The sequence below is a fragment of the Lysobacter fragariae genome, assembly GCF_054779775.1.
Map to the genome: position 1 here is coordinate 284366 of NZ_BAAGXP010000001.1, position 114462 is coordinate 398827.

A 114462-nucleotide genomic window follows, 5' to 3' on the forward strand; every position below is an offset into this window, starting at 1 on the left:
GCGATTCCATTGCATCGGCGGTGACGCCCCGACGGAAGTCACCGCGCTGGGTTCGCGCCCGGGTGTCGTGGTGCACGGCCACATCAAGGACATCCAGCCGCACATGGACGGCGCCCGCATCGCGTTGGCGCCGCTGCGCTACGGTGCCGGCGTCAAGGGCAAGGTCAACCTGAGCATGGCGCACGGCCAACCGGTGGTGGCGACCTCCTGCGCGGTGGAAGGCATGCACCTGCACGCTGGCGAGGATGTGCTCGTCGCCGACGATGCCGATGGCTTTGCCGAAGCGGTGTTGCGCCTGTATGGCGACGAGGCGTTGTGGCTGAAACTTGCAGCCAACGGCTTGCGCAACGTCGAACGGCATTTCTCGCTGGACGCAGGACGGGACGTAGTGCGACGGGTGTTGCTGGGTTCGTCAGCGACCTGAACTCGCACCGTCGGCAGGCCCTGCGTCTAGGTGACCGCGCGTCGCGATCCGTGACTTGGCATCGCGATCGTTAGCTACCGCGACGCCTATTGCTTCTGCTGTTCACCCACGCCGACATGCGCGACGCGCAGGCGCTCCGCGAATGCGGCCAGACCCTCCGCATTGGGATCCAGCGCACGCGCGGCGTTCAACGCGACCTGCGCCCCTTGCAATTCGCCGGCGCCCAAGCGCTCGTCGCCATTGGCGATCCAGCGTTGGGCGAGTTCCCGTTGTGCCTGCCGCACACCTGGCGTCGTACCTTCCAGCGCCCGGCGCGCATCCAGGCATGCGCCGGCGCGCACCAGCCGATTGCCGCGCAGCGCCTGCGTGAAGCATTGCGTCGCCGCGGGTGCCAGCTTCGCGGCGGCTGCCTTGACGCGGGCATCCTGCGGCGCGACTGCGCGTGCTGCGCTGATGTGGTCGAAGGCGCTGTCGCCCGGCGGCGTCAGCAAGTCGCCGCGTGCCTGCGCGGAGGCCGCTTCGGCCAGCAGTTGCACGACCTGCTGTTCACGTTGCGCGGCTGGCAACCGCGGGCCCACCTGCCGTTGCGCCTGGCGTGCGCGTACCAGGTGCTGGCGCGCTTCGGCAATCGCGGGAACATCGACGGCGGCGCCCGACGCGACTTGCTGCGCTTGCGCCAGCGCCCGGACCGCGTCGTCGAAACGGTAGTCCGCCGCCAGTCGTTCGCTGCGCCGCGCCTGCGCGGTGGCGATGGCGACCACGCCACGGCGTGCGGCCATATCCTGCGGATTCACCAGCAATGCGTCGTGGTATCCCTGCAGTGCGGATGCGACATCGCCCTGCCGAACATAGTGATCGGCCTGCTCACGTTTGCGATCGCCTGCTCGGGCCAGCTCCGCCAGGACGTCCGGCAGATCGGCGTGATCCGGATGCGCCTGCTGGGCGCGACGGACCAGCTCCACGGCCTTATCGATGTCACCATCCGCCAGATGCTGGCGCGCCTGCTGCAGCAGGTCGGCGACAACGTCCTCCCGGCCTTCCAGCGCTGCCGTCAGGTTCGGCTGCAGGTCGAGCACGTGCAGATACAACGGCAATGCAGCGCGCACGTCGCCATCGAGGCGACCCTCCGCACGTGCGGCCGCTGCCTGCTTCAGCAGGCCGTCGATATCCGCATCCGCGATCTCGAACTGGCGCAGCTGCTGTTCCAGCGCATCGATCTGCGCGCGCGGCATCGACAGGTCGGCGGCCAGCTTCAACGCCGCGTGCGCCTGTGGATAGCGATGCCGCAGCATCGCCGTGTGCGCCTGTGATAGTGCGGCCTTGCCGACGCGATCGAGCCCTTCACGCGCTTCGCGGCGGTCGGGGTCGAGCGCGAGCGCGGCTTCATACAACTCGCGCGCGCCGCTGCCGTCGGCGGCGGTGAGCCGGCCCTGCGCCATCGCTGCTACTGCCTGGTCGTGGAGGCGCTGGGCGGCGGTCTCCGGCCACAACCAGTCGGATACGGGGCGACGCAGCAGCACCAGCGCCAGTACGACCGCAACGACCAGGGCGAGCCAACGCCAGCGATGCACACGCGTGCCGTGGGATGGCGGACCGCCACGCCGGAACGTCACGTCATCGAAGCGTCCGAGCGAGGGCTCCTGTCGAGACGGCTCCTGTCGCAACTGCTCGCGCCGCGACGGATCGCGTCGCGAAACGAATTCGCGCGTGGCATCGGGACGGGGGTTCGCGGGATCCATCCAGCCGAGGATACCGCCACGCACATTCACACGGAGTCGCGGGGCTCACGGGAGACCAACGCATCATTCAGCCGCGATGCGCCTGCTCCACCCCGGGCAGCGCCGACAGTTTGCCCAGCAGCGCCGACAGCTGGCCGTAGTCACTCACCCGCAACCGCGCACGCAGGCGCACGCGCGCGCCGTTGCGCTCCAATTGGCTGCTGATGCTGGAAACGTGTGCATTGGCTTGGGCAATGGCGTTGCTGACTTCCTTCAGCAGCCATTTGCGGTCCAGCGCCAACACTTCGATGTCAACTTCGTAGCCGGCGCCGCGCGTGCCCCACTCCACCGGCAGCACGCGCTGCGGCTGCGCCGAGGACAGGCGCTGGAACGACGCGCAATCGGGCCGGTGCACGCTGACACCGCGCCCCTGGGTGAGGTAACCGACGATGGGTTCGCCGGCGACCGGTTGGCAGCAGCGCGACAGCTGCACCAGCAGGTTGCCCACGCCTTCCACGGTGAAATCAGTGGCACGGCGCGGGACGCGGCGCGGCGCACGCGACACCGCGATCGTGGCGGCGTCTTCGGCCGGCGCGTTGGCGGCGCGTTCTGCTTCCAACAGCACGCGTCCGACCTGGTGCGGCCCCAGGTCGCCCAGCGCGACCTGCACGTACAGGTCGCCATCGTCCTCCGCGCGGAAACGCTCGCGGGCCGGCGCCAGATCCGCACCCAGCAATCCGAGCCGGCGCAGTTCCTTGTCCAGCATGTCCTTGCCTTCGGACTCGTTGCGCGCACGGTCGAGCTTGTGGAACCACGCGCGGACCTTGTCGCGCGAACGTCCACTGGCGAGGAATCCATTCGACGCCACCAGCCAGTCGCGTCGCGGTTCGCCGGTCTTGGCGGTCATGATCTCCACGCGGTCGCCGCTGCGCAGCTTGTGGTCCAGCGGCACGATGCGACCATCGACCTTGGCGCCACGGCAGCGATGCCCGACTTCGGTGTGCACGTGGTACGCGAAATCCAGCGGCGTCGCGCCGCTGGGCAGGTCGATCACCTCGCCCTTGGGCGTGAGCACGTAGATGCGGTCTTCGACCAGTTCGGTGTCCAGCTCGCCACGCAACGCGCCTTCGCCCTCGCCGTGCGACTCCAGCAGGCGCCGCATCCACGCGATCTTGCGATCGAAGGCGGCGTCCGCGCTGTGGCTGCCGACTTCCTTGTATTTCCAGTGCGCGGCCACGCCCAGCTCGGCCTGGCGGTGCATGTCGAAGGTGCGGATCTGCACTTCCAGCGTCTTGCCTTCCGGCCCGACCACCGCGGTGTGCAGCGAACGGTAATCGTTGCGCTTGGGTCGGGCGATGTAGTCGTCGAACTCACTCGGTATCGGCGCCCACGTCGCATGCACGATGCCCAGCGCGGCGTAGCACGCGGCGACATCGTCCACCAGCACGCGCACGGCGCGCAGGTCGTAGAGTTCGCCGATCGGTACGTCCTTGCGCCGCATCTTCTTCCAGATGCTGTAGATGTGCTTGGGCCGTCCGGCGATGTCGGCGTTGACGCCCTGCGCGGCCATCGCGTCGCGCAGCGTGCGCTTGACCTGCTCGATGTAGCGTTCGCGGTCGCCGCGCTTCTCGTCCAGCAGTCGCGCGATCTGCTTGTAAGTGTCCGGTTCCAGGTAGCGGAAGGCGAGGTCTTCCAGCTCCCACTTCAGTTGCCAGATGCCCAGGCGGTTCGCGAGGGGCGCGTGGATGTCGCGCGTCAGTTCCGCCAGCGCCCGGCGCTCGCCTTCGGGCAGGGTGGCCGCCTGGCGCATGCGTGCCAGCTGGCGCGCGAGCAGGATCGGGACCACGCGCAGGTCGCGCACGATCGCGAGCAGCAGGCGACGCAGGCCCTCGTTGCTGGCGTGCGCACCGTGCTGCGCATGCAACGACCACACCTGCGACGCAGCCCGCTGGCCTTCCAGCAACGCCGCGACGGCGGGGAACTTCTTTTCCAGCGCGGCCTGCGGCCCTGCCTTGAGCGGGCACACGTCGAGGATGGCTGCTGCGACGGTCTCGCCATCCGCACCCAGCAGGGCCAGCGCGTCCAGCGTGCCTTCGATGATCGCCGACGGGTCGCGCACGGGTTCGCAGGCCGCGGGGTCCGCGTAGGAATCGGCGAGCGCACCGCGCAGCGGCGACGCGATAACCTGCGCCGCGGGCTGCGCCAGCAGGGTGGCGGGGACGACGTTGGCGGCAGGTTTCGTCACGTTCGCGGGGGATAGGGGAAACAACGGCGTGCGGACTACACTAGCCCGCAACTGCCTAGAGGAACAGACATGCTTTCCATCCGCCTACGTCCGCTCCACGTGTTCGCCATGGCCGCGCTGCTCGCGCTGTCGCCCACCGCGTTCGCCGACAAGCCGATCGAGCAGCAGATGAGGCCCGAGCAGTTCAAGGCCGCTGGCCTGGACAAGCTGTCGCCGCAGGAGCTCGCCAACCTCAACGCGTGGCTCAAGGGGACGCTGGAAGTGGAAACCACCAAGGCCGCCGAACTGGCCAAGGACAAGATCGTGCAGGAGCATCGCGGCTTTGCCACGTTTGGCCGCAACGATCCGATCGTGGCGACGTTGGTCGGCGAGTTCAGTGGCTTCGGCAAGGGCCATGTCTACAAGCTGGACAACGGCCAGGAGTGGATGCAGACCGACGATGCCAAAGTGCACGGTGTACGCAAGACCAACCCGCCGGTGCGGATCGCGCCCAGCCTGATCGGCAACGCCTGGTACATGAAGGTCGAAGGCAGCAACACGATGGCGACGGTCCGCCGGACCAAGTGATTTTCTGACGCCGGGCTCTCTCCCGGCGACGACGGGGCCGGCGGTTCCCGCCGGCTGCGAGCCGGAGCACGGGTGGGATTGCCCCCCGGGCCAGGTAAGAACGCTGGCCAGTTCGACTTACCCTCGGCCTGCGCGCTGTCGCAGGACTGACACAAACCGTTCATACAGTGATCGCTTCGCTGAAATCCGGGCGCCCCGCCCGGTCCGGGAAGAGGAACGGCATTCATGCGCCACTGGATCATCCTGCTGCTGATGCTGGCCGGCGCCGCAGCCGCGTCGCCTCCGCAGGCGGCCTACGTCAACGTCGAGCAACGCCTGAGCACGCAGCAGCTGCACGACACCGGCCTGGACACGCTGTCGCCGGCGCAACTGGCGCTGCTCAACCAGTTGCTGCGTGAGGAAGCCACGCAGGCTGCAGCGACCGTCGAACGCGCCACGCTGGAACGCAGCCAGGACGCCTTCGCCGGCGCGATGGAAGGTCCGGTCGAGAGCCGCCTGGTGGGTGAATTGAGCGGCTGGGCCCCGGGCACTGTATTCGAACTGGAAAACGGCCAGCAGTGGCGCGTGCTGAAGGGCGAGATCCGCCTGCCGCGTACGCTCCAGTCGCCCGACATTGTGGTCGTGCCGGGCGTGATGGGGCGTTGGTTCTTCCAGGTGGACGAAGACACGCAGAAGGCGCGCGTCCAGCGCATCCGCTAGGAGTCCCCTGCGTCAACTGCGCAGGTGCGCCAGCCGCGTCGCCAGTTTCTTCGGCGAGACGCCGCCGCGCGCGCCGAGTTCCTGCGCGAACAACGACACCCTCAATTCTTCCAGCTCCCAGCGCAGCGCCTGCCAGTCCGACGAGCCCGCCTCGCCCTGGATCACCGCGGCCGCGAGCGCATCGACAAACGGCTTGAGCTCCAGCATCCGCGCCTGGTCGCGAGTGGGATCGCGCAACGCCCGCTCACCACGCAGTGAGAGCGCCTTGAGGTAACGCGGATACTCGCGCAGCGCCTGTGCCGGAACATCACGCAGGAAGCCAGGCGGGGTCAGCGCTGCAAGATGCGCGCGCATGTCGTCCAGGTTGCCGCTGGCCCAGCCCATCAGCGGCGACTCGAGCTTCGCGCGCACTTCGGCAACGGCCGCGAGGATCGTTTCGGCCTGGCGCAGGCGCTCGACGGCCTCGGGGAACAATCGCTTCGCGACGCCTTCGAGCAGTGCCGCGAAGGCCGTGGCATCTCGGATGTCATCCAGTCCTTCGTGCGTCAGGGCATCGAAGGCGCCGTCCATCAGGTCCGCGCGCAGGTGATCGCCTTCCTTCAGCGCCATGCCTTTGCTCGCGTGGCCCTGACCGGCCTGCCCCAAGCTGGCGCCCTGCGTCGCGGCATGACCGGCCAATGGTCTTGGCGATGCGGACTCGATCGCGGCATACAGCAAGCCGATCTTCGGCGACACCGGCAACTGCTTGCGCGCCTGCTTGAGTTTGTCCGCCAGCGCCAGCGCGATCAGGCGGCGTACGCCCTGCGGGTGCTCGCGTCGCGCCACTTCGCGTTGCGCGTGCACACGCAACGACACGCTGTCGATGTCGTCGTGCAGCGCCGGATACGCGGGCACGCCGCCCGCGCCGGGCACCGAGGCCGGGATCGGTGTTGCGGGGAATTGCACCAGCCCCCGCTGCGCCAGACCATCGGCGGCCTTGGCGGCAAATGCGGCGGCAGCTCTCGCGCCGAAGCGCAGACGCAGGTCGTCCAGGTCGCGCGATTCGGCGAGCACGGCCTTCCCGCCGCCACCCGTTGCCGGTGCTTCGACCAGGCGCAGGTTCATGCGCATGTGCGGTTCCAGCGCGTCCTCGTCGAAGTCGGTCGTTGCCACGGCGACGCCGGAGAGTTTCTGCAGGAAGCGTGCGAGTGCGCCGGCGATGGAATCCGACCTGCCATCGAGTCCGGAGGCGAACGCCTCGTGGAACGCGCGGGCGAAGTCCGGCGCGGGAACGAAGTTGCGCCGCAGTATCTTGGGCAGGGAGCGGATCAGCGCCGCTGCCTTGTCGGCGACAAAGCCCGGCGCCAGCCACGACAGTCGCGATGGGTCCAACGCATTGAGCAGGTGGAGCGGCACCGAGAGTGTCATGCCGTCGTCGGAGGAACCCGGTTCGAAGCGGTACGTCACGGCGAGGCGCACGTCGCCAAGCGCGAGGTACGGCGGGAAGCGCGCGGCTTCGGTCTCGCCGCCGATCATCAGGTCGGACAGCGACCATTCCAGCTTCGCTCTGTCCGCCGGCGGCAACTTGTTGAACCAGGCATCCAGCGCCTGCGCGTTGTGGACATGCGGCGGCAGCCGGTCCAGGTACCACTGCGCCATCCATTCCTCGTCGACGACGAGCCCCGCGCGACGCTGCTTGGCTTCTTCTTCGCGCGCCTTGGCGAGGGTGGCGAGGTTGCGCGGCAGGAACGCGCAGCGCGTGTTGATCTCGCCGGTGACCAGCGCGTCGCGGGCGAAGATGGCGCGACTTTCCTCGGGAAACAGCGCGCCGTAGTGCACCGGACGCTTCGGTGCGAGCACCAGCCCGAACAGGCTGATCTGTTCGCTGCCAACCACGCGTCCCTGCGAGCGCGCCCAGTGCGGATCGTGGTGGCGACGCGACAGCAGATGCGGCAACTCGCTGATCGCCCAATCGGGCTCGATGGCGGCGTTCGTCATCGACCACACGCGCTCGGTGTCCAGCAAGGTCGCGGACAGCACCCACGGCGGCGGTTTTTTCGCCAGCGGCGAGCCGGGGAACAACTGGAACTTGCGCCCGCGCGGGCCGTCGTAGAAGCCCTTGTCGCCGCGCAGGCCAAGCTGCGTGGGCAGGCCGGTGAGGAGGGCGCGATGCAAGGTGGCGTAGTGGTGGGAATCGTGCTTTTCGGACCCGTAGGGCGGAATCGCCGCAGGCGCTTCCGCCGTCGACGCCCCGGATGCCTTGGATGCCGCGGACGCAGAGTGGCGGACTCCGCCTTTGGCGGGTTCCACCCCACGCTGCGTCCACCCCAGCTCATCGCACAGCAGCTTCAATTGCCGATGCAGCTCGCGCCATTCGCGCATGCGCAGGAAGCCCAGGAAGTGCTTCTCGCACCACGCACGCAGCTTCGATTGCGTGAGCTCCTCGGACTGCGCCTGGTAGGCATCCCACAAGCGCAGGATACCCACGAATTCCGACTTCGCATCGGCAAACAACGCATGCGCGTTGTCCGCGGCGGCGCGCTGGTCGGCGGGCCGTTCGCGCGGATCCTGGATGCCCAGGAACGCTGCAATCGCCACCATCTCGCGCAGGCAGCCGTGTGCGTTCGCGGCCACCAGCATGCGCGCCAGCTTCACGTCCACCGGCAGTCGCGCCATCAGTTTGCCGATGGCGGTCATGCGGCGCTGCTCGTCGATCGCGCCCAATTCGGAGAGCTGCTGCCAGCCATCGGCGACGGCTCGTGGGTCCGGCGGCTCCAGGAACGGGAAATTCTCGATGATCCGGGCATCCCCATCCTGGGGCTGCCCGGACGCACGGCCCTCGATCCGGCCCAGGCCCAGCGACAGCATCCGCAGGATCACGCCCGCCAGCGCGGCGCGGCGGATTTCCGGATCGGTGTAGCGCGGACGCGATTCGAAATCAGCTTCGGAATACAGGCGATAGCAGGTGCCTTCGGAAATGCGCCCGCAGCGGCCCTTGCGCTGGTCGGCGCTGGCCTGCGAGATGTCTTCGATGTGCAGGCGATCCAGCTTGCCGCGCGGGCTGTAGCGCTTCACCCGCGCCAGGCCTGGATCGACGACGTAGCGGATGCGCGGCACCGTCAGCGAGGTTTCCGCGACATTCGTTGCCAGCACGATGCGGCGCTTGGTGCCCGGATTGAACACGCGGTCCTGGTCGCGCACGGACAGGCGTGCGTACAGCGGGATGACTTCGGTCTCGCGGTACTTGCGTTGCTCCAGCACGTGGTGGGCGTCGCGGATCTCGCGCTCGCCGGACAGGAAGATCAGCACGTCGCCGCGCGGGTCTTCGCGGGTGATTTCGTCGCAGGCGGCGGCGATGCCGTCGTTGATCGTGCGCTCGCCTCGGCGCTCGCCGCCGGAAGCGCGTCCATCGGGCTGCGTGTCGCCTTCGCCTTCCAGCGGACGGTAACGCACGTTCACCGGATAGCTGCGGCCTTCGACATCCACCACGGGTGCGTTGTCGAAGTGCTCGGCGAAGCGCGCCGTGTCGATCGTCGCCGAGGTCACGATCACCTTCAGGTCGCGACGCTTCTGCAACAGTTGTTTCAGGTAACCGAGCAGGAAATCGATGTTGAGGCTGCGCTCGTGCGCCTCGTCGATCAGGATCGTGTCGTACTGCGAGAGCCAGCGATCTGACTGGATTTCCGCCAGCAGGATGCCGTCGGTCATGAACTTCACCGCGGTCTGTTCGCCGACGTTCTCGGTGAAGCGAACCTGGTAGCCGACCGCGCCACCCAGCGTGGTACCGAGTTCCTCCGCAACGCGGCGCGCCACCGCACGGGCGGCGATGCGGCGCGGCTGCGTACAGCCGATCATCCCCGCCGCGCCCCGGCCGGCCGCCAGACACAGCTTGGGCAGCTGCGTGGTCTTGCCGGAACCGGTTTCGCCAGCGATCACCACCACCTGGTGCTTGCGGATGAGCTCGACGATGCGCTCGGCTTCTCCGGCAATCGGCAGCGAGGGATCCACCGGCGCCTTGGGCAGATTGGCGATCCGTGCTTCGCGATGCACTACCGACGCCTGCAGCGCCTGCGCGAAGGCCGTCTTCGCCGCTGCGTCGTCCGGCTTGCCGCTCCAGCGCGACCACAGCCCATGCAGGCGGCCCCGATCGCGACTGAGCGCGCCATCGATCGCACGGCGCGCCTGCTGCAGCTCCGGGTTGCCCTGCCCATCCGCGCGCGCTTTCGCCGGGGGCTTGCCGCCCTCCTGTGACGCGGATTTAGCAGTGGTGTCGATAGGGTTCATCGATAAGGCCGAAAGGAACAATTGATTTCACTGGCGCCGTGCGCCCGCCTATTGTCACCGCAGCACCCACGAAGGGAGAAACGGAATGGCCAAGAGCAGCAAGGTTTCGTCCACGAAGTCCGCCGGCACTGCTGCGATCGGCGCACCCGCCATCGACATCGGGATTTCCGGGGGTGACCGCAAGAAGATCGCCGAGGGCCTGTCGCGCTTCCTGGCGGACAGCTTCACCCTGTACCTGAAGACCCACAACTTCCACTGGAACGTCACCGGGCCGATGTTCAACACGCTGCACGTGATGTTCGAGGCCCAGTACAACGAGCAGTGGACGGCACTGGACGAAACCGCCGAGCGCATCCGCGCGCTGGGCTTCAATGCGCCGGGCTCGTATGGCGAATTCATCCGCCTGAGTTCGATCCCGGAGGAACCTGGCCTGGGCGACACCGCGGACTGGCGCGAGATGGTACGCCAGCTGGTGGTCGGCAACGAGGCCGTCGCCCGCTCCGCGCGCAAGGTGCTCAAGACCGCGGACGCGGGCGGCGACGACCCGTCCGTGGACCTGATGACCCAACGCCTGCAGGTGCACGAGAAGAATGCGTGGATGTTGCGGTCGTTGCTGCAATAACCCGCGTCGCGGAGGGCGGGCTGCCCTCGACTCAGTCCGACCATCGGAATGGGTGATGCCGCGCCGGCGGCCAGCCATGGAAACCTGAGCGATTGGTCGCGAACAGAACGGCGGGTCAAGACCCGCCCTACGCGGCTTCCGGCACATCGGACGGCGCCTTGCGGCCCAATCCGCAGGCCGATGGGGAACTTTCCTACGCGATTACGCGGTATTGGCCGCCGGCCCGGAGGTGCGGGACCGGTAAAATAGCGCATGCCCGATACCGCCCTCGACCTCCTGACCCGCATTTTCGGGCATCGCCAATTCCGGGGGGAGCAGCGGCAGATCGTCGAACATGTCGCCGGTGGTGGCGACGCACTCGTCCTGATGCCCACCGGCGGCGGCAAATCGCTGTGCTACCAGTTGCCGGCGCTACTGCGCGAGGGCTGCGGCATCGTGGTCTCGCCGCTGATCGCGCTGATGCAGGACCAGGTCGAAGCGCTGCGCCAGGTCGGCGTGCGCGCGGCCTTCCTCAATTCCACGCTGGATGCGGCCGGTGCCGCTCAGGTCGAACGCGACCTGTTGGCCGGTGAGCTGGACCTGCTGTACGTCGCGCCCGAGCGCCTGCTGACGCCGCGCTTCATGTCGCTGCTCGACCGCGCGACGATCGCGCTGTTCGCCATCGACGAGGCGCATTGCGTCTCGCAGTGGGGTCACGACTTCCGTCGCGAATACCGCGAACTCACTGTCCTGCACGAGCGCTGGCCGCAGGTACCACGCATCGCGCTCACGGCCACGGCAGACGAACCAACGCGTCACGAAATCGCCGAGCGGCTGGCGCTGGATGACGCGCGTCGCTTCGTCAGCTCCTTCGACCGACCCAACATCCGCTACCGCGTCGTGCAGAAGGACAACGCGCTGCGGCAGCTGCTGGACTTCCTGGGTGATCACCAGGGCGAGAGCGGCATCGTGTATGCCTTCTCGCGCAAGCGGGTGGAGAAGGTCGCCGAGCAGCTCTGCGCGGAAGGCATCAACGCCCTTGCCTACCACGCCGGCATGAGCACCGACGCGCGCGCCGCCAACCAGCGCCGCTTCCTGCAGGAGGACGGCGTGGTGATGGTGGCGACGATCGCCTTCGGCATGGGCATCGACAAGCCGGACGTGCGCTTCGTCGCGCATGTGGACCTGCCCAAGTCGGTCGAAGGCTACTACCAGGAGACCGGACGCGCGGGCCGCGATGGCGATGCGGCGCAAGCGTGGCTCTGCTACGGCCTGGGCGACACGGTCAACCTGCGCCAGCTCATCCTGCAATCCGAGGCAGGCGAGGAACGCAAGCGACTGGAACTGCGCAAGCTCGATGCGCTATTGGGATACTGCGAATCCACCACGTGCCGGCGCCAGTCGCTGCTGGGCTGGTTCGGTGAGACGCATGGCGGCAACTGCGGCAACTGCGACAACTGCCTGGAACCGCCGCAGTGCTGGGATGGCACCCAGGCGGCGCGCAAGGCGTTGTCGTGCGTGTATCGCAGCGGGCAGCGTTTCGGCGCGGCGCACGTGATCGATGTCCTGCGCGGCACCGTGACCGAGCGCGTTCAGCAGTTTGGTCACGAGCAACTCAGCACCTGGGGCATCGGCGCGGACCTGGATGCGCGGCAATGGCGTGGCGTGTTCCGCCAGCTGGTGGCAACGGGGCTGCTCGAGGCGGACATGCACGGTTCGCTGCGCCTCACGGCGACCGCCGCACCGGTGCTGCGAGGCGAACAGACGCTGCTGCTTCGCACCGAACAGGCGAAACCAGCGCGAAGTAAACGCGGTGGCACCCGCGCCGGATCGGCCGCCGAGCGTGAGCTGGACCTCCCGCCCGACGCATTGATCCGCTTCAACGCCCTGCGCAGCTGGCGCGCCACCGCCGCCCGCGTGCAGAACGTGCCGGCGTACGTGATCTTCCATGACAGCACGCTGCGTGCGATCGCGACCCATGCGCCGGAAGACCTGAACGAACTGGCGCGCATTCCTGGCATCGGCGCGAGCAAGCTCGACCGCTATGGCGATGACGTATTGCAACAGTTGTTCGACGCCGCCTAGGGGCAGCACCTGCAGCACTTGTCCGTCCGCGCCTCCTGCAAGGGTTGCGCGGACGAAGCGTCGTGATCAGCCGCTCGCACCAAGTACTTGAGCGGATCGCGTTCCGGTTGGCGAGCGCAGGGCTTTCTCCAGCATCGGGCTGATGGCGATACCCGGGTTGAGTCGACGCGCCGCTTCGAGATTGGCCTCGGCTTCGACCTTCCGCCCGAGCACCATGTTGGCCCGTGCCATTGCCAACAGGTCCGTGGCGCGTAGCTGGGCCGCTTCCACTTTGGTGGCCAGCTGATCGATGACGGTGGACAGCTGCTGCTTCTGCACGTTGCTCGAAGGCGTGGCCTGCGAATCGCGCGGCGTGACGTTTTCCAGCTGCGCGGTGAGTACCGGCACCAGCATGGCCTGCACTTCACGTGACGGCCTTTCCCTGAGCACGGACTGCGCGATCACGTAGCCCTTCTCGACGCTTCCCACCAGGCGGTAGCCGTCGGCCACCTGGGCACGCAGGCGCAGGTTGTTACCGGACCGCTTTTCCACTGCGGCGATTGCGGCCGTGAACTGCTGCTTCTGCATTGCGTCCAGCGCCACGAACGGCTGCGATCGCAACGCGTCAAGGATCGAAAGCTCGTGCCCGAACCGCAGCGCGTTGATGCCCGGAATCAGCATCAGCGAGACCGCTATCGCCATCAGTGCGGTGGCGGGGAGACAGCTGCGCTTCTGCAGGACCATCGCAGAGATCAGGATCGTGGCGAACCCAAGCAACACCGCGCCGCAGATCAACATCATCAGTTCGTAGGCGAACAGGCCGTCAAACATCGCGTTGAGCATTTCCATGGCAATCCCCTGGTTGTCCACTCCACAGTTGGCCGGCCGCGGCGACCACCGCCGCCGGCATGTCTTCGTGCCTTCCCAAATAGACCCCGGTTCAAGCAATACCGATCAAGTCGATCTGCGGCTAGGGGCTGCGCGCCCTCCCGCCTGGCAAGTCGTGCTTACCTCACCTCTGCGCGTGGGCGACACTCCGCATCTCGACGCTTCGGGCAAGCGCTGCCGTACAACTTGAGGGCAGAGTTACTATCTGGTAAGTAGCGCGGTATGGAAGTCGCGTCAGTCCCACTGGACAAGGAGTAGTCGATGAGCGCGCTGTCCCTACGGATCCGCAAGGCACGGACGCAGGCTTCGGTATCCCAGGGCGAACTGGCCCGGCGCGTCGGCGTGAAGCGAAGCGCGGTCACGCAGTGGGAAAGCCCGTCGGGTACCACTCCCAGCGTCGAACACCTGATCCACGTCGCCATGCAGACTGGGGTGAACTTCGAGTGGCTGGCCACCGGGCGCGGAGCGAACCGCAGCGAGGCAACGCAGGAAGCGGCCGTCATGGTCGACGACTACGCCATGGATGCGCACGAAAGCAAGGCGCTCGCGTTCCTGCGCAACCTGCCTGAGGGCAGGAAGCGGATCGCGTTGCAGATACTCGAAGTGCTCTCGCGCTGAGCCAACGACGTGCTGGCGCTGGCCTGCCTGCGAAGGCTGGGAACAGCATCCTCGTTCCCCGCTCGACATCAGGACATGGCCCACAGCCGGGCACCCAGAGCAAGGCACCCGCCAGATGCTGCACTGGCGCTGGATGATCAATGGATGGTGGGTCGTGACGGATTCGAACCGTCGACCAGCGGATTAAAAGTCCGATGCTCTACCGACTGAGCTAACGACCCAGGATGTTGCAGCTGACACGGGCGATACGGTGGGACCCGCCGGCCCGGTATTGCGCCGGGGCGCGCATTCTAGCGCAGCGGGGCCACGCCTGCAGGTCGGATCGCCCACGCATCTCAGAAGTAGCGGGTGGGATCGGCAACACCGGCCACGGCGAAGCCCTCCGCGCGCAAGCGGCAGGCATCGCAGTGACCACAGGCGCGACCGTGTTCGTCGGCCTGGTAGCACGACACGGTGTCGGCGAAATCCACGCCCAGCCGCAGCCCTTCGCGCACGATGTCGGCCTTGCTCAGGAACTGCAGCGGCGCGTGCACGCGGAGCCCGGCACCTTCGACGCCGGCCTTGGTGGCCAGGTTGGCCAGGTCCTGGAACGCGGCGATGAATTCCGGCCGACAGTCCGGATAACCGGAATAGTCCACTGCGTTGACACCGCAAAAGATGTCCGCCGCGCCGAGGACTTCCGCCCAACCCAGCGCCACCGACAGCATGATCGTGTTGCGTGCCGGCACGTAGGTGACGGGAATCGCACTGCCTGCCTGGCCGATGGCGTGGCCGTCGGCATCGGTAGGCACGGCGATGTCGTCGGTCAATGCCGAGCCACCGATGCTGCGCAGGTCGACATTGACGGTCTTGTGCGCCACCGCCCCCAGCGTCCGCGACACGCGACTGGCTGCGTCCAGCTCCGAGGTGTGGCGCTGGCCGTAGCGCACGCTCAGCGCATGCACGGCGAAGCCCTGCTCGCGTGCCAGGGCGATGACGACGGCGGAATCCATGCCACCAGAAACCAGGACGACGGCGTTTTTCATGTGCGGTGGAAGGCTGTAGCGGAGATTGGAGAAGGATTGTCCGACGAGCCTGGCAGCGTGAAGCGGCGGCCTGCTATCGAATTTCGAGTCAAAAACAGGCCTTTCGCTACGCCTGAAATGACATCGCCACTTGCTGGAGACCGGGCCCGGCGCGCTTACCGCCCGCGTTCGTCATTCCACAGGAGTTTGTGCAACTGCATCTGGAAGCGCACCGGCAGGCGATCCGCGACGATCCAGTCGGCCAGCTCGCGCGGCGACACGTCGGTGTAGCTTGGGGAGAACAGCACTTCGCAGGTGTCCGTCAGTGCGTGTTCGGCAACGATCCCCTTGGCCCAGTCGTAATCGTCGCGCGAGCAGATCACGAACTTCACCTGGTCGTGCGCCGTCAGCAGCGGCAGGTTCGACCACAGGTTGCGATGCACCTCCATCGAACCGGGCGTCTTGATGTCCAGCACGCGGGATACGCGCGGATCGACGTCGGCGATGTCGATCGCCCCCGACGTCTCCAGGGACACTTCGAAGCCGGCTTCGCACAGTCGCTGCAGCAGCGCGATGCAACGCTTCTGCGAAAGCGGTTCGCCGCCGGTGACGCAGACATGGCGCACGCCCTGCTTCGCCACTTCGGCGAGGATGTCGTCGAGCGTCCACCACTCCCCGCCGTGGAATGCGTAGGCGGTGTCGCAGTACTGGCAGCGCAACGGGCAGCCGGTCAGGCGGACGAAGACGGTGGGCCAGCCGGCCTGACGGGCCTCGCCCTGCAGCGACAGGAAGATCTCGGTGATCTTGAGGCGATCGGCCGACGGGGCCGCCTCGGTGGAAACGGCGTTCATGGCGCAATTTTAGCCGAACGCCCATGGCTGGGGCCGAAACTGCATCGAACGGCGTGCAATCAGGCTTCCATCACCCGAACAGGGTCCGTGCCCTGCCCCGCAAATCGCCGGCCATCGGGGCGGCCGGAGTGCCGGCTCAACGCTGGTTGAGGTGACCCAACTGGATCGCGCTGAGCCGGTCGGCTGCGGTCCTCGCGGCATCGGTGCCGGGATAGCGGTTCACCACTTCCGACAGGGTCCGTTCCGCACCGTCGTACTGGCGCGCGCCGTACTGGGACAGGCCCACCTTGAGCAATGCGCCCGGCGCCTTGTCGTGGGTGGGATAACGGTCCAGCAGGGACTGGAACTGGGTCTGCGCCAGCGCGTAGTTCTGGGTGACGTAGAAGCTTTCGCCCAGCCAATACAGCGCGTTGGGGGCGTAACTGCCGTTCGGGTAGTCCTGCAGGAAGCTCTGGAACAGCTCGGCGGACTGGGCGTATTGGCCCGCCTTCAATGCGTTGAACGCGGCATCGTAGGCGCTGCGCTCCCCCGCCCCCTGGGCCACGGCACCGGGGTCGCCGTAGACAGCGGGGGGCTGTTCAACCGGCCCAGCCGGAGTCGAGGTGCTCGCGGGCGGGGTTACCGGCGGCGCCGAGCGCGCCACGCCACCGCCTTCGAGCCGGGTGAGGCGTCCGTCCAGATCCAGGTACTGCGCCTTCGAGGTCGATTGCAGCTGCTTGTTTTCCTGCTGCAGCTCCTCGACCTGGGCGCGCAGGGCCTGGACCTCGCTGCGCAGTTGGGTCAGCTGGTTGAGCAGGTCGACGTTGGCCTGGTTGTTGGCCGCGCGGGCCTCGAGCGTCGCAACCCGATCCGCCAGGCTGGCGCGCTGGGCGAACGCCGGCGTGGCTGCGAGGCCAAGGACGGCACCGATCGACAGGGAAAGCAGGAGTTTCTGGCGCATGCCGCTCATCGTTCAATCGGGGAATGGGGCGACTTCAGCAACGTCGCACTGAACCGGCTTGCAACACCTCCCCCGCGCGGTCCGAGCCGCGCGAGGGAGGCTGATGCGATCACTTCGATGCGATCACTTCGCGGTGTAGACGATCTCGACGCGACGGTTCTTGGCCCAGCAGTCTTCCGTCGAATCGGTGCAGGTCGGGCGTTCCTCGCCGTAGCTGACGACGGTGATCTGGCTGCCGGAACCGCCATTCGCCTGTACCGCCGAGGACACGGCATTGCCGCGGCGCTCGCCCAGGCCCTGGTTGTATTCGCGCGAACCGCGTTCGTCGGCGTTGCCTTCCAGGTTCATGCGCGAGGACGGACGGTCACGCAGGTACTTCGCATGGCAGGCAACGATGGCCTGGAACTCCGGACGCAGCGCGTCCTGGTCGAAATCGAAATACACCACGCGCTGGCGCAGGCAGGCGTCGGTATCCAGGTCTTCCGGGCCATAGGCGCCCGGGCGCGTCGTGCCGTTGTCGCCAGCGGGCGTCGTGGTGCCGGTGCCGGTGTCGCCCGGCGGGACTTCCTTCACCTTCTTCGAACAGGCGGCGGCCGTGACGCACAGCAGTGCGGCGACAAGAATGCGGGTGGTGTTGTTCATGGTCTTCCTCGTCTGTGGGCGTGGAACAGGGTGTCCGTGTCGTCGTGGAAACCCGGGGGGACTTCGGACAAAACGTCGGACGGGAACTGCTGGATGGAATCGTCGGATGAAAATCGTTGGATAAACTTCGGACGAAAGTGTCTGGCAAAACGTGGCTAGCGTGCCGCACTACTGTTGACCGGGTGTGACGCGACTGGAGCTGTACCGCGGTTGGAAGACGGTGGCCATCTTCCAGCCAGATGCGTTACCTGGGAGTGCGGAACGGACCCCAGGCCGGTTCGCGGACGTCGCCGTCGGCGAGCACCAGGCGCTGGCGCACGCGGGCGTCGGAGGACACGGCGTAGAGCACGTCGCGACGGCCTTCGCGGGCAGCATAAAGGATCATCATCCCGTTGGGCGCGAAGCTCGGCGACTCGTCCAGCGCGCCCGGCGAGAGGTTCGTCCAGCCGCCACCGACGCCGCGATCCATCATCGCGATGCGGTAGCTGCCGCCCCCTTGGGTCACGGCGATCTTCTTGCCGTCAGCCGACACGGTCGGGTCCGCGTTGTAGCTGCCCTGGAAGGTGACGCGCGTTGCGCCGCCACCACTCGAAGGCACCTGGTAGATCTGCGGCTTGCCGCCACGGTCGGACACGAAATACAGGCTGGCGCCGTCACCGCTCCACACCGCCGACGTGTCGATGGCGAAGTGGTTGGTGATCTGGGTCAGCGCGCGGCTGCCGAGGTCCATCACATAGATTTCGGGATTGCCGCTCTTGGACAGCGTGAGCGCCAGCTTGCGGCCATCCGGCGAGAACGACGGCGCGCCGTTGATGCCGCGGAACTTGGCGATCTGTTCGCGCGCACCGGAGGAAATGGTCTGGAGGTAGACCGAGGAATTGCCGCCCTCGTAGCTCACGTAGGCGATGCGGTTGCCTTCGGGGCTCCACGATGGCGACAGCAGCGGCTCGGACGAACGCACCACGGTCTGCGGGTTGTACCCGTCGCTGTCGGCGATCATCAGCGCGTAACGGGATCCCTTGCCGACACCGGATGCCGTGACGTAGGCGATGCGGGTGAAGAACGCGCCTCGGACACCCGTGATCTTCTCGTACACGGCGTCGGCGATCTGGTGGGCGACGTCGCGCATCGCGCTGCCACGCGCGGTGAGTGCGTAGCCGAGCAGCCGTTCCTTCTTGGCCACATCGAACAGTTCGTACTCGACGCGATAACCGCCGTCCCCGGCATCCAGCACGCGACCGACGAGGATGTAGTCCTGGTTGAGCGCGGTCCAGGTCGGGTAGTTGATCTCGCCGCCGCTCGAAGGGCGCTCGACGATGTCCTTCGCAGGCAGGCTGCGGAAGGAGCCGGAACGGTTGAGGTCGGAGGCGACCACCTGGGCGACATCGGTCTGCGGGGCGCTCGCGCCCTGGTACCGCATGGGGATGACGGCGATCGGCAGGGCCGAGGCATTGCCGCCGACGATGTCGAGCTCCAGGCCCTGCTGCGCGTGGGCAGAAGCCAGCCCGGTGACCACGGGGAACAACAGCGCCAGCAGTGCAGCCAGCCAGGACAGGGGACGTGTCATCGGCACTCCATACCTCGATGCGACTTGTTCAGGTTTGTCATTCTTAACAACTTGAGGGTGAACGACGGTTCAAAGCCGGGACGGATAACCTTCACCTGCTGTTGACGATCGCCGGACGATCAGCGCCCCTCGGCGCGGAAGTTCAGTATCAGGTCGCGCTCGAAGACCAGCTCGAAGCCCGCGTACGGCAGCGGCTGCGCCTTCAGAACCGCTGCCTCGATCGAGCGGCGACCCTGTTCATCGTAGGCGCAGGGCGATGACACTTCCGCGGACATCACCGTGCCACCGGGCAGCTGGCGGATGCGCAGCTTGCAGGCCGCGCCCAGCGGAACCGAGTCCGGACGCGTCCACTTGGCCAGGATGGCCCGACGCAGGGCTTCGGCGTATTTCGCCTTCAGGCCGTCGTCGGTACCGCCGGCACCACTGGCCTGGGCGTCGGACTGGGCCGCGGCCTCGGCGGCGTTGCGGGAGCTGGTGCTGGCCAGCTGCTGCAGGCGCTGTTCGGCCAGGTCGGCCTCGCGCGCAGCGGCGGCGCGGCGGCGGCGGATGTCTTCCAGCTGCTTCAGCCGCTCCTGCTCCATGATCGTCAGGCGCCGCTGGGCTTCCTGCTGGCGATCCTGTTCGGTCAGGTCGACCTGCGCCTGTTTCGTCTTCGCTTCCTGCACCTGCTGCTCGACCGCCGGCGTGGGCGCGGGCTGGTCGGTGACTTCGGCCTGGTCGACGTCATCGGGAAGCGGGATGAAGTCCTGCGGCTTGGGCTGCGGCTCCTGCACGGGCTCGGGCAGGGGTTCCGGCAGCGGCTCGGGCTCCTTGACCTCTTCCTTGACCGGCTCGGGACGCTTGCTGAGCGTATTGCGCATCGCCGACGACAACTGGCTGGCATCCATCAGCTCGGCCGAGATCGCGCCCGACGCCGCCGGCGCCGCGCTGCGCGTCCACCACAGGCCGGCGAACAGCAAGGCGAACAACGCCAGGTGCAGCAGCACGGCGAAAACGAAAGCCTGCGCGGTGTCGGCGCGGGTTTCCTTCATTTACGGCTGCCCTGCTTCGGGCCGCTCATGAGCCCGATCTTTTTCACGTTGGCGCGCTGGAGCAACTCCATTGCGTCCATAACGTCCTGGTATTTCCCCTCGCCCTGCGCGGCGACGAAGATCGAAACGTCCTTGTTCTGGCTGACGATAGCGCGGACACGCGCCTCCAGCGACTGCGCGCTCATCGACTCGTTCTTGCCGGCCTTCACCGCAAGCGCCAGCGTGCCATCGGGATAGACGCTGACGACCACGGGATCTTCCTTCGCGTTGATCGACTTCGCGTTGGTCTTTGGCAGGTCGACGTCGACGCCCAGCGTGAGCAGCGGCGCGGTGACCATGAAGATCACCAGCAGCACCAGCATCACGTCGATGTACGGCACGACGTTGATCTCGGCCTTGAGTTTGCGCTTGCGATGGCAGCGCATGGAAAGGACGGTCATACGAATTTCCTGGTTGTCATCCCGGGTGCAGCCTGAAACCCGCTTGTTTCATTCATCGGCAACCCGTCGGTGGTTCACCATTTCTGGCCGCCGGCGCGGTCCGGGTATTCCCGCGTATGCAGCTGGTCGCGGGCCGGTTAGCGACTATTCGTCCGCGTGCGCCTGGCGCTGCAGGATCGAGGAGAACTCCTCGGCGAAGGCGTCGTACCGCACCGCGAGCCGCTCCACGCCGTTGGCAAAGCGGTTGTAGGCCCACACCGCGGGGATGGCGACGAACAGGCCCATCGCGGTGGCCAGCAGCGCCTCGGAAATGCCCGGCGCCACGTCCTTGATGCCCACCTGCGCGCCGCTGGCGAGCAGTCCGTGCATCGTCACCATGATGCCGAAGACCGTGCCGACCAGGCCGATGTACGGCGCGGTGGAACCGATGTTCGCGAGCAGTTCGAGATTGTGTTCAAGCCCGTCGATCTCGCGCGAACCGGTCGCGCGCATCGCACGCTGTGCGCCTTCCAGCTGCACGCGGGTGTCGACGCTCTTGCGCTGGCGCAGGCGACCGAACTCGCGGAAGCCGGCTTCGAAGATCGCTTCCATGCCGAAGATCGGCGTGCGGTGCTGGGTCGCGCCGGCGTAGAGCTTGGTGAGTTCGGCGCCGGACCAGAAACGCTCTTCGAAGGTCTCGGCTTCCTTGCGCGCACGCGCGATCACGCTGCGCTTGCGGAAGATGATCACCCAGGACACCACCGAGGCGACGATCAGCAGCGCCATGATCAGCTGCACCGGAAGGCTGGCATCCAGCACCAGGCGGACCAGGTCGAGGTTGGCACTGGCCGCGGCGGCACCCGGAGCGGCGGCGGAAGACTCCGCAAGCGCGGTGGCCTGCGCGGGCGCTTCGTCCGGAAGGGCCTCGACGGCGGCCTGCATGGCCATGAGGATCGTGGGGGTCATGCGTCGTTCTCCACCAGAGCGTTCAATTCGTCATACAGCGATTGCGGGATGGCCCGTGGGCGGAATCCCAGGTCCAACGCGGCCACGCGGACGGTCGCGCTGAGCAGCCGTTCGTCGCCGCGCATGATCTCCTGGGCGAAGATCACGCTCGCGCGCCGGCACTCGCGCAACCGCACGGTGACCTGCAGCGCGTCGTCCAGCCTCGCGGGCTTCAGGAAGTCCAGCTGCATCGCGCGAACCGCGAACAGCGTTTCGTGCTCGCGCTGCAGGACGGACTGCCCGTAACCCTGCGCACGCATCCATTCGGTGCGCGCGCGTTCGAGGAAGGCCACGTACTGCGCGTGGTACACGACACCGCCTGCGTCGGTATCTTCCCAGTAAATGCGGACCGGATGGCTGAACATTCGTTAAGAAAACTCGTCAACGGGAATTTGCAAGTCGGGAAATGCGACACGGTCTTGCATTCGATATGCGCGCGGTCCGCAACGCATCAGGGTGCCGGGACCGCGATGACGGAGTGTCGCAGGCATTCACTCGTCGCTTTCGATGCGTTCGGCAAACAGGCCGGGGGCACCCGCCTTCGGCTTGAAGCCCATGTGCCGATAGGCCTTCGGCGTAGCCATGCGACCGCGTGCGGTGCGCACCAGGTAACCCTGCTGGATGAGGTAGGGCTCGATCACGTCCTCGAGCGTGCCCCGCTCCTCGCTGAGCGCCGCCGCCAGCGATTCGACGCCGACCGGACCGCCGTCGAAAGCATCGATGATCGTCGTCAGCAGGCGACGGTCGAGGTCGTCGAAGCCCTCCGGGTCGACCTTGAGCATCTTCATCGCCGCATCGGCGACGCCACTCGTGATCGCACCGGTCGCCTTCACCTGCGCGAAGTCGCGCACGCGGCGCAACAGGCGGTTGGCGATACGCGGCGTGCCGCGCGAGCGCTTGGCGATCTCCGCGGCACCTTCGGGATCGCAGCTGATGCCGAGGATATGTGCCGAGCGACGCACGATCCGCGTCAGCTCTTCCGCGCTGTAGAACTCCAGGCGCTGGACGATCCCGAAACGGTCGCGCAGCGGCGCGGTCAGCAGGCCGGCACGGGTGGTCGCGCCGATCAGGGTGAAGGGTGGCAGGTCGAGCTTGATCGAACGGGCCGCCGGGCCTTCGCCGATCATGATGTCGATCTGGTAGTCCTCCATCGCCGGGTACAGCACTTCCTCGACGACGGGCGACAGGCGATGGATCTCGTCGACGAACAGCACGTCGTGCGGCTGCAGGTTGGTGAGCAGCGCGGCGAGGTCACCCGCCTTCTCGATCACCGGGCCGGAAGTCTGGCGCAGGTTGACGCCCAGTTCGTTGGCGATGACGTGGCTGAGCGTGGTCTTGCCCAGGCCGGGTGGACCAAAGATCAGTACATGGTCGAGGGCTTCACCGCGCTGTTTCGCCGCCTCGATGTAGATCTGCATCTGTTCGCGCACCGGCGCCTGGCCGAGGTACTCGTCCAGCCGCTTGGGGCGGATGGAGGCCTCGATGGCGTCTTCTTCGCGGGTGGCGGCGGGGGAAACGATGCGGTCTTCGGTCATGCCACGAGTATGACAGGGCTGGATGTCGGGGCCAGCGTGTCCGCTGGCCGCCAAAGTCCACTTCGGCGCCATTCCGGGCGCCTAAGCGCCAGTGATCAGATCTCGACCTGCGCGCCCAGCTCCACCAGCCGGTTACCCGGGATCCGGAAGAAACCCGTTGCCGGCGCCGCGTTACGGTGCATGACCGCGAACAGCTTGTCGCGCCACACCGGCATGCCTCGGTTGCGGCTGGCCACGACGGTCTCGCGGCTGGCGAAGTACGTCGTATCCATCGGATCGAAATGGATGCCGCCCTTGTCGCAGCTGCGCATCAGCGCCAGCGGCACGTCAGGCGTCTCCATGAAACCGAACTTGATGATGACGCGGTAGAAGTCCTCGCCACCGATCGACTCGATCTTCAGCCTCTTTTCCTTCGGCGCGTACGGCACGTTGAGTGTCTCCGCGGTCAGGAACACATTGCGCTCGTGCAGCACCTTGTTGTGCTTGAGGTTGTGCAGCAGTGCGTGCGGCACAACGCCGGTCTGCGCGGTCATGAACACCGCGGTGCCCGGTACGCGCACCGGCGGCGCCAGCATCAGGCCGGGCAGGAAGGTGTCGATCTGGATGCCTTCCTTGCGGATTTCCGCATGGAGCAGTTCACGGCCGCGGCGCCAGGTGCGCAGCACGGTGAACACCAGGATGCCCAGCACCACCGGCACCCACGCGCCGTCGAGGAATTTCACGCCGTTGGCGATCAGGAAGGCGATTTCGATGATCGCGAACAGCAGGCACAGCGGCAGCACCCAGCGCCGCGCATCCGGCCACGTCGCGCGCGCGACCAGCGCCAGCAGCAACGTGTCGATCAGCATCGTGCCCGACACCGACACGCCATAGGCCGAAGCCAGCGCCGTCGACGTACGGAACGTCAGCACCAGCGCGATCACCATCACCGCCAGCGTCCAGTTGATGCCGGGGATGTAGATCTGGCCGATGGTGTCCTTGGAGGTGTGCTTGATCAGCATGCGGGGGATGTAGCCCAGCTGCATCGCCTGGCGCGCCACCGAATACGCGCCGGTGATCACCGCCTGCGACGCGATCACCGCTGCCGCGGTCGCCAGCGCGATCATCGGGTACAGCGCCCACTGCGGCACGCCGATGTAGAAGGGGTTCTTCACCGCCTCCGGGTTTTCCAGCACCAGCGCGCCCTGCCCCAGGTAGTTGAGCATCAGCGCAGGCAGCACGAAGAAGTACCAGGCATAGCGGATGGGTTTCGCGCCGAAGTGACCCATGTCGGCGTACAGCGCCTCGCCGCCGGTCACCGCCAGCACCACCGCGCCGAGGATGAAAATACCGTGCCAGCCATGTTCGGCGAAGAAGCGCACCGCCCAGATTGGATTGAAGGCGTGCAGCACGTCCGGGTTGTGGCCGATGTTGTAGAGACCGAGCGCCGACAGCGCAGCGAACCACAGCATCGTGATCGGGCCGAATACCTTGCCGACTTTTTCGGTGCCGTAGCGCTGGGTCATGAACAACGCGAGCAGGATCAGCACGGCAAGCGGAACGATCCAGGTGTGCAGTTTCGGCGCGGCGACCTCGATGCCTTCCAGCGCGGACAACACGGACACTGCGGGCGTGATCACGCCGTCGCCGAAGAACAACGACGCACCGAAGATGCCGAGTATGCCCACCGCGTAGGCGGATCGCGAGCCCTTGGGCAACGTGCGTTGCGCCAGCGCCATCAACGCCATGATGCCGCCTTCGCCTTCGTTGTCGGCGCGCATGATGATCGACACGTACTTCACCGTGACCACGATCACCAGCGCCCAGAACACCAGCGACAGCACGCCCAGCACCGTGGCGTGGTCGGGCGTGAGCCCGTAGTGCGGGATGAAGGCTTCCTTGATCGTGTACAGCGGGCTGGTACCGATGTCGCCGAAGACGACACCGATCGCGCCGACGATCAGGCCAAGGAGGCCGACGTTGCCGTGGCCGTGCGCTTGATCGGAGGAATTGCTGGTGGTGGCCATTGGCCTTCCTGATGGTTGTACGCGGACGCCGGGGCGTCAGCGAAGCGCGGACTTTAGCGCTTTGCGGATGATGGTGGCGGCGTCATCGCCGGCTGCCGTGGCGGCAGCGGCCATACGCACGGCTTCGGCCGGTTTGTAGCCCAGCTGTTGCAGGGCGATGGCGGCTTCGGATTGCGGATCGGCTGGGGCGCCGGAGGGATTGAGCGTCGCGCCGATGCCGGCGAGGTCGGCGGCACGGTCGCGCAGTTCCACGACCATGCGTTCGGCGGTCTTCTTGCCGATACCCGGAATGCGCGTGAGCGCGGTGATATCACCTGCCTGCACCATGCGCGCGAACTCGTCCACGCTCACGCCCGACAGCACGGCCAGCGCGATCTTGGCGCCGATGCCGCTGACCCGCTGCACGTCGCGGAACAGCCGGCGTTCGCCTTCGCGCAGGAAGCCGTACAGCGAAACGCTGTCTTCCCTCGTAGCGTAATGGGTGAACAGCGAGACTTCACGGCCGAGTTCAGGCAGGTCGTAGAACGTGCTCATCGGCGCTTCGAGTTCGTAACCGACGCCGTTGACGTCGACCACCAGCCACGGCGGCTGCTTGTGGACCAGGAGGCCCTTCAATCGACCGATCATTTGCGTCCCCAGGCCTGTTTCGTGCTGACGCCGAGCCGCTGCGCGGTCGAGCGAACGTGCGCATGCGTGATCGCGACGGCCAGCGCGTCGGCCGCATCCGCCTGCAGCTTTCCCTGCAGGTTGAGCATGATGCCGACCATGTGCTGGACCTGCGTCTTGTCGGCACCACCCTGCCCGACCACCGCCAGCTTGATCTCCTTGGCGGCGTATTCGTGCACCGGCAGGTCGCGCAGCACCGCCGCGCACAACGCCGCGCCGCGGGCCTGGCCGAGTTTGAGCGCGGAGTCGGGATTCTTCGCCATGAATACTTTTTCGATCGCCACTTCATCGGGACGATAGGTCTCGATGATGTCCGCCAGGCCATCCAGCAACCGCTTGAGGCGTTGCGGGAATTCACCTTCGCCCAGCAGCAGCAACGGTGCGTGGAAGACGTGCTTGGCGCGGCCCGTGGCATCGGCATCGACGATGCCGACACCGGTGCGTTGCGAGCCGGGATCGATCCCCAGGATGCGGGTCACGGGCAGGCGTTCCCGACGGCGCGAGGACTAGAGGTTCCGGGGATTGAGGTCACGACGACAGTCTACGCCTCAGGCGTAGGCATCCTCGCCCAGGTCGGCGTTGGAGTAGACGTTCTGCACGTCGTCCATGTCTTCCAGCCAACGCAGCAGCTTGGCGACCTGCTGCGCGGTCTCGCCGCTGACCGCGATGTCGTTGTCGGCGCGCAGGGTGACTTCGGCGAGGTCGGGCTTGAGCGCGGCCGTTTCCATTGCCGCTTTCACCCCGGCGAAGGCGTCGGGCGAGGTGATCACGTCGATCGCGCCGTCTTCCGGATAGACGACAACGTCGTCCGCGCCGGCTTCGATTGCCGCTTCGGTGACCTTGTCCTCATCGGCGCCCGCCGCGTACGACAGCACGCCCAGCTTCTTGAACATGAACGACACGGAGCCATCGGTGCCAAGGTTGCCACCGAACTTGCCGAACGCATGGCGCACGTCGGCCACGGTGCGCACCTTGTTGTCGGTGAGGCAGTCGACGATCACCGCGACGCCGCCGGGTGCGTAGCCTTCGTAGCGGATTTCCTCGTACACCACGCCTTCGAGTTCGCCGGTGGCCTTCTTGATCGCGCGTTCGATCACGTCCTTGGTCATATTGACACCGAGCGCCTTGTCGACGGCGGTGCGCAAGCGCGGATTGCTGGACAGGTCACCGCCGCCGGCGCGCGCCGCGACGGAGATCTCGCGGATGATCTTGGTGAAGATCTTGCCGCGCTGGGCGTCCACCGCGTTCTTGCGGGCTTCGATGGAAGGGCCTCTACCCATGGATGTTTCCGTGCCGGTGCTGTGACGAAGCTGGCAATTTTACCGCGCCGCGGGACAATTTCGCGCTCGACCCAACTCATCGCGCCGCCGCGCGCCGCAGACCATGGTCACCATGGCTTTTCAAGCCCCCCCGTTGCCGGATAACCCGGACCCGGTCAAAACCGGCCCTCCCGGAAGAACTTGACCGCCAGGCGCGCGGCTTCGGGCGAAAACAGCATGCCGCTGTGACTGGCCGCGATCACGGCGTGGTCGGCCAGGCCCGGCAACCGCGTCTCCGTGACGGACACCGAACCGTCGTGCTCGCCTTCGATATCGCTGAACAAGTGCCCCAGTCCGCGCGGCAGGGTCCCGGCGATGGCACCGACCTGTGCCGCACCGGTCCAGCGCTCGAACCCCTGTTCCAGCAAGGGTGCGCTATGCCCCACGGTTGCGGCGGCCCACGGATGCCGGCGCATGCCGTGGACGGCGTGGCTGCCAAGCAGTGGCGAGCCCATGCAGACCACGCGCTCCACCGGCAGGTCCGGCCGCCGTTGCAGCGCCTGCAAGGTGATCATTCCGCCCAGGCTATGCGCCAGGACGTGCGAAGGCGACCGCGCCAGGAGGTCGGCCAATCGCGTCTCGGCCTCGTCGGGCGAACGCGTCACCCCGTGGTAGGCGAAGGTCTCGCACGCGAACCCGGCTTCGCGCAGGCGCGCGGCGTGCCACGCCATGACGACGCCGGGCATCCAGATGCCGTGGATGAGGATGATGCGTTGGGTCATGTCGGGCAGGCCTCGCGTGGACAGTGGCCTGTCACTGGGAAAAGCGCGAACAGGTCACCCGCTACGCTCGGGTTGGCGGCGAGGGTTTTCAAGCTGGCGACCGCAAGCGATGACGCCTGCGTTCAAGCTCGCCTGCGTTCAAGCCCACCGCGTCCAGCCCATTCAGCCGCCCGGATTGCGCCGGAAAATGAATTCATGGTCGCGCTGCTGGCCGACGATGAATTCGTACTCGCCCGCCTTCTCGAAGCCGTAGCGCGCGTAGAAACGCTGCGCGCCATGGTTCTCCGACCACACACTGATCCACAACGTGCGTGGGCCGTCGCGCTCCAGCCATTCCAGCGTCTGCTCGAACAGCTTGGCGCCGATACCGCTGCCTTGTGCCGACGCGCTCATGTACAGACGCTTGAGTTCGCCATCGGTGGACTTCGCATCGTCGTGCGGCAGACCACAAGGCCCGGCCAGCGCATAGCCGAGCGCTTCATCGCCTTCCACGGCCAGCCAGAGCGCGTACTGCGGGCTGGCGAGCAGCGCGGCGTAGGCCTCGGCCGAATGCGATTCGTCGAGGAACGCCTGCAGGTCCGCCTGGGAATACAGGTGGCCAAAGGCATCGATGAAGGTGCGGGCGCCCAGCTCCGCCAGTACGGCGGCATCGGTGGGCACGGCGCGGCGGATGAGCATGGCTCAGTCGTCTCCTTCGTCGGACTCGTCGCCTTCCTCTTCCTCTTCTTCGTCGGATTCTTCCTCGTCCGACTCTTCCTCGTCGTCCTCTTCGTACTCGTAGTCGTCCTCGCCGAAGTCCTCGCCATCCCAACGGCCCTGGCCGTCCGGAACGAAGGTCAGGGCCATCGCGTTGGGCGCGCTGCCGACGCGTACCAGCCAACCGCCGAACACGCGGGCGCGTTCGGTCACCAGGCCGGCTTCGGCGCCTTCATTGGCCAGCTTTTCCCACTCAAGTGCAAATGCGGTTTCAGTCATTCCTGCTTATTCCTTCGATGAAGCCTTGGGACGAACGGCCACGTGCACTTCGGCGAGCTGCGCGTCCGGCACCGGCGACGGCGCGCCGGTCATCAGGCATTGCGCGGTGGTGGTCTTCGGGAACGCGATGACGTCGCGGATCGATTCGGTACCGGCCATCAGCGCGGCGATGCGGTCGATGCCGAAGGCGATGCCACCGTGCGGCGGCGCGCCGAACTTCAGCGCATCGAGCAGGAAGCCGAACTTGCCCTCCGCCTCTTCCGCACCGATGCCGAGCAGTTCGAACACCGCACTCTGCATCTGCGAATTGTGGATGCGGATCGAACCACCGCCGATCTCGTTGCCGTTCAGCACCATGTCGTAACCGCGCGACACGGCGGTCTTCGCATTGGTGCGCAGGTCGGCAATCGAATCCACGGCCGGGGCGGTGAAGGGGTGATGCAGCGCGACGTAGCGGCCCTCTTCCTCGTCCCACTCGAACATCGGGAAGTCGGTCACCCACAGCGGCGCCCAGCCCGCAGCGACGAGGCCCAGGTCCTTGCCCAGCTTCAGGCGCAGCGCGCCCATGAAATCGGACGCGGACTTGTAGGTCGCGGCACCAAAGAAGATCGCGTCGCCGGTGGTCGCGCCGGCGGCCTGCACGATGGCGGCGAGCGTGGCGTCGTCGAGGAACTTCGCGATTGGCGAATTGATGCCGTCGCGGCCCTTCGATGCGTCCTCGACCTTCATCCACGCCAGGCCCTTGGCGCCGAACTTGGCGGCGTACGCGCCGTAATCGTCGATCTGCTTGCGCGAGAACACGGCGCCGCCCGGTGCGCGCAGCGCGACCACGCGACCGTCATCGTGGTTCGCCCAGTCGGTGAAGACCTTGAACTCGCACGACTTCACCAACTCGGCAACGTCGACGAATTCCATCGGGTTGCGCAGGTCGGGTTTGTCCGAACCGTAACGACGCATGGCTTCGGCGTAGGTCATGCGCGGGAACTGCTCATTTGGCGCGGCCAGCTCGACGCCCATCACGTCGCGGAACACGACGCGGATCATCTCCTCGGTGAGGTCCTGCACGTCGCGCTCGGAGACCCACGCGAACTCCATGTCGAGCTGGGTGAACTCGAGCTGGCGATCGGCACGCAGGGCTTCGTCGCGGAAGCATCGCGCGATCTGGTAGTAGCGATCGAAGCCCGCCATCATCAGGATCTGCTTGAACAGCTGCGGCGACTGCGGCAGCGCGTAGAACTCGCCCGGATGCATGCGCGCGGGAACGAGGAAGTCGCGCGCGCCTTCCGGCGTCGCCTTGGTCAGGATCGGGGTCTCGATGTCCTGGAAATTTCGCTCGTCGAGGTAACGACGCAGCGCCGAGACCAGCTTCGTGCGCGTGCGCATCCTGCGCTGCATGTCGGGCGTGCGCAGGTCGAGGTAGCGGTACTTCAGGCGGATGTCCTCGCCCGCATTTTCGTGGGAATGGAACGGCAGCGGCTCGGCCTTGTTGAGCAGCTCGATCTTTGTCGCGACGACTTCGACCTTGCCGGTGCGGATCTTGTCGTTCACCGCGTGGCGCGCACGCACGACGCCGGTGATGCGCAGGCAGTCCTCGTAGCCAACCTGAGCGGCAGCTGCGATCGCTTCGGCATTGCCCGCGATGTTGGCATCCGGTTCAGCGACGATCTGCACGATGCCTTCATGGTCGCGAAGATCGATGAAGCACAGGCCGCCGAGGTTGCGGGCAACGTCGGCCCAGCCGCAAAGCGTGACGGTCTGGCCGACCAGGGCCTCATCGATGAGGCCGCAGAAGTGGGTACGCATGGAAACTCCGGAAGGTACATTCGGCGGGGCCGGACAAGTGGTCCACGAACTAAGGGCTCGGCGGTGGGCCGGGCGCAGGGAACACGGCATTTTAACGGCAGTGGCGGATTACTGTGGCACGGCGGGTTGAGGTATCGCCGGGCCATGCGGGAGCAGCCTCCCGGGACGGCCACCTCAGGGTGTTCAATCGGACGCGGTTCAATCGAACACGATTCAATCGAATAAGGGGATCGACATGAAAATTTTGCTGAAACCGCTGCTGGTGGCGTTCTGCCTGCTGGCCCTGCCGATGGCGATGCCAGCCGCCGCCCAGCGGGTGACGGCCAAGGCCTATGCCCCCGAAAACCTGCGCCAGCTGGCCTACAACGACCAGGTCCGGGTGATCGGCCAGGAATTCCTGGAACAGTCCGGCGGCCGTCGCATCCCCGACGACCAGCTGCGGTTCTACCTCGACCAGGTCAACCGTTCCGACTGGAATTTCAGCCGGATCAAGCAGGACATCGCCCAGTCGCTGGCCGACAACAGCGGTGGCGGGTACAACCCCGGCAATGGCGGCTATTACCCCGGCAACGGCAGCAGCATCCGCTGCGAAAGCACCGACAACCGGACCCGCAACTGCCGCACGCCGTGGCAGGGCCGGTCGCGGATCGTCCGCCGCCTGTCCGACAGTCGCTGCGACGAAGGCCGTAACTGGTCCTCCAACTACGGTGAGGTGACCGTCTGGGCCGGCTGCCGCGCCGAATTCGCCGAAGACAACCAGGACGGCCCGATCGCCGGCGGCCAGATCCGCTGCGAGAGCACCGACAACCGCCAGCGCAGTTGCCGCACGCCGTGGGAAGGCCGTTCCCGCGTGGCGCGCCAACTGTCCGATACCCGCTGCGTCGAAGGCCGGAACTGGACCTCGCAGTACAACGAGGTCTCTGTCTGGGGCGGCTGCCGTGCCGATTTCGCGGCCGACTACAACGCCGATCCCGGCTACGGCCAGGGCGGCAGCATCCGGTGCGAGAGCACCCGCAGCAGCCCGCGTACCTGCAACACGCCGTGGTCCGGCGGTACCCGCCTGGTCCGCCAGCTGTCGGAGTCGCGCTGCGTCGAAGGCCAGACCTGGAGCGCCCGTCCCGGCACGGTCCATGTCAGCCGCGGCTGCCGGGGTGAGTTCGCACCCGACGGCTACAACAACGGCGGCGGCTGGGGCACCGGCAACCGCACGGTGAGCTGCTCCAGCGTCAACGGCCGCTCCAACACCTGCCAGTGGCCGCCTGGCCAGGGCCGGCCGCGCCTGCAACGGCAGCTCTCGAACGAGCCCTGCGTGAGCGGCCGCACCTGGGGCATGGTCGACAACAACACGATCTGGGTGAGCCACGGCTGCCGGGCGATCTTCGGCAACTGAGCCCAGCCCCGCACTCCAGGCGCAATGACTTGCGCAATGAAAACGGCGGCTCGCGAAGGCGGGCCGCCGTTTTTTCTGATCAGCACCCGTCGGGGCGGGCGGACGCTGGATCCGCGCGGGCGGAGGGTCAGGCCGGCTTCGGCTCGACCTTGGGCGCCGAGTCGGCCTTCTTTTCCGCCGGCTTGGCGTCGCCACCGGAGGACGCAGTGCCCTCGCCGGCCAGGTTGCGCTTCTTGTCGCCTTCCTTCTTGAAGTCGGTCTCGTACCAGCCACCGCCGGACAGGCGGAACTGGGGGGCGGTCAGCTGACGACGCACTTCCGGCTGGCTGCATGTCGGGCACGCCGCTGGGTCCGGGTCGGACATCTTCTGCAGGCGGTCGAAGCTGTGGCCGCAGGCGGCGCACTCGAAGGCGTAGATCGGCATGGGCAGGGACGCAGCGCGACAGGAGGCACTAAGGATGGGGATCGGGAACACGGTTTCAAGCTGGATCGCGGCCCCTGGGCATGGGCTGCGGTCGCGGCGGGTCCGGGAAGCTTTCAAAGTTGCGCTGCGACCATTTACCGGTTGTCGGCAGCCACGTTCCGGGCGCCGACAACCAATTTCCGGATGCGGCAACCACTTTCCGGTCGCCGCCAACCAATTCCTGGTCAGCGGCGTGAAGTTCGATCCCGGCGCGAAGGGTGGGCCCGGGCCCACTCCCCACAACCTCGCCGCTGCCGATGCCTGCGCCGGAACCCGGTCAGGCGCCGTCGTACAGCGCCAGCAGTTCCTCTTCCGCACGCGCCAGATCGGCCGCCATCGCCTCGCGCTGGCGCGAGAGCTCGTTCGCATTGGTGCCGCCGTCCGCATAGACGTCCGGATCGGCGAGGTCCATGTCGATGGCGTGCAGCTTCGACTCCAGTTCGGCGACGCGCGCCTCGGCCTGGGCGAGTTTGTGCGGGTTCGGCGGCTTTTTCTTCGAAGCAGCCACGGCGGGCGCAGGAGCGGCCTTCGCAAACGCCTTCGGCCGGTTGTCCGAGGCGTCGCGCGTACGCAGCCACACCGCGTAGGCGTCGAGATCGCCATCGAACGGCTGCGCCACGCCATCGGCCACGCGCCAGAAGGTGTCGCAGACCAGGCCGATCAGGTGGCGGTCGTGCGACACGAGCACGATCGCGCCGTCGAAGGTACTCAGCGCCTCGGCCAACGCTTCGCGCATGTCGAGGTCGAGGTGGTTCGTCGGCTCGTCGAGCAGCAGCACGTTCGGCCTGCGCCAGGCAATCAGGGCCAGCGCCAGGCGCGCGCGTTCGCCACCGGAGAAGACGTCGACCTTTTCGAAGGCACGGTCTCCGGGGAAGTTCCACTTGCCAAGGAAGTCGCGCAGCTGCTGCGTGGCGACACCCGGCGCGATGTCGGCCAGGTGGTCGATCGCGGTGGTGCCTTCGCGCAGCGACTCCACTGTGTGCTGGGCGAAATAGCCGATGCGCAGGTCGGGATGGCCGCCGCGCTCACCGCCCAGCAGCGGCAACTCGCCGACCAGCGACTTCACCAGCGTCGACTTGCCGGCGCCGTTCGGACCGAGCAGTGCGACGCGGTCGCCGGCTTCGAGGATGAAACCGATCTGGTGCAGGACGACATGCGCTTTGGAAGCCGGCTCGCCGTACCCGCAATCGGCCTCGGTCACGCGCAGCAGCGCGTGCGGCAGCTTCGCCGGCGCCGGGAACTCGATGCGCAACGCGCGCTCGATGCGCACCGCCTCGGTGTCGGCCATCTTGGCCAGGCGCTTGACGCGCGATTGCGCCTGCTTGGCCTTCGCCGCGCTGGCGCTGAAACGGTCGATGAAGCTCTGCAGGTGCGCGCGCTCGGCCTGGACCTTTTCGTGCGTGATCTGCTGCAGGCGCAGGTGTTCGGAGCGCTGGCGCTCGAACGAGGTGTAATCGCCGGTATAGAGCTTGCCCTTGCCGTCGTGCAGGTGCAGCGTGTGGGTGGTGATCTCGTCGAGGAATTCGCGGTCGTGCGAGATCAGCAGCAGCGTGCCGGGATACTTCAGCAGCCACTGCTCCAGCCACAGCACCGCGTCGAGGTCGAGGTGGTTGGTCGGTTCGTCGAGCAGCAGCAGGTCGCTCGGCGTCATCAGTGCACGCGCGAGGTTCAGGCGCACGCGCCAGCCGCCGGAGAATTCCTTCACCGCGCGTTCGTGGGTGTCGGCGGTGAAGCCCAGCCCGTGCAGCAGCTTGCCGGCGCGCGCGGTGGCGTCGTAGCCGCCGATTTCCTCCAGCTTGTGGTGCGCTTCGGCGACGGCTTCCCAGTCCTCGCGCTCCATCGCTTCGCGCTCGGCGCGCAGCACGGCGTGCACGACGGCATCGCCGGACAGGACGAAGTCGAGCGCGGGATCGTCCAGCGCCGGCGTTTCCTGCGCGACGCTGGCGATGCGCACGCGCGCAGGGACGTCGATGTCGCCGCGGTCGGCTTCGACTTCACCCTGGATCGCCGCGAACAGCGAGGACTTGCCGGTACCGTTGCGGCCGATCACGCCCACGCGCCAGCCGGCGTGCAGGGTCAGGTCGACGTTGGACAAAAGGAGGCGTTCGCCCCGGCGCAGGGCGAAATCACGAAAAGCGATCATGGGCGGTATTGTAGGGCGAGCAGCGCCTTTTCCCTTCCCTCGTTTACCGGGGAAGGCCCAGGCAGCGCCTTTTCTCCCCTCCCCCTTTGCGGGGGAAGGCCGGAATGGGGGCAGGACGACGCGAAAGCTTCGAGCCTGCGGCGTTCGCCCCCACCCCCAACCCTCCCCGCGCTGAGCGCAGGGGAGGGACCCAACCGTTTCACCGGCCGCCTACCCAGGCCCGCCCCGAACCCAGGAGTCCAATGCACCACACCTCCCTCATCGCCATCCTCGTCGCCGGCTTCGGCCTCGCCTTCGTGTTCGGTGCGCTGGCGCAGCGACTGCGCATGTCGCCGCTGGTGGGCTATCTCGTCGCCGGGATCATCGCCGGGCCGTTCACCCCGGGCTTTGTCGGCGATCCGACGCTGGCGCCGCAGCTGGCCGAGATCGGCGTGATCCTGCTGATGTTCGGTGTCGGCCTGCATTTCTCGCTGCGCGACCTGCTGGACGTGAAAGCGATCGCGGTGCCGGGCGCCGTCGCGCAGATCGTGTTCGTGTCGCTGCTGGGCTGGGGCCTGGCACGCTGGTTCGGCTGGAACAACGGCGCGGGCCTGGTGTTCGGACTGGCGCTGTCGGTCGCCAGCACCGTGGTGGTGCTGCGCGCGCTGGAAGAACGTCGCCTGCTCGATACCGGCCGCGGTCGCATCGCGGTGGGCTGGCTGATCGTCGAAGACCTGGTGATGGTGCTGGTGCTGGTGCTGCTGCCGGCCATGGTGGGCTTGCTCAAGGGCGAAGGTGGCGACGGCGTCGAAGTGCTGTCGGCGCTGTTCATTACGCTGTTCAAGGTTGGCGCCTTCATCGCGGTGATGCTGATCGTCGGCCGTCGCGTGGTGCCGTGGATCCTCGAACGCGTTGCCGGCACTGGGTCGCGCGAGTTGTTCACGCTGTGCATCCTCGCCATCGCGCTGGGCGTGGCGTTCGGATCGGCGGAGCTGTTCGGCGTGTCCTTCGCGTTGGGTGCGTTCTTCGCCGGATTGTTGTTGAACGAATCCGAATTCAGCCACCAGGCCGCCACCGAGACGCTGCCGCTGCGCGACGCGTTCGCGGTGTTGTTCTTCGTCTCCGTCGGCATGCTGTTCAATCCGTCGATCCTGGTCGAACGCCCGGTGCAGGTGCTGGCGACGTTCGGGGTAGTGGTCGTCGGCAACGGGCTTGCCGCATGGGTAGTCGCGCGGGCGCTCGGCAAGCCCAACGCCACCGCGCTGCTGCTGGCCTTCAGCCTGTCGCAGATCGGCGAGTTCTCTTTCATCCTCGCCGGACTCGGCGTGCACCTGGGCGTGCTGCCCACGGCGGGACAGGACCTGATCCTCGCCGGCGCCCTGCTCTCGATCACCTTCAACCCGGTGCTGATGGCGTGGCTGGATCGGCGCAACGCGGCCGAGGCCCGGCGCACGCGCGAGGCAGCGGACAAGGTCGCGGCGATTCCCGCAGACATCCGCGACCACGTGCTGCTGGTCGGCTACGGACGCGTGGGTCGCGAGCTCGCGCGCGTGCTGCACGAGCATGGCGTTCCGCTGGTGGTGGTCGATGGCGAGGACCACCTGATCGATCGCGCGCGCGCCGACGGCTTCCCCGCAGTCCGTGGCAATGCCGTCAACGAAGCCGTGCTCCGCGAAGCCGCATCCGACCGTGCGCACATGGCATTGCTGGCGATCCCCAATGCGCTGGAAGCCGGCGAGATCATCGCAACATTGCGCAGGTTGAATCCCGAACTGAGCATCGTCGCGCGCGGCCACAGCGACACCGAGGTCAAGCACCTGCTCGAACATGGCGCCGACGCCACCGTGATGGCTGAGCGCGAACTGGCGCACAGCTTCGCCGAGATGGTGATGGCCACCCCACCCTACCGTGGCACGCGGCATCTTCCGCCGGCCCCCATCTGAGACCTCGCACATGCAGGACACCACCAACGAACCGCGCCTGACCGCCATCGACGCACGCATCCTGGGCTGCCTGGTCGAGAAGGAAGCCGCCACGCCCGACGCCTATCCGCTCACGCTCAACGCGATCGTGACCGGCTGCAACCAGAAGACGGCGCGCGAACCGATCATGGAGCTGGAACAGGGCGAAGTCGCCCACGCCTTGCGCCACCTCGAACCCAAGGGCTGGGTGAAATCGCAGCATTCGGCACGCTCGGAGCGCTATTCGCACCGCGTCGAGCGCGTGCTGGAAATCACCCGCCCCCAATGCGCATTGCTCGCGCTGCTGATGCTGCGTGGACCGCAGACGCTGCACGAGTTGCTGGCCCGCAGCGATCGCATGGCGAAGTTCGAATCCACCGACGACGCCCAGCACGCGCTGGAACGCCTGTGTACCCGCGGCCTGGCGATGGCCCTGCCGCGCCAGTCGGGACAACGCGGGGATCGCTATGCACACCTGCTGTGCGGCACGCCGGACCTGGAGTCGATGGCCGCTGAAGCGGTTGTCTCGTCGGCGGCGTCTACGGGGCTGGCCGAACGCGTGGCGGAGCTGGAGTCGCGCGTGGCCGAGCTGGAAGCGCGTCTTGCCGCGCTGGCGCCACGCGACGACTCCTGAGTTCCCGGGGAAGTCGCTCGCGGGATGAGAGGCTCAGCACCCGCAACGGGGCGACAAAAAGTCGCTGGCGAGGAGTGCGCGAGCCCCGACTGAGGGACAAAAAGTCCCGCCCGAAGGCCAAAAAGTCTTGCCCGAGGGACGGCGAGTCCCAACCGAGCCCGAGAAAGTCTCGTCCGAGGAACAGGTGAGCCCGGTCGAGGAACAAAAAGTCTCTCGCGAGAGGGTAGTAAGCCCCGCCCGAGACGCAAAAAGTCTCGCTTGAGGGACAAAAGGTCTGACTGATGAGGCAGAACAGTCCCGGCCGACAGGCACTGAGACTCCAAGCTTGATCAGATCACCAGCGCCCTGACACCTACTTACACGGATTGCGTGGCCTGACCGATTGCCTGGACGATCGCCAGGGTCACCAGAACGGCGGCTTCGATCAGCTCCGCGAGCGCACCGGCGGTATCGCCGGTGATGCCGTCGATGCGACGCAGGCAGGCGCGACGCCACAGCACGAATACCAGCAACGCCACCGCGCAAGACACCGCGCCCGCCCAACTTCCCACGACAACCGTCGCCACGGACGCGCCCGTGCCTGCGAGCACGGCGCAGATACAGGCCACGCGCGGCGCATTCACCAGCGCGCCGCCCAATCCGCCAGCGCGCACGTAGGGCGTGGAGATGAAGGCGAGCGTCAACGCCGTCCGCGCCAGCAGGGGCGCGAGCACGATCAGAAACGATGAGCTAGCGGACAGACTTGCGAGCGCGGCGAACTTCAACAACAGCACGAGCACCAGCGCGACCACGCCCGCCGGTCCGCATCGCGGGTCTTTCATGATCGCCAACGTGCGCTCGCGGTCGCCGAGCCCGCCGATCCAGGCGTCCGCGCTGTCAGCCAGGCCGTCCAGGTGCAGGGCTCCGGTAAGTGCGACCCATGCGAGCACCACCAGCGCGGCCGACAACAGCGGCGGAACGTCGCGCAGCAGCCACGCCAGCGCGGCGAGCAATGCACCCAGCAGGAGTCCGACCAGCGGATACCACGCCAGCGATGCAGACCTGGCCCGCGGGTCATCGAACACCCCGATGGGAACCGGGATGCGCGTCAGGAAGCCGATGGCGTGCAGCAGCGCGCGCATCACGCTTGCGTCCCGTGGTTCGTGGCCATTGCAGGCCAGCCCATGCGGTGAATGCTGGCGTGCGGCACGTCGATGGCGCTCATTTCCTGCAATGCCCTGCCCGCTTCGAGGCACCGCAGCAGGCGGATGGCGCCGCCGTGCGTGACCACCAGGACGCGAGGTGACGCGCGACCGGATGCCGCATCGACGGTCGTGCGCGCAATTGCGTCAAGCGCATCCGTCAGTCGCGCCTGGAAGCCGGACATCGATTCGCCCCCGGGCGGTGGGTTCGCAACCGGATCAGCCCAGAATCGCGTCAGCGCGTCGCCGTGCAGATCGGCGAGCTCCTCCATGGACAGCGACTGCCATTCACCGGAGTCGTACTCGATGAGACGCTCATCCTCGTGCAGCGTGATGGCGCGCTGCACCGCGAGTTCCCGCGCGAATTCGCTGCAACGTCGCAGCGGCGAAGTGAAGATCGCATCCCATTCCACGCCTGCCACGGCGGCACGCATCTGCTGCCAGCCCTCGGGAACCAGCGCGTCATCGATGCGACCACGGAAGCCGCGCCGGCCCGTATCGCCATGCCGCATCAGGTCGACATGCAGCGCCGGCCGGCCACCAATCGCGGCGCAAGCACTCGCGAATACTGGTGCGCATACTCGCGCATCTCCCGCCGCACTCACGCGGTGGAAACTCCCGCCTGCGCGAATGTCGCCATCGAATTGTGCAATGCGCACGCCATGCGCAGCAGCGGCAGGCATACCGCCGCGCCGCTGCCTTCGCCCAGGCGCATGCCGATGTCCAGCAGCGGATCGGCATGCAGCGAACGCAGCAGGCTGGCGTGGCCGTGTTCCTGCGAGCAGTGCGAGAACAGCAGCCAGTCACGTACGCCCGGATTGATCCGCACCGCCGCCATCGCCGCCGCCGTGGTGATGAAGCCGTCGACAAGCACCGGCAGTCCCGCCTGCGCTGCCGCGACATACGCACCCACCAGCGCCGCGATCTCGAATCCACCCAGCGCCTGCAACTGCGCCAGCGCGCCCTTGCGCTCGCGGTGCAGCTCCAACGCGCGTTCGATTACCACGATCTTGCGCGCGATGCCCGCATCGTCCAGGCCGGTGCCGGCGCCCGCGAGCAGCCCAGCGTCGCGCTTGAGCATCGCGCAACCCAGCGCGGTGGCGGCGGTGGTGTTGGCGATGCCCATCTCCCCGCCGACGAAGAGGTGCGCGCCGCCGGCGTGGGCCGCGTTCGCGCTGGCCTGCCCCTGTGCGAGGGCCGTTTGCAGCTGCGTTGGCGTCATCGCCGGGCCGTTGCAGAAGTTCGCCGTCGACGGCGCGATGATCGCGCGACGCACGCCAGGAATGTCGCCCGGGTCATTCACCGTACCCAGGTTGACGACTTCCAGGTGCGCGCCCAGCTCCCGCGCCAGCACGCTGATCGCGGCGCCACCGCTGGCAAAGTTGCGCACCATCTCGCCCGTGACCGCCTGCGGGAAGGCGGAAACGCCCTCCTCCGCCACGCCGTGGTCGGCCGCGAACACACTGATCCACACGTTGCCCGCCTGCGGTTGCGTCGTCCGCTGCAGTGCGGCCAGGCGGATCGCGGCGGCTTCCAGCGCGCCCAGCGATCCGGGGGGCTTGGTCAACACGGCCTGGTGCGCGCGCGCCTGCGCTTCGAAATCCGCATCGGGCGCGGGACAAGCGGCGGTGATCCAGTCAATCGTCATGCAAGGCTCCCCTTGAGTACCAGCGGCAATCCCGCCGCGGTGAAGATCACGTTCGTACATTGTGCGCCGAGCGCCTGGTGCAGGCGACCGGCTTCATCGACGAAGCGGCGCGTCACTTCACCCATCGGCACGATTCCCAGGCCCACTTCGTTGCCCACCAGCACGATTTTCCCGGGCAGCGCAGGCAGGGTTCCCAGCAATGCGTCACGTTCGCGCGCCAGGCGATCCGGATCAGCGTCACCCAGCAGGTTGCTCAGCCACAGCGTGAGGCAGTCGACGAGGAGGCATCGGCCCTCGCTTGCCTGCAGGCGCAGCACGTCTGCAAGCGCGAGCGGCTCCTCGACGCAGGCCCAGTGCGCGGGCCGCTGCGCGCGATGGTGGGCGATGCGTCGTGCCATTTCGCCGTCACGCGCCTGCGCCGTGGCGATGTAGACGACATCGCGACCGGAAGCAGCCGCGAGGCGTTCAGCCAGCGCACTCTTACCCGAACGGGCGCCACCGAGAATCAGGCTGTGCACGGCGCGTTCTCCCCAAGGATGTTCATGAGCGCGTGCGTATCAAGGTGGCGCTCGACCGCATCGGCCAGACGTTCCAGGCTGGCTTCCCGCAGCGCCGCCAGGTCGACGGTCTGCGCATCCCGCAGGCCCGCCCAGCGCAGCAAACCTGCCAGCGCAGCTGGCGTGTCAAACAGTCCGTGCAGGTAGCTGCCGAGGATCTGTCCATCGTGCGACAGGGCGCCGTCGCTGCTGCCGTCGTCGAGCAGGGTCGAAGGTGCATCCAGCGCGCGACCCGTGCTGACGCCGCAATGGATTTCGTAACCGCGCACCTCGGCGGCGGCGAATGCCAGGCAACCGTGCACATTGCGCAGCTGCTTCTGCGGCTCCAGCGTGGTTTCCATGTCGAGATACCCCAGCCCTTCGCTGGAGCCGGCTTCGCCTTCGAGCCCGTGAGGATCGTGGACAGCGCCACCCAGCATCTGGAAACCACCGCAGATCCCGATCACCTTGCCGCCGTAGCGCAGGTGCCGGGCAATGGCATCTTCCCAGCCATTGGCGCGCAGCCACGCCAGGTCGGAGCGCGTAGCCTTGGATCCGGGCAGGACGATCAGATCGCATGGCGATGGCGTTTCGCCGGGTCCGACGAATTGCAGGTCGACTTGTGGATGCGCACGCAGTGCGTCGAAATCGGTGTGGTTGCTGATGCGCGGCAACGCCGGCACCTGCACGCGCAGCTGCGCCGTATCCTTGGCGTCGCGCGCACGTGGTAGCGCATCTTCGGCATCAACGTGCAGGCCGTGCAGGTACGGCAACACGCCGAGCACCGGCTTTCCGGTTTCGCGCTGAAGCCAGTCCAGTCCGGACTGCAGCAGGGCGATGTCACCGCGGAAGCGGTTGATGACGAAGCCCACCACGCGCTCGCGCTCGCTCGGCGACAGCAAGGCCAGCGTACCGACCAGGTGCGCGAAGACGCCGCCACGGTCGATATCGGCAACCAGGATCACCGGGCAGTCGACGGCTTCGGCATAGCCCATGTTGGCAATGTCGTTGGCACGCAGGTTGATCTCCGCGGGACTGCCGGCGCCTTCGACGATCACCGCGTCATAACGCGCGACCAGCCGGCGATGCGAGGCCAACACGGCATCAAGCGCCACGCGTTTGTAGTCGTGGTAACCGACCGCATCCATGTTGCCAACCGGATGTCCGTGCACGATCACCTGTGCGCCCACGTCGGTGTTGGGCTTGAGCAGCACCGGGTTGAAGTCGGTATGCGCGGGCAATCCGCACGCCTGCGCCTGCAGCGCCTGCGCGCGTCCGATCTCGCCGCCATCGACGGTGACCGCGGAATTGAGCGCCATGTTCTGCGGCTTGAACGGTGCGACGGCGACGCCACGCCGATGCAGCCAACGGCACAGCGCCGCGACCAGCGTGCTCTTGCCCGCGTCGGACGTGCAGCCCTGCACCATCAGCACATTCCCTTTCATGCCGGGCGCGTTCATGCCATCACCTCGCCCAATGCGGCATCGAGGCGGGCGAACGCGGCGTCATCCGCGGGGAGGCCAAAGCGCAGGCTGGCCGGCTGCTCGAACAGGCGGACGAGGATGCCGCGCTTCGCCAGCGCGTCGTGCAATGCCGTCGCCCGCTCGTCGCGTCGCCATTGGAAGAACGCACTGCCCGCGCTCGGCACCAGGCCGTGATGCGTGAGCAGCGCCTCCAGGCGCGCACTCGTCGCGTGCAGGCGTGGTCGTGCCTGAGCGTGCCACTCGAAGTCGGCCAGCGCCTGTCGCAGCGCGTAACGCGCTGGACCGGCCAGCGTCCACGGCCCCAGGTGTTCGCGCAGTGACGCCAGCAGCGGCGGCGAGGCGCAGGCGAATCCCGCGCGCGCGCCGGCCAGTCCAAAGAACTTCCCGACCGAACGCAGAACGATGAGGCCTTCGCGATCGCTGGCGCCGGCCACGCTGTGCTCTGGAGCGGCATCGATGAAGGCTTCGTCGACGATCAGCCAGCCGCCACGCGTCGCAAGCGCCGCATGCAACGCCAGCAGCTCATCGCGCGTGAAGGTGTCGCCGCCCGGATTGTTGGGATGGATCAGCACAACGACGTCGAGGCGCTCCGCCTGCGCGAACAATTCACGCGCAGCGAGGGTCTCGACGTCATGGCCTGCCCTGCGCCACGCGTGCGCATGCTCCGCATAGCTGGGCGCAAGGACGCCCACGCGCGACGGCCGCGAGCGCAGCTGCGGCAGCGCCTGGATCGCGGCCTGCGATCCGGCGACGGGCAGCAGCGCCGGCGCACCGTAGTAGTCGCGCGCGACGTCGACCAGGCCGTCGTCGTCTTCGGGTAATCGATGCCAGGCCTGCGGAGGAATCGCCGGCACCGGCCAGGCAAACGGACTGATGCCGGTCGACAGATCAAGCCAGTCCTGTAGCGCGATGCCGTAGTGTCGCGCTGCACGTTGCAGGCGTCCGCCATGTTCAAGCATGTGCCACTCCCGTTGCGATGCACGCAATCGCGATGGCGACGACCAGCCACAGCAGGACGCCAACCCGGACCAGCCGGACTGCACGACGAATGCTCGAAGCGTCTGGCGCCACGCCTTCACCAAGCTGGGGACGATCTTCCCAGGTGCCGTCATAGGGCGCGGCGCCTCCGAGTCGAACGCCGAGCGCACCGGCACCGGCGGCCATCACCGGCCCCGCATTGGGGCTGTCCCAGAGCGGAGCCTGCGCGCGCCAGCAACGGATCGCGCGCGAAGCGTCCCCGAGCAGGGCATACGTGCAGGCGGTGAGTCGCGCCGGCACCAGGTTCAGCAGGTCATCGCTACGCGCGGCGGCCCAACCGAAATGTTCGTAGCGCGGCGTGCGGTAGCCCCACGTCGCGTCGAGCGTGTTGGCCAGGCGATACAGCACCGCGCCCGGCGCGCCCAGCAAGGCGAACCAGAACAACGCACCGAACACCGCATCGTTCCCGTTCTCAAGCACCGATTCCGTGGCGGCCGCACTGACCTGCGCCGGATCGAGTGCGTCCACGTCGCGACTGACCATGCGACCGACCGCTGATCGCGCTGACGCCAGTTCGCCACGTTCGAGCGCATCGGCGACAGGCAGCGCGTGTTCGCCGAGGCTGCGCAGGCCAATGGCGAAGTACAGAACGATCGCGTCGACGGCCATCGCCAGCCACCACGACGTCGCAGCCGCCATCGACGACACCAGCCACGCCAACGCCACCAGCGGCAGGACCGCGAGTGCCCAGGCGAGGACGCCGGCACTGCGGCGATCTGCATGGAGCAAGCGTTCAACCACACGCACCCAGCGACCGAAGGCGACCAACGGGTGCGCACGGCGTGGCTCTCCCAGTACGGCATCGAGCAACACCGCGAACACCATCACCCACGCCACACTCATGGCAGGAACAACCGCATCGCGGCTTCAGGATTCGACGGGAAGTAGAAGTGCACGAAGCTCGCGGTCAGACCACGGTCGCGGTACACGGCTTCGCGGCTGGGCGCGCCGTTGGGATTGACGGCGGTCGTCAGCGGCTCGGCGGCGATCTCGGCCTGTGCGTAATGGAAGGTGTGGCCGCGCAGCTCGCCCTCGGGCAATGCAACGGCCTGCAAGCCGAGCGCCGCCAACCGTTCCTGCATGGCGGCGTGGCCGGGCAGCAATCCGGCCATCGGGTAGGACGCGCCGCCGCGATCGGCCAACGTATCCAGGGCATAGAGCATGCCGCCGCACTCGGCGAGGATTGGCTTTCCAGCATCACGATGCGCGTGCAGGGCAAGCCGCAAATCGTGATGCCGCGACAACGCCGGCAGGTGCAGCTCGGGATAGCCGCCGGGAAGCCATACCGCATCGCATTCCGGCAACGCATCGCCCGCCAGCGGCGAGAAGAACTGCAACTGCGCACCCGCGGCGCGCAGCAGGTCGATGTTCGCGGGATACAAAAAACAGAACGCGGCATCGCGCGCGATGGCGATGCGCACGCCGCGCAGGTGTTGGGCGAAGCGCACAGAGTGCGCACACGCGAACGACACCGGTGGCGGCAATGTGGCATCGGCGTGAGTGCCCCATGCGTCGGCGAGTGCATCCACGCGCGGGTCGATGTCACCCAGCTCGCCCGCAGACACCAGACCAAGATGGCGTTCAGGCAACGCCAGCGCAGTATCGCGTGGCAATGCGCCCAGCCAACGCAGGTCTGGCGGCAGGCTCTGCGCCAGCAACTGCGCGTGGTAGGCGCTGCCGATCCGGTTGGCCGCGACGCCGTAAACCTGCAGTCCTTCGCGATAGCGCGCCAGTCCGGTCGCGACCGCGCCGAAGGTCTGCGCCATCGCCGAGCCGTCGATCACCGCCAGCACGGGCAGTCCCAGCGCGATCGCCAGGTCCGCGCTCGACGGCGCACCATCGAACAGTCCCATCACGCCTTCGACGAGGATCAGGTCGGCGTCGGCGTCGGCTTCGTACAAACGCGCGCGGACGTCGGCTTCGCCGTTCATCCACAGGTCGAGCTGATACGCCGGGCTTCCGCTCGCCCGCTCGTGCACCATCGGATCAAGGAAATCCGGCCCGGTCTTGAACACGCGCACGCGCCGACCCTGGCGCGAATGCCAGCGCGCCAGCGCCGCGGTGACACTGGTCTTGCCCTGCCCCGACGCAGGTGCCGACACCAGCAAGGCGGGACACGTGCGCGGGGCATCCATGCTTACAGCTCGATCCCGTGCTGCGCCTTGATTCCGGCCTGGAAGGCGTGTTTGACCACGCGCATCTCGGTGACCGTATCGGCAGCTTCGATCAGGGCATCGGGTGCACCGCGACCTGTGATGACCACGTGCTGTTTCTCCGGCCGCGACTTCACCGCTGCCAGCACGTCATCGAGCGCAACGTATCGATGCGCGAGCGCGATGTTGAGTTCATCGAGCAGGACGAAGTCATACGACGGATCCGCAAGCATTCGCTTCGCCTGCGCCCAGGCCGCATTGGCGGCGGCGATGTCGCGAGCCTTGTCCTGCGTTTCCCAGGTGAAGCCTTCGCCCATGACGTGATAGTCGCACTCGTCCGGGAACATCCGGAAGAACGCCTCTTCGCCAGTGGAGAAGCTGCCCTTGATGAACTGCACCACGCCGCAGCGGAAGCCATGCCCGAGCGAGCGCGCGAGCATGCCGAAGCCGGACGAACTCTTGCCCTTTCCGTTGCCGGTATTCACCACCAGCACACCACGGTCGATGGTGGCGCGGGCGATCTTGCGATCGACCAGCGCCTTCTTTCGCTGCATGCGTTCGCGATGGCGAGCATCCACATTCATCGCGTCTTCGTCCTGTTCGCTCACGCGCGTGCGCCGGCTTCACGCGCGCCCAGCACGCGGACGATCACCGCGTGCAGCACGGCCGCCGCGACCAGGTACACCATGGTGGTGCGCACGAACAGCGGCCCCCACTGCAGCGCGCTGGCGATCCAGCCGGCCACCGTGGTGTCAGGGTTACGCCCACCGATCCAGTAGAACGCGCCATTGGAGATCGCGAACGACAGCGACGCACAGACCAACCCCACGCCCAGCGTAGCCGCCGCTGAAGACCAGGTCGTCTGCACGCGATCGGAACACAGGCGGGCGCCGTACCAGAGCACGGCATAGGCCGGCAGCAGGAACGAGTACGCGGGCGTCACGCAGAAATCGCTGGTGCCGGCGAGCGAGATCGCTGCCCAGTCGATCACCAGGGCGAGTACCGCGAACACCGCGAACTGCCAGTGCTTGCGCAGGTACAGGCCGCCGAGGAAGAAGATCGCCATCGACGCATCCGGCAGGTGCAATGCCGTGCCGAAGTGGTGGAAACGGGTAGCCAACATCAGCGACACCAGGCCGACGAACAGGCCATTGGATGCGGTCTTGCTCAACTGCTTCATCGCGATTGCCTCTCGTGGGAATCGGTGGGTAGTGGGTAGTGGGCCCTGGAATCGCCCCTGCGGTCGCCGGGATTGATGCTGCTCGTCATCCCCGCGAAGGCGGGATCCAGGGAGGCCACCTTCAGTCGCCGAATCCGGGTGATCCAACGTCCATGGACTCCCGCCTATGGGAGTGACGAGCAACAACCAGCGTCATTCCGCCGGCCGATACCGAACGCTCAACAGATAGGTACGACCCGGCTGGTTGTAGAACGAGGCCGTTTCGTACTGCTTGTCAAACACGTTGTCGGCATTCAGCTGCAGCGTCCAAGCGGGGCTCAGCGCATAGCCGATACGCAGATCGGTGGTGGCGTAGCCGCCCATGCGCCGGGTGTTGGCCGGATCGTCATAGCGGTAGCCCGCCGCCGACACGCTGGCGCCGAGATTGAAGTCGCCGAAGCGGCGATCGGCGTCGATGCGCGCGGTCTGGCGCGGGCGGCGCGGCAGCAGGTTGTCCTGGTTGTCGCCTTCGTCGTCGCGTGGATCCAGCCAGGTGGCGTTGCCCTGCAGGTTCCAGCCCGCGAGCGAGGTCTCGCCGGTCAGCTCGACCCCGCGGATGCGCGCACTGTCGATATTGTTGGCCCCGCCGAAGGGAAGTCCCGGTCGCGGCGTCGGGTCATACGCGATCATGTCCTTGACCCGGTTTTCGAACACGTTGAGCGACCAGCCGCCCCAGCCGTGCTTGCCACGCAGGCCGAGCTCGACACTGCGCGAGGTCTCCGGTTCCAGCTCGGGATTGCCGTAGAACGGGAAGTAGAGCTCGTTGAAGCTCGGCGCCTTGTACGCGGTACCGTAGCTGGCGGTGACGCGCAGCGCATCGGTGACATCCCAGCCCCACAGTGCGGCACCGGTGGTCTTGCCGCCGAACTGGTTGTCCTCATCGCGGCGCAGGCTGAGCTGCAGCGAATGCGCACCGAAGGCCTGCTGCCACTGGCCGAACGCGGCATGGTTGATACGCCGCGTCACCGGATAGGACGTGTCGCTGTCGACGCGATCGCGCACCCAGTCGAAGCCGACGGAGAAAAGCCCGCCACCCGCGGCGATGTCGGCCTGCAGCGAACCCTGTCTGCGATGCGTATCAAAGAAACCGGCCGCATTGGCATCCTTGAAGTTGTCGCTGAGGTCGGCGCTCTCGCCCGCGTTGAGCGTCAGCGTCACCGCCTGCGTCGGCCGGTAACGCAGGCGCGCATTGGCGACCTGCTCGACCACGTTGGAGCGATTCTGGAAGTCGCCGTCGTATTCATTGCGGCCCTCGGCGCGCAGCAGGCGTGCTTCGCCGTCCCACTGTTCGTTGAACGTGTAACCGCCCTGCGCCGACAGCGACGTGTTGCGGTACGCATCGCGATCGGGCTCCTGCGTGTAGCAACCGGCGAAGATCGGGAAGCCGGCGCCACGGCAGGAGTTGATGCCATCGGTACGCTCGTGTGCAGCGTTGACCGAATACCAGCCGCGATCGCCGCGACCAGCAACACCCGCTGCCGCACGCGCGGTGTCGTGGCTACCGACGGCGAAGCTGAAGCTCGGCGAAAACGCCGCATGCGGGCGACGGGTGAAGACCTGGATCACCCCGCCGATGGCCTCCGAACCGTACAGGCTCGAGAACGGGCCGCGCACCACTTCGATTCGCTCGATCTGATCCACCGGGATGTCCTGCAGCGCGGCCTTGCCGAGCGTGGCCGAACCAACCTTGACGCCGTCAACCAGCACCAGCACGTGATCGGACTCGGTGCCACGCAGGAACACCGAGCTCTCCTTGCCCATGCCGCCGTTGTTGGACAGCGACAGGCCCGGCACCCCGCGCAGCAGGTCGGGCAGCGAGGCCGGCTGCAGGCGATCGATCTCTTCGCGGGTGATCACGCTGACCGACGCCAGCGTCGCGTCCTGCGTCTGAGCCGTACGCGTGGCGGTAACGATGACGTCGTCGAGTTCGGTTGCCCGCGCGCCATCGGCCGCGAAAGCCGGAGCCATGGCGAAAGCGAGGCCAACCGCCAGCAGCGAGCGGCGGGGCGAGAAAGAATTACGGGATTGCATTGCACATACTCCTGGGCCGCGCCTACCCGCGCGGAAAGACGGGGAAGACAAGCGGCAGGGAGCTGCAGACGCCATGCGCAAACGCATGACCCCGTGACATCGCCCACCGCATGTCGGGAAAGCCAGCAGGCCGGTCTCCGGGCTCGTGCGCGGACGCTGTATCGCGTCCGGGATCGGCGCCTTCCCGTGCAGTGCGCACAGTGGCATTCGCCGTTCCCGAGCCGTCCTGGCTCAACACTTACCGTTGCGGGGGCAGCTCCGGAATTGCAGCCGTATCGACCAGACACGGCGCGCACCGGATTCCCGTTTCAACCCCCGGACCTGACCGGGGGTCACCTCAGGCGGCGCGAAGTCTAGCAGGTGGCGGGCGGGCGGCGCCCTCAACGCGCGATGAGAACGACCTTCCCGATTGGCATGAGTGGCCGCGGTGCGGCGGGGAGTGCGTTGGCCAAGGCAGGAACCTTGCCGGTTCGCGGCTACGGGACTGGCATCGTGGGAAAAGTGATTCCCGGGATCGCCCTCGGGGATGGAGCCTGGAATGGGCATCGCTCGACACGGTCGTCGCAATGGATTGGCCCATGGCCCAGGGAGTCCGGCTGGCTCACCGCAACCCGCCGAGGCTCACCCCGCCACGACCACCAACGCCGACGCGCAAACCGAAGCACTCCAGGCCATCGGTATCGTTTCCAGCCTGAAGGGACTGGTGGGATGGATCGGTGGATCGCTGGCCGGCATCACTGCGATCCTCTACGGCTGCGGCTACCTGATCACCACCGCACACATCTATGCGCTGGGCCTGAGCAACCTGGTCGACTTCGACAAGGACTACTTCCTGCTCGAAGGCGCGAAGTTCCTGCTTGCCGTCGTTACCAGCATCGGCCCGGGCGCCGTGGATCCAGTCGCCATCCTCGCCGCCATGGCGCTACTGCCGATCATTGCCGGATTGATCTTCCTGCGCGGGCACTTCCTGGCATTGTGGCGACCAGCAAGCGCCTGGTATGCGGCGCGCGCCAATGGCGATTGGGCCGTCGCGCTCAAGGTCACTTTCTACGGCGTACTGCTGATCACCAGCGCGGTGATCGCGTTCGAATGCCTGCAGGCAATCCTGAGGCACCTGCGGACCAGCGACCTGCTCTATCTCCAACTGCAAGGCGACGCCTGCAACCTGAAACCGCCCGGGTTGCCCGCCGCGCTGGTCTGCAGGGGCAACGACGCCTTCAGGGAAGAGGAGTTCGGCAAGCAGCTGTGGGCCACCATCAAGTTGATCGTGATCGCATGCGTGGCTTGGCGCTTCGTGGGGCGCTGGCGATACCGTGCTGCGCTCGTGACCCCGTTCGCGATCTTCGCCGGACTGACGCTGCTGATGCTGCCGATGGATTTCGGCGCGCTCATGAAGCCCACGCGCTATCCGCTTGTCCGCGTCGCACTGGCAGACGCAACTACGGCAACAGGCAACCACTTCCTCATCGACCGCAATGACAAGGGCCTGACCTTGTGGGATCCGGCCACGCGCGAGGTCCACTGGGTCCCCTTGTCAGACGTGAAGCGGATGGATGCCGATGGCGTCCAGGACCTGTTCGACCCCGGACCGCATGCCGGACCGGACGCATCGGGAGAATCACCATGAACGGATGTCGGATCGGCTGGCTGTTTCTTGCGACGCTGGTGCTGGGAGGGAGCGCCGTGCCCATGGCATGGGCGCAGGACGACACCTTCGCCCGCATGGACATTCGCGGCGAGAACGGAGATGAGGCGTGGCTGGACGAAGTCCGCGTCAAGAAATACCAGAAGAACGTGCAGATGAGCGACGGCAGTGTGGTCCGCACGGGCGAGGACACTGGCGCACTGGTCACCATGCCCACCAGCGAGGTCCTGCTGAGCGAGCACAGCGAGAAGCTGATTACCTACTCATACTTCAAGGGTGCGCGCTGCTACCTGGTGCGACTCAAGAGCGGGAAGGCGTTGATCAACGGCAGCAACGTCTGCTTCATGACCGACGACGCTCCCCTGGGCTTCTACAGCCATAGCCTGATCAACGTAAGACACGACAATGGCGCGGTCGAGGTGACGGTCCTGGAAGGCATGGCCGAAGTGGAACGTCCCGAGCCCATGCACTTGCACGACAACCAGCGACTGATCGTCTGGCCGGACGGAACCTTCCAGCGCTACGACCTGACGCCGAAGCAGGCGAAGGGCTCGATCCATTGGGCAAAGCGCTATGTCGAGAGGAGCGACACGGGAAAGAAGATAGCCAAGGGCGGCGCAACCGTGGTGCTGTTCTACGCTTTATGCCGCTTGTTCGATGGTTGCGACGGCGGTGGCCACGGCGGCGGCACAAAGTCCACCCCGGTCGACGGCGACCCGCCGCCCGAGGCGAAGTGCTACGGCGACTCCGACCATCCCTGCCCCGGCGATAGCGATTGAATCGCCAGCGCATGCGACATCGCATGAATGACGCCGCGCACCTTCACCGGGCGCGGAGCCCCGCCATGGTGCATCCCGCCGACCGGACGAGCGCGACTCACGCCTTGCGAAACACCAGTTGCCCGCCCTCGGCGTCGACCTGCACGGTATCGCCGCTGCTGAACTCACCCGACAGGATGCGGTGCGCCAACGGGTTCTCCAGTTGCTGCTGCACCGCGCGCTTGAGCGGACGCGCGCCGTAAACCGGATCAAAACCAACGTTGCCGAGCAGCGCGAGCGCGTTGTCCGTCAGCACCAGCTTCAAGCCACGCTCTGCCAGCCGCTTGTCCAGGCCACGCAGCTGGATCCTGGCGATCTCGCGGATCTGCGCCTTGTCGAGCGGATGGAACACGACGATGTCGTCGAGCCGATTGATGAACTCCGGACGGAAATGCGCCTGCACCACGCCCATCACCGCGGCCTTCATCTGCGTGTAGGTTTCCGGTGAATCGTCGCCGCCACTGCTCCCATCAAACATGTCCTGGATCATCTGCGAGCCAAGGTTCGACGTCATGATGATCACGGTGTTGCGGAAATCCACCGTGCGTCCCTGGCCGTCGGTGAGCCGGCCGTCATCGAGCACCTGCAGCAGGATGTTGAACACGTCCGGATGCGCTTTCTCGACTTCATCGAGCAGGATCACGCTGTAGGGACGGCGACGCACGGCTTCGGTGAGGTAACCGCCCTCTTCGTACCCGACGTAACCCGGAGGTGCACCGACCAGGCGGCTCACGGCGTGCTTCTCCATGAACTCGCTCATGTCGATGCGCACCATCGCGTCGGGCGAGTCGAACAGGAACTCCGCGAGCGCCTTCGACAACTCGGTCTTGCCCACGCCGGTTGGTCCGAGGAAGAGGAACGAACCCGACGGACGATCGGGATCGGATAGCCCGGCGCGCGAGCGGCGCACGGCATCGGAGACGACTTTGATCGCCTCGTCCTGGCCGACTACGCGCGCGTGCAGCTGGCCCTCCATCTTCAGCAGTTTCTCGCGCTCACCTTCCAGCATCCGGTTGACAGGGATGCCGGTCCAGCGCGAGACGACCTCGGCGATTTCCTCCGCGGTGACCTTGTCCTGCAGCAACGTGAAGCCCTTGGTTTCGGCTTCCTGCGCGGCATGGAGCTGCTTTTCCAGTTCCGGCAGACGGCCGTACTGGATCTCGCTCATCGCGGCGAAATCCTGCTTGCGTTGCGCGGCCTCGAGTTCGAGCTTGGCGGCTTCGATCTGCTCCTTGATCTTCGTCGCGCCCTGCAGCGTGGCCTTTTCGGCCTTCCACACTTCCTCCAGGTCGTTGAACTCGCGCTCGAGCCTGGCGATTTCGTCCTCAAGGTCGGCCAGCCGCTGCTTCGAAGCGTCGTCCTTCTCCTTCTTCAGCGCCTCGCGCTGGATCTTGAGCTGGATAAGGCGACGCTCCTTGCGATCGAGCTCTTCCGGCTTGGAGTCGATCTCCATGCGGATGCGCGAAGCCGCTTCGTCCATCAGGTCGATGGCCTTGTCGGGCAGTTGTCGGTCGGCGATGTAACGGTGCGACAGCGTGGCCGCAGCGACGATGGCGGGATCGGTGATTTCCACGCCATGGTGGACCGCATACCGCTCCTTGAGGCCACGCAGGATCGCGATGGTGTCCTCGACCGAAGGTTCACCGACGAAGACCTTCTGGAAGCGGCGCTCCAGCGCGGCGTCCTTCTCGACGTACTTGCGGTATTCGTCGAGCGTGGTCGCGCCGATGCAGTGCAGCTCACCGCGGGCCAATGCGGGTTTGAGCATGTTGCCCGCGTCCATCGCACCTTCGGCCTTTCCGGCACCGACCATGGTGTGCAGCTCGTCGATGAACAGGATTACCTGGCCTTCGTTCTTGGCCAGGTCGTTGAGCACGGCCTTCAGGCGCTCCTCGAATTCCCCGCGGAACTTCGCGCCGGCGATCAGCGCGCCCATGTCGAGCGACAGCACGCGCTTGCCGCGCAGTCCTTCGGGCACTTCGCCATTGATGATGCGTTGTGCAAGACCTTCGACGATGGCGGTCTTGCCCACGCCGGGTTCGCCGATCAGCACGGGGTTGTTCTTGGTGCGACGCTGCAGCACCTGCACGGTACGACGGATCTCTTCATCGCGACCGATCACCGGATCGAGCTTGCCACTTTCGGCGCGCGCGGTCAGATCGATGGTGTATTTGTCGAGCGCCTGGCGCTGGTCTTCGGCGCTCTCCGATTGCACGGTCTCGCCGCCGCGGATCTTGTCGATGGCGGCTTCCAGCTTCTGTTTGTTGGCGCCGGCGGCCTTGAGCGCGCGTCCGACTTCGCCGCTGTCGTCGAGCGCGGCGAGCACGAACAGCTCCGTTGCGATGAACGCGTCACCGCGCTGCTGCGCATGCTTGTCGGTGACGTTGAGCAGGCGCGCGAGGTCGTTGCCGACGCTGACATTGCCGGCCTGCCCGCTGACCTTGGGCAGCTTCTCCAGCGCTTCGCCCAGGCGCTCGCGCAGCAGTGGCACGTTGACGCCGGCCTGCGCCAGCAACGGCCGCGTGCTGCCGCCGCTCTGCTCCAGCAGCGCGGTGAGCAGGTGCGCGGGTTCGATGACGCTGTGGTCGCGGCCGACGGCCAGCGACTGCGCGTCGCTCAGGGCCTGCTGGAAGCGCGACGTGAGCTTGTCCATTCGCATGGGAACCTCAGGGGAAGTCAGGGCGGCCAACGCCGCGATGTCCGGAAAATGCGGACGCATGACGGGGTTTCAAGCTGGAGCGTTGGCGCGTGTTCGGACGGCGTCCGGATTTCGGCGCTGGAGGCCCGGGAAAGGCGGTCCTGAAAGCGCGGGCCTGAAAGCCCGGGGTCAGTCGAGGTCCAGGTGGCCGCGATAGTGGACCAGCAGGCCCGCCAGGGGCAGCGCGGCTTCCACGTCGAAGAGGTAGCGGCCGTCGCGCTGCGTTTCGCGGGCGCGAACGCCACGGAACCACGCCGCCGGAAGTGGCAGGCCCAGCGCGCGGAAGCGGACGACGCGCCAGGTGATGGCCTCGCCTTCCACGCCAAGGCGGAATCCGAAGGTCACCAGCCCCAGGCGTTCGCACAGCAAGCCGTCGCTGGCCCACAGGCGGGAACGCATGTCGTGCCCGGCGACCGTGCGCGTCCACTGTTCGACACCGTCGTGGGCAACGATTTCCACGTCGATGCCGCCTTCACCCGCAGGCGGCAGGCGCGTCGCCCATGCACACAGGCGCGAGAGCACGTTGCGGCCGCGTTCGACCGCTACGCGTCCGCGATAGCGCTGCGCGCCTTCGCGCGAGTGCAATGCGCGAACGAGCGGCGGCAAGGCCTCGAAATCCGAACCCAGCAGGCGCGGGAACAGGAATGCCGTCGCCGACGGCACCGGCATCAGGGTGCCGGTTCCATCCATACCAGCGATGCCATGCGCCCGCTGCGCCGGTCGCGGCGATGCGAGTAGAAGCGCTGCGGATCGCTGATGGTGCACAGGTCGCCGCCGTGGATGTTGGTGGCGGCGAGACCAGCCTGCGTGAGGCGACGACGCGCCAGGGTGTACAGGTCCACGTGCCAGTGGTCCGGGCGCGTGCTGGTGAACGCGCCGCCGCTGGCCCAGTCTTTCGCGACGAAGGCGTCGTAGACGTCGATGCCGACTTCGTAGCGCAAGGGTCCGGCCGCCGGTCCCAGCCAGGCGAGCACGCGCTGGGGCGGCGTGGTCATCGCCGCGACGGTGGCTTCCAGCACGCCGTCGGCGAGGCCGCGCCAGCCGGCGTGCGCAGCGGCGACTTCGCTGCCGTCGTCGGCACAGAACAGCACCGGCAGGCAGTCGGCGGTGAGGATGGCGAGCACCGTGCCAGTGGTCGACGTGACCGCGGCGTCGCCTTGCGGAACGTCGTCGATGGTGTCGTCGTCGCGTCCTTCGGTGGCGATGCGTGCGACGCTTTCGCCGGCGACCTGGCCACTGAAACCACCATCTGAACCGCCATCGAAACGCCACACCGCGCTGCCGTGCACCTGGCGCAGCCATTCGGGTGAAGCGGGTAGCGCGGCGTGTTCGACCAGCAGTTCGCGGTTGCGCCGCACCGCATCGAGGTCATCACCGGCGCGAAGGCCGAGATTGAAGGCGTCGAACGGCGCCTTCGACACGCCCAGTCCCTGCCGCAACGTGGTGAACGCGCGGATGTTCTTCGGCGCGGGCCAGTCGGCGGGCAGCAAAGCGGCGTGCACGCTCAGCGCCCGGCGTCGCGCGCGGCGACGGTGTCGTCGTGCAGCAGCTTCGCCAGGTTGCTCAGGTCCTGCGGCACGGGCGCCGTGCAGCGCACGGGTTCGCCACTGACGGGATGCGTGAATTCCAGTGTCTCGGCGTGCAGCGCCTGGCGACGAAAACCACGCAGGCCTTCGATCAGCTCCGGGGTCGCGCCGCGCGGCAACTTGAGCGGACCGCCATAGAGCGGATCGCCGACGATGGGGTGCTTGAGGTGCGCCATGTGCACGCGGATCTGGTGCGTGCGCCCGGTTTCCAGCCGGCATTCCAGCAGGGTGTGGGCGCGGAAGCGCTCGCGCAGGCGGAAATGGGTGACCGCGTCCTTGCCGTCATCGCGCACCGCCATGCGGATGCGATCACGAGGGTGGCGGTCGATCGGTGCGTTGGCGGTGCCGCCAGACACCAGCGCGCCCACCACGATCGCCAGGTACTGGCGATGCACCTGGCGGGACGACAACTGCTCGATCAGCGCCGTGTGCGCCGGCAAGGTGCGCGCGACGACCATGACGCCGGAGGTGTCCTTGTCCAGGCGATGGACGATGCCCGCACGCGGCAGCGCATTGAGTTCGGGATCGCGGTGCAGCAGCGCATTCACCAGCGTCCCGGCCGGATTGCCGGCACCGGGATGCACCACCAGCCCGGCCGGCTTGTCGAGCACGAAGACGTGTTCGTCCTCGTACAGGATGTCCAGGGCGATGTCCTCGGGCAGCGAGTGGGTCTGCACCTCCAGCACCGCGGTCACGGTGACCTGCTCACCGCCGCGGACCGGATCGCGCGGACGGGCGGGCTGTCCATTCAGAAGGGCATCGCCGGATTTGATCCAGGCCGACAGCCGCGAACGGGAATAATCGGGAAACAGGTCTGCCAGGACGGCGTCGAAACGGCGGCCAGCGCTGCTGTCGGGTACGGTCGCGGTCAGGATCGAGGCTGGGCCGGGCATGTCGAAAGGTTCAGGGGGCGTGTCGCCGGGCTGCTATTATCCGGGTTTCGTGCCTCCGGCGTCCCCACCAAGCCCCATGACCCTGCGCTTCAACCGCCACGCGTCCCGCATCCTGGTCTCCCTGGCCCTGGTCGCCCTCCTCGCCTCCACCGGCTGTTCGCGCCTCAAGGGCGGCCTGAAGCACAAGGACGCCGACGAAGGCCAGCCGGTCGAGCAGCTGTACCAGAAGGCCCACAAGGCGATGACGCACGGCAACTGGGCCGGCGCCGAAGTCACCTTCAAGCGCCTGCTGGCCCAGTATCCCTACGGCCCGTACACCGAGCAGGCGCTGATGGAATCGGCGTACGCGCAGTACAAGTCGGGCAAGCACGACGACGCGATCAGCACCATCGACCGCTTCCTGCGCACCTACCCGACCCACCGCAACAGCGCGTACCTTTACTACCTGCGTGGCCTGGTCGACTCCAGCCGCCAGACGGTGTTCTTCCAGAAGGTCTGGCGCCTGGATGCCGCGCGCCGCGACCTGGCGACGCCGAAGCAGGCCTACGACGACTTCTCCATCGTCGCCGAGCGCTATCCCAACAGCCGCTATGCCGCCGACGCGCGCGTGCGCATGAACGACCTGCGCGAGCTGTTCGCCCGCCATGAACTGGACGTCGCGCTGTACTACCTGCGCCGCACCGCGTACGTGGCCGCCGCCGACCGCGCCAAGCACGTGCTGGAAACCTATCCGCAGAGCAAATACCAGAACGACGCGGTCGCCACGCTGATCCTGGCCTACACCGGCCTTGGCAACGAAACCCTCGCCGCGGACGCCAAGCGCGTGCTGCAGCAGAACGACCCGAAGCACCCGTACTTCACCGGCGACTGGCCTGACTACCCGAGCAACCTGCGCAAGCTCAATCCGTTCGCGGGCGAGAAGTCGGCGCTGGACAACGACAAGCGCTAAGACACGAACGCTGGCACTAACGCTGGTAAGAACGCCGCCTCCGGGCGGCGTTTTGTTTGTGCGGGCGGCGAACGGAACGCTGCGTGCCTGCTTTCGGCTGGTCGCCGGTTGCCGCGCCCTGCAGACTGCCCTTCCCCAAGAAGGACCGCAGCCATGACCCAGCCCGAAATCCTGCACTACGCCGCTTTCACCGATCGCCAGGACGGCGGCAACCCGGCCGGAGTCGTGCTCGATGCACGCGGACTGGACGATCTGGCCATGCAGGCCATCGCGGCGGAACTGGGTTATTCCGAATCCGCGTTCCTGCTGCCGCGCGGTGGCAACAGCTACGACATCCGCTTCTTCAGCCCCCTCGCCGAGATCCCGTTCTGCGGCCACGCCACCATCGCAACAGCCGTGGCGCTTGCCGAACGCAAGGGCGCGGGCGCACTGGTGTTCCACGCTCCTGTCGGCGAAGTGCCGGTGGAGACCCGCGTGGAAGTCGATCGTGTACTGGCGACATTGACCAGCGTCGCGCCTTACGTAGAAGCCGTGTCTGACGACGTGGTCGCGGCAGCGCTGCAGGCCCTGCGCTGGTCCGCCGACGACCTCGATCCGCAACTGCCTGCGCGCATCGCCTTTGCCGGCAACCGCGAACTGATCATCGCCGTGCGAACGCGCGAACGCCTGCGCGCGCTCGACTACGATTTCCCCGCATTGCAGCAGCTGCTGGCCAGCATCGATGCGCCCGGCGCCGAACTGGTCTGGCGTGAGTCCGCCACCGTGTTCCACGCGCGCAGCCCATTCCCGTTCGGTGGCGTGGTCGAGGATCCCGCGACGGGCGCGGCCGCGGCGGCATTCGGCGCCTACCTGCGCGAGCTGGGACTTATCGATGCGCCTTGCACCGTGACCATCCACCAAGGCGTGGACATGGGCCGGCCGAGCCTGCTGACAGTCGATATCGGCCCGAAGGGCGGCATTCGCGTCACCGGCCAGGCCGTGGCGCTGCCGCGCCCGCGCCGCGATGAAACGTGACCGCGCCGCGAGGAATCTGGCCACGACGGACTCAAGCGCGCCGCAGCGCGCCGGCGAACACACGTGCGCAGCGTTCTTCGCCTTGTCAGTCGCCCGAGTAACCGTTGGTGATCGGATAGCGCCGTTCACGCCCGAATGCACGCCGCGACACTTTAGGCCCCGGCGCCGCCTGGTGCCGCTTCCACTCGCTGATCCGCACAAGCTTCAGCACGCGGTCCACTGTCGCCGCATCGAAGCCCGCCGCGACGATCTCCGCGCGCGACTGTTCCTGGTCGACATGGCGATACAGGATCGCGTCCAGCACGTCGTACGGCGGCAGCGAGTCCTGGTCCTTCTGGTTTTCCCGCAACTCCGCCGACGGTGGTCGGTCGATCACCGCCTGCGGGATCACCAGGTCGCCGACGGTGTTGCGCCAACGCGCCAGCGCGAACACCTCGGTCTTGTACAGGTCCTTCAGCGGCGCGTAGCCACCGCACATGTCGCCGTAGATGGTGGCGTAACCGACCGCGTACTCGCTCTTGTTGCCGGTCGTCAGCAGCAGGCCGCCGAACTTGTTGCTCAACGCCATCATGATCGCGCCGCGCGTGCGCGACTGCAGGTTCTCCTCGGTCACGTCGACCGGCTTGTCGTCGAACTGCCCCGACAGCGCGTCCAGGAATCCCTGGAACGGCTTCTCGATCGGCACCGTGATCATCCGCACGCCCTGCCGCTCGCATTGCTCGGCGGCGAGATCGTTGGAGAGGTCCGCCGTGTAGCGCGACGGCATCCGCACGGCGGTGACGTTGTCGGCACCCAGCGCATCGACCGCGATGGCCAGCACCAGCGAGGAATCGATGCCACCGGAAAGGCCCAGCCACACTTTCGTGAAGCCGTTCTTCGCGCAGTAGTCGCGGGTTCCGCGTACCACCGCGCGCCACGCCAGCGCGTCGCGGCTTTCGTCGCCGTCGTCCATCCACTCCAGCGGTGAGAACTTGCGCGTCACCGGGTCGAAATCGACCACCAGCCACTGGTCGGTGAATGCGGCTGCCGCGGGTTGCACGGTGCCGTCGCCATCGGCCACCACCGATGCACCGTCGAAGACCACCGCATCCTGCCCGCCTACCGTGTTGAGGTAGGCGATGGCCACGCCAGTCTCCTGCACGCGCTGCGCCATCAGTTCGTCGCGCTGCATGTGCTTGTCGCGTTCGAACGGCGAAGCATTGGGCACCAGCACGAGTTGCGCACCTTCCGCGACCGTCTGCGCGAGGGGTTCGGCGAACCACAGGTCCTCGCAGATGATGAGGCCGACCCGCACGCTTTCATCGGGATCGCTGCCGACGACATCGAACACGCAGTTGTCGCGATCGGGATCAACGTCGAAATAGCGCCGCTCGTCGAACACCGCGTAGTTGGGCAGCTCACGCTTGCGGTAGGTGTGGGCGATACCGCCGTCGCGTAGCACGCTGGCGGCGTTGTAGACGACCGCGCCCGCGGCCTGCGGCCAACCGACGATGGCGACGATGCCTGTCGCCGCGCGCGCGATGCGATCCATGGCTGCTTCGCAATCGGCCAGGAACGACGGGCGCAGCAGCAGGTCTTCCGGCGGGTAGCCGCTGAGCGCCAGTTCGGGGAACAACACGACATCCGCGCCGTGCTCGTCGCGCGCCGTCGCGATCATCTCGATGATGCGGTCGGCATTCTTCGCCACTGCACCAACCGGAAAGTCGAACTGCGCCATCGCGATTCGCAACGTCATGCCCTGCTCCAGCCTGCGTGTGGGCGCATTCTACTGCGCCGCGACGCGACGCGATTCCATTGCAATGCGTAGGGCGGGTCTTGACCCGCCTGCAGGCTAGGCAGTTGTCAGAAAATCGGCGGAGCAAGAAGGCGGCGGGTCAAGACCCGCCCTACGGTTCCTGGTGGACCAATACCGGCTTCCCGTCCGCATCCAGCGCGATCATCGTGAAACGGCCCCGCGTGCACAGGTGACGCGTGCCGGCGTGCGGGTCCTCGGCATGCAGCTCCACTTCGACCTGCATCGAACTGCGACCGACGTCGATGACGCGGGCGACCAGCTCGACCAGTTGCCCCTGTCGCACCGGCACGTGGAAATCCACCTGCTCCGAACGCGCGGTGACCACCGTGCGACGTGCAAAGCGTGTCGCGGCGACAAACGCCGCCTTGTCCATCCACGCCAGAGCCTGTCCGCCGAACAGCGTACCCAGGTGGTTGGCGTGATCCGGGAAGACGAGCTCCCACAGCCGAGCCTCCCGGGGCGATGCCGCAACCTCGACGGGCGACGGCTCAGAACGCATCGTCGAAGCCAACCGCACCGCTGATCCCGACCTGGTACGCCGACACGCGGCGCTCGAAGAAGTTGGTCAGCTCCTGCACATCCTGCAGGTCCATGAACGGAAATGGATTCTTCACCCCGAACTCCGGCGCCAGGCCCAGCGCGGAGAGGCGCAGGTCGGCGACGTATTCCAGGTACTGGCGCATCTCGCGCGGCGACAGTCCGTTCACTCCACCCGAGAGCACGTCATCGGCGAAGCCGGCTTCAACCTCGATCGCTTCGCGCAGCATGGCGCGCACGTCGCGTTCCATGCCGGCATCGAAAAGGCCTGGCTCCTCGCTGCGGACGGCGTGGATCACCTCCAGCGCGAAGGCCATGTGTCCGGATTCGTCGCGGAACACCCAGTTGGTGCCCGCCGCCAGCCCCGGCAGCAGCCCGCGCGAACGCAGGAACCAGACGTAGGCGAAGGCGGCGAAGAAGAACAGGCCCTCGATGCAGCAGGCGAAGCAGATCAGGTTCAGCAGGAAGGCACGGCGCTGCTCGCGCGTCTCCAGCCGCTGCATGTCCCGCACCGAGTCCATCCACTTGAAGCAGAACGCCGCCTTGGCCTTGATCGAGGGAATGTTCTCGATCGCGGCGAAGGCTTCGGCACGGCGTGCGGGATCGGGAATGTAGGCGTCCAGCAGCGTGAGGTAGAACTGCACGTGCAGCGCTTCTTCGTACAGCTGCCGCGACAGGTACATGCGCGCTTCCGGCGCATTGATGTGCTGGTACAGGTTCAGCACCAGGTTGTTGGCGACGATCGAATCGCCGGTGGCGAAGAACGCGACCAGGCGCTCGATCAGGTGGCGGTCGGCGGCACTGAGCTTGTGGCGCAGGTCGTTGAGGTCGATGCCGAAGTCAATTTCCTCGACCGTCCAAGTGTTGCGGATGGCATCGCGGTACATCTCGTAGAACTGCGGGTAGCGCATCGGACGCAGGGTCAGGGCAAAGCCAGGATCGAGGAGGTGCTGGGTCAGCGTGGCGGACATGGTCGCTTCCGATTGGAGTGTGGCGCGAGATGGAAGTGGCCCATCCCCCGCTCACAGAGGATGGGCAAGACGATCGAGCAAGAGTGAAAACAGGTGCGACGCCACCGCCACAGCATCCGTGCAGCGCGACATCCCTGCCGCGACCACGGCGCCGTCGCACCCGCGCAACGTGATCAACCAGCGGTCACTGGCAGGCCTCGCAGGCTTCCGGGTTTTCCAGCGAACACGCCAACGCCTGCTGCTCGGTGTACGCAGGCGCAGGCGCCGCAGTCACCGTGGCCTTGGCGATGCGCGTAGCCGGACGGGAACGCAGGTAGTAGGTCGTCTTCAATCCCGACTTCCACGCATACATGTACATCGACGAGAGGCGACCGATGTTCGGACTCTCCATGAACAGGTTGAGCGACTGTGACTGGTCGAGGTACGGACCGCGCGCGGCCGCGAGGTCGATCAGCGCTTTCTGCGGCAGTTCCCACGCGGTGCGATACACGGCTTTCAACGCATCGGGAATGCCGGCCACACCTTGGATCGAACCTTCGGCGAGCTTGATCGCATCGCGCGTCGCTTCGGTCCACAGGCCGAGCTTCTTCAGCTCGTCGACCAGGTAGCGGTTGATCTGCAGGAAGTCGCCCGACAGCGTCTCGCGCTTGAACAGGTTGGACACCTGCGGTTCGATGCATTCGTAGCAGCCGGCAATCGACGCGATGGTCGCGGTCGGCGCGATCGCGATCAGCAGCGAGTTGCGCAGGCCGTGCTGGGCGATGCGCTGTTTCAGCGCGTCCCACGCGGCGGTTTCGCTCGGCGTGATGCCCCACAGGTCGAACTGCAGTGCGCCGGTCGCCGCACGGGTCTCCGCGTAACTCGGATGCGCGCCGTGTTTCTCGGCCAGCTCGCACGAGGCCGTCAACGCGTGCAGGTAGATGTGCTCGGCGATCTTCGTCGACAGCTGCAACGCCTCGCTGGCGTCGAACGGCAGGCGCAGCTTGAAGAACACGTCCTGCAGGCCCATCACCCCGAGCCCGACCGGGCGCCAGCGCAGGTTGGAGCGGCGTGCGGTTTCGATCGGATAGAAGTTGAGGTCGATGACGCGATCGAGCTGGCGCACCGCGACGCGCACGGTCTCGGCGAGCTTGTCGAAATCGAAGGCCGGCTTGCCGTCATCGAACTGCGCGACATGCTGGGCGAGATTGATCGAGCCCAGGTTGCACACCGCGGTTTCCTCCGCGGAGGTGACTTCCAGTATTTCGGTGCACAGGTTCGACAGGTGCACCGTGCGGCCTGGCCCGACCTGGTTGCAGGTGCGGTTGGAGGCGTCCTTGAAGGTCATCCAGCCGTTACCGGTTTCGCCCAGCACCTTCATCATCCGTGCGTAGAGTTCGCGCGCCTTGATCGTCTTCGCGGCGAGGCCCTGCTGCTCGGCCTGGACGTAGGCGCGCTCGAACGCTTCGCCCCACAGGTCGACGAATTCCGGCACGGCGTAGGGATCGAACAGCGACCAGTCGCCGTCGGCTTCCACGCGCTGCATGAACAGATCCGGCACCCAGTTGGCCAGGTTGAGGTTGTGGGTGCGGCGGGCCTCGTCGCCGGTGTTCTCGCGCAGCTCAAGGAATTCCTCGATGTCGGCGTGCCAGGTTTCCAGGTAGATGCAGGCGGCGCCCTTGCGCTTGCCGCCCTGGTTCACCGCGGCGACCGAGGCGTCCAGCGTCTTCAGCCACGGCACGATGCCGTTGCTGCGGCCGTTGGTGGAGCGGATCAGCGAGCCGCGCGAACGGATGCGCGAATAGGCTTGACCGATGCCGCCGCTGAACTTGGACAGCTGCGCGACGTCGCCGTAACGCGCATAGATGTCGGTCAGCGAATCTTGCGGCGAATCCAGCAGGAAGCACGACGACAGTTGTTCGTGACGCGTGCCGGAATTGAACAGCGTCGGCGAGCTAGGGATGTAATCCAACGACGACATCAGCTTGTACAACTCGAGCGCCGCCGACGGCGTGTCGGTCAGCGATACCGCGATGCGCATGAAGAACTGCTGCGGCGTCTCGATCACGCTGCGTCGCTGCGGGTGCTTGAGCAGGTAACGGTCGTACAGCGTGCGCAGGCCGAAGTACTCGAAGCGCTGCGTCTGCGTGGCGTCGATCGCATCGTTGAACTTGCGTGCGTTGGTCTCGACGACTTCGCGCACGCGGTCGTTGATCAGGCCCAGCTCATGACCGATCACGATCGACTGCGAGAACGAATGCACGCCGAGGCCGGCGACTTCCTTGTCGATGTAGCCGGCAAGCAGTCGCGCAGCCAGACGCGCGTACTGCGGCTCCTCGGCGGTGAACGCGGCGGCGGTGCGGATCGACAACTCATCGAGCTCGCGCGTGGTCGCGCCGTCGTAGATACCGGCGATGGTCTTGAGCGCGACCCGCATCGGGTCGATCTCGTTGAGTCCTTCGCAACAGCGGGTGACGGCGCGCACGATCTTGGCGACGTCGACCGGCTCCTTGCGGCCGTCGCGCTTGGTGATCGCCATGGTCGCCGGCGCGTGCGGCGGGGTCAGGGCGAAGCTGGTTTGCGCGGCAGTCGTCGACGCTGCTTCGCGCACGGTTGTTTCGCGCGCGGGTGTCTCGATCGCGGTTTCCAGCGTGTCCGCTACGGCTGGGGCTTCGGTGTTCATGGCTGTCCTCTCCGGTGGATGTGGAGAAGAAGCGAAAGCGGTCGCACGCATTGCGATCAGGGCTGGCCCGGAACCCAACACGCACAGACGGCCCCCGCCCCCTCGGGCGAGCCGGCATCAACGCGGAAGTCATCAACGGGCGACGGCACGGGACTCACTCCCGGCATGGTCGACCGTCGCTCCCCGCGGAGACGCCTGGCCAAACGGAAGGGTCTCGATGCGTCCTTCGACTTCGGCGCTTGCGCGCCTACGCTCAGGACGAGCGGGATAGCCTTCCGGTCGCGGCAGGTTTTCGGGCTTCCGGTCGGGGCGGTGCCGCTGTTGCCAGCCATCGCCTTGCCTACTGCGCGTCGCTTCCCAGCTGCATCCCGTTGCGGGACAGGGCCAGTGCCATTGACGCGGGTCGTTACCAGTTACCGCTGCGGGGCAGCTCCGGAATCGGCCAGTCTCCTGTTGGAGCGGACCTCACCGGATTCCCTTTAAGCCTTCCCCTGGCGGGGTCGGCACCATCGACAACCACAAGATAGTGGGGGTCGACGGATCGGTCAACACAAAATAGCGAGAAAAACGAAAGGCCGCCCGGAGGCGGCCTTTCAATGCAACTGTGCGATTTGCTCGGACTGCGCGATTACTTCGCCAGACGCTTGGCGATCGCCGCGCCCAGGTCGCCAGGCGACTTCACCGTGGTGACGCCAGCCGCTTCCATCGCCGCGAACTTGCCTTCGGCCGTGCCCGAACCGCCCGAGGCGATCGCACCGGCGTGGCCCATGCGCTTGCCCTTCGGCGCCGAGGCGCCGGCGATGAAGCCGACGACGGGCTTGGTCACGTACTTGTTGATGAATTCGGCCGCTTCTTCCTCGGCCGAACCACCGATCTCGCCGACCATGATGATGCCTTCGGTCTGCGGGTCGTCCTGGAACCACTTCAGCGCGTCGATGAAGTTGGTGCCGTTGATCGGGTCGCCGCCAATACCAATACAGGTCGACTGGCCGAGGCCGACGTCGGTGGTCTGCTTCACGGCTTCATAGGTCAGCGTGCCCGAGCGCGACACGATGCCGATCTTGCCCGGCATGTGGATGTGGCCCGGCATGATGCCGATCTTGCACTCGCCGGGCGTGATCACGCCGGGGCAGTTCGGACCGACCAGCACGACGTCGTCGTAGCCGTTGAGGGTGTTCTTCACGCGCAGCATGTCGAGGACCGGAATGCCCTCGGTGATGCACACGATGACCTTGATGCCGGCATCGGCCGCTTCGAGGATCGCGTCGGCCGCGAACGGCGGCGGCACGTAGATGACGGAGGCATCGGCGCCGGTTTCGTTGACGGCTTCGGCGACGGTGTTGAATACCGGCAGGCCAAGGTGCTGCGTGCCGCCCTTGCCCGGAGTCACGCCACCAACAACCTGGGTGCCGTAATCGAGCATCTGCTCGGCGTGGAAGGTGCCCTGCGAGCCGGTGAAGCCCTGGACGATCACCTTGGTGTTCTTGTTGATCAAAACGCTCATGGGATCGTTGTTCCTTACTTGCCGGCGACGGCCGCAACGGCCTTCTTCGCGCCGTCGTTGATGTCGTCGGCCGCCGTGATGGCCAGGCCCGAGTTCTTCAGCAGTTCCTTGCCGGCTTCCACGTTCGTGCCTTCGAGGCGGACGATGACGGGAACCTTGACGTCCACTTCCTTGACAGCGCCGATGATGCCCTCGGCGATCATGTCGCAGCGGACGATGCCGCCGAAGATGTTGACGAAGATCGCCTTCACCTTGTCGCTCGACAGGATCAGCTTGAAGGCTTCGGTCACGCGTTCCTTGGTGGCGCCGCCGCCGACGTCGAGGAAGTTGGCCGGCGAGCCGCCGTTGAGCGAGATCACGTCCATCGTGGCCATCGCCAGGCCGGCGCCGTTGACCATGCAGCCGATGTTGCCGTCCATGGTGACGTAGTTGAGGTCGTGCTGGCTGGCCTTGACCTCGGTCTCGTCTTCCTGGCGGATGTCGCGCATCGCGGCCAGTTCCGGATGGCGGAAGGTCGCGTTGTCGTCGGAGTTGATCTTGCCGTCGAGCACCGCGAGGTTGCCGTCGGTGAGGATGGCGAGCGGGTTGAGTTCGACCAGCGCCAGGTCCTTCTCGTTGAACAGCTTGTACAGGCCCAGCATGATCTTGCTCAGCTGGCCGACCTGCTTGGCGTTGAGGCCCATCGCGAAGCCGAGGTCACGACACTGGTAGGGCTGCAGGCCCTGCACGTAGTTCACGTGCAGCGTCTTGATCGCCTCGGGCTTCTCGTGCGCGACCTGTTCGATGTCCATGCCGCCTTCTGCGGAGGCGATGAAGGTGATCGACTTGCTGCCGCGATCGACGAGCACCGACAGGTACAGCTCCTTGGCGATGTCGGTGGCCTGGGTGACCAGCACGCTGTCGACCGGCAGCTCGACGCCGGCGGTCTGGTAGGTGGCCATCTTCGTGCCGAGCATGCCCTTGGCGTAGTCGCGGACTTCGTCAAAGGTCTTGGCGAGCTTGACGCCGCCGGCCTTGCCGCGGCCGCCTGCGTGGATCTGGGCCTTGACCACCCAGAAGTCGCCGCCAATGGCCTTCGCCGCGTCAACGGCCTCTTCCGGCGTGCGCGCGACGCGCCCGGCCGGGACCGCAATGCCGTAATCGGCAAAGAGCTGCTTTGCCTGGTATTCGTGGAAATTCATGCGTCACCGAGGGGAATTGGAGAGCCCGCGGAAGGACGGCCGGTTTGGCACGCTGCGCGGGGGGCGGCATTGTCGCCGATCGGGGCGGGTGGGGCAAAACCGGCCATGGCGTGATGCCGCCGGGCGGTCGACGCCGGGCCGCGGGCGCGGCAGCAAGCCGTGTGATGGACCGGGTGCAGCGCGGAACGAACCCGACGACGCCCGCATTTGAATGGAACATGTGCTGGGAATCGGCAAGGGCGGTCTTATCAACTGAGCTTCTGGTCGTCATTCCCGCGAAGGCGGGAACCCAGCGTCTTTGCTTTCAATGGCTTGAAGTCGCTCGATCCCCGCCTTCGCGGGGATGACGATTCAGGACCTTCCCTAAGTGTGATGTTTCAGGAAGCTGCCCCTCCTGCCCAGATGGAGAAGTTGCACCACGCCGATCCGGCGCCGGTGCTCCTACCCATCACAGGCTTTGGACAAGGCCTCGGTGTGGTGTACGGAATTCGACGTCGCAAACCCGCGCCTATACTCGCCCCACCACACGCCGGACTGTCCCTTGCCCACCCCCCCCCCCGTAGCCGTTGCCGTCAACGAAGCCGACAGCGCGCTGCGCCGCGAGCTGCATTTCTTCGCCCTGTACCGGCTGCTGGAAGCGGCAGTGCTGTGTTTCCTGCTGTTCTCACCGGTGCGCGCCTATATCAGCGAACCGCGGCACGAGTTCCTCGCTGGCGCCGTCGCGATCATCTACCTGGTGGTCGGCGCGGTGCTGTTCGTGTTCCGCAACCATGGCGACCTGCGCATGCAGGCGCTGATCGGCCTCGGCTTCGACCTGGTGCTGGCCACGCTGGCCATCCATGCCATGCCTGGCCAAGGCACCGGCATCTCGGTGATGCTGCTGTTCAATGTCGCCGCCGCGGCCCTGCTGATGCCGATCCGGCTGGGCCTGACCGTGGCCCTGGCGGCCGCGCTGGCACTGTGCGGCGAATACGTGTGGACCGTGTTCCTCGAACACGACGGCACCCGCGGTCCGGGCGAACCGATGATGTTCACCGTCGGCTACCTGGCCATGGCGACGCTGAGCAACGTGCTGGGCCGGCAGTTGCGCGCCAGCGTGGACCTGGCGGTGCGACACGGTGCCGACGCGGCATCGCTGGCCGAGGTCAACGAACTGATCATCCGACGCCTGCGTACCGGCGTGCTGCTGGTGGACGGCACCAGCCAGCTGCGCCTGGCCAACGAGGCCGCGATGCTCCTGCTCAACGATGCCGGCGACCACCCCGGTGAAGGCCGCGACCTGCTCATCAGTGCGCCGGTGCTGGCGCAGCGCCTGGAGGCCTGGCGCAAGGACGGCCGCAGCGACGAAACCCCGCTGCAGCTGGCGCCGGACCTGCCGCACGTGGTGCCGCGCTTCACCCGCCTGCGCGCCGGCAGCGAACAGGTGCTGATCTTCCTCGACGACACCAGCATGGTGTCGCGCCAGGCCGAGTCGCTGACACTGGCGACGCTGGGCCGCTTCTCCGCCAGCCTCGCCCATGAGATCCGCAACCCGCTGGCGGCGATCAACTACGCCGTGCAGTTGCTGGAGGAGTCCAAGGACCTGCCTACCGCCGACCTGCGCCTGTTGGAGATCATCCGCCAGCAGGGCCAGCGCATGAACGGCATCGTCGAGAACGTGCTGGGACTCGCCCGCCGCGAACCCTCCAAGCCCGAGCACGTCGAACTGATGACGTTCGCCCGCCGCTTCGTCGAGGACTACGCCACCAGCCATCCGCTCGAACACGACAGCCTGCGCGCCACCGGGCCGCACCCGGCGATCAACGTCCTCGTCGATCCGCGCCACCTGCACCAGGTACTCACCGCGCTGACCTACAACGCGCTGACGTATGGCCGCCTGCCCGGCAAGCCGGCGCGGGTCACCGTGCACATCGAAACCGACAGCAGCGGCGCGCCGGTGATCGACGTGCTGGATCGGGGACCGGGCGTGCCCGAATCCGTGGCCGCGCAGCTGTTCCGGCCGTTCTTCACGACCTCGGGCCACGGCACCGGACTCGGCCTGTACATCGCCCGCGAGCTGTGCCGGGCCAACCAGGCCACGCTGGAATACGTTGGCGTCCCCGGGGGCGGCGCCTGTTTCCGCATCCAGCTGCCGGCACCGAGTCCATTGATGGGCGGCAGCTGACGGCCGGCGATCCGGTGCGGCCGGTTGGCGGCCTCCATCGGGCAAAAAGCTCGGCAGTCCGAGCAAACAGCTCGGCGGCCCGAGCAAAATGCTCGACAGCCCGAGCAAAGTGCTCGACAGCCCGAGCCAAAGAGCTCGACGGCCCGAGCAAGATGCTCGACAGCCGGAGCAAAAAGCTTGGCGACCCTCGTTCAGAGCCCGGTCCGGAGCCCCGCATCTGGCCTCAACGCTCTACCCCCGATCCCTGCACCGCGTCCGGACTCGCCCTCCTTCACCTCCCGTGTACAGCGCGACGCCGTCACATCTCCCGATGTCATGGAGGGAGCGTGCTTGGCCCTGCCCCTGCGGTTCCGCTATCGTTGTGTGCAGGGTTGGAGGATCGAATGACTGAAACACGCAGTGCATTGGTGATCGACGACGAGCGCGACATCCGCGAACTCCTTGTCATGACCCTGGGCCGGATGGGCCTTCGATGCGATACCGCCGCGACCGTGGCTGACGCACGCGCGCAGCTCGCGGCGAACACCTATGACCTGTGCCTGACCGACATGCGCCTGCCCGATGGCTCCGGCATGGAGCTGATCACCGAGATCAGCCAGAAGCACCCCAATACCCCCGTGGCGATGATCACCGCGTTCGGCAACGTCGAAGCCGCGGTGGAAGCGCTCAAGGCCGGCGCCTTCGACTTCGTTGCCAAGCCGGTCGACCTGGCGGTGCTGCGCGACCTGGTCCGCCACGCGCTGGACCTGCGCGAGAAGCGCCGCACCATCACCGCCGCCGACCCGGTCGCGGCGCGTTTCTTCGGCGACTCGCCCGCCATCGCCACCCTGCGACAGACCATCGCAAAGGTCGCGCGCAGCCAGGCCCCGGTCTACATCGCCGGCGAATCCGGCGTCGGCAAGGAACTCACCGCCCGCACCATCCACGACCAGGGTCCGCGCGCCAGCGGCCCGTTCGTGCCGGTGAATTGCGGCGCGATCCCGGCCGAGCTGATGGAAAGCGAATTCTTTGGCCATAAGAAGGGCAGTTTCACCGGCGCGCACGCCGACAAACCGGGCCTGTTCCAGGCGGCCGACGGCGGCACGCTGTTCCTCGACGAAGTCGCCGAGCTGCCGCTGCCGATGCAGGTCAAGCTGCTGCGCGCGATCCAGGAAAAATCGATACGCCCCGTCGGCGCGAACACCGAGGTGAACGTCGACGTGCGCATCCTCTCGGCCACGCACAAGAAGCTGGCCGCGCTGGTCGAGGACGGTCGCTTCCGCCACGACCTCTACTACCGCATCAACGTCATCGAGCTGCGCGTCCCGCCGCTGCGTGAGCGCCTGGAAGACCTGTCCGGCCTCGCCGACCGCGTACTCACCCGCCTGGCCGCCCAGCAGGGGCGCTCCGTCCCGGCGCTGTCGCCCGAAGCGCTCGACGCTCTGCGCGCCCACCCATTCCCCGGCAACGTGCGCGAGCTGGAAAACATCCTCGAACGCGCCCTGGCCCTGGCCGAAGGCGACCGCATCGAAGCCGAGGACCTGCGCTTGCCGGCCACCACGCCGGTCCCGACGATGGTGCCCGCCATCCCGACGCCGCCTCCCGCCTCGAGTTACGCGGCGGCAGCCAATGCGCCCGCGCCCGCATTGCCGGCCGATCCGCGCACCCTCAATCCCCGCGACACCGCCAGCAGCCGCCTGCCCGAGTACATCGAGCAGATGGAGCGCAACGCGATCGAACAGGCGTTGCAGGAAAACCGCTTCAACAAGACCCGCACCGCGGCGGCGCTGGGCATTACCTTCCGCGCGCTGCGGTACAAGTTGAAGAAGCTGGGGATCGACTGATCCCGGAAGGGCGGACCGGCACTCCGCCCGAACACCGGATGGGTCCTGACTTCGGATGCGGCTGCCCCAGATGCGCCAGTAGCAAGCGGGGCGTTAGCCGGTGCTTGCCGAAGCCCCAGCAACGGCTGCGCCGGTTTACTGACCCCTTCGGATCGTCCGGAAAACCGGATAGGAAACCTGGTCGCTGCACGACGGCCACAGGACGCAGAATAGGCGCGCCTTCACCTGACCCGCATCGGACCTCATGAGCCGCTGGAAAGCATCCTTCATCCACCTCGCCCTGAGCGTCCTCGTCATATCGACCATCGCCGCCATCCTTGTATGGCGCTGGTACCCGCCCGGCCTGTTCCACATGGCAAAGGCGGATCGCCTGTTGATCATCATGGGCTCGGTGGACGTCGTGATCGGCCCACTGCTTACGCTGATCGTCTTCAAGCAGGGGAAACGGCATCTCAAGCTGGACCTCGCGCTTATCGCCTTCGTGCAGGTGGCGGCCCTGGTTTACGGGCTGCAGACCCTGTGGCACTCGCGTCCCGTTTACCTGGTGAGCATGAAGAACCGTTTTGAGCTGATATTCGCCAACCAGATCGACCCGATCGACCTACGTGACGCTGCCCCGGAATATCGACGGCTCCCCTGGCTGACGGTGAAGACCGTGGCCGCAATGCCCCCCGCAAACGCAAAGGAGCGCGCCCACATGCTCTTTTCGGCATTGGCCGGCAAGGACATCGACGTGATGCCGAAGTACTACGCGCCTTACGCGAATGTCGCGCCCGATCTGCTCCGCAACTCCCTGGCGGTGACCGACCTGCTTCAATCGCTGCCCAAGGAAAGTGCACGCGGGGTGACCCGGGCCGTGGCAGCGACGGGTCAGCCCGCCGGCAGGATCCGTGCCGTTCCGATCATTTCGAGCCGCGGCTTCGCGACGATGCTGGTCGACGCGCGCGACGGTGGGGTCATCCGCCCGGTGGCAGCCGATCCGACGGATGCGCTCGAGCGTCGTGCCCAGACCCAGTCCAAGCCGCTGTCCGAGGGGCAAGCCCCGAAAAAGTGACTCGGAGCGTCACCTTGTCGACCGTCTGCCCAAACACGACAGGTCAGTTTGTTGGGGCGGCGTGAAGGTCTGTGACCGGGGCATCACTAACGGCACCCACCCTGCCCTTGCTTCGTTGGCACGGCACCTGCTTATATTCCCATGCACGTGCAGCGAGCACGGCAAATAAGGCCGAAGGATCGGAAAAGTCCGCCGGCACGTGAAGTTCCAAACCACTCCTAGGGGAAACACCATGAAGAAGCAGTCCGGCTTTACCCTCATCGAACTGATGATCGTTGTCGCCATCATCGCCATCCTGGCCGCCATCGCGCTGCCGGCGTACAGCGACTACACCAAGAAGGCCAAGGTCTCCGAAGTGATCACCGCCGCCTCGGCTTCGCGCACCGCGATCTCCGAGTACGTCGCCAACCACAACGCTCTGCCGACCGCTGCCCAGTACGCCCCGAATAGCGTGGCGACCCAGTACGTCGCCAGCATCACGTGGGACGGCACCGTTGTGACCGCCACCGCCCAGAACATCGGCGCTGGCGTCGACGGCGCGACCATCACCCTGACCCCGTCGGCCGCCAAGGCCGCCTCGGACGGCATCGTTGACGCTTGGACCTGCGCTGGCTCCATCCCGCCGCAGTTCCGTCCGGGCAGCTGCCAGTAATCGCTTCATTGCAGTGAAAAAAGCCCCGGCCAAGCCGGGGCTTTTTTTTGGCCTTCACCACGGCCGTAGCCGTTTGCACCAAACTGACTGCGGCAAGGTGCCGCCTCTGTGACGAGGCGCGGAATTTGGCACGCGCCCTGCGAACACTTGCTTTCCGGCCGGAAAAATTGCGGTAGAGTCCTTCTCGGGGAAAGGGAGAGAACGAAATGAGCGCGGTTACCGCCAATCTGGTGGGCATCACCGGCATCGCCCGACGCCTGGTCATGGACGGTGCGCTGGAGGAGCAGCCCGCTCGCGACGCCATGGCCGCGGCCACCGCCGAGCGCAAGCCCCTGGCCGCCTACCTGACCGAGAAGCGGCTGGTCACCATGGCCCAGCTGGCGGCCGCCAATTCGCACGAGTTCGGCGTTCCGCTGTTTGACGTCGCCGCACTGGACCCGAACCAGTCGGCCATCAAGCTGGTCCCCGAGGAGCTGATCCGTCGGCACAACGTGCTGCCGCTGTTCAAGCGCGGCAACCGGTTGTTCGTCGGCATCGCTGACCCGACCAACATCCAGGCGCTGGACGAGATCAAGTTCCAGAGCAACATGGGGGTGGAGGCCATCCTGGTCGACGCCGACAAGATCCACCACACCATCGAGCAGTGGCTGGCCACGGCGGACGCACTGTCCGAGACCATGGGTGATTCCGAGGACCTCGATAAACTCGATGTCAGCGGCGGCGACGACGAGCTGAACGACACCGGCGTCGACGCGACCAAGACCGACGACACGCCGGTCGTCAAGTTCATCAACAAGGTCCTGATCGATGCGATTCGGCGCGGCGCGTCCGATATCCATTTCGAGCCCTACGAAACCGAATACCGCGTCCGCCTGCGCATCGACGGCATCCTCAAGCAGGTTGCCAAGGTGCCGGTGAAATTGAGTCCGCGCATCGCGGCGCGCCTGAAGGTGATGGCGCAACTCGACATCGCCGAAAAGCGCGTTCCGCAGGACGGGCGCATCAAGCTCAACCTGAGCAAGACCAAGCAGATCGACTTCCGCGTGAGCACGCTGCCCACGCTGTTCGGCGAGAAGATCGTGCTGCGTATCCTCGATGCCAGCGCGGCCAAGCTGGGCATCGACAAGCTTGGCTACGAAGACGCTCAGAAGGCGCTGTTTCTCGCCGCCATCCAGAAGCCCTACGGCATGGTGCTGGTCACCGGCCCCACGGGCTCCGGCAAGACCGTATCGCTCTACACCGCCCTGAACATCCTCAACGACGAGCAGCGCAACATCTCCACCGTCGAGGACCCGGTCGAAATCCGCGTTCCCGGCATCAACCAGGTGCAGATGAACCTGAAGCGCGGCATGACGTTCGCCGCGGCACTGCGCAGCTTCCTGCGCCAGGACCCGGACGTGATCATGGTCGGCGAAATCCGCGACCTGGAAACCGCCGAGATCGGCGTCAAGGCCGCCCAAACCGGCCACATGGTACTGTCGACGCTGCACACCAACGACGCGCCGCAGACCATTTCGCGCCTGATGAACATGGGCGTCGCGCCGTTCAACATTACCTCCTCAGTGACGCTGGTCATCGCCCAACGCCTGGCCCGCCGCCTGCATGACTGCAAGCGCGAAGTTGTAGTTCCGGAACATGCGTTGCTAGCCGAAGGCTTCACCCACGAGGAAATCACCGGCGGCATGAAGATCTACGAGGCCGTTGGCTGCCCTGACTGCACCGAGGGTTACAAGGGACGCACTGGCATCTACCAGGTGATGCCGATGACGGAGGAGATCCAGGCCATCGTTCTGGAGGGCGGCAACGCGATGAAGATCGCCGAGGCCGCGCAGAAGGCAGGCGTCAACGACCTGCGCCAATCGGCACTCCTCAAGGTCAAGCACGGCGTCACCAGCCTCGCCGAAATCAACCGAGTCACCAAGGACTAAGCCATGTCCGCATCCCGCACTGCCACCGTCAAAAGCCGCCTGGACACCATGCAGACTTTCGTATGGGAAGGAACCGACAAGCGCGGCATCACGATGAAGGGCGAGCAGCCCGCCAAGACCGCCAATATCGTCCGTGCCGAACTGCGTCGCCAGGGGATTACCCCGAAAGTCGTGAAGGTCAAGGGCAAGCCGCTGTTCGGCGGCGCCGGCAAGACCATCTCGCCAGGGGACATTGCAGTCTTCAGTCGCCAGATCGCGACGATGATCAAGTCCGGCGTGCCGATCGTGCAGGCGCTGGAAATCATCGCTGGGGGGCAGAAGAACCCCAAGATGAAAACGCTGATCGACTCCGTGCGCCACGAAATCGAGGGCGGCACTTCCCTCTACGATGCGCTTGGCAAGCACCCCATCCAGTTCGACCAGCTGTTCCGCAACCTGGTCAAGGCCGGCGAAGCAGCCGGCGTGCTGGAAACCGTGCTCGACACGATCGCCACCTACAAGGAAAACATCGAGGCGATCAAGGGCAAGATCAAGAAGGCCCTGTTCTACCCCGCGATGGTGGTGGCCGTGGCCCTCATCGTCAGCGCCATCCTGCTGATCTTCGTGGTTCCCACGTTCGAGAAGGTGTTCAAGGATTTTGGCGCCGACCTCCCCGCACTTACGCTGTCGGTCATGGCCATGAGCCGGTTCATGGTGGGCTGGTGGTGGCTGATATTGATCATCCTGATTGGCATCGGCGTCGGGTTCGTGATGCTGAAGAAGCGCTCCGCCACGTTCTCGCTGTTCCTCGAACGGTTGATGCTCAAGCTCCCGGTCATCGGCCAGTTGCTGCACCAATCAGCCATCGCGCGATTCTCGCGCACGCTGGCGGTCACCTTCAAAGCCGGCGTACCGCTGGTGGAGGCGCTGGAATCGGTTGCCGGCGCAACCGGCAGCACCATCTATGAAAAGGCGATCCTCCGTATCCGCGACGACGTGTCGGTCGGCTATCAGCTCAACATGGCAATGAAACAGGTCAACCTGTTCCCGAACATGGTGGTCCAGATGACTGCCATTGGCGAAGAGGCCGGTGCACTGGACACCATGCTTTTCAAGGTTGCCGAGTTCTACGAGCAGGAAGTGAACAACACGGTCGACGCGCTTGCCAGCCTGATGGAACCGATGATCATGGTCTTCCTCGGCGTGGTAGTCGGCGGCATGGTTGTCGCGATGTACCTGCCGATCTTCAAGCTCGGCGCGGTTGTCTGATGCGCCCGCAGGCACGCTGATAGATGGCTTTCCTGGACCAGAACCCCGCCATCGGCTATCCGCTGGTGGCGGGCTTGGGGCTGCTGGTCGGCAGCTTCCTCAACGTCGTGATCCTGCGCACACCACCGCGGCTGATGTGGCAGTGGAAAAAGGACGCGCGCGAAGTCCTCGAGCTACCGGAGGTCTACGACCCTCCGCCGCCGGGCATTGTCGTAGAGCGCTCGCACTGCCCGCACTGCAAGCACGCGCTGAGCTGGTACGAGAACATCCCGGTATTCAGCTGGCTGGCGCTGCGCGGCAAGTGCCGCAATTGCAAGGCCCCCATCTCCGCTCAGTACCCGCTGGTGGAATTGCTGACGATGCTGGCCTTCGTCACCTGCGTCTGGCAGTTCGGCTTCGGGTGGCAGGGCTTCGGCGCAATGGTGTTCTCGGGCTTCCTGATCTCCATGTCGGGCATCGACCTGCGTACGCAGTTGCTGCCTGACTCACTCACCTTGCCGCTGATGTGGCTCGGACTTGTAGCGGCCAGCGACAACCTGTATTTCCCGGTGAAACCGGCGGTGATCGGCGCCGCGGTGGGCTACACGAGCCTGTGGTCGGTGTGCTGGGTGTTCAAGCAGCTCACCGGCAAGGACGGCATGGGCCAGGGCGATTTCAAGCTGCTGGCGGCGATCGGCGCCTGGACGGGCTTGAAGGGAATACTGCCGACCATCCTGGTGTCCTCGCTGGTCGGCGCGATCATCGGTTCGATCTTCATTGCCATGAAGGGCAAGGATCGCAACACGCAGATCCCGTTCGGACCCTATCTCGCGATCGCGGGCTGGATCGTATTCTTCTGGGGCCAGCCGCTGATCGATGGCTACATGCGGATCTCCGGGTTGAAGTAACACGCTGGGGCCGCACTGTTCGCGCGACCCGCGCCGCAAACGGCTGCCCCGGTATCCGTTCACCGCTTCCAGCCCCCATCGTCGGAACGAAGTCATGAGCCAATTCATCATCGGCGTGACCGGCGGAGTGGCCTCGGGCAAGAGCGAGGTGACGCGACGGTTCGAAGGCCTTGGCATCGAAGTGGCGGACGCGGATATTGCGGCGCGCGAAGCCGTCGCGCCCGGCTCGACGGGACTGCTTGAAGTGGTCGCCGCCTTCGGCAACGGCGTGCTGGCAGCCGACGGCAGCCTGGATCGCGCGGCGATGCGCGAACGCGTATTTGGCGACGACGTGGCACGACGCCAGCTGGAAGCCATCATCCATCCCCTCGTGCGGGCGCGACTGCACAGCGTGTGCGAAGCCGCGCGCAGCCCGTATGCGATCGCCGCGATCCCGTTGCTGGCAGAAGGCGGCGGACGCACCAACTATCCCTGGCTGCATCGCATCGTGGTTGTGGACGTGCCGCCGGCAACGCAGCGCGACCGCCTGATGCGGCGCGACGGCATCGACATCGGACTGGCCGAGCGGATGATCGCGGCGCAGGCGTCGCGTGCACAGCGGTTGGCGATCGCCGATGACGTCATCGTCAACGACGGCCCCCTGGAATTACTGGAGCAGCATGTCGCCGCGCTGGACCGGCGTTTCCGGGTGCTCGCGCGCGCTACCTGATTCGATTCAGGCAACCTCGACTCAGACGGGCCACAACCCGCGGATCGCGGCCACGCCCTGCGCGCCATGCCGACGCGCCTGCGGGATGTCGTCGACCGTCAATCCACCGATGGTGTAGATCGGCAGCGAAACTCCTTCGCGGAGCGCGGCGAAACCTTCCCAGCCCAGCGGCGTTGCTCCCGGATGCGTCGGTGTCGCGGCGATGGCGCCGACCACGGCGAAATCGCAGCCCAGTGCCTGCGCCGATAACAGCTCCGCGGCGCCATGGCAGGACGCCGCGACGGGCAACCCGGCCGGCAGGGGCCGCTCGTCCAGGCCACCCAGTTGCGACGCGCGCAGGTGTACCCCGATGCCGAGCTCCCGCGCCAGTTCGATATCCGAATTGATCAGCACCTGCACGCCCGCGGTGCGAGCGCGTGCAATCGCCTCCACGACCAGCGAACGCCAGCGCGCGGGTGCGCAGGAATGCGCACGCAGGTGTGCACGACGCAAGCCGGCCGCGAATGCGCGCTCGAGCGAAGCCAGCCACGGTGCATCGTCATCACCCGGTTCCGGGGTGACCAGATACCTGTCGGGCTGGGTCAACGCCGCGACCACCGGAACATCGGCCGGTGGCATCGCATAGTCCGCGAGCTTGTGCAGCGGCACCCAGGCCAGGGCCTGGCCTTCCAGCCCACGCACCGTGCCGTGCCAGGCGCGCACTTCGTGCACGTCCAGGCGCAGGCGTTTGTGCGGATAGGCTTGCGGCACGCAGATCAACGGGGCGCCGGGCTCGATCTCTATACCGAGCTCCTCACGCAACTCACGCTTGAGGGCTTCCTGCGCTGACTCTCCCGCTTCGTGCTTGCCGCCCGGAAACTCCCAGAGTCCTGCAAGGTCACGTCCGTGCGTGCGGCGCGCGAGCAGGATGCGTCCGCGGGCGTCGCGGATCACGCCGGCGACGACTTCGATGGCATTCGCGTTTGCGATGGGCGACCCGGAGTGATTCAAGCCTTCATCCTGCGCCATCACGGACACTCCAGGACGATCGCGTTGCAGCCGTTGTCATCTGGTGCGGCACGCGATCCCTCGCAGCTGTGGAGCGCCTCGGTACCGTCCTCGAGACTTCGGGGATGGCGGCGGCTGCCGCCTCCCCTACTCCGTGGTTCCGACGATCAGGCCAGCTGGCCGTGGCAATGCTTGTACTTCTTGCCGCTGCCGCAGGGGCAGGCATCGTTGCGACCGACGTTGGCGAACGCGGCATCGCCGGCGGCGGCCTGCGCCTGCGCGGCTTCCTCATCGGCGCCGAAACCGCCCATGTCCGGATGCTGGAACTGCATCTGCCGCGCCTGCGCTTCCAGTGCCGCACGCTCCTGCGCTTCCATCGCGGCGATCTCTTCTTCGCTGCGGATGCGCACGCGTGCCAGCATCGTGACGACTTCGCGCTTGACCTTCTCCAGCATGTCGCTGAACAGCTCGAACGCTTCCTTCTTGTATTCCTGCTTCGGTTGCTTCTGCGCATAACCGCGCAGGTGGATGCCCTGGCGCAGGTAATCCATGCGCGCGAGGTGCTCCTTCCAGTTCTGGTCGAGCACGTTGAGCATCAGGTGCTTTTCCAGCATGCGCGTGGTGTCGGCACCCAGCTGCGCCTCACGATCGGTGAAGTGCTTGAGGACGGCTTCCTGGACGTACCGGGCGATGGTCTCCGCGTCCATTTCCTTTGCGTCGTGCACCATCTGCACCAGCGGAATGCGCACGTCGAATTCCTGCTCGATCGTCGACTCCAGGCCCGGCAGGTCCCACTGCTCGTCGACCGAATCGGCCGGGACATGGCGCTGGACGATGTCGGTGACGACGTCCTCGCGGATGCCTTCGATGTTCTCCTGCACGCTGTCCGCGTCCAGCAGTTCGTCGCGCTGGCCGTAGATCACCTTGCGCTGGTCGTTGTTGACGTCGTCGAAGTCGAGCAGGTTCTTGCGGATGTCGAAGTTGTGGGCTTCGACCTTGCGCTGCGCGCCGGCGATCTGCTTGGTGACGAGGCCGCTTTCGATGACGTCGTCTTCCTGCAGGCCCATGCGCGCCATCGCGCGTTGCACCCAGTCGGCAGCGAAGATGCGCATCAGGTTGTCTTCGAGCGACAGGTAGAAGCGCGAGGAGCCCGGGTCGCCCTGGCGGCCGGAACGACCGCGCAGCTGGTTGTCGATGCGGCGCGATTCGTGGCGCTCGGTACCGACGATGTGCAGGCCGCCGGCCTGCTTCACCGCTTCGTGGCGCGCCTGCCATTCGGACTTCATGCGCTGCTTGGTCACCTCGTCGATCGGCGCGCCGGTGGCGGCCTCGTGCACGGCGATTTCCGATTCCAGCGAACCGCCCAGCACGATGTCGGTACCGCGACCGGCCATGTTCGTGGCGATGGTCACCGCGCCCGGACGACCGGCCTGCGCGACGATGTGCGCTTCGCGTTCGTGCTGCTTGGCGTTGAGGACTTCGTGCTTCACGCCGGCTGTAGTGAGCTGCTGGCTGAGCATTTCCGACACTTCGATCGAGGTCGTGCCGACCAGCACCGGCTGGTTGCGCTCGTTGGCGGCGCGGATCTCGCCGAGCACCGCGCGGTACTTGCCGTTGCGGTTGAGGAACACCGCGTCCGAGTGGTCCTTGCGCACCATCGGACGATGGGTCGGGATCACGATCACTTCCAGGCCGTAGATGCTCTGGAATTCGTACGCTTCCGTGTCCGCCGTGCCGGTCATGCCGGACAGCTTCTTGTACATGCGGAACAGGTTCTGGAAGGTGATGCTGGCGAGCGTCTGGTTCTCGCGTTGTACCGGCACGCCTTCCTTCGCTTCCACCGCCTGGTGCAGGCCATCGGACCAACGACGTCCGGCGAGCGTGCGGCCGGTGAATTCGTCGACGATGATCACTTCGCCATCGCGCACGATGTAGTCGACGTCGCGCTGGTAGATCGCATGCGCGCGCATCGCGGCATTGAGGTGATGGACGACGCTGAGGTTGGTGGCGCCGTACAGGCTGTCTTCCTCGCCGTGCAGGATGCCGGCCTTGCGCAGCAGCTCTTCGGCGTGTTCCTGGCCGGATTCGGACAGGTGGACCTGCTTGCCTTTCTCGTCGACCCAGTAGTCGCCTTCGCCCTCTTCCGTCGCCTGCTTGGTCAGCAGCGGAACGATGCGGTTGACCTTGATGTACAGCTCCGGCGATTCGTCGGCCGGGCCGGAGATGATCAGCGGGGTGCGCGCTTCATCGATCAGGATCGAGTCGACTTCGTCGACGATCGCGTAGTGCAGGCCGCGCTGGAAACGGTCTTCCTTCGACAGTGCCATGTTGTCGCGCAGGTAGTCGAAGCCGAATTCGTTGTTGGTACCGTAGGTGATGTCGGCGGCGTACGCGGCGTGCTTGTCGCTGTGGGGCATGCTCGGGTAGACGACGCCGACGCTCAGGCCCAGCCAGTTGTACAGCTTGCCCATCCACGCCGCGTCGCGGCGCGCCAGGTAGTCGTTGACGGTGATGACGTGCGTGCCCTTGCCTTCCAGCGCATTGAGGTAGGTCGGCAGCGTCGCAACGAGGGTCTTGCCTTCGCCGGTGCGCATTTCCGAGATCTTGCCCAGGTGCAGGACCATGCCGCCGATCAGCTGGACGTCGTAGTGGCGCATGCCCAGCACGCGCTTGGAGCCTTCACGACAGACGGCGAAGGCTTCCGGCAGGATCTTGTCGAGCGATTCACCGCCCTGGATGCGTTGCTGGAACTCCGGCGTCTTGGCCTGGAGCTGCGCGTCGGTCAGCTTCTCGTACTCGGCCTCCAGGGCGTTGATCTTGACGACCGAGCGTTGCAGCTGGCGCAGCAGGCGTTCGTTGCGACTGCCGAAGACGCGGGTAAGCAGACTGTTGAGCATGGATTGGACCGGGATTCGTTGATTTCGGGTCCGGGCACGAGCCGCGCGCGGTTCGTCCGGAAAATAAAAAAGGGCGCTAGGCGCCCTTTCTGGCGACGCGATTGTAGCTTGTTGGGGCTGGACGGGCGTCTATCAAGGTCTGCCGGAGCACGCATCCTCCTTTCGCCCGCCCATGCAAAAACGGCGCGATCCTGCGACCGCGCCGTCCTGCGTTGGTTCCGTTGCGAAGACCGCCCGGAACGGCCTCAGCCCTTGACGGCCACGGCCTTCGCCAGCGGCGACTGCTGGCTCAGGAAGTTGCGCGGATTGACCACGACGCCGTCCTTCCAGACTTCCAGGTGGACGTGGGCGCCGGTGGAACGACCGGTCGAACCGGCCTTGGCGATTTCCTGTCCCGCACGGACCAGTTCACCCACGCGGCGCTCCAAGCGCGAGTTGTGGGCGTAACGGGTGACGTAGCCGTTGCCGTGGTCGACCTCGATCACGTTGCCGTAGCCCGAACGCACGCCGGAAAAGCTGACTACGCCGTCGGCCACGGACATGACCGGGTCGCCGACGTCGGCTTCGAAATCGATGCCCTTGTGGAACTGGCTGCCGCCGACGATCGGATCGACGCGACCGCCAAAGCCGGAAGTGATGTAGCTATTGGCGATCGGTTCGCGCGAGGGCACCGAATTCATGTCCAGCTGGCGGTTGAACAGCAGCGACTCCAGCACGGAGAGCTGCTCACCGGACTGCACGAACTGGCGGCTCAGGGTGTCCAGGCCTTCATGCAGCTCCGGACGGCTGATGTCGCGGACCGGGCCGGTACCACCGACGCCGACCGGCTTGTCGAAGTTGAACTCGCCGTCCTGGAGCTGGCCGATGCGGGTCAGGCGCTCGCCGAGGGCGTTGAGGCGGTTGGCTTCGGCCTGCAGCTCGCCCAGGCGGGCAGCCAGGGCGTTGATCTCGCGCTGGGATTCGCGGTGCGAAGCCGCCAGGGCCGCCTGCTGGTTCCCAAGCTGGGCGCGCAGCCCGGCCGTACCGAGCAGGCCGGCGCCACCGCCGACAATGAAGCCGACGCCGATCAGGCTGGCGATCGCCAGCATCGGCCGGCTGCTGCCGAGCGAGCTGATCGAATCGACGAAGCGGGCGAAAGGCTTCTTGCGAAACTTGTTTACGATGAGTGGATGAGTCATCAGTCCGATATCTGGTCTTGACGGTGTCCGAGCCCAAAGCCCCGCGCCACCCCTCCGCCCCGCGAGCCGCGCTTGAAGCGCTGCTGGCGGAACCTTCGGGTGACCCGATCCGTAGAGCCTTGTGGCTCGACGGACTGGACCGTCAGTTGCGTCCCCTCCTGCCGCCGTCGTTCGCCCCGCATGTGCGTCTGGCCAACTTCGAGCGCGGCAGGCTCGTGTTTGTCGTTGATGCTCCGGTGTGGCGGGCCAAGCTGCGGCTCGCTGCCCCGGAACTCCTCGAATCGGCCCGATCCATCGGACTTGAGGCGAGCGAACTCGTGGTCAAATCGACCGTGAGTCCGTCGGCTGGATCTGCCTCGCCGATCCCGGCGACCCGCAAATCCAAACCGATGTCGGCAGCTGCACGAAACGCATTGCAGTCCGCCTTGGCATCCCTTCAACAGCCCGACCCTTCGGGCTCCGATGACGCCGATTGACCGGTTCCTGCCCGTTCCTGCGTTATCGCAGGAACCGGCCAATTACCGAACCGGGGGCATGCTAGCGGCCTAATGCCCTGATTTTGTTAAGAATCAGGAAGCCAGTTGGCAATATTGCGTTAAAGTTCAGTTAACTCCCGCCCTGTCGTTCAGCGTCTGTGACAGGGGTCGCGCTGGGGGTTTTCCCTCAGGCGGAATCAGGGCGATTCCGAGCGTGACCGGGCGCACGGCCTGGTTGGCAGTGCTGCGGTGCGGGAGGTTTTCCGCGTAACGGAGCTGTCATCCCGGGCGCAGCGAGGGTGCTGGACACACGCCCCGGCTCAACGCAGCTTCACCTTATAAGTGTCGATGCGGCGCTTGGCGCTGCAGGGCGCCTATCGCCGCCCGGCAGGTCAGATTGAGGAAACTCCACGGAGACGACCGGCAGGCGGTCCGGGCTGCGTCTCCCCCGGACAGGTCAGGCGCGCGCCTGGCGGATCAAACCGTCAGCGGCGAACCGTAGGTCACCGGCGCCGGCTGGGCCTCGTCGGTGAAGGTCACTTCTTCCCAGGCGGCGCTTTCCGCCAGCAGGGCGCGGACCAGCTTGTTGTTCAGGGCATGGCCCGACTTGTAGCCCTCGTAGGCGCCGATGATCGGCCGGCCGGCGAGATACAGGTCGCCCACCGCATCGAGGATCTTGTGGCGGACGAACTCGTCGGCGTAGCGCAGGCCGTCGTCGTTGAGGACGCGGAATTCGTCCAGCACGATCGCGTTGTCCATCGAGCCGCCCAGGCCCAGGTTGCGTTCGCGCATGTATTCCAGGTCGCGCATGAAGCCGAAGGTCCGGGCGCGGCTGACTTCCTTTACATACGACGCCGTGGAGAACTCGACCTCCGCGCGCGACTGCGACGCCGGGATGGCCGGGTGGTCGAAGACCACGGTGAAGCCGATCCGGAACCCGTCGTGCGGCTCGAAGCGGGCGACCTTGTCGCCATCGCGGACTTCGACCGGATGCTTGATGCGGATGAAGCGCTTGGCGGCTTCCTGCTCGCGGATACCCGCGGACTGCAGCAGGAATACGAACGGGCCCGCCGAGCCGTCCATGATCGGGACTTCCGGCGCGGACAGGTCGATGTAGCAGTTGTCGATGCCCAGGCCAGCCAGGGCGGAAAGCAGGTGCTCGACCGTCATGACCTTGCCGGCGTCGCGGCTCAGGCCGGTGCACAGCACGGTTTCGGTGACCAGGTCAGCCTGTGCCGGGATTTCCACCACCGGCTGCAGATCGACGCGCCGGAACACGATGCCGGCATCCACCGGGGCCGGGCGCAGGGTGAGAAAAACCTTCTCGCCGCTATGCAGGCCCACGCCGGTGGCGCGGATGGTGTTCTTCAGGGTTCGCTGTCGGAGCATCGGGTGCGGTACGGCCTTTGATCGGCTCGCGTCGCGAACCTGGCGGATGGTCCGGGTCTGTCGAGACTGGTCAATCAGGCTGATCGATCGGTCTGGGCGTGCCGGACAAGGCGGCAAGGTTAACACGCAGGTTGCTGAACCTTAACGGAAATGACATGCCCGGGAAACCGTTCTGGGCACCACTCGTCACTTTTATGCAATACGCGGGAAGGCGCTGGAAAAGGCCGGTCGGCACTCGGGCCGACCGGCAAAAGACCTCCGGGCGCAGGCGGCCCGGAGCCTAGGGTCCAACCAGCCGGGGACGAGTCCGGCCGGGCGGGTGCACAGGGTGGCTGAAGCCTCCCCACGCGATCACAACTCAATGATGTTGCAAGGCGGGCCGAGGCCCGCCCGGGTTCAGTCCACCGATTCAGTCCGCCTGGCGACGCAGGAACGCCGGGATGTCGAGGTAGCTGTCGCCGCCGAAATCCGCCACCGGCGGACCGCCGGCCGGCTCGCTCACGCGCGAACCACCGCGCAGGCTGCCGCCGAAGCTCGGCATCACCGGCTGGGCGTCGACGCGGTCCAGCGCCGAGAACTCCGGCTGGCCGGTGGTCGCATTGCGGACCAGCTGGATCGGGGCGCGCTGCTGGAATTCGCGCTCGGTGCCGCGCTCCATGCCGGTACGGATCGGCTGGCGCACGACGGCGCGGTTGAGGCCGGTCGCCACGACCGTCACCTTGACCTCGTCCTGCATGTCCGGATCGAGCACGGTGCCGATGACGACGGTCGCGTCTTCCGAGGCGAAACCTTCGATGGTGCGGCCCACTTCGTCGAACTCGGCCATGGTGAAGTCCGGACCGGCGGTGATGTTGACCAGGATGCCGTTGGCGCCGGACAGGTTGACGTCGTCGAGCAGCGGGTTCTGGATCGCCGATTCCGCAGCGGCCTGCGCGCGGTCGTCGCCGCGGGCAGAACCCGTGCCCATCATCGCCAGGCCCATTTCGGACATCACGGTACGCACGTCGGCGAAGTCGACGTTGATCAGGCCCGGACGCACGATCAGGTCGGCGATGCCCTGCACGGCGCCGAGCAGCACGTCATTCGCGGCGCGGAACGCCTGGATCATCGTCGCGTTGCGGCCGAGCACGGTGATGAGCTTCTCGTTCGGGATCGTGATCAGGGAGTCGCAGTGGTGCGACAGCTCCTCGATGCCCTTGAGCGCGACCTGCATGCGACGGCGGCCTTCGAACGGGAACGGCTTGGTGACGACGGCAACGGTGAGGATGCCCATCTCCTTGGCCAGCTGCGCGACGACGGGTGCGGCGCCGGTGCCCGTGCCGCCGCCCATGCCAGCGGTGATGAAGACCATGTCCGCGCCCTGCAGCGCGTCGGTGATGCGCTCGCGGTCTTCCAGCGCGGCCTGACGGCCAACCTCCGGATTCGCACCTGCGCCCAGGCCCTTGGTGACGTTGCTGCCGAGCTGCAGCTGCAGCTTCGCGCCGCAGTTCTTGATCGCCTGCGCGTCGGTGTTGGCGGTGATGAACTCGACGCCATCGACACTGCCGCTGACCATGTGCGCGACCGCATTGCCGCCACCGCCGCCCACGCCGACGACCTTGATCACCGCGTTGGGGGCCATCTTTTCGAGAAGTTCAAAATGTGCCATGTCCTCGTCCTCTAGTTATGTGTTGCTAGTGATTGATCGGGGTGCTTCAAACGAACTTGCTTCAATCGGGTTTTGCTTGAATCGGGTTGCTTCAAATTTTCTTGGATCGCCTGCTTCTGATCGACCTGTTCAAATCGACTTGCTTCAAAACGCCTTGCCTGGATCGACATCTACTTCAACCGGCCCTTCGTTTTCCGCATTCCAGCTGCCACCGTCGGACGCCTTCGCCACGGCGCGTTTCCGCTAGAACTCACCGCGATACCAGCCCTTCAACCTGTTGAAGAAGCTGCCTGCACGCCCGGCCGAAATCGTCGGACGACGCGGGTTTTCCATCTGGCTGCCGGTCAGCAGCAGGCCGACACCGGTGGCATGCACCGGATTGCCGACCACCTCGCCCAAGCCGGTGACGTGCTGCGGGATCCCCACGCGCACCGGCATCTGCAGCATTTCCTCGGCGAGTTCGACCACGCCTTCCATCTTCGCGGCGCCGCCGGTGAGCACCATGCCGGCACGCACGTGCTGTTCGAAGCCACTGCGACGCAGCTCCGCCTGCACCATCTCGAAGATCTCCTCGTAGCGCGCCTGCACCGCCTGCGCGAGCGACGCACGCGGCATGCGACGCGGCGGACGATCGCCGACGCTGGGCACCTGGATCGATTCTTCCGCCGTCGCCATCTGCGCGAGTGCGCAGGCGTAGCGGACCTTGATCTGCTCGGCCTCGGGCGTGGGCGTGCGCAGCATGTGCGCGATGTCCTCGGTGACCTTGTCGCCGGCGATCGGCAGGCTTGCGCTGTGCGCGATCGCGCCGCCGACGAACACCGCGATGTCGGTGGTACCTGCACCTATGTCGACCAGCACGACACCCAGCTCGCGTTCGTCGCTGGTCAGCACCGCGGTGCTGGACCCGAGCACGCCCAGCACCAGATCGTCGACCTGCAGGCCGCAGCGCTGCACGCACTTGGTGATGTTGGCGGCAGCCGACTGCGCGCAGACGACGAGGTGCGCATGCACTTCCAGGCGCACGCCGGTCATGCCGACCGGGTTTCGGATGCCTTCCTGCGAATCGTCGAGCACGTAGTCGCGCGGGATCGCATGCAGGATGCGCTGGTCGGCGGGAATGGCCACGGCCTTCGCCGCCTCCAGCACCCGGTCGAGATCGGCGTAGGTCACTTCGCCATCGCGGATCGGGGCGATGCCCTGCGAGTTGCGGCACTGGATGTGGCTGCCGCTGATCGATGCGTAGACCGAACGGATCTCGCAGCCGGCCATCAATTCGGCCTCCTCGATCGCGCGCTGGATCGACTGCACGGTGGATTCGATGTCGACCACCACGCCGCGCTTCAATCCGCGCGACTCGTGCGAGCCGATGCCGATCACCTCGATCGGTGCGCCCGGTGAGTACTCGCCCACCAGCGCCACCACCTTGGAGGTGCCGATGTCGAGGCCCACGATCAGCGATTTGTCACCCTTGCGATTCATGTATTTCCCTGCACTTGCGGCGCGTTCGCGGGAGCCTGGGCCGGAGCCGGCTTCCACGTCAGCGCAAAACCATTGGTGTAACGGAGGTCGGCACGCGCTAGCTGCTGGGTGTTCTGGGTCAGCATCTGCGGGAGCAACCGGACGAAACGCGCGATCCGTGCGCGTGCTTCGCTGCGACCGACAACCACGCGCGCGCCGTTGTCGAGGCCCAGCGACCAGCTGCCACGCGGGTCCTGCACGACTTCGATCACATTGATGCCGACCTTGGCGAACTGCTCGCGCGCCTGGTTGTAAAGCTCGACCACTTCAGCGGTGCGTGTTTCTGGACCGTCGAATTGCGGCAGTCCGTTCGGCACGACGATTCCCTTCGACGGGAACAGCCGGCCGTGTTCGGAGAGCAGGCGATCACTGCCCCACCGGGCGAACGGCTTATGTTCGACCAGGCTTACTTCCAGAACGTCAGGCCAGCGCTTGCGCACTTCGGCCGATTCCACCCAGGGCAGCTTCGCCACCGCGTCCTGCGCGGATTCCAGGTCGACGGCGAAGAAACCGCGCTGTGCGTAAGGCAGCAGCGTCGCCCGCAGTCGTGCGCCGTCGACACGGCGGAACTCGCCCGTCGCGCGCAGCTTGGTCAACGGCCAGTGGCCCGCACCGACCCAGCCATTGAGCACGGCGACCACCGGCAGCACGACCAGTGCAACCGCGAGAACCCAACCGGCGATGCGCAGCAGCGCGTTCAACTCAGGGCGCCTCCGTCCGGACCGACTGTTCAAGGATTCGCCAGCACAGTTCCTCGAAACCGATGCCGACCTGGCGCGCCGCCTTGGGCACCAGCGAATGGCTGGTCATGCCCGGCGCGGTGTTCACTTCGAGCAGATAGAACTTGCCGGTGATGCGGTCGCGCATCACGTCCACGCGACCCCAGCCGGTGCTGCCGGCGGCGATGAACGCGGCCAGCGCGATCCGGCGGATCTCGGCTTCGGCCTCGCCTTCCAGGCCGGGACACAGGTACTGCGTGTCTTCGGCGATGTACTTCGCGTTGTAGTCGTACCACTCGCCCTTGGGCACGATGCGGATCGACGGGAGCGCCTGGTGCGTCACGCCATCGCCGAGGATGCCGACGGTGAGTTCGTCGCCAACCACCATCTGCTCCATCAACAGTTCGCCGGGATAGCGGGCTGCCAGTTCGATCGCCGCATCCAGGTCGGCATCGCTCATCACCCGCGACACCCCGACGCTGGAGCCTTCGCAGGACGGCTTCACGATCACCGGCAATCCGATCTCACGCGCGGCGGCATGCACGTCTGCACCCTTGGCAAGGCGCACGTAACGCGGCGTCGGCAGTCCCTCCGCCAGCCACACCTGCTTGGTGCGGATCTTGTCCATGGTCAGTGCGGAGCCCAACACGTTGGAGCCCGTGTACGGAACGCCGAGCGCTTCCAGCGATCCCTGCAGCACGCCGTCTTCGCCACCGCCCTTGTTGCCGTGGAGGATGTTGAAGACGCGATCGACCTTGCCGGCGCGGATCGCTTCCACCAGCGCGGGAATGCCGTCCACCGCGAAGGCGTCGACGTCGCGCGAGCGCAGCGCCTCCAGCACGTTGCGGCCGGAATCCAGCGACACCTCGCGTTCGGAACTGGTGCCGCCCATCAGCACGGCGACGCGGCCGAATACGGCCGGGTCGTTCACGCGTGGCGCTGCGAACCTGATGTTCACCGTGTCGGCGCTCACTTCTCTTCTCCTGCTGCAAAGCCCGAGCTGGCGATCTGCTGCGCGGCATGACCGATGTCGCCTGCGCCCATCATCAGCAGCAGGTCACCCTCGTTGAGTACATCGGGAAGCACGGCGGCGAGTTCAGCCGCGCTGTTCACCACGATCGGATCGACGCGGCCGCGGGTGCGGATCGCGCGCGCGAGCGACTTGGCGTCGGCGCCCGCGATCGGCGCTTCGCCCGCCGGATAGACCTCGGTGAGCACCAGCGTGTCCACGGTGGACAGCACCGCGGCGAATTCGTCGAACAGGTCGCGCGTGCGGCTATAGCGGTGAGGCTGGAAGGCGACGACGAGGCGTCGATCCGGCCAACCGCCACGTGCGGCAGCGAAGACCGCTTCCAGTTCCTTGGGATGGTGGCCGTAATCGTCCACCAGCTGCACGGTCGCACCCTTGGCGGTGGTGACCTGCGCCAGCATGTTGAAGCGGCGGCCGATGCCGGCGAACTTCTGCAGCGCGCTGCCGATGGCGCCGCTATCCACGCCGAGCTGCCACGCCACTGCAGCAGCGGCGAGCGAATTGAGCACGTTGTGCCGACCCGGCAGGGCGAGCTCGATGGGCGTGCGCGAACCATCCGGCAGGCACAGCGTGTAGCGCATCGCCGGACCGTGCTGGTCGACTTCTTCGGCGCGCACGTCGGCGTGGTCGCTGAAGCCGTAGCTCATGACGTGGCGCGTGGTCTTGGCGGCCAGCTTGGCCACTTCGGCATCGTCGATGCACAGCACGGCCAAGCCGTAGAACGGCAGGTGATGCAGGAATTCGTCGAACGCGGCCTGCACCTTGGCGAAATCGCCGCCGTAGTTTTCCAGGTGGTCGGCATCGATATTGGTGACGATGGCGATCTGCGGATTGAGGCGCAGGAAACTGCCGTCGCTTTCGTCGGCCTCGGCCACCAGCCATTCACCCTTGCCCAGGCGCGCGTTGGCACCGGCGGCGAGCAACTGGCCACCGATGACGAAGGTCGGATCGATGCCGCCTTCGGCCAGAACGCTGGCCAGCAGCGAGGTCGTGGTGGTCTTGCCATGCGTGCCGGCAACCGCGATGCCGCGCTTGAAGCGCATCAGCTCTGCCAGCATTTCCGCGCGCGGAACGATCGGGATGCGCTGCGCGCGCGCTTCCATCAGCTCGGGGTTGTCGGGCTTGATCGCCGAGGACACCACGATGCAGTCCGCACCCAGCACGTTGGCGGCGGCGTGGCCGCGCATCACGTTGATGCCCAGCGTAGCCAGCCGGCGCGTCACCGCGTTGTCGGCCATGTCCGAGCCGGACACCTGGTAGTCCAGCGTGCTCAACACTTCGGCAATACCGCTCATGCCGACGCCGCCGATGCCGACGAAATGCACGCGCGCTCCGGCGCCGCCGCTGGCAACCAGGTCGCCGGAATGCTGCAGGCGATGGCGATTGGCGGGACTCATGAATGTTCCTTGTTCGATTGTTCCAGCACGATGGTCGCGACGCGCTCTGCCGCATCGGGCTTGGCCAACGCGCGTGCTGCCTGCGCCATCGGCAGCAGCAACGCGCGGTCGGCGAGGATTTCCAGCGTCGCCGACAGGCGCTGTGCGAGCTCGTTGGCGTCGCTGCCCTGCGGCAGCAACTGCGCCGCATTGCGATCGACCAGGAACTGCGCGTTCTTGGTCTGGTGGTCGTCGACCGCCTGCGGGAACGGCACGAGCACGCTGCCCACACCAACCGCACATAGCTCGGCCAAAGTTAGAGCGCCGGCGCGGCATACAACGATGTCGGCCCAGGCGTAGGCAGCTGCCATGTCGGCGATGAAGGGTTCGATCGATGCGGCAACGCCTGCGTCGGCGTATGCACGCTCGGCGTCTTCGCGCATCTTCTCGCCACATTGATGACGGATTTCGAACGTGACCTGCGGCGGCATTGCGGCGACGGCCTTCGGCACCGCAGCGTTCAGCGCGCGCGCACCCTGGCTGCCACCCAGCACCAACATGCGCAGCGGACCGGTGCGGCCGGCGAAACGCTCAGCCGGCGGCGCGACCGCGGAAATTTCCACGCGAACCGGATTGCCGACGACCTCTTCCTTCGGGAACGTCTGCGGGAAACCGGTCAGCACGCGGCGGGCGAATTTCGCCAAGGCGCGATTGGTCATTCCGGGCGCGCGGTTCTGTTCGTGCACGATCAGCGGAATCCCTTCGAGCCTCGCCGCCAATCCGCCAGGGGCGGCGGCAAATCCGCCAAAACTGACCACCGCACGCGGTTGGCGCTGGCGCAGCACCTGGCGCGCGGCGCGCACCGCACCGATCAGCTTGAACGGCGCGGTGAGCAGCGTTGCGATGCCCTTGCCGCGCACGCCACGAATCGAAATCGTGTCGATGGCGATGTCGTGCTGCGGGACGAGGCGCGTTTCCATGCCGCCCTCGCTACCGAGCCACAGCACCGGCACGTCGCGCGCACGCAACGCCTTGGCCACGGCCAGGCCGGGGAAGATGTGCCCACCCGTGCCGCCGGCGAGGATCATCACCGGGTGTAGATCGGAATCGGTAGCGGCGGTGTAGCTGGGCTTCATGCCGTCCTCCCGCGTGCATTTCCGAACACCGGTTCCACGCGCTGGCGCAGGCGGCTGGTGCCGCGTGCAGCCTCGGTGGTGCCGGTCGTCGTCCGCGCCGAAGGCAGCGGCTGCGAGGTGGCCGGAATGTCGCCGGCCGCCGGCTGCGCCGCTTCGCCACGCAGACGTGCCACCTGGCGCTGCGCGCGATCAAGTTCATAGGACACGCGCAGCAGCAGGCCTAGCGCCATGCTGGTCATCAGCACGCTGGAACCACCGGAGGAAATCAGCGGCAGGGTCAGGCCCTTGGTAGGCAGCAGGCCCAGGTTCACACCGATGGAGACGAAGCTCTGCAGCGCCATCCACAGTGCGATGCCGAAGGCGCAGTAGCCGGCGAAGTGGCGGCGCATCTCCACGCACTTGAATCCGACCCACAGCGCACGCCCAGCCAGGCCCGCGTACAGCGCGATCACCAGGCACACGCCGACGAAGCCCAGTTCTTCCGCGATCACCGCCATGATGAAGTCGGTGTGCGCTTCGGGCAGGTACGACAGCTTCTGCACCGATGCGCCGAGCCCGACGCCGAACAATTCGCCGCGTCCGACCGCCATCAAGGCATTGGTCAGCTGGTAACCGGTGTTGAACGGATCCGCCCAGGGATTAAGGAACGTAGTCAGGCGCGCGACGCGGTAGGGCTCGGCAATGGCGATGATGGCGAGGATCGGCAATCCCACCAGCACCGGCCCGAACATGCGTGGCATGTTCACGCCGCCCAGCACGAGCATGCCCGCTGTCACCGCGAGGATCAGCGAGGACGAACCGAAATCGGGCTGGATCAGCAACAGTCCCACCAGCACGGCCGCCACGCCGATCGGCTTGAGCATCGCCGACCACGTCGCGGTCAGGTCTTCGCTGAAGCGCTTGAGGTAGCTCGCCAGCCAGATGATGAAGAGCAGCTTCACCGCCTCGACGGCCTGGAAGTTGGAGAGGCCCAGGTTCAGCCAGCGGCGCGCGCCGTTCACGCTGCGGCCGATGCCCGGCACGAACACCAGCAAAAGCAGCACGAAGCACGCCAGCAGCAACAGGTGGCTGTGCTGCTCGATGGTCTTGAGCTCGGTGCGCATCATCCATGCAGCCAGGCCCACGCCGCCCGCGAGAAAGACGATGTGGCGCACGAGGAAGTGGAACGGCCCGACATGCAGGCCTTCGGCGATCGCGATCGAACTGGAGCCCACCATCACCACGCCCAGGCAGGCCAGCGTGCAGGCGATGCCCAGCAGCCACGGGTCGAAGCGGCCGCCGATGGCCTCGATCCGGGTTGCCTGGCGCATGCTGCTGGCGTGGGCGAGGTCGTTCATCAGCGCACCTTCAAGGTTGCCAGGCCGACGAGGACGAGGATCACCGAGATGATCCAGAAACGAACGATCACGCGCGGCTCCGGCCAGCCCTTCAATTCAAAGTGGTGGTGGATCGGCGCCATGCGGAACACGCGCTTGCCGGTGAGCTTGAACGAAGCCACCTGGATCATCACCGACAGCGTCTCGATGACGAAGATGCCGCCCATGATCACCAGCACCAGTTCCTGGCGCACGATCACCGCGATGCACCCCAGTACGGCGCCCAGCGCCAGCGCGCCGATGTCACCCATGAACACCATCGCCGGGTAGGTGTTGAACCACAGGAACCCGAGCCCCGCGCCGGCGATCGCCGCGCAGATGATCACCAGCTCGCCGGCACCGGGCACCTGCGGGATCTGCAGGTAGTTGGAGAACACCGCGTTACCCGAGGCGTAGGCAAACACGCCCAGCGCGCAGGCGACCAGCACCGTCGGCATGATCGCCAGGCCGTCGAGGCCGTCGGTGAGGTTCACCGCATTGGAGAAGCCGACGATCCAGAGGTAGACGATGGCGATGAAGAAGATCGTGCCGCCGATGCCCACGAGCGGCAGCGCCACGTTCTTGAAAAACGGAATGTAAAGAGTAGTAGCCGACTGCACGTCCGCGGTGTAGTACAGGAACAGACCGGCGCCGAGGCCGATCACCGATTGCAGGAAATACTTGGTGCGCGAACGCATGCCGTTGGGATCGCGCTTGACGATCTTGATCCAGTCGTCCCACCAGCCGATGGCGCCACAGGTCACCATCACCGCCAGCACCAGCCACACGTAGCGGTTGCGCAGGTCGCCCCACAGCAGCACCGACGCGAGGATGGTGAGCAGGATCAGCGCACCGCCCATGGTTGGCGTGCCGGCCTTGGAGAAATGCGACTGCGGACCGTCCTTGCGGATCGGCTGGCCGCCCTTGAGCTGTGCGAGGCGACGGATGACCGCCGGGCCCCACCACAGCGACAGGAACAGCGCCGTCAACGCGGCGAGGATGCCGCGGAACGTGAGATAGCCGAACAGACCGAAGAGGCTCTGCAGTTGTTCCAGCCAGCGGAAAAGTTCAAGCAGCATGCGGGTTCCCCTGCCCTTCCGGGCCTTGATCGGCGCGCAGCACCGCCTTCACGATTCGATCCATCGCGCTGCCGCGCGAGCCCTTCACCAGCACGCGTACTCCCTCGCGCAGATCCGCCATCAGCGCCGCAGCGAGCGCATCGTGGTCGTCGAACGACTGCGCGCCTTCCCCGAAGGCCTGCGCGGTGGCGGCACTGAGTTCGCCCAGCGTGAACAACCGGGCAATGCCGGCCGCCTTGGCGCGACGTCCCATTTCGGCGTGCATCGCGACTTCATCGGCACCCAGTTCGCGCATGTCGCCCAGCACCAGCCAGCCCGCGCCGCGACTGGCGCGACTGGACTCCGCCAACGTGTCGATGGCGGCGGCGAGCGAACCGGGATTGGCGTTGTAACTGTCGTCCACCAGCACCGCGCCACTGCGCAGGTTGTGGGCGATCAGGCGGCCTGCCACGGGTTCGGCGGCATTGAGTCCCTGTGCGATGATCGCGAGCGGCACGCGCAGGCCCAGCCCGATGCACGCCGCGGCAAGCGCGTTGCGTACGTTGTGGCGCCCGGGCATGGCAAGGTCGATTGCTGCTTCGCCCTGCGGCGTGACCAGCATGAAGCGGGAACCATTGCCGGTCGGCTGGATGTCGCGCGCGGTCACGTCCGCACTCGCGTCAAGTCCGAACCAGATCAGTCGGCGGCCGTGCGAGCGCTCGGCGAAGAACGGCGCGAAGGCGTCGTCAGCATTGATCACGGCGACGCCGTCCTGCGGCAGCGCGTCGTAGACCGCCGCCTTGGTATCGGCGACGCCGAGCAGGCTGCCCATGCGTTCCAGGTGTGCCGGTGCGATGTTGTTGACCAGCGCGACGTCGGGTCGCGCGATGGCGGTGAGATAGGCGATGTCGCCCGGCTTGCCGGCACCCATTTCATAGACGCCGAACTGCGCGTCTTCCGGTGCGTCGAGCACCGCCAGCGGCAGGCCGATCTCGTTGTTGCGATTGCCGGGATTGGCATAGGCGTGACCGGCGCGCGACAGGATCGCCATCACCAGCGTCTTCACGCTGGTCTTGCCGTTGCTGCCAGTGATGCCAACGATCTGCGTCTCGCGGTTGCGTTGCATCGCGGCGGCGAAATCGGCGAGGCCGCGCTCGGTGTCGGCGACGACAACCTGGGGAAGCGCCACATCGACGACGCGCGCGACCAGCGCTGCAGCCACGCCACCCTGTGCCGCGACCGCGACGTGGTCGTGGCCGTCGAAGCGTTCGCCCTTGAGCGCGATGAACAGCGATCGACAACCCTGCGGCAACGCACGGGTGTCGGTGACCACCGCGTCGATGACGACGTCCTCACCGTGCAGGCGACCGCCGGCCATGCGCGCGACGTCGGAGAGCTGCAGCGGCTTCATGGTCGCTCCTGCGCATCCTGCGCCCGCGAACCTTGCACATCCATGTGCGGCGCGCGCACCTCCAGCGACTTCCTGGCGACTTCGGTGTCGTCGAACGGATGCTGCACGTTGTTGATTTCCTGGCAGGGCTCGTGACCCTTGCCGGCGATCAGCACGATGTCATTGGCATTGGCCTGGCTGACCGCGCGGGCAATGGCCGCGGCGCGATCGCGCAGGACGATGGCGTTTTCCGGATGGGCGAAGCCCGCCAGAATGTCGGCCACGATCTGGTCGCCATCTTCGCCGCGCGGGTTGTCGTCGGTGACGATGGCCACGTCGGCATTCGCTTCGGCGATCGCCGCCATCTGCGGACGCTTGCCGCGATCGCGCTCACCACCGCAACCGAACACGCAGATCAGTCGCGCCTGCGCGTGTGCGCGCAGCGACTTCAGCGCCTGTTCCAGCGCGTCGGGCGTGTGCGCGTAGTCGATCACCACCAGCGGAAGCACGCCGTCGCCACCGAGGCGGTTCATGCGGCCGTGAATCGGCTGCAGTTGCGAAAGCAGGCCAGCGATCGCGTCCGCGGGTTCGCCAAGCGCGTGCAATGCACCGGCGACCGCGAGCAGGTTGTCCACGTTGAAACGGCCGAGCAGCTTGGAGTGCACGGGCTTCGCGTCGCCGTCGATGACCAGGTCGAACGCGATGCCGGCGCTGTCGAGGCGCAGCGCCTGCGCGCGCACCGCGGCAGCATCCGCACCACGCGAACTCAGGCCGACCGCGTGTAGCGATGCCGGCAGGTCCGCATGCAGCTGACGGCCGTAGTCGTCGTCGAGGTTGATCACGGCTGCTTTCAGGCCCGGCCAGGCGAACAGGCGCGCCTTCGCAGCGCCATAGGTTTCCATGTCGCCGTGGTAGTCGAGGTGGTCGCGGGTGAGGTTGGTGAACACCGCAACGTCGAAGTGCACCCCATCCACGCGACCCTGGTCGAGCGCGTGGGAACTGACTTCCATCGCCACTGCCTGCGCGCCGGCGTCGTGCAGCTGCGCGAGCAACTCGTGCAGCTTCAGCACCAGCGGCGTGGTGAATCCGGTCGGCGTCACCTGGCCGTAGAGACCTGCGCCCAGCGTGCCGATGGTGCCGCAGCGCGTGCCGCGCAGCGTCCACGCCTGCGCGATCAGCTGCACGGTCGAGGTCTTGCCGTTGGTGCCGGTGACACCGACGACCGTCATCGCATTGGTGACGCGGCCGTGGAAACGATCCGCCAGTTCGCCGAGGCGTGCGCGCAGGTTCGGCACGGCGATTGCATCGGACGGCGCGGGCAGGTCGGCGGGCGCCGGCGGTTCGAACAGGATCGCCACGGCACCGGCCGCGCGCGCCTGTTCGACGAACTTCAGTCCATGCGCGCCGAAGCCGGCAATCGCGACGAACGCGCTGCCCGGCCGCACGTCTCGGCTGTCCATCGTCAGGCCGGAAATGCGCAGGTCGCCGGGGAATTGCTTGCAATCTGCCCCCGCAAGCGGGGGCAGAGCGGCGACGTCGGGGAGCAGTTCGCGTAGCAGCATGGAGCGGTTCATTGCCCGCCTCCTGCTACCGGCGTAGGCAGCGCGGCAGCCAGGGAAGGTGCGGGCACCAAGGGTGGCGGCGCCGCGGATGCGTCCGGCAACACCGGAACGTCTTCACCGCGCACTGCCTTCACGTGCTGCTGCTTGGCCTGCTCCGCCATCCAGGTATCGATGTCGTCCGGCGGCACGTCCATCAGGCGTAGCGCGCCGTCCATGACGTTGCGGAACACCGGCGCCGACACCAGGCCGCCGAAGTAGCCCTTCTCCGGATCCGGGTCGTTGATCACCACCACCATCGAGAAGCGCGGATTGCGCACCGGCACCACGCCGGCGAAGTACGCGAGGTAGCGACGGGTGTAACCGCCGGTCTCGCTGAACTTGCGCGCGGTGCCGGTCTTGCCGGCGACGTGGTAGCCCAGGATCGCCGCCTGCGTGGCGGTGCCACCCGGCTCGGTGACGGTCTGCATCATGCCCATCACTTCGTGCGCGATGCGCGGATCGAGCACCTGCTGCGGCTCGTTGCGCTCGCCCTTCACGAACGTCGGCGTGATCAGCTTGCCGCCGTTGCCGAGCGAGGCATACACCATCGCGATCTGCAGCGGCGTTGCGGACATGCCGTAGCCGTAGGCCATCGTCGCCTTGGTGGTTCCGCTCCAGCGCGCCGGCGGCGCGAGTACGCCGGCGGATTCGCCTGGGAAGCCGCTGCCGGGCTTGCGTCCGTAACCGAAGTTGCGCACGAAGTCGTAGAAATACTTGTCCTGCATCCGCGCCGCCAACTTGGCCGCGCCAATGTTGGAGCTCTTGGTGATCAGGCCGGTGACGGTCTGGATCCCGTAGTTGCTGTGGTCGCGGATCGTGTAGCGACCCAACTGCATGTAGCCCGGCGACACGTCGATGCGCGTGTTCGGCGTCACCAGGTGCGCGTTGAGCGCAGCGGCGACGGTGATCGGCTTCATGGTGGAGCCCGGCTCGAACACGTCGGTCACCGCGCGATTGCGGTGCGCGTCGATGGTGCCCATGTCGATCGCGTTCGGATTGAAGCTGGGCAGGTTCGCCATCGCCAGGACTTCGCCGGTGGCGATGTCCAGCACCACCGCGGAGCCGCTGCTGGCGCCGCTCTTGAGCAGCATGCTGCGCAGCTCGCGGAAGGCGAGGTACTGGATGCGGCGATCGATGGTGAGCGTCAGGTCCTGACCCGGTTGCGCGGGTTCGACCAGGTCCACGCTTTCCACGATGCGGCCCTGGCCGTCGCGGATCACGCGCTTGGAACCGGGCTTGCCGCTGAGCACGTGGTCGAACGACAGCTCCAGGCCTTCCTGGCCGTGGTCGTCGACGTTGGTGAACCCGAGCACGTGCGCCATCGCCTCGCCCTGCGGGTAGAAGCGACGGTATTCGCGCTGCGAGAACACGCCGGGGATGCCCAGCGCCAGGATGCGATGCGCCTGCTCCGGGCTGATGCGGCGCTGCAGGTACAGGAATTCCTTGTTGGAACGCTGCGTCAGCTTGCGCGTGAGCACGTCGGCGGGCACACCCAGCGCGCGCGCGAGCTGTGGAATGCTCGCCGGGTTGGCCAGCAGTTCCTTCGGATTGCCCCACACCGACTCGACCGGCGTGGACACCGCCAGCGGCTCTCCGTTGCGGTCGGTGATCATGCCGCGCGAGGTCGGGATCGGGATCTCGCGCAGGGAGCGCGCCTGCCCCTGCTGCAGGTAGAAATCGTTGTGGATCACCTGCACGTCGAACGCGCGGCCGACCAGCGCCACCGAGCACAGTCCCAGCGCGACACCGACGATCAACAGTCGCTTGCGCAGGTCCAGCCCGGCGCGTTGGCGACCGCGCGCGCCGCCGTTCGTCGGCTTGCTGGCGATGCGCGCGCGCAGCGCGTCGGCCACGCGGCCGACGAGTTGCTGGCGGTTGCGATCGTTGTTGCGCGCGCTCATGCCTGGGCACTCATGGACGGATCACCACGGTTTCAGCGCCTTCCGGGAACTTCATGCCCAGCCGGTCGCGGGCGACCTGGTCGATGCGGTTGCTTTCCGCCCAGGTGGCCTGCTCCAGCTGCAGGCGTCCGAATTCGATATTGAGCTCGTCACGCGCCTTTTCCAGTCGCGTTTCCTGCACGAACAGCTGGCGGTGCTTGTGGCGCGCGTGGACCACCGCCAGCGCGGACGCCACATTCGCCACGACCAGGACGGTAAGCAGGAGGCGCCAGGTCATGCGGCCTCCGGGAGCTTTTCGGCAACGCGCAGGACAGCGCTGCGGGCACGCGGGTTGGTCGCGGTTTCGACCTCGTCCGCCTTGCGGGCGTCGCCGATCATCTTCAGCGTCGGCGTGAAGGCGATTTCGATCGGCATCCGGCGGTTGGCCGGCGGCGCCTTGGCGTGGCGGGCGATGAACTGCTTGACGATGCGGTCTTCCAGCGAGTGGAAGCTCATCACCGCGAGGCGACCACCGGGCTTCAGGCGTGCCAGCGCGGCGTCGAGGCCGGCTTCGAGATCGGCCAGCTCGCGGTTGATGTAGATGCGGATGGCCTGGAAGCTGCGCGTGGCCGGATGGATCTTCTGCTCGCCGCGTGGAACCACCGAGGCGATCAGGTCGGCCAGCTGCGCGGTGCGGGTGAGCGGCTGGTCCACGCGGCGCGCGACGATGGCGCGGGCGATGCGGCGGCTCTGGCGCTCCTCACCATAGGTCCACAGCACGTCGGCGATGTCCTTGTCCGACGCATGCGCGAGCCACTGTGCGGCGCTTTCACCCGAATCCGGGTCCATGCGCATGTCCAACGGACCATCCTTGCCGAAACTGAAGCCGCGTTCGGCGACGTCCAGCTGTGGCGACGACACGCCCAGGTCGAACAGCACGCCATCCAGGCCCGCGTCGGTGGCATTCCACTGCGCGAGCTGGGCGAAGCTGCCACGGAAGATCGCGACGCGCGCGTCCGCGCCGAACTCGCGTTCGGCAACGGCGATCGCTTCGGGATCCTTGTCCATGACCAGCAGACGGCCTCCGGGGCCCAGTTGTTCCAGCACGCCGCGCGCATGCCCGCCGCGCCCGAACGTGCCGTCCAGATAGATTCCTTCCGCCTTGACCTGCAGGGCCTCCAGGCACTGCCGGTACATCACGGGAAGGTGGGCGGACGCCTGCTTTTCAACAGCATGTTCGCGTCCGCTGCCACCCGCCGTCACAGCTGCAGCCCGAGCAGCTCCTCGCTCAGATCGTCGTCGGACACCGTCTGACGGATCTGCGCGTGGTGCGCCTGCTCGCTCCACAACTCGAATTTCTCGCCCATGCCCAGCAGCACGGCCTTTTTCTCGATGCCGACCGCGGCGCGGTGGCTCGCGGGAATGCTGACGCGACCGTTGCCATCGAGCTCGACGAACTCGGCGGCACCGACCAGCTTCAGCTGCATCGAGCGATTGACCTTCTTCACCTTGGGCAGCGCGTTGACCTGGTCACGCACGCGCTCCCAGACCGCGAAGGGATAGAGGTAGAGCGAACCCGACTCGAACGGGTTGTAGGTGATGACCAGCCGGTTGCCGCAATCGCGCGCGACAAGCTCGCGGTAGGCGGTGGGCACCGCCAGCCGGCCCTTGTCGTCGATCGTGATGGCGGTTTCGCCCTGGAACATGCCCTTTTGCCTGCCGTTGCCGCCTCTCCGGGCGGTTCATGAATATGGAAAAACCACAAAAAACCCGGTTTTCCCTCTTCTGCCCACCTTAGCACCGGCTAACAGGTTGTCAACAGGTTTTCGGAGCCAATTTCACTTTGCGCATCAATAGCTTGCGACGAACTTCAGACTCTTATTCAAGACTTATCCACTAACCCTTGTTTCGTCTCAAATTTTGAGACTGGAGGTCACTGAAGTGGGAGGTGCAACAGGCCTTGGCAGCCACGCCACAGCCCTGCTGCGATGCAGCAAGGCGACTCAGATCGTGTCTGAAGGCGTTCGGGAAGGATCCTGGCGACCCTGGCCCAGACCCAAGGCATCGATGAGACGTCCCGCGCCATGCTCGACTGGGACTTATCCCCGCCATGTCACAGGAGAAGAGCCCCCTTGGTAAGGGGGCGCCCCGAAGGGGCGGGGTTTGGAAGCACATAGCGGGGCCCACGGGTTTTCATTTGCGACGCAAATGAAAATTTGTGGGCGCCTTTTTGCAACGCGCAAAAGCGCGTTGAAAAAAGGCGGAGCCGGCCTGTAAGCCGGGTTCTGTCGTGGACAGTCATTCCTCTAGGCGCATCGTCACCGATACGCTCAAGCAACCTACCCGGAGACACCGCGGGCCGCGGCATTGCCTCCCTATTTGGTCTTGCTCCCGGTGGGGTTTGCCGTGCCGGCCTGTTACCAGGCTCGCGGTGCGCTCTTACCGCACCATTTCACCCTTGCCACGCATTCCGAAGAACCGTTCGGCGGTATCTTTCTGTTGCACTTTCCGTCGACTCGCGCCGCCCAGGCGTTACCTGGCACCGTGCCCTGTGGAGCCCGGACTTTCCTCGGCATCCGCCTCCATCGAAATGGAATTGAATGACGCGACTGCCCGGCCGACTCCGCCGCGTGCATTGTCGCACGCGCCACCGACCCCGTCCTGTTTCATGCGGCTGCAAGGTGTCCGCTGCGTCAATCCGCTTCCGGCGCGCCGCCGTACAACGCCTTCCTCGGCGCTCCGCTTATCTCCGCAGCGAGCTTCGCCGCCTGCGACGGCTTGAGGTATTCGCTGAGTTTCGCGTACAGCCGCTGGCCTTCGGCGATACGTGCATCGGCATCGTCACCCGCGCCTTCGACGATCACCACGAACTCGCCCTTGCGCTGGTCGGCATCGGCCAGCACGCGCGCATGCAGCTCCTGTAGCGTTCCATCGAGCACCGTCTCGAACAGCTTGGTGAGCTCGCGCGCAATCGCTGCACGGCGCGAATCGCCGAATACCACCGCCATGTCAGCAAGCGCTTCGTCGATCCGATGCGCCGACTCGTAGAACATCAGCGTCCGCGGCTCCGCGACCAGCTGCAGCAGCCGTTCGCGCCGCGCACCCGCCTTGGCCGGCAGGAAACCCTCGAAGACGAAACGGTCGCTGGGAAGCCCGGCCACGCTCAGCGCCGCGATCGCCGCACACGCACCGGGTACGGGCGATACGCGCACGCCGGCGGCACGCGCCGCGCGGACAAGGCGGAAACCCGGATCGCTCACCAGCGGCGTGCCCGCGTCCGACACCAGCGCGAGCGACTCGCCCGCCAGCAGGCGCGCTACCAGCTGCGCCGCCTGGGCGTCCTCGTTGTGCTGGTGCAGGGCCAGCAGCGGCCGCTCCATGCCGAAATGCGACAGCAACTGCCGGGTGTGGCGGGTGTCCTCGGCGCAGATCGCATCGACATTCCGCAGCACGTCCAGCGCACGGGTGGAAAGGTCGCCGAGGTTGCCGATAGGCGTCGCGACCACGTGAAGAGTGCCGGGTGTGAGCATCGTGTCCGTGTCTGTGGGAAGCGGTGGCGGCGGTGCAATCGGGGTTCGCCACGGGGTCGGGGCTGTGCCGGCCCGGGCCGCGCAACCTACTCCGTCACGGGCAACCGCCCTAGAATCCTACCCGACCCCCAAGGAATACCGTGCCGATGAGCCTGCCGATGTCCTCGACCCGCCAGATCTGGACCAGTAAGGCCTCAACCAGCCAGACTTCAACCAGCAAGGCCCCACGGATGCTCGCAGGCATGATGTCCGGCCTGTTGCTGGCCACGGCGCTGGCCAGCTGCACCACGATGGGGACCACCACCGGTCCGTCGGCAGCGCACGCCACGCGCAACGAATCCGTGGCCCAGGCCGGTGCCCTCGCCCGCCAAGGCAGCACGCTGGGCGGCACCGCGCGCGCCGACATCGACCGCCAGATCGACACCCTGTTGGCACAACTCGACGACGCCACCCTGCAGCGCGAAGCCGCCGCCCTACCCATCGGCGAACCGCTCTACAACTACGCCGGTCGCGCCCTGCTGCGCCGCGGCCTGCCGCTGCCGCGCCCGTTCGACCGCACGGCGTGGAAGTTCGATGCGGCCACCCGCCCACCGGCCGAGAGCGATGGCTATCGTCCGCCGGTGAAGCTCGCCGTGCTGCTGCCGTTGTCGGGCAGCCTGGCCACCGCGGCCGCGCCGGTGCGCGACGGCTTTCTCGCCGGCTACTACGGCGAATCGCGCCGTCGCCCGGAAGTGAACTTCTACGACACCTCTGCCGGTGCCAGCGCCGCCTACGACCGCGCGGTGAGCGAAGGCAGCGACTTCGTCGTCGGTCCGCTCGGCCGCGACGAAGTCGGCGCGATGTTCAACCGCGCGTTGCCCGTACCGGTTCTCGCGTTGAATCGCAGCGGCACCCAGCCGCCGGCGGGCAACGCCAGCTTCTCGCTGTCGCCGGAAGACGAAGGCATCGCCGCAGCGGAATTCCTCCTCAATCGCGCGGCACGTCGCGTGCTGGTGATCGGTGGCGACGACGACACCCAGCGTCGCGCCGTGGACGCCCTGCGCGAGCGCTTGGGCGAACGCGGCGGCATTGTCACCGACGTCGTGAGCGGCGGCATCGCCGACCTTGCGCCGTATGCGTCGAAGGAAGGCGGCATCGACGCCGTGTTCCTCGCGGTGAAAGGCAGCACCGCGCGCGCGCTGATGCCCAAGCTCGCGCTGGCGGGACTGGCCGGCAAGCCGCGCGTGGCGACCTCGCAACTGCTTTCGGGCACCGGCAAGGCGGCGGACGACCGCGTGCTCGACGGCATCGCCTTCCCGACCGAAAGCTGGACCACCGGCGGCGTGCGCGGACTACCCTCGGCCGCCACCGCCGCGACGATGCTGCCCAATGCGAAGGGCGGCGCCGCGCGACTGTTCGCCTTCGGCTACGACGCGTGGCTGATCACGGCGTACCTGGAACACCTGGCGACGTCGTCGTCCGGCATCGAAGGCGCGACTGGCGTGCTCCACATCGACGGCTTCGGCAACGTGCAGCGCACGCCCGCTTGGTCGACCTTCAGCAACGGCGCGGCCGTGCCGCTGGCGGACGCCGCGCGCCGCTGAGCGGCACGATGACCGGCGGCTGACATGCAAAAGGCGATGGATCGCCGTGCCCGCGGAACCGCCGTCGAAATCGCCGCGCGCGCGCACCTGCGCGATGCGGGCTTGCGCGACGTCGCGGCGAACGCGAACTACCGCTTCGGCGAACTCGACCTGGTGATGCTGGATCGCGATGGCCGCGGCGATACGCTGGTGTTCGTCGAAGTGCGCTACCGCAGCGATGCGCGCTTCGGTGGCGGCGCCGCATCGATCGATGCGGGCAAGCGGCGCAGGATCGTACATGCGGCGCAAGCCTTCCTTCTCGGCCACCCGCGCTACGCCAATTCGGCGTGCCGTTTCGACGTGATCGAAGCCGACGGCGATCCCGCGCGCCCGCGGCTGAACTGGCTGCGCGATGCGTTCCGCGCGGATGACTGACAGTCGTTCGACTCCAGGCACTTGTTTGGTTGCATCCGCCTCGAACGTATCGCCTTCAATCGCTTTCGATCGCGCCCGCGTCACTCGCGCCCCAATCGCGAGTGCCAAGTCGCCAGTGACAAGCGTGATGGCCAAGTCGCAACCGACCAAGCCCCACCCCGCGCCATAATGCCCGCATGAGCGCCCTGCCCCCGTCGCTGCACCGCGAACTCGCCCAATTGCTGCGCGAAGGCTGGCTGACCGATCCCGGCGAACGCCTCGCCTACGCCTACGACAACTCGCGCCGCGAAGCGCTCCCCGATGCAGTCGCGCTGCCGACCACGCGTGACCAGGTCCTCGCGCTGGTGCGCACGTGTCGCGCGCATCGCGTACCGGTGGTCGCGCGCGGGCGCGGCACCAACACCACCGGCGCATCGGTGCCGGTCGCTGGGGGCGTGGTGGTGTCGTTCGAGCGCATGGACCGCATCGTCGACGTGCGACCCGGCGATCGCTGCGCGGTGGTGGAACCGGGCGTGCTCAACGGCGACCTGCAGACCGCGCTGAAACCGTACGGACTGTTCTGGCCGCCGGATCCCACCAGCGCCAGTTTCAGCACCATCGGCGGCAACCTGGCCTGCAACGCCGGCGGTCCGCGCGCGTTGAAGTACGGCGCGAGTCGCGACAACGTACTCGCGCTCACCGCGATCACCGGCGCGGGCGAACTGATCCATTGCGGCAGCGCGACCACGAAGGGTTCGACCGGCTACGACCTGCAGCGCCTGCTGGTCGGCAGCGAAGGCACGCTGGCGCTGATCGTGGAAGCCACGCTGAAACTGTCGCCGCTGCCGACGCAGCGGCGGGTGGTGCGTGCGCTGTACCGCGATGCGTCGTCTGCGGCACGCGCAGTAGCGCGATTGATGGCGCAGCCGGTGACCCCGTCGATGCTCGAATTCATGGACGGCGACTGCGTGCGCCTGGCGCGCGATGTCGGCGGCGCCGACCTTCCCGAGGATGCCGGCGCGCTGCTGATGATCGAAGGCGACGGCGATGCGCAGACGCTGCCGCTGGCAATCGAAGCGCTCATGCGCGCGGCCGAAGGCGACGGCCTGATATCGCTGGACGATGCCGCCGACGACGCCGCCGCGCAGCGACTGTGGTCGGCGCGCAAGGCGCTGTCACCGGCACTGCGCACACTTGCACCGGGAAAGATCAACGAGGACGTCGTCGTTCCGGTGTCGCGCATCGCACCGCTCGTCGATGGCGTGCGTTTGCTGGCACGGGAGTTCGCCTTGCCGATCGTCAGCTTCGGCCACGCCGGCAACGGCAACCTGCACGTCAACATCCTGTTCGATCCCGCCGATGCCGCGCAAAACGATCGCGCGCAGGCGGCGCTGGCCCGTGTGTTCGCGCTGACGCTGTCGCTGGGCGGCACGCTCTCGGGCGAACACGGCATCGGCATGGTCAAGCGCGACTTCATGCCACTGGCGATCGATGCCGCGACGCTGGCGCTGATGCGCCAGGTGAAGGCGACGTTCGATCCGGATGGCATCCTCAATCCGGGAAAGCTGCTGCCGCGCGTCGATCAAGGTTAGGCCACGGCTCCACCGAGGCCGCCGCAGCGGCTGGCCACGGCAAACGCCCGTTTGTCCGCCCGTCCACGTCCCAACCCACGCACCACCTGAACTGAACAGCCGCAATGCGGCACACGCCCGCAAAACCACCCCACCACAACGCTATCCTGCGCGCCTCGCTTCCACCCATCCCGCCCAAGCCTGATGTCCGCCCGTCCGCTCGCACTGCTCGCCGCCTTCTCGCTCACGCTCCTCGCTGCCTGCGCCAGCGGCGGCAACACGCGTCCCACCGCAGTGGAACCTGCCACCCCGCCCAAGCTGATCCAGGTGAAGCCGATCCGCATCGGCATCGCGCTCGGCGGCGGCGCAGCCAAGGGCTTCGCTCACATCGGCGTGATCAAGATGCTCGAAGCCAACGGCATCCGGATCGACGTGATTTCCGGCACCAGCGCCGGCAGCGTGGTTGGCTCGCTGTATGCCAGCGGCATGGATGCATTCCAGATGCAGAAGACGGCGTTCGGCCTCGACGAATCTGAGATCCGCGACGTCAGCCTGTTCTCCGGCGGCGTGGTGAAGGGCCAGAAGCTGCAGGATTACGTCAACCAGCTCGTCGCCAACCGTCCGATCGAGCGCATGAAAAAACCGTTCGCCGTGGTGGCCACGCAACTGGAGACCGGCGAGCGCACCGTCTTCATCCGCGGCAACACCGGCCAAGCCGTGCGGGCTTCGAGCAGCATTCCCGGCGTATTCGAGCCGGTGGTGATCGGCCAGAAGCATTACGTAGATGGCGGCGTGGTCAGCCCGGTGCCGGTCGATGCCGCACGCCAGCTTGGCGCCGATTACGTCATCGCGGTGGACATCTCGTCCAGGGCCAGCGGCAAGAACCCGGGCAGCCTGCTGGGCACGGTGAACCAGTCGATCACGATCATGGGCCAGAAGCTCGGCCAGCAGGAGCTGGCACGCGCGAACGTCGTGATCCGTCCGAGCGTCAACGACATCGGCGCTGCCGATTTCGAACAGCGCAACAACGCGATCCTCGAAGGCGAACGCGCCGCACTGGCAGTGATGCCGCAGATCAAGGCGCAGCTGGCGAAGCTGCGTGCCGACCGCATCGCCGCGGCGACGCCGCGCGCACCGGTGAAGCAGCCCGAGCCATGCAAGCCAGGTCCTCTCGGCGGCCTGTTCGGCAAGAAGTGCGACGAGGTTGTGACGGATACGAAGTAAGCGCTGCTCTAGCGGCCACTCATGCGAAGTGGACGAAACCCGTGCCGGGCGCGCTCCACTCGCTGCCATCCGTCTGCAAAGCGCGAGTGCCGTTGCCCGCGACGATCCGGCCCACGCGCGCGACCGACGTGGCCGTTTCAACCGCGACTCTTTCAATGACTGAGCGCGCCGACCTCGGCGCGGTGAAGCACAGCTCGTAGTCGTCGCCACCCGCCGCCTGGATGGCCTGGCGTCGCGCGACTTCGAATGCCACGCTCAATTCCGTTGAAGCCGGCAGCGAGTCAAGTTCGATTTCACTGCCCACGCCGCTCGCAACGCAGACATGCTGCAGGTCCGCGAGCAGGCCGTCGGAAATGTCGACGCAGGCATGTGCGATTCCGACGAGGCGGGAACCCAGTGCCAAACGGGGAACCGGCCTGTCCAAACGCGCCCGCAACTCCGGTTGGACAACGGCCCCGGCCCGCCACTGCGCCAGCGCACCGGCGGCATCGCCCAGCGTGCCGGTCACCCAGATGTCATCGCCCACCTTCGCGCCGCTGCGAAGCAACGCCGCTCCTGGCTGGACGAAGCCGTGTACGGTCACGCACACCGACAGCGGGCCGCGCGTGGTATCGCCGCCGACCAATGCAACGTCGTGCTGCGCGGCGAGTTCCAGGAATCCGTCGAGGAAGGCATCGACCCAGTCCGCATCACCCTGCGGCAACGACAGCGACAACGTGCACCACGCCGGCTGCGCAGCCATCGACGCCAGATCGGACAGGTTCACTGCCAGCGCCTTCCAGCCGATGTCGGCGGGCGCGGTGTTGTCGGGAAAATGCACGCCACGATTGAGCGTGTCGGTGGCGACGACCAGATGTCGCCCGGAGGGCACCTGCAGGATCGCCGCGTCGTCGCCGATACCGAGCACGACGTCGTCGCGCGTCGCGGCACGCGCGCGGATGCGCTCGATCAGATCGAATTCGAGCGCGCCACGGGAGGGGTCGGTCACGCTGCACTCCAACGCAGCGCAGCGCGCGGCAGGAACCGGCACGCGTGGCTGCTGATCCAGATCATTCCGACAGGAATGATTTCAGCGCGTACGCGCCGACTGCACTTCCACCGCGCGCCACGCTGCCGCGGCGTGGTCGAGCACGCCATTGACGTAGGTGTGGCCATGCTCGGCGCCGAAGCGCTTCACGGTCTCGATCGCCTCGTTGAGCACGACGCGATACGGCACGTCGCGGCGCTGCCGCAGTTCATACGCGGCGATGCGCAACACGGCGCGCTCGATCGGGTCGACCTGTTCGATGTCGCGATCCAGGAACGGTGCGAGCGCGTCGTCCAGTTCCTCGCAATGCTTGTCGACGCCGCGGACCAGGTCTTCGAAATACTCCAGGTCGGCGACTTCGTGCGCCTGCTCGTGGGCAAACTGCGCAATCACGTCGCGTGCGTTGGTCCCCGAGAGCTGCCACGCATACACGGCCTGCAGGGCGCGGCGACGCGCACGCGAGCGTGCGACCGGATCGATTCCATCGTTGCGGCGTCGGTTCATGACAGTTGCTCCAGCAATTGCGCCATCTCCAATACGACCAGCGCGGCTTCCTCACCCTTGTTGCCGTGGGTGCCGCCGGCGCGCGCCTGCGCGTCCTCGAAACGATCCACCGCCAGCACGCCGTTGGCAACCGGGATGCCGCTGTCCAGCGCGACGCGCATCAGGCCATCGGAACAACCGTCGGCCACCTGCTCGTAGTGGCGGGTGTCGCCGCGCACCACGCAGCCCAGCGCGACGATGGCCGCGTGTCCGCCGCGCTGCGCCAGCCGCGCGGCCACCAGCGGCAGCTCCCACGCGCCGGGAACGCGGATCACGTCGACCGCATCCTCGCCCACGCCGTGTTCGGCGAAGGTGCGCCGGGCGCCGGCCACGAGCGAATCGGTGATCCGCGGGTTCCAGCGACTGGCGATGATCGCGAAGCGGGCACCTTGCGGGGCTCGCATGTCGCCTTCGAAATGGGGCATGGGGACGTCGTTGTGTGTTGGTTGAACAGTTTACCCCGCCCGATGGCGACGCCGGTCAATGCGTGCCGTCGGGGCATGCCTGGTCAGGGCCGGCTTCGTCAGGGCCGGCTTCGTCAGGGCCGGCTTCCTCAAGGCGTGCTGATCAGGAGGCGGATTCGACGTACTCGACGACTTCGAGCCCGAACCCCGCCAGGCCGATCTGTCGGCGCGGCGTACCCATGACGCGCAGTTTGCCCAGGCCCAGGTCGGCAAGGATCTGTCCGCCCGCGCCGTTGCGGCGCCATTGCGCCAGTGCGTGGCCGCGCCCCATGGATGCGGCATCCCCGTGCGCCTCATGCGTGTCGGCCTGCGGCTGTGCCCGCACGCGCGCGAGCAGTGTCTCGGCGTCGGCGTGGTCGCCCAGCAGCACCAGCGCACCGCTTCCGGCCCTGGCAATCGCCGCAAGCACATCGCCGACCGCCGGACCGAAGTCCGCGCGACGCCAATGCAGGGTGTCGGCCAGCGGATTCTGGACGTGGACCCGCACCAGCGTCGGCGTCGCCGCGTCGATCTCGCCGCGCACCATCGCGAAATGCAGGCCGTGGCTGAGGCGATCGCGATAGCTGACCAGCCGGAACGGACCGTGTTCGGTCTCGACCTCGCGGTCGTCGACACGTTCGATGGTGTGTTCGGTGGCGAGGCGGTAGCGGATCAGTTCCTCGATCGAGCCCATCTTCAGGCCGTGCTCGCGCGCGAACACTTCCAGCTCCGGACGACGCGCCATCGAGCCGTCGGGATTGAGGATCTCCACCAGCACGCCGGCCGGTTCCATGCCCGCCAGCAACGCGAGGTCGCTCGCCGCTTCGGTGTGGCCGGCGCGGTTGAGCACGCCGCCGGGCTGCGCCATCAGCGGGAAGATGTGACCGGGCTGGCTGAGATCCGCAGCGCTGGCGTCCGGCCGCACCGCGGTGCGCACGGTGTGGGCGCGGTCGTAGGCGGAAATGCCGGTGGTGACGCCTTCGGCCGCTTCGATCGACACGGTGAAGTTGGTGTGGTGGGGTGAAGTGTTGTCGCGCACCATCGGCGGCAGGCCGAGCTGGCGGCAACGCTCGCGCGTGAGCGACAGGCACACCAGGCCGCGCGCGTGGGTGACCATGAAGTTGATGTCCTGCGGACGCACCAGTTCGGCGGCCATGATCAGGTCGCCTTCGTTCTCGCGGTCCTCGTCATCGACGATCACGACCATGCGGCCGGCGCGGATTTCTTCCAGCAGTTCGGGGATCGGGGCAAAGCTCATGCGTTGGCTCCAGGGGCAGCATTGCCCGACGGCGAGGTGCCTGAAAGAAGACGTTCGACGTAGCGCGCGACCAGGTCGATCTCGAGGTTGACCGCATCGCCGACGCCGGTATGCGCGAACGCGGTATGGGACACGGTGTGCGGGATCAGCGCGACTTCGAAGCCGGTCGCTTCGAAGCCGGTACTTTCGGAGCCGGCAGCGTCGACTTCGTTGACGGTGAGGCTGACGCCGTCGACGCAGATCGAGCCCTTCTTCGCGATGTAGCGCAGCAGCGCGGCTGGCGCGGCAAAACGCCAGCGCTGTGCACGGGCGTCGTCGGTGATGGAGAGCACGCGACCGACACCGTCAACGTGGCCGCTGACCAGGTGGCCGCCGAGGCGGTCGGTCGGACGCATCGCGCGCTCGAGGTTCACTGCGGCGCCTTCGCGCAGGTGGCCCAGCGTGGTGAGCGACAGCGTCTCGTTCGACGCATCCGCGGCGAAGGACGACGCATCGAACTCCACGACGGTCAGGCACACGCCGTTCACGGCGATGCTTTCGCCCAGCTGCACGCCTTCGAACGGCAGCGTGCCCACGTCGACGCGCAGGCGGACATCGCCGCCGCGCGGCTCGAGCGCGGCAATGCGGCCGACGCCCTCGATGATCCCGGTGAACATCAGCGCACCTCTCCGTTGGAGGCGACGCGGCCATGGTGCTGGAGCTTGGACATGTGAACGTTTCCCGCAAAAAAGCTGGCGAAAAACGCCCCAAGGCATGAGGCATGCGCACGGCCGCAAGGCCATGCGGAAGCCGTCTTCTTTCATCCGGACTGTGGGCGTTCCGGAAAACCGGATCGCCTGACCGTCGGCTCCGGCATTGGACCGGATCTGCTGACCCTCCCCGGTCATCGAAATGAACCGCTGGAGGCGCTCGCGGGCTCGCAGGGGCCGTCATCGACAGCGACCCGCCTACCGCCGGTGGGGAATTCCACCCCGCCCTGAAGACGTTACGAGTTGTGGTGCCGGCGAGCCGGCGGGACGAATTCTAGCATCCGGGTTCCGGAGGCCCAGGCGGCGGGGACGGAACGCTGTGGGGTGGGCTCAGGGCATGGGGCCGGTTGGGTGAGGCTTGGCCCCCTTCGGTACATCCGGAAAGGGGGCCGAGGCATGCCTCGAAAAGGCGTAGGGCGGGCCTTGGCCCGCCTTCACCAAATCGCGACGCTTCGAGCGGCGGGTCAAGACCCGCCCGACGCCTTCCGCCGCAGATGCAGGAACAACGGCCACTGGATCGTGCGCAGTTCGCCGGCCTCGCCCCAGGCGGCTGCCAGTGCGTCGGCATGGCGCGCGACCGGGTCTTCGCCCATGTCGGCACGACAACGCGCAGTCGCGGACATGCTCGACAGGTAGCGCAGGAAGTGCGGCAAGGTCCACTCGGCTTCCAGCCATAGCGACGGTGTTGGCAAGGCGGGGAACGGCCAGTCGAAGCCCGCGTAATGGGCGTCGATCAGTTCCCGCTCGGGCGGCCAGTACGGATCGATCCGGGTGCGGAAGTCCGCGACGGCCTCGACCATGCCCTCCGGCGCGACGAAATCGGCGTAACCCCATGCCGCCAGCACGCCACCGGGCACGAGCACGCGATCGCATTCGGCAAAGAAGGGTTCGCGGTCGAACCAGTGCAACGCCTGCGCCACGGCGACCAGCTGGACGCTGCCGTCGGCGAGCGTCGTGCGTTCGCCGGGCTCGACCGCGACGGTGACGTTGCCGCGACCTGGGGATGCCCAATGCTGCGCGACCTGCTGTGCGCTCGGATCGGTCGCGTACACATGGGCGAAGCGCGCGGCGAGCCCGCGCGTGGCCTGTCCGCTGCCGCAGCCAGGCTCCCAGACTCGTGCATCGCGCGGAACGCGGGCGGCGATCAGGTCGAAAAGCTCGTCGGGGTATTCCGGTCGCGCGGCGGCGTAGGCGTCGGCGACGCCGGAGAAGTGGTCCTTGAAGGCCATGCACCCATTCTACGGTGGCGGGCGGAGTGACTTGGAAATCGCGTGAAGGCGTGCCGCTTCGCCTGGTGAATCGTCAGGCATCAGGCTTACGCAGCGATCAGAGAGACGGCAAGTAGCCGGGGACCTTGGCCTTGAGAAGGCGTACGAGTGCGGGATCCATGAACTCGTAATCGTCTGGAATATCCAGGCACACGACGCGCTTATTGCCCAGGTGCTGTTTGAACTTGGCTGAAAGTTTGGAGCGATGAGTGCGCTCCATGACGAAAATCAGGTCCGCCCACCCAAGCAGTTCAGGAGTGACTGGATTGTCCGCACCTTGATTGACCCCTGCCGACGAAGTCTCAATGCCGGGCCAATCGGCAAAGACCTGCTCAGCGATTGGGCTGCGCAACCTGTTTTGACTGCAGATGAAAAGTACGTTGCGCAGAAAGCCATTCCTGAGGTTTAACGCCTGAAGCCAAGTCTCGATGCAACTCGGCTTCAATGACTCTTTCAGGCGCCACTTTGCAAGATCTCGCTCATGAGCGCCAACTGGTTGCCATCCCGATCGACGAACTACGCCAGCCAGAGCTCCGAACGGGGCGTGCGATTCACCACATGCGGCTCGGACTTGAACGAGACACCACGTCCTTTGAGCGAAGCGAAGACGGAATGGATATCTTGAATTTGAAAATAGATGGCAGAGCCTCTTTGCGCTTCTTGTCCTGGTGGCATGACGCCAACCAGAAGCCGGACCCCACCGCAGTTGAAAAATGCCATTTGCGGAGGCGCCGCAAAGAGAAAGGGGATACCCAGCGTATCCCGGTAAAAGGCGACTCCTGCGTCAAAGTCCCTGATGGGGATGAGCAATTGGGCAATTTTTGCATCTGCGAGATTCATATCAACTCCCTGGCCAGATGTTGTGGCGCCTGACACTGTGGCGACGAGGGCATTCCCTTCCTAGGTACAGGCGCCTTGTGTCGAAACTTATCCAATCAACGCCGGGACAATGTCGCGTGCTGCGACGATGTCGCTCCGCCACCTTCCAGCGACACCGATATGCCAGCTCCCGTCGGGGCTTGCCTTCCAGTCGCCGCGAGTGGGCATTCCAGCGCGCTGCGGCGCGGTCGTTCCTGTCGCGCCTGGCTTCACTCGTGGCGCGGCCGTAGCAGCAATCGCGAATCCGTCCCGATGCTCCGCGCCTCCACGATGGTGAGGTTCAATCGCTGGGTCATCTCATCGATGCGCAGGCCATCGAACAACGGTCGCGCGCGTTCGCCGAGCAGCAGCGGGGCGACGTAAAGCAAAATCTCGTCGACCAAACCGGCGGCAAGCAAGGCACCCGCCAGGGTCGCACCGGCTTCGACCTGCACTTCGTTGATCTCATGTTGCGCCAGCAGTTTCAGCACGGCAGCCAGGTCGAAGCGCCCTTCGATCACCGGTGCGGCGGCCATCTGCGCGTCGACGCCGCGCGGCGGCTTGGCATCCGGAGCGTGGATGTAGAGCGTGGGCGCTTCACCATCGCGCACGTGGCCGCGCGCGACTGTCGCCAGCCCCGGATCCAGCACCACGCGCAGCGGCGGCTGGAACGGCGTGTCGTCGCCCAGGCGCACGGTCAGGTGCGGGTCGTCGATCAGCACGGTGCCGGCGCCGGTGAGGATCGCGCCGGCCCGGGCTCGCCAACGCTGCACGTCCTTGCGGGAGGCTTCACCGCTGATCCACTTGGATTCGCCGCTCGCAAGCGCGCTGCGGCCGTCCAGGCTGGTCGCCAGCTTCACTCGTACCCACGGACGGCCACGCTCGATGCGCGACAGCCAGCCGTGGTTGAGGTCGCGCGCCTGCGTTTCCATCAGGCCGCTGCGCACCTGGATGCCGGCGGCCTGCAGTTTCGCGAAACCCGCGCCGTCCACCTGCGGGAACGGATCGCGCATCGCCGCAACCACGGACCCCACGCCGGCGGCGATCAGCGCATCCGCGCACGGACCGGTCTTGCCGGTGTGCGCGCAGGGCTCCAGGGTGACGTAGGCCGTGGCGCCCTTGGCGCGTTCGCCCGCGGCTTGCAGCGCGAAGATTTCCGCATGCGGTTCACCGGCCTTCGCGTGGAAGCCTTCGCCGACGATGGCATCGCCCTGCGCGATCACGCAG

The 114462-nt window shown here is 66.7% G+C and carries 96 protein-coding genes, 1 tRNA gene, 1 other RNA gene, 3 pseudogenes and 3 riboswitches (2 of these 104 only partly in view); of the genes and pseudogenes, 26 read left to right on the forward strand and 75 right to left on the reverse strand.

Annotated features, from left to right (window positions below; translation table 11 throughout):
* Nucleotides 1-424 carry the final stretch of a glycosyltransferase gene (locus tag ACYVD7_RS01280; RefSeq protein WP_460758304.1) on the forward strand. Its footprint begins 1682 nt before the window's first position, so 424 of the gene's 2106 nt are visible here — the last part of the coding sequence; its start codon lies off the left edge, out of view; its stop codon occupies nt 422-424.
* Nucleotides 425-510: 86 nt separating this feature from the next.
* On the opposite strand, the gene ACYVD7_RS01285 is transcribed toward ACYVD7_RS01280, so the two are convergent.
* Together ACYVD7_RS01285 and ACYVD7_RS01290 are read right to left on the reverse strand one after the other, a co-directional pair.
* Nucleotides 511-2163 carry a tetratricopeptide repeat protein gene (locus ACYVD7_RS01285; protein ID WP_460758306.1) on the reverse strand — a complete coding sequence of 551 codons (1653 nt, stop codon included), beginning with the start codon at nt 2161-2163 and terminating at the stop codon, nt 511-513.
* 67 nt (nt 2164-2230) lie between these two features.
* Nucleotides 2231-4411, reverse strand: coding sequence for a RelA/SpoT family protein (locus ACYVD7_RS01290; RefSeq protein ID WP_460758307.1), 2181 nt, complete (start codon nt 4409-4411; stop codon nt 2231-2233).
* A 45-nt stretch (nt 4412-4456) separates the two neighbouring features.
* On the opposite strand from ACYVD7_RS01290, the gene ACYVD7_RS01295 reads away from it, so the two are divergent.
* On the forward strand, nt 4457-4954 hold the full coding sequence (locus tag ACYVD7_RS01295; RefSeq protein ID WP_460758310.1) for a hypothetical protein: 498 nt from the start codon (nt 4457-4459) through the stop codon (nt 4952-4954).
* Between the two features lie 252 nt (nt 4955-5206).
* Nucleotides 5207-5653 carry a hypothetical protein gene (locus tag ACYVD7_RS01300; protein ID WP_460758732.1) on the forward strand — a complete coding sequence of 149 codons (447 nt, stop codon included), beginning with the start codon at nt 5207-5209 and terminating at the stop codon, nt 5651-5653.
* Between the two features lie 12 nt (nt 5654-5665).
* On the opposite strand, the gene hrpA is transcribed toward ACYVD7_RS01300, so the two are convergent.
* Entirely contained in the window at nt 5666-9916 is a 4251-nt protein-coding gene (hrpA, locus tag ACYVD7_RS01305) for an ATP-dependent RNA helicase HrpA (protein ID WP_460758313.1), read from the reverse strand.
* An 85-nt stretch (nt 9917-10001) separates the two neighbouring features.
* Between hrpA and ACYVD7_RS01310 the strand changes: the two genes are divergently transcribed.
* A complete protein-coding gene (locus ACYVD7_RS01310; RefSeq protein ID WP_460758315.1) occupies nt 10002-10538 on the forward strand; it encodes a Dps family protein in 537 nt (178 codons plus the stop codon).
* A gap of 252 nt (nt 10539-10790) precedes the next feature.
* The gene (recQ, locus tag ACYVD7_RS01315; RefSeq protein ID WP_460758317.1) at nt 10791-12602 is read left to right on the forward strand and encodes a DNA helicase RecQ; all 1812 of its coding nucleotides are present in this window, start codon (nt 10791-10793) and stop codon (nt 12600-12602) included.
* Nucleotides 12603-12668: 66 nt separating this feature from the next.
* Here recQ and ACYVD7_RS01320 read toward each other — a convergent pair whose 3' ends face one another.
* On the reverse strand, nt 12669-13430 hold the full coding sequence (locus ACYVD7_RS01320) for a hypothetical protein (protein WP_460758319.1): 762 nt from the start codon (nt 13428-13430) through the stop codon (nt 12669-12671).
* Between the two features lie 300 nt (nt 13431-13730).
* On the opposite strand from ACYVD7_RS01320, the gene ACYVD7_RS01325 reads away from it, so the two are divergent.
* Nucleotides 13731-14087: a helix-turn-helix domain-containing protein gene (locus ACYVD7_RS01325; protein WP_460758320.1), complete on the forward strand. Its 357-nt coding sequence runs from the start codon at nt 13731-13733 to the stop codon at nt 14085-14087.
* Nucleotides 14088-14232: 145 nt separating this feature from the next.
* Here the strand turns inward: ACYVD7_RS01325 and ACYVD7_RS01330 are convergent.
* The 19 genes from ACYVD7_RS01330 to aspS all read right to left on the reverse strand — a co-directional run bounded on the left by ACYVD7_RS01330 (nt 14233) and on the right by aspS (nt 30572).
* Nucleotides 14233-14308, reverse strand: a tRNA-Lys gene (locus tag ACYVD7_RS01330).
* A 114-nt stretch (nt 14309-14422) separates the two neighbouring features.
* Nucleotides 14423-15112 (reverse strand): 7-cyano-7-deazaguanine synthase QueC, encoded by a 690-nt coding sequence (gene queC / locus ACYVD7_RS01335; protein WP_460758322.1) that lies wholly within the window; start codon nt 15110-15112, stop codon nt 14423-14425.
* A 155-nt stretch (nt 15113-15267) separates the two neighbouring features.
* On the reverse strand, nt 15268-15942 hold the full coding sequence (queE, locus tag ACYVD7_RS01340) for a 7-carboxy-7-deazaguanine synthase QueE (protein ID WP_460758323.1): 675 nt from the start codon (nt 15940-15942) through the stop codon (nt 15268-15270).
* Nucleotides 15943-16078: 136 nt separating this feature from the next.
* Complete coding sequence (ybgF, locus tag ACYVD7_RS01345; protein ID WP_460758325.1) at nt 16079-16882, reverse strand: tol-pal system protein YbgF; 804 nt, start codon at nt 16880-16882, stop codon at nt 16079-16081.
* A 123-nt stretch (nt 16883-17005) separates the two neighbouring features.
* Nucleotides 17006-17524, reverse strand: a complete 519-nt coding sequence (gene pal, locus ACYVD7_RS01350; RefSeq protein ID WP_460758327.1) for a peptidoglycan-associated lipoprotein Pal — start codon at nt 17522-17524, stop codon at nt 17006-17008.
* 244 nt (nt 17525-17768) lie between these two features.
* On the reverse strand, nt 17769-19091 hold the full coding sequence (tolB, locus tag ACYVD7_RS01355) for a Tol-Pal system beta propeller repeat protein TolB (RefSeq protein ID WP_460758328.1): 1323 nt from the start codon (nt 19089-19091) through the stop codon (nt 17769-17771).
* Between the two features lie 119 nt (nt 19092-19210).
* Nucleotides 19211-20122, reverse strand: coding sequence for a cell envelope integrity protein TolA (gene tolA / locus ACYVD7_RS01360; RefSeq protein ID WP_460758329.1), 912 nt, complete (start codon nt 20120-20122; stop codon nt 19211-19213).
* Nucleotides 20119-20562, reverse strand: coding sequence for a protein TolR (gene tolR, locus ACYVD7_RS01365; protein WP_460758331.1), 444 nt, complete (start codon nt 20560-20562; stop codon nt 20119-20121). Before tolR ends, tolA begins: the two co-directional genes overlap by 4 nt.
* Before the next feature lie 144 nt (nt 20563-20706).
* Nucleotides 20707-21507, reverse strand: coding sequence for a protein TolQ (gene tolQ / locus ACYVD7_RS01370; protein WP_460758332.1), 801 nt, complete (start codon nt 21505-21507; stop codon nt 20707-20709).
* Complete coding sequence (gene ybgC / locus ACYVD7_RS01375) at nt 21504-21911, reverse strand: tol-pal system-associated acyl-CoA thioesterase (RefSeq protein ID WP_460758334.1); 408 nt, start codon at nt 21909-21911, stop codon at nt 21504-21506. The genes tolQ and ybgC overlap by 4 nt, the downstream gene beginning before the upstream one ends.
* A gap of 126 nt (nt 21912-22037) precedes the next feature.
* The gene (ruvB, locus tag ACYVD7_RS01380; RefSeq protein ID WP_460758336.1) at nt 22038-23081 is read right to left on the reverse strand and encodes a Holliday junction branch migration DNA helicase RuvB; all 1044 of its coding nucleotides are present in this window, start codon (nt 23079-23081) and stop codon (nt 22038-22040) included.
* Nucleotides 23082-23176: 95 nt separating this feature from the next.
* Nucleotides 23177-25087, reverse strand: coding sequence for a potassium transporter Kup (locus tag ACYVD7_RS01385; protein WP_460758338.1), 1911 nt, complete (start codon nt 25085-25087; stop codon nt 23177-23179).
* A gap of 36 nt (nt 25088-25123) precedes the next feature.
* Nucleotides 25124-25714 carry a Holliday junction branch migration protein RuvA gene (ruvA, locus tag ACYVD7_RS01390; protein WP_460758340.1) on the reverse strand — a complete coding sequence of 197 codons (591 nt, stop codon included), beginning with the start codon at nt 25712-25714 and terminating at the stop codon, nt 25124-25126.
* Nucleotides 25711-26232: a crossover junction endodeoxyribonuclease RuvC gene (gene ruvC, locus ACYVD7_RS01395; protein ID WP_460758341.1), complete on the reverse strand. Its 522-nt coding sequence runs from the start codon at nt 26230-26232 to the stop codon at nt 25711-25713. The genes ruvA and ruvC overlap by 4 nt, the downstream gene beginning before the upstream one ends.
* 69 nt (nt 26233-26301) lie before the next feature.
* A complete protein-coding gene (locus ACYVD7_RS01400) occupies nt 26302-27033 on the reverse strand; it encodes a YebC/PmpR family DNA-binding transcriptional regulator (protein WP_460758343.1) in 732 nt (243 codons plus the stop codon).
* Between the two features lie 155 nt (nt 27034-27188).
* Nucleotides 27189-27794, reverse strand: a complete 606-nt coding sequence (locus ACYVD7_RS01405) for an alpha/beta hydrolase (RefSeq protein ID WP_460758345.1) — start codon at nt 27792-27794, stop codon at nt 27189-27191.
* Between the two features lie 162 nt (nt 27795-27956).
* Nucleotides 27957-28472 (reverse strand): GNAT family N-acetyltransferase, encoded by a 516-nt coding sequence (locus tag ACYVD7_RS01410; RefSeq protein WP_460758346.1) that lies wholly within the window; start codon nt 28470-28472, stop codon nt 27957-27959.
* A gap of 3 nt (nt 28473-28475) precedes the next feature.
* Complete coding sequence (locus ACYVD7_RS01415) at nt 28476-28769, reverse strand: DNA primase (protein WP_460758349.1); 294 nt, start codon at nt 28767-28769, stop codon at nt 28476-28478.
* A 6-nt stretch (nt 28770-28775) separates the two neighbouring features.
* Nucleotides 28776-30572, reverse strand: coding sequence for an aspartate--tRNA ligase (gene aspS / locus ACYVD7_RS01420; RefSeq protein ID WP_460758350.1), 1797 nt, complete (start codon nt 30570-30572; stop codon nt 28776-28778).
* A 235-nt stretch (nt 30573-30807) separates the two neighbouring features.
* Here aspS and ACYVD7_RS01425 point away from each other — a divergent pair, with 235 nt between their 5' ends.
* The gene (locus ACYVD7_RS01425) at nt 30808-31962 is read left to right on the forward strand and encodes a DUF3011 domain-containing protein (RefSeq protein WP_460758352.1); all 1155 of its coding nucleotides are present in this window, start codon (nt 30808-30810) and stop codon (nt 31960-31962) included.
* A 127-nt stretch (nt 31963-32089) separates the two neighbouring features.
* Here the strand turns inward: ACYVD7_RS01425 and ACYVD7_RS01430 are convergent, their stop codons facing one another.
* Nucleotides 32090-32386, reverse strand: coding sequence for an FmdB family zinc ribbon protein (locus ACYVD7_RS01430; RefSeq protein WP_460758354.1), 297 nt, complete (start codon nt 32384-32386; stop codon nt 32090-32092).
* 316 nt (nt 32387-32702) lie between these two features.
* Entirely contained in the window at nt 32703-34568 is a 1866-nt protein-coding gene (locus ACYVD7_RS01435) for an ABC-F family ATP-binding cassette domain-containing protein (protein ID WP_460758357.1), read from the reverse strand.
* A gap of 242 nt (nt 34569-34810) precedes the next feature.
* Here ACYVD7_RS01435 and ybaL point away from each other — a divergent pair, with 242 nt between their 5' ends.
* Nucleotides 34811-36490, forward strand: coding sequence for a YbaL family putative K(+) efflux transporter (gene ybaL, locus ACYVD7_RS01440; protein WP_460758359.1), 1680 nt, complete (start codon nt 34811-34813; stop codon nt 36488-36490).
* Nucleotides 36491-36500: 10 nt separating this feature from the next.
* A complete protein-coding gene (locus ACYVD7_RS01445) occupies nt 36501-37142 on the forward strand; it encodes a YceH family protein (protein WP_460758361.1) in 642 nt (213 codons plus the stop codon).
* 356 nt (nt 37143-37498) lie between these two features.
* On the opposite strand, the gene ACYVD7_RS01450 is transcribed toward ACYVD7_RS01445, so the two are convergent.
* From ACYVD7_RS01450 to btuB, 11 genes are all read right to left on the reverse strand, one after another.
* Nucleotides 37499-38266 (reverse strand): adenosylcobinamide-GDP ribazoletransferase, encoded by a 768-nt coding sequence (locus tag ACYVD7_RS01450; RefSeq protein ID WP_460758363.1) that lies wholly within the window; start codon nt 38264-38266, stop codon nt 37499-37501.
* The gene (locus ACYVD7_RS01455; protein ID WP_460758364.1) at nt 38263-38835 is read right to left on the reverse strand and encodes a histidine phosphatase family protein; all 573 of its coding nucleotides are present in this window, start codon (nt 38833-38835) and stop codon (nt 38263-38265) included. The genes ACYVD7_RS01450 and ACYVD7_RS01455 overlap by 4 nt, the downstream gene beginning before the upstream one ends.
* 89 nt (nt 38836-38924) lie before the next feature.
* Nucleotides 38925-39971, reverse strand: a complete 1047-nt coding sequence (cobT, locus tag ACYVD7_RS01460; RefSeq protein ID WP_460758366.1) for a nicotinate-nucleotide--dimethylbenzimidazole phosphoribosyltransferase — start codon at nt 39969-39971, stop codon at nt 38925-38927.
* Nucleotides 39968-40489, reverse strand: coding sequence for a bifunctional adenosylcobinamide kinase/adenosylcobinamide-phosphate guanylyltransferase (gene cobU, locus ACYVD7_RS01465; RefSeq protein ID WP_460758368.1), 522 nt, complete (start codon nt 40487-40489; stop codon nt 39968-39970). The genes cobT and cobU overlap by 4 nt, the downstream gene beginning before the upstream one ends.
* Nucleotides 40477-41952 (reverse strand): cobyric acid synthase, encoded by a 1476-nt coding sequence (locus tag ACYVD7_RS01470; protein ID WP_460758733.1) that lies wholly within the window; start codon nt 41950-41952, stop codon nt 40477-40479. Before ACYVD7_RS01470 ends, cobU begins: the two co-directional genes overlap by 13 nt.
* An 11-nt stretch (nt 41953-41963) precedes the next feature.
* Nucleotides 41964-42950 carry a threonine-phosphate decarboxylase CobD gene (cobD, locus tag ACYVD7_RS01475; RefSeq protein ID WP_460758370.1) on the reverse strand — a complete coding sequence of 329 codons (987 nt, stop codon included), beginning with the start codon at nt 42948-42950 and terminating at the stop codon, nt 41964-41966.
* A complete protein-coding gene (gene cbiB, locus ACYVD7_RS01480) occupies nt 42943-43872 on the reverse strand; it encodes an adenosylcobinamide-phosphate synthase CbiB (protein WP_460758372.1) in 930 nt (309 codons plus the stop codon). Before cbiB ends, cobD begins: the two co-directional genes overlap by 8 nt.
* The gene (locus tag ACYVD7_RS01485; protein ID WP_460758374.1) at nt 43869-45164 is read right to left on the reverse strand and encodes a cobyrinate a,c-diamide synthase; all 1296 of its coding nucleotides are present in this window, start codon (nt 45162-45164) and stop codon (nt 43869-43871) included. Before ACYVD7_RS01485 ends, cbiB begins: the two co-directional genes overlap by 4 nt.
* 2 nt (nt 45165-45166) lie before the next feature.
* The gene (gene cobO, locus ACYVD7_RS01490; protein WP_460758734.1) at nt 45167-45766 is read right to left on the reverse strand and encodes a cob(I)yrinic acid a,c-diamide adenosyltransferase; all 600 of its coding nucleotides are present in this window, start codon (nt 45764-45766) and stop codon (nt 45167-45169) included.
* Between the two features lie 20 nt (nt 45767-45786).
* Nucleotides 45787-46362 carry a hypothetical protein gene (locus ACYVD7_RS01495; protein WP_460758377.1) on the reverse strand — a complete coding sequence of 192 codons (576 nt, stop codon included), beginning with the start codon at nt 46360-46362 and terminating at the stop codon, nt 45787-45789.
* 192 nt (nt 46363-46554) lie between these two features.
* Nucleotides 46555-48432, reverse strand: a complete 1878-nt coding sequence (btuB, locus tag ACYVD7_RS01500; protein WP_460758378.1) for a TonB-dependent vitamin B12 receptor — start codon at nt 48430-48432, stop codon at nt 46555-46557.
* Nucleotides 48433-48545: 113 nt separating this feature from the next.
* Nucleotides 48546-48787, reverse strand: a riboswitch (cobalamin riboswitch).
* 183 nt (nt 48788-48970) lie between these two features.
* On the opposite strand from btuB, the gene ACYVD7_RS01505 reads away from it, so the two are divergent.
* A complete protein-coding gene (locus ACYVD7_RS01505; RefSeq protein ID WP_460758380.1) occupies nt 48971-50059 on the forward strand; it encodes a hypothetical protein in 1089 nt (362 codons plus the stop codon).
* The gene (locus ACYVD7_RS01510; protein ID WP_460758382.1) at nt 50056-50856 is read left to right on the forward strand and encodes a hypothetical protein; all 801 of its coding nucleotides are present in this window, start codon (nt 50056-50058) and stop codon (nt 50854-50856) included. The genes ACYVD7_RS01505 and ACYVD7_RS01510 overlap by 4 nt, the downstream gene beginning before the upstream one ends.
* A gap of 97 nt (nt 50857-50953) precedes the next feature.
* On the opposite strand, the gene clpB is transcribed toward ACYVD7_RS01510, so the two are convergent.
* The 4 genes from clpB to rluD all read right to left on the reverse strand — a co-directional run bounded on the left by clpB (nt 50954) and on the right by rluD (nt 56072).
* Nucleotides 50954-53554 (reverse strand): ATP-dependent chaperone ClpB, encoded by a 2601-nt coding sequence (gene clpB / locus ACYVD7_RS01515; protein ID WP_460758384.1) that lies wholly within the window; start codon nt 53552-53554, stop codon nt 50954-50956.
* A gap of 168 nt (nt 53555-53722) precedes the next feature.
* Complete coding sequence (locus tag ACYVD7_RS01520; protein WP_460758385.1) at nt 53723-54283, reverse strand: DUF4166 domain-containing protein; 561 nt, start codon at nt 54281-54283, stop codon at nt 53723-53725.
* Nucleotides 54262-55095 carry a peptidoglycan editing factor PgeF gene (gene pgeF, locus ACYVD7_RS01525; protein ID WP_460758388.1) on the reverse strand — a complete coding sequence of 278 codons (834 nt, stop codon included), beginning with the start codon at nt 55093-55095 and terminating at the stop codon, nt 54262-54264. The genes ACYVD7_RS01520 and pgeF overlap by 22 nt, the downstream gene beginning before the upstream one ends.
* Nucleotides 55096-55097: 2 nt before the next feature.
* On the reverse strand, nt 55098-56072 hold the full coding sequence (gene rluD, locus ACYVD7_RS01530; protein ID WP_460758389.1) for a 23S rRNA pseudouridine(1911/1915/1917) synthase RluD: 975 nt from the start codon (nt 56070-56072) through the stop codon (nt 55098-55100).
* Between the two features lie 76 nt (nt 56073-56148).
* Between rluD and ACYVD7_RS01535 the strand changes: the two genes are divergently transcribed.
* Nucleotides 56149-57021 carry an outer membrane protein assembly factor BamD gene (locus tag ACYVD7_RS01535; RefSeq protein ID WP_460758392.1) on the forward strand — a complete coding sequence of 291 codons (873 nt, stop codon included), beginning with the start codon at nt 56149-56151 and terminating at the stop codon, nt 57019-57021.
* A 153-nt stretch (nt 57022-57174) separates the two neighbouring features.
* The gene (locus tag ACYVD7_RS01540; protein WP_460758393.1) at nt 57175-58035 is read left to right on the forward strand and encodes a PhzF family phenazine biosynthesis protein; all 861 of its coding nucleotides are present in this window, start codon (nt 57175-57177) and stop codon (nt 58033-58035) included.
* Between the two features lie 85 nt (nt 58036-58120).
* On the opposite strand, the gene ACYVD7_RS01545 is transcribed toward ACYVD7_RS01540, so the two are convergent.
* The 6 genes from ACYVD7_RS01545 to sucC form a co-directional block, all read right to left on the reverse strand.
* The gene (locus ACYVD7_RS01545) at nt 58121-59770 is read right to left on the reverse strand and encodes an NAD+ synthase (RefSeq protein ID WP_460758395.1); all 1650 of its coding nucleotides are present in this window, start codon (nt 59768-59770) and stop codon (nt 58121-58123) included.
* 151 nt (nt 59771-59921) lie between these two features.
* Nucleotides 59922-60329 carry an acyl-CoA thioesterase gene (locus tag ACYVD7_RS01550; protein WP_460758397.1) on the reverse strand — a complete coding sequence of 136 codons (408 nt, stop codon included), beginning with the start codon at nt 60327-60329 and terminating at the stop codon, nt 59922-59924.
* Nucleotides 60319-61338, reverse strand: a complete 1020-nt coding sequence (locus ACYVD7_RS01555; RefSeq protein WP_460758399.1) for a ribonucleotide-diphosphate reductase subunit beta — start codon at nt 61336-61338, stop codon at nt 60319-60321. The genes ACYVD7_RS01550 and ACYVD7_RS01555 overlap by 11 nt, the downstream gene beginning before the upstream one ends.
* Nucleotides 61339-61522: 184 nt before the next feature.
* Nucleotides 61523-64000 (reverse strand): ribonucleoside-diphosphate reductase subunit alpha, encoded by a 2478-nt coding sequence (locus tag ACYVD7_RS01560; RefSeq protein ID WP_460758402.1) that lies wholly within the window; start codon nt 63998-64000, stop codon nt 61523-61525.
* A gap of 266 nt (nt 64001-64266) precedes the next feature.
* Nucleotides 64267-64527: riboswitch (cobalamin riboswitch) on the reverse strand.
* 101 nt (nt 64528-64628) lie between these two features.
* Complete coding sequence (gene sucD, locus ACYVD7_RS01565; protein ID WP_460758403.1) at nt 64629-65504, reverse strand: succinate--CoA ligase subunit alpha; 876 nt, start codon at nt 65502-65504, stop codon at nt 64629-64631.
* Nucleotides 65505-65518: 14 nt separating this feature from the next.
* Complete coding sequence (gene sucC / locus ACYVD7_RS01570; RefSeq protein WP_460758406.1) at nt 65519-66685, reverse strand: ADP-forming succinate--CoA ligase subunit beta; 1167 nt, start codon at nt 66683-66685, stop codon at nt 65519-65521.
* Nucleotides 66686-67226: 541 nt separating this feature from the next.
* On the opposite strand from sucC, the gene ACYVD7_RS01575 reads away from it, so the two are divergent.
* The 8 genes from ACYVD7_RS01575 to coaE all read left to right on the forward strand — a co-directional run bounded on the left by ACYVD7_RS01575 (nt 67227) and on the right by coaE (nt 77150).
* A complete protein-coding gene (locus ACYVD7_RS01575; protein WP_460758407.1) occupies nt 67227-68849 on the forward strand; it encodes a sensor histidine kinase in 1623 nt (540 codons plus the stop codon).
* Between the two features lie 383 nt (nt 68850-69232).
* Entirely contained in the window at nt 69233-70672 is a 1440-nt protein-coding gene (locus tag ACYVD7_RS01580) for a sigma-54-dependent transcriptional regulator (RefSeq protein WP_460758410.1), read from the forward strand.
* A 244-nt stretch (nt 70673-70916) separates the two neighbouring features.
* Nucleotides 70917-71726 (forward strand): TfpX/TfpZ family type IV pilin accessory protein, encoded by an 810-nt coding sequence (gene tfpZ / locus ACYVD7_RS01585; RefSeq protein ID WP_460758412.1) that lies wholly within the window; start codon nt 70917-70919, stop codon nt 71724-71726.
* Nucleotides 71727-71958: 232 nt separating this feature from the next.
* Nucleotides 71959-72378 carry a pilin gene (locus ACYVD7_RS01590; RefSeq protein ID WP_460758414.1) on the forward strand — a complete coding sequence of 140 codons (420 nt, stop codon included), beginning with the start codon at nt 71959-71961 and terminating at the stop codon, nt 72376-72378.
* 206 nt (nt 72379-72584) lie between these two features.
* Complete coding sequence (pilB, locus tag ACYVD7_RS01595; protein ID WP_460758416.1) at nt 72585-74306, forward strand: type IV-A pilus assembly ATPase PilB; 1722 nt, start codon at nt 72585-72587, stop codon at nt 74304-74306.
* A gap of 3 nt (nt 74307-74309) precedes the next feature.
* Nucleotides 74310-75554 carry a type II secretion system F family protein gene (locus tag ACYVD7_RS01600; RefSeq protein WP_460758418.1) on the forward strand — a complete coding sequence of 415 codons (1245 nt, stop codon included), beginning with the start codon at nt 74310-74312 and terminating at the stop codon, nt 75552-75554.
* A gap of 23 nt (nt 75555-75577) precedes the next feature.
* Nucleotides 75578-76441, forward strand: a complete 864-nt coding sequence (locus ACYVD7_RS01605) for a prepilin peptidase (protein WP_460758419.1) — start codon at nt 75578-75580, stop codon at nt 76439-76441.
* Between the two features lie 94 nt (nt 76442-76535).
* Complete coding sequence (coaE, locus tag ACYVD7_RS01610; protein ID WP_460758421.1) at nt 76536-77150, forward strand: dephospho-CoA kinase; 615 nt, start codon at nt 76536-76538, stop codon at nt 77148-77150.
* Nucleotides 77151-77171: 21 nt separating this feature from the next.
* On the opposite strand, the gene ACYVD7_RS01615 is transcribed toward coaE, so the two are convergent.
* The 3 genes from ACYVD7_RS01615 to ACYVD7_RS01625 all read right to left on the reverse strand — a co-directional run bounded on the left by ACYVD7_RS01615 (nt 77172) and on the right by ACYVD7_RS01625 (nt 82212).
* Nucleotides 77172-78119: a Nudix family hydrolase gene (locus ACYVD7_RS01615; protein ID WP_460758736.1), complete on the reverse strand. Its 948-nt coding sequence runs from the start codon at nt 78117-78119 to the stop codon at nt 77172-77174.
* Between the two features lie 185 nt (nt 78120-78304).
* On the reverse strand, nt 78305-81034 hold the full coding sequence (gene secA, locus ACYVD7_RS01620) for a preprotein translocase subunit SecA (protein WP_460758422.1): 2730 nt from the start codon (nt 81032-81034) through the stop codon (nt 78305-78307).
* A gap of 245 nt (nt 81035-81279) precedes the next feature.
* On the reverse strand, nt 81280-82212 hold the full coding sequence (locus ACYVD7_RS01625; protein ID WP_460758425.1) for a M23 family metallopeptidase: 933 nt from the start codon (nt 82210-82212) through the stop codon (nt 81280-81282).
* A gap of 23 nt (nt 82213-82235) precedes the next feature.
* Between ACYVD7_RS01625 and ACYVD7_RS01630 the strand changes: the two genes are divergently transcribed.
* A complete protein-coding gene (locus ACYVD7_RS01630) occupies nt 82236-82688 on the forward strand; it encodes a DciA family protein (protein WP_460758738.1) in 453 nt (150 codons plus the stop codon).
* A gap of 477 nt (nt 82689-83165) precedes the next feature.
* On the opposite strand, the gene lpxC is transcribed toward ACYVD7_RS01630, so the two are convergent.
* The 17 genes and pseudogenes from lpxC to rsmI all read right to left on the reverse strand — a co-directional run bounded on the left by lpxC (nt 83166) and on the right by rsmI (nt 102318).
* Nucleotides 83166-84077: a UDP-3-O-acyl-N-acetylglucosamine deacetylase gene (lpxC, locus tag ACYVD7_RS01635; RefSeq protein ID WP_460758427.1), complete on the reverse strand. Its 912-nt coding sequence runs from the start codon at nt 84075-84077 to the stop codon at nt 83166-83168.
* Nucleotides 84078-84486: 409 nt separating this feature from the next.
* Nucleotides 84487-85725, reverse strand: coding sequence for a cell division protein FtsZ (gene ftsZ, locus ACYVD7_RS01640; RefSeq protein ID WP_460758430.1), 1239 nt, complete (start codon nt 85723-85725; stop codon nt 84487-84489).
* Nucleotides 85726-85968: 243 nt separating this feature from the next.
* Nucleotides 85969-87204, reverse strand: coding sequence for a cell division protein FtsA (ftsA, locus tag ACYVD7_RS01645; protein WP_460758433.1), 1236 nt, complete (start codon nt 87202-87204; stop codon nt 85969-85971).
* On the reverse strand, nt 87201-87944 hold the full coding sequence (locus ACYVD7_RS01650; protein WP_460758436.1) for a cell division protein FtsQ/DivIB: 744 nt from the start codon (nt 87942-87944) through the stop codon (nt 87201-87203). The genes ftsA and ACYVD7_RS01650 overlap by 4 nt, the downstream gene beginning before the upstream one ends.
* Nucleotide 87945: 1 nt before the next feature.
* Nucleotides 87946-88920 (reverse strand): D-alanine--D-alanine ligase, encoded by a 975-nt coding sequence (locus ACYVD7_RS01655; protein WP_460758740.1) that lies wholly within the window; start codon nt 88918-88920, stop codon nt 87946-87948.
* Nucleotides 88921-88931: 11 nt separating this feature from the next.
* The gene (gene murC, locus ACYVD7_RS01660; protein ID WP_460758439.1) at nt 88932-90389 is read right to left on the reverse strand and encodes a UDP-N-acetylmuramate--L-alanine ligase; all 1458 of its coding nucleotides are present in this window, start codon (nt 90387-90389) and stop codon (nt 88932-88934) included.
* Nucleotides 90389-91504: pseudogene (murG, locus tag ACYVD7_RS01665) on the reverse strand (undecaprenyldiphospho-muramoylpentapeptide beta-N-acetylglucosaminyltransferase); the annotation flags it as partial. The pseudogene murG and the gene murC, both read right to left, overlap by 1 nt.
* Entirely contained in the window at nt 91501-92841 is a 1341-nt protein-coding gene (ftsW, locus tag ACYVD7_RS01670) for a putative lipid II flippase FtsW (RefSeq protein WP_460758441.1), read from the reverse strand. The pseudogene murG and the gene ftsW, both read right to left, overlap by 4 nt.
* Nucleotides 92841-93938, reverse strand: a complete 1098-nt coding sequence (gene mraY / locus ACYVD7_RS01675) for a phospho-N-acetylmuramoyl-pentapeptide-transferase (RefSeq protein WP_460758443.1) — start codon at nt 93936-93938, stop codon at nt 92841-92843. The genes ftsW and mraY overlap by 1 nt, the downstream gene beginning before the upstream one ends.
* A complete protein-coding gene (locus ACYVD7_RS01680) occupies nt 93928-95328 on the reverse strand; it encodes a UDP-N-acetylmuramoyl-tripeptide--D-alanyl-D-alanine ligase (protein WP_460758445.1) in 1401 nt (466 codons plus the stop codon). Before ACYVD7_RS01680 ends, mraY begins: the two co-directional genes overlap by 11 nt.
* Nucleotides 95325-96881, reverse strand: coding sequence for a UDP-N-acetylmuramoyl-L-alanyl-D-glutamate--2,6-diaminopimelate ligase (locus ACYVD7_RS01685; RefSeq protein ID WP_460758447.1), 1557 nt, complete (start codon nt 96879-96881; stop codon nt 95325-95327). The genes ACYVD7_RS01680 and ACYVD7_RS01685 overlap by 4 nt, the downstream gene beginning before the upstream one ends.
* The gene (locus tag ACYVD7_RS01690) at nt 96878-98809 is read right to left on the reverse strand and encodes a peptidoglycan D,D-transpeptidase FtsI family protein (protein ID WP_460758449.1); all 1932 of its coding nucleotides are present in this window, start codon (nt 98807-98809) and stop codon (nt 96878-96880) included. Before ACYVD7_RS01690 ends, ACYVD7_RS01685 begins: the two co-directional genes overlap by 4 nt.
* Before the next feature lie 10 nt (nt 98810-98819).
* Nucleotides 98820-99086 carry a cell division protein FtsL gene (ftsL, locus tag ACYVD7_RS01695; protein ID WP_460758451.1) on the reverse strand — a complete coding sequence of 89 codons (267 nt, stop codon included), beginning with the start codon at nt 99084-99086 and terminating at the stop codon, nt 98820-98822.
* An 11-nt stretch (nt 99087-99097) separates the two neighbouring features.
* Nucleotides 99098-100051 (reverse strand): annotated as a pseudogene (gene rsmH, locus ACYVD7_RS01700) (16S rRNA (cytosine(1402)-N(4))-methyltransferase RsmH); the annotation flags it as partial.
* Nucleotides 100048-100494: a division/cell wall cluster transcriptional repressor MraZ gene (mraZ, locus tag ACYVD7_RS01705; protein ID WP_460758453.1), complete on the reverse strand. Its 447-nt coding sequence runs from the start codon at nt 100492-100494 to the stop codon at nt 100048-100050. The gene mraZ and the pseudogene rsmH, both read right to left, overlap by 4 nt.
* 552 nt (nt 100495-101046) lie before the next feature.
* Nucleotides 101047-101413, reverse strand: an RNA gene (gene rnpB, locus ACYVD7_RS01710) — RNase P RNA component class A.
* 68 nt (nt 101414-101481) lie between these two features.
* A complete protein-coding gene (gene rsmI / locus ACYVD7_RS01715) occupies nt 101482-102318 on the reverse strand; it encodes a 16S rRNA (cytidine(1402)-2'-O)-methyltransferase (RefSeq protein WP_460758455.1) in 837 nt (278 codons plus the stop codon).
* A gap of 311 nt (nt 102319-102629) precedes the next feature.
* Here rsmI and ACYVD7_RS01720 point away from each other — a divergent pair.
* The 4 genes and pseudogenes from ACYVD7_RS01720 to ACYVD7_RS01735 form a co-directional block, all read left to right on the forward strand.
* Nucleotides 102630-103901: pseudogene (locus ACYVD7_RS01720) on the forward strand (penicillin-binding protein activator); the annotation flags it as partial.
* Between the two features lie 36 nt (nt 103902-103937).
* Nucleotides 103938-104315, forward strand: coding sequence for a YraN family protein (locus tag ACYVD7_RS01725; RefSeq protein ID WP_460758458.1), 378 nt, complete (start codon nt 103938-103940; stop codon nt 104313-104315).
* A gap of 176 nt (nt 104316-104491) precedes the next feature.
* Nucleotides 104492-105886: an FAD-binding oxidoreductase gene (locus tag ACYVD7_RS01730; RefSeq protein ID WP_460758459.1), complete on the forward strand. Its 1395-nt coding sequence runs from the start codon at nt 104492-104494 to the stop codon at nt 105884-105886.
* A gap of 183 nt (nt 105887-106069) precedes the next feature.
* Complete coding sequence (locus ACYVD7_RS01735; protein ID WP_460758462.1) at nt 106070-107089, forward strand: patatin-like phospholipase family protein; 1020 nt, start codon at nt 106070-106072, stop codon at nt 107087-107089.
* A gap of 19 nt (nt 107090-107108) precedes the next feature.
* On the opposite strand, the gene thiL is transcribed toward ACYVD7_RS01735, so the two are convergent.
* From thiL to ribD, 9 genes are all read right to left on the reverse strand, one after another.
* Complete coding sequence (gene thiL / locus ACYVD7_RS01740) at nt 107109-108077, reverse strand: thiamine-phosphate kinase (RefSeq protein WP_460758464.1); 969 nt, start codon at nt 108075-108077, stop codon at nt 107109-107111.
* 81 nt (nt 108078-108158) lie between these two features.
* Nucleotides 108159-108620, reverse strand: coding sequence for a transcription antitermination factor NusB (gene nusB / locus ACYVD7_RS01745; protein ID WP_460758465.1), 462 nt, complete (start codon nt 108618-108620; stop codon nt 108159-108161).
* Nucleotides 108617-109084 carry a 6,7-dimethyl-8-ribityllumazine synthase gene (ribH, locus tag ACYVD7_RS01750; protein ID WP_460758467.1) on the reverse strand — a complete coding sequence of 156 codons (468 nt, stop codon included), beginning with the start codon at nt 109082-109084 and terminating at the stop codon, nt 108617-108619. Before ribH ends, nusB begins: the two co-directional genes overlap by 4 nt.
* Before the next feature lie 142 nt (nt 109085-109226).
* Nucleotides 109227-110360 (reverse strand): 3,4-dihydroxy-2-butanone-4-phosphate synthase, encoded by a 1134-nt coding sequence (gene ribB / locus ACYVD7_RS01755; RefSeq protein ID WP_460758469.1) that lies wholly within the window; start codon nt 110358-110360, stop codon nt 109227-109229.
* Nucleotides 110357-111016, reverse strand: coding sequence for a riboflavin synthase (locus ACYVD7_RS01760; RefSeq protein ID WP_460758471.1), 660 nt, complete (start codon nt 111014-111016; stop codon nt 110357-110359). Before ACYVD7_RS01760 ends, ribB begins: the two co-directional genes overlap by 4 nt.
* A 131-nt stretch (nt 111017-111147) precedes the next feature.
* Nucleotides 111148-111348, reverse strand: a riboswitch (FMN riboswitch).
* Nucleotides 111349-111573: 225 nt separating this feature from the next.
* Complete coding sequence (locus tag ACYVD7_RS01765) at nt 111574-112338, reverse strand: class I SAM-dependent methyltransferase (protein WP_460758473.1); 765 nt, start codon at nt 112336-112338, stop codon at nt 111574-111576.
* 97 nt (nt 112339-112435) lie between these two features.
* A complete protein-coding gene (locus ACYVD7_RS01770) occupies nt 112436-112765 on the reverse strand; it encodes a low molecular weight protein tyrosine phosphatase family protein (protein ID WP_460758741.1) in 330 nt (109 codons plus the stop codon).
* 128 nt (nt 112766-112893) lie between these two features.
* Nucleotides 112894-113217, reverse strand: coding sequence for a VOC family protein (locus tag ACYVD7_RS01775; protein ID WP_460758476.1), 324 nt, complete (start codon nt 113215-113217; stop codon nt 112894-112896).
* 248 nt (nt 113218-113465) lie between these two features.
* Nucleotides 113466-114462 carry the 3' portion of a bifunctional diaminohydroxyphosphoribosylaminopyrimidine deaminase/5-amino-6-(5-phosphoribosylamino)uracil reductase RibD gene (ribD, locus tag ACYVD7_RS01780; protein WP_460758742.1) on the reverse strand. The gene runs 68 nt beyond the window's last position, so only the last 997 of its 1065 coding nucleotides appear in the window; the start codon falls outside the window, past its right edge — the gene reads right to left on this strand; its stop codon occupies nt 113466-113468.

What these genes read in the sequence shown, in the direction of transcription:
- ACYVD7_RS01285 (WP_460758306.1), bottom strand. Translation starts at nt 2,163, where the DNA reads ATGGATCCCGCGAACCCCCGTCCCGATGCCACGCGCGAATTCGTTTCG.
- ACYVD7_RS01295 (WP_460758310.1), top strand. Translation starts at nt 4,457, where the DNA reads ATGCTTTCCATCCGCCTACGTCCGCTCCACGTGTTCGCCATGGCCGCG.
- ACYVD7_RS01300 (WP_460758732.1), top strand. Translation starts at nt 5,207, where the DNA reads ATGCTGGCCGGCGCCGCAGCCGCGTCGCCTCCGCAGGCGGCCTACGTC.
- hrpA (WP_460758313.1), bottom strand. Translation starts at nt 9,916, where the DNA reads ATGAACCCTATCGACACCACTGCTAAATCCGCGTCACAGGAGGGCGGC.
- ACYVD7_RS01310 (WP_460758315.1), top strand. Translation starts at nt 10,002, where the DNA reads ATGGCCAAGAGCAGCAAGGTTTCGTCCACGAAGTCCGCCGGCACTGCT.
- recQ (WP_460758317.1), top strand. Translation starts at nt 10,791, where the DNA reads ATGCCCGATACCGCCCTCGACCTCCTGACCCGCATTTTCGGGCATCGC.
- ACYVD7_RS01320 (WP_460758319.1), bottom strand. Translation starts at nt 13,430, where the DNA reads ATGGAAATGCTCAACGCGATGTTTGACGGCCTGTTCGCCTACGAACTG.
- ACYVD7_RS01325 (WP_460758320.1), top strand. Translation starts at nt 13,731, where the DNA reads ATGAGCGCGCTGTCCCTACGGATCCGCAAGGCACGGACGCAGGCTTCG.
- queC (WP_460758322.1), bottom strand. Translation starts at nt 15,112, where the DNA reads ATGAAAAACGCCGTCGTCCTGGTTTCTGGTGGCATGGATTCCGCCGTC.
- queE (WP_460758323.1), bottom strand. Translation starts at nt 15,942, where the DNA reads ATGAACGCCGTTTCCACCGAGGCGGCCCCGTCGGCCGATCGCCTCAAG.
- ybgF (WP_460758325.1), bottom strand. Translation starts at nt 16,882, where the DNA reads ATGCGCCAGAAACTCCTGCTTTCCCTGTCGATCGGTGCCGTCCTTGGC.
- pal (WP_460758327.1), bottom strand. Translation starts at nt 17,524, where the DNA reads ATGAACAACACCACCCGCATTCTTGTCGCCGCACTGCTGTGCGTCACG.
- tolB (WP_460758328.1), bottom strand. Translation starts at nt 19,091, where the DNA reads ATGACACGTCCCCTGTCCTGGCTGGCTGCACTGCTGGCGCTGTTGTTC.
- tolA (WP_460758329.1), bottom strand. Translation starts at nt 20,122, where the DNA reads ATGAAGGAAACCCGCGCCGACACCGCGCAGGCTTTCGTTTTCGCCGTG.
- tolR (WP_460758331.1), bottom strand. Translation starts at nt 20,562, where the DNA reads ATGACCGTCCTTTCCATGCGCTGCCATCGCAAGCGCAAACTCAAGGCC.
- tolQ (WP_460758332.1), bottom strand. Translation starts at nt 21,507, where the DNA reads ATGACCCCCACGATCCTCATGGCCATGCAGGCCGCCGTCGAGGCCCTT.
- ybgC (WP_460758334.1), bottom strand. Translation starts at nt 21,911, where the DNA reads ATGTTCAGCCATCCGGTCCGCATTTACTGGGAAGATACCGACGCAGGC.
- ruvB (WP_460758336.1), bottom strand. Translation starts at nt 23,081, where the DNA reads ATGACCGAAGACCGCATCGTTTCCCCCGCCGCCACCCGCGAAGAAGAC.
- ACYVD7_RS01385 (WP_460758338.1), bottom strand. Translation starts at nt 25,087, where the DNA reads ATGGCCACCACCAGCAATTCCTCCGATCAAGCGCACGGCCACGGCAAC.
- ruvA (WP_460758340.1), bottom strand. Translation starts at nt 25,714, where the DNA reads ATGATCGGTCGATTGAAGGGCCTCCTGGTCCACAAGCAGCCGCCGTGG.
- ACYVD7_RS01400 (WP_460758343.1), bottom strand. Translation starts at nt 27,033, where the DNA reads ATGGGTAGAGGCCCTTCCATCGAAGCCCGCAAGAACGCGGTGGACGCC.
- ACYVD7_RS01405 (WP_460758345.1), bottom strand. Translation starts at nt 27,794, where the DNA reads ATGACCCAACGCATCATCCTCATCCACGGCATCTGGATGCCCGGCGTC.
- ACYVD7_RS01410 (WP_460758346.1), bottom strand. Translation starts at nt 28,472, where the DNA reads ATGCTCATCCGCCGCGCCGTGCCCACCGATGCCGCCGTACTGGCGGAG.
- ACYVD7_RS01415 (WP_460758349.1), bottom strand. Translation starts at nt 28,769, where the DNA reads ATGACTGAAACCGCATTTGCACTTGAGTGGGAAAAGCTGGCCAATGAA.
- aspS (WP_460758350.1), bottom strand. Translation starts at nt 30,572, where the DNA reads ATGCGTACCCACTTCTGCGGCCTCATCGATGAGGCCCTGGTCGGCCAG.
- ACYVD7_RS01425 (WP_460758352.1), top strand. Translation starts at nt 30,808, where the DNA reads ATGAAAATTTTGCTGAAACCGCTGCTGGTGGCGTTCTGCCTGCTGGCC.
- ACYVD7_RS01430 (WP_460758354.1), bottom strand. Translation starts at nt 32,386, where the DNA reads ATGCCGATCTACGCCTTCGAGTGCGCCGCCTGCGGCCACAGCTTCGAC.
- ACYVD7_RS01435 (WP_460758357.1), bottom strand. Translation starts at nt 34,568, where the DNA reads ATGATCGCTTTTCGTGATTTCGCCCTGCGCCGGGGCGAACGCCTCCTT.
- ybaL (WP_460758359.1), top strand. Translation starts at nt 34,811, where the DNA reads ATGCACCACACCTCCCTCATCGCCATCCTCGTCGCCGGCTTCGGCCTC.
- ACYVD7_RS01445 (WP_460758361.1), top strand. Translation starts at nt 36,501, where the DNA reads ATGCAGGACACCACCAACGAACCGCGCCTGACCGCCATCGACGCACGC.
- ACYVD7_RS01455 (WP_460758364.1), bottom strand. Translation starts at nt 38,835, where the DNA reads ATGCGGCATGGCGATACGGGCCGGCGCGGCTTCCGTGGTCGCATCGAT.
- cobT (WP_460758366.1), bottom strand. Translation starts at nt 39,971, where the DNA reads ATGACGATTGACTGGATCACCGCCGCTTGTCCCGCGCCCGATGCGGAT.
- ACYVD7_RS01470 (WP_460758733.1), bottom strand. Translation starts at nt 41,952, where the DNA reads ATGAAAGGGAATGTGCTGATGGTGCAGGGCTGCACGTCCGACGCGGGC.
- cobD (WP_460758370.1), bottom strand. Translation starts at nt 42,950, where the DNA reads ATGCTTGAACATGGCGGACGCCTGCAACGTGCAGCGCGACACTACGGC.
- cbiB (WP_460758372.1), bottom strand. Translation starts at nt 43,872, where the DNA reads ATGAGTGTGGCGTGGGTGATGGTGTTCGCGGTGTTGCTCGATGCCGTA.
- ACYVD7_RS01485 (WP_460758374.1), bottom strand. Translation starts at nt 45,164, where the DNA reads ATGGATGCCCCGCGCACGTGTCCCGCCTTGCTGGTGTCGGCACCTGCG.
- cobO (WP_460758734.1), bottom strand. Translation starts at nt 45,766, where the DNA reads ATGAATGTGGATGCTCGCCATCGCGAACGCATGCAGCGAAAGAAGGCG.
- ACYVD7_RS01495 (WP_460758377.1), bottom strand. Translation starts at nt 46,362, where the DNA reads ATGAAGCAGTTGAGCAAGACCGCATCCAATGGCCTGTTCGTCGGCCTG.
- btuB (WP_460758378.1), bottom strand. Translation starts at nt 48,432, where the DNA reads ATGCAATCCCGTAATTCTTTCTCGCCCCGCCGCTCGCTGCTGGCGGTT.
- ACYVD7_RS01505 (WP_460758380.1), top strand. Translation starts at nt 48,971, where the DNA reads ATGGGCATCGCTCGACACGGTCGTCGCAATGGATTGGCCCATGGCCCA.
- ACYVD7_RS01510 (WP_460758382.1), top strand. Translation starts at nt 50,056, where the DNA reads ATGAACGGATGTCGGATCGGCTGGCTGTTTCTTGCGACGCTGGTGCTG.
- clpB (WP_460758384.1), bottom strand. Translation starts at nt 53,554, where the DNA reads ATGCGAATGGACAAGCTCACGTCGCGCTTCCAGCAGGCCCTGAGCGAC.
- ACYVD7_RS01520 (WP_460758385.1), bottom strand. Translation starts at nt 54,283, where the DNA reads ATGGATGGAACCGGCACCCTGATGCCGGTGCCGTCGGCGACGGCATTC.
- rluD (WP_460758389.1), bottom strand. Translation starts at nt 56,072, where the DNA reads ATGCCCGGCCCAGCCTCGATCCTGACCGCGACCGTACCCGACAGCAGC.
- ACYVD7_RS01535 (WP_460758392.1), top strand. Translation starts at nt 56,149, where the DNA reads ATGACCCTGCGCTTCAACCGCCACGCGTCCCGCATCCTGGTCTCCCTG.
- ACYVD7_RS01540 (WP_460758393.1), top strand. Translation starts at nt 57,175, where the DNA reads ATGACCCAGCCCGAAATCCTGCACTACGCCGCTTTCACCGATCGCCAG.
- ACYVD7_RS01545 (WP_460758395.1), bottom strand. Translation starts at nt 59,770, where the DNA reads ATGACGTTGCGAATCGCGATGGCGCAGTTCGACTTTCCGGTTGGTGCA.
- ACYVD7_RS01550 (WP_460758397.1), bottom strand. Translation starts at nt 60,329, where the DNA reads ATGCGTTCTGAGCCGTCGCCCGTCGAGGTTGCGGCATCGCCCCGGGAG.
- ACYVD7_RS01555 (WP_460758399.1), bottom strand. Translation starts at nt 61,338, where the DNA reads ATGTCCGCCACGCTGACCCAGCACCTCCTCGATCCTGGCTTTGCCCTG.
- ACYVD7_RS01560 (WP_460758402.1), bottom strand. Translation starts at nt 64,000, where the DNA reads ATGAACACCGAAGCCCCAGCCGTAGCGGACACGCTGGAAACCGCGATC.
- sucD (WP_460758403.1), bottom strand. Translation starts at nt 65,504, where the DNA reads ATGAGCGTTTTGATCAACAAGAACACCAAGGTGATCGTCCAGGGCTTC.
- sucC (WP_460758406.1), bottom strand. Translation starts at nt 66,685, where the DNA reads ATGAATTTCCACGAATACCAGGCAAAGCAGCTCTTTGCCGATTACGGC.
- ACYVD7_RS01580 (WP_460758410.1), top strand. Translation starts at nt 69,233, where the DNA reads ATGACTGAAACACGCAGTGCATTGGTGATCGACGACGAGCGCGACATC.
- tfpZ (WP_460758412.1), top strand. Translation starts at nt 70,917, where the DNA reads ATGAGCCGCTGGAAAGCATCCTTCATCCACCTCGCCCTGAGCGTCCTC.
- ACYVD7_RS01590 (WP_460758414.1), top strand. Translation starts at nt 71,959, where the DNA reads ATGAAGAAGCAGTCCGGCTTTACCCTCATCGAACTGATGATCGTTGTC.
- pilB (WP_460758416.1), top strand. Translation starts at nt 72,585, where the DNA reads ATGAGCGCGGTTACCGCCAATCTGGTGGGCATCACCGGCATCGCCCGA.
- ACYVD7_RS01600 (WP_460758418.1), top strand. Translation starts at nt 74,310, where the DNA reads ATGTCCGCATCCCGCACTGCCACCGTCAAAAGCCGCCTGGACACCATG.
- ACYVD7_RS01605 (WP_460758419.1), top strand. Translation starts at nt 75,578, where the DNA reads ATGGCTTTCCTGGACCAGAACCCCGCCATCGGCTATCCGCTGGTGGCG.
- coaE (WP_460758421.1), top strand. Translation starts at nt 76,536, where the DNA reads ATGAGCCAATTCATCATCGGCGTGACCGGCGGAGTGGCCTCGGGCAAG.
- secA (WP_460758422.1), bottom strand. Translation starts at nt 81,034, where the DNA reads ATGCTCAACAGTCTGCTTACCCGCGTCTTCGGCAGTCGCAACGAACGC.
- ACYVD7_RS01625 (WP_460758425.1), bottom strand. Translation starts at nt 82,212, where the DNA reads ATGACTCATCCACTCATCGTAAACAAGTTTCGCAAGAAGCCTTTCGCC.
- lpxC (WP_460758427.1), bottom strand. Translation starts at nt 84,077, where the DNA reads ATGCTCCGACAGCGAACCCTGAAGAACACCATCCGCGCCACCGGCGTG.
- ftsZ (WP_460758430.1), bottom strand. Translation starts at nt 85,725, where the DNA reads ATGGCACATTTTGAACTTCTCGAAAAGATGGCCCCCAACGCGGTGATC.
- ftsA (WP_460758433.1), bottom strand. Translation starts at nt 87,204, where the DNA reads ATGAATCGCAAGGGTGACAAATCGCTGATCGTGGGCCTCGACATCGGC.
- murC (WP_460758439.1), bottom strand. Translation starts at nt 90,389, where the DNA reads ATGAGTCCCGCCAATCGCCATCGCCTGCAGCATTCCGGCGACCTGGTT.
- ftsW (WP_460758441.1), bottom strand. Translation starts at nt 92,841, where the DNA reads ATGAACGACCTCGCCCACGCCAGCAGCATGCGCCAGGCAACCCGGATC.
- mraY (WP_460758443.1), bottom strand. Translation starts at nt 93,938, where the DNA reads ATGCTGCTTGAACTTTTCCGCTGGCTGGAACAACTGCAGAGCCTCTTC.
- ACYVD7_RS01680 (WP_460758445.1), bottom strand. Translation starts at nt 95,328, where the DNA reads ATGAAGCCGCTGCAGCTCTCCGACGTCGCGCGCATGGCCGGCGGTCGC.
- ACYVD7_RS01685 (WP_460758447.1), bottom strand. Translation starts at nt 96,881, where the DNA reads ATGAACCGCTCCATGCTGCTACGCGAACTGCTCCCCGACGTCGCCGCT.
- ACYVD7_RS01690 (WP_460758449.1), bottom strand. Translation starts at nt 98,809, where the DNA reads ATGAGCGCGCGCAACAACGATCGCAACCGCCAGCAACTCGTCGGCCGC.
- ftsL (WP_460758451.1), bottom strand. Translation starts at nt 99,086, where the DNA reads ATGACCTGGCGCCTCCTGCTTACCGTCCTGGTCGTGGCGAATGTGGCG.
- mraZ (WP_460758453.1), bottom strand. Translation starts at nt 100,494, where the DNA reads ATGTTCCAGGGCGAAACCGCCATCACGATCGACGACAAGGGCCGGCTG.
- rsmI (WP_460758455.1), bottom strand. Translation starts at nt 102,318, where the DNA reads ATGCTCACACCCGGCACTCTTCACGTGGTCGCGACGCCTATCGGCAAC.
- ACYVD7_RS01725 (WP_460758458.1), top strand. Translation starts at nt 103,938, where the DNA reads ATGGATCGCCGTGCCCGCGGAACCGCCGTCGAAATCGCCGCGCGCGCG.
- ACYVD7_RS01730 (WP_460758459.1), top strand. Translation starts at nt 104,492, where the DNA reads ATGAGCGCCCTGCCCCCGTCGCTGCACCGCGAACTCGCCCAATTGCTG.
- ACYVD7_RS01735 (WP_460758462.1), top strand. Translation starts at nt 106,070, where the DNA reads ATGTCCGCCCGTCCGCTCGCACTGCTCGCCGCCTTCTCGCTCACGCTC.
- nusB (WP_460758465.1), bottom strand. Translation starts at nt 108,620, where the DNA reads ATGAACCGACGCCGCAACGATGGAATCGATCCGGTCGCACGCTCGCGT.
- ribH (WP_460758467.1), bottom strand. Translation starts at nt 109,084, where the DNA reads ATGCCCCATTTCGAAGGCGACATGCGAGCCCCGCAAGGTGCCCGCTTC.
- ribB (WP_460758469.1), bottom strand. Translation starts at nt 110,360, where the DNA reads ATGAGCTTTGCCCCGATCCCCGAACTGCTGGAAGAAATCCGCGCCGGC.
- ACYVD7_RS01760 (WP_460758471.1), bottom strand. Translation starts at nt 111,016, where the DNA reads ATGTTCACCGGGATCATCGAGGGCGTCGGCCGCATTGCCGCGCTCGAG.
- ACYVD7_RS01765 (WP_460758473.1), bottom strand. Translation starts at nt 112,338, where the DNA reads ATGGCCTTCAAGGACCACTTCTCCGGCGTCGCCGACGCCTACGCCGCC.
- ACYVD7_RS01775 (WP_460758476.1), bottom strand. Translation starts at nt 113,217, where the DNA reads ATGAATCTCGCAGATGCAAAAATTGCCCAATTGCTCATCCCCATCAGG.